Here is a 114790-nt window from a genome sequence, read left to right as displayed (position 1 = left end):
GAAACAGAGCCTGAAGGGGAAAAAGTACCGTTCTCGCGCATCCTGAAAATGCGCGGCACCTGGGCCTTTGCCGTCGCCTACGCCCTCACCGCACCGGTGTTCTGGTTCTACCTGTACTGGCTGCCGCCGTTTCTGAATCAGCAATACCACCTGGGCATCAGCGTGACGCAGATGGGCATCCCGCTGATGCTGATCTGGCTGACCGCCGATTTCGGCAGTGTCGGCGGCGGGATACTGTCTTCGTGGCTGATCGGCCGGGGCATGCCCCCGATGACTGCGCGCCTGCTGTCGATGCTGGCGTTTGCGCTGACGATCATCGGCGTGGTGTTCGCCGCCAATGCCAGCGGTCTGTGGGTGGCCGTGGCGGCCATCGCCCTGGCGGTAGGCGCGCATCAGGCCTGGACGGCGAACATCTGGAGCCTGGTCATGGATTACACGCCCCGGCACATGATCAGCACGGTGTTTGGCTTCGGCGGCATGTGCGCGGCCATCGGCGGCATGTTCATGACCCAGATTGTCGGCGCCGTGCTGACCGCGACGCACAACAACTACAGCGTGCTGTTCACCCTGATCCCGGTGATGTACTTCATTGCGCTGATCTGGATTTACTTCATGGCGCCGCGCGAGGTGGCGCCGTGAAGCCGCAGAATGTCCTCGATTTTGTAGGAGCCGGCTTGCTGGCGAACCGGTTTCTACATCACCCGTCAGGCGCCTGACCGGCCCTGTATCGCGAGCACGCTCACGCCCACAGGGGCATGGCGCGGGGGCAATCCTTCCTCAGCCGCCCTTCTTGCGCTGTTGCCACGCCGCCGCCAGGCCACTGAGACAGATGATCGCGATGCCGGCCTGTGCGACGAGGGACGGCGAATGGTTGAACACGATATAGCCCCACAGCCCGGCGAAAACGATCTGGCAGTAACCGAACGGCGCCAGCATGGCCGGCGCGGCGAAACGGAAGGCCTGGGTCAGCATCAGGTGCGCGACCATGCCACAGGTGCCCAACGCCAGCATGAACGGAATGTGCTTCCACTCCGGCGACTGCCAGAAGAACGGCACGATGGCGCTCATCAAAAGAGTATTAAACAGCCCGGCGAAAAAGTTGCTGGTGGTTGGGCTGTCGTGGGCCGCGACCAGACGGGTCAGCAACTGATAGCAGGCGAAACAGAATGCCGAGCCCAGCGGCAATAACACCGCCGGCCGGAACAGTTCGCCGCCGGGGTGCACGATCACCAGCACGCCACTGAAACCCACCAGCACGGCGATCCATTGACCGCGGCTGACCGTCTCCTTGAGCAGCGGCACCGACAACGCCGTCACCAGCAACGGGGCAAGAAAGTTGACCGCCGTCGCTTCGGCGATGGGGATGAACATCAGCCCACTGGTAAACAACAAACTCGTACCCAGCAGGCACACCGCGCGCAACGCCTGCAGCCCCGGGCGTTTGGTGCGCAGCACGCGCAGGCCCGACGACGGCATGAAAATGCACGCCATCAGCCCGGTGTGCACCACATAGCGCACCCAGACCACCATCATGATCGGGTAGATGCCGGAGAGGTATTTGGACAGCGTGTCATGACTGGAGAACAGAAAGGTCGCAAACAGGATCAGTGCGATGCCCTTCAATGGCTGGTTGACGCCGGAGAGCGGCGTGCTGGTGGTGCTCATCTGCGTTCCTTTGGCCGTGCGTGAATGCGGGTCTGTCCCTTGCCGTGTCGAGCGCCGGCTTTCGTTGGAGGCGTCCAGCGTCAGCAAGAATATAGAAGGCGTCGCCGGAGCACCAAGCAAACATGACCGAGCAGGCGTTTTTCTGACTGCCTGGATGAGACCTTTCCGCTCACCCGGATTTGCCTCAGACTGCCGCTCTCGCTGGCTCGAAAACGGACGCTCTGTGGACCGCATTCAGGAAATGACCCTTTTTGCTGCTGTTGCCGAAGGCCCCAGCTTCGCCGCGGTGTCACGCAACCTGAACGTGTCCACGGCCACCGTCACCCGGGCCGTCGCGCAGCTGGAAGCGCGGCTTGGCACCTTGCTGATCGTGCGCACCACCCGGCAGCTGCGCCTGACCGAAGCCGGTATGCGCTTCGCCGACGACTGCCGGCGCTTGCTGGCCGATCTGCACGAGGCCGAAAGCGCCGCCGCCGGCATTCATGCCACGCCGCGCGGGTTGCTGACCATAACCGCGCCACAGGTGTTCGGCGACCTGCACGTTACGCCGGTCATGACTGACTACCTCAGTCAGCATCCCGAGGTTCAGATCCGTGGCCTGTTGATGGACCGGATAGCCGGGCAGCTGGAAGAAGGCATCGACGTCTCGGTGCGCATCGGCGAGTTGCCCGACTCATCGATGACCGCCATCCAGGTCGGCAGCGTTCGGCGCATGGTCTGCGCCTCCCCCGCCTACCTCGCCGCCCATGGCACCCCCCGTCATCCCCACGAACTCATCGAGCGCGAAACCGTGTCAGTGATCATCACCGGCCGCCAGCCGCCGTGGACCTTCCGCATCGAAGGCCAGCCTCAGGAAGTAAAGGTGCAATCGCGCCTGTCGCTGACGTCGTTCACGGCCTCCATTCATGCCGCCATTGATGGCTGGGGCCTGACCCAGGTGCCGTCCTATCAGATTCGCCGTCACCTGCAGGCGGGCACATTGCACGCCGTGCTCGAAGACTTCGAGATCACCCCGATGCCGGTATACGTGGTCTACGTCGAAGGGCGAAGAGGCTCATCCAAGGTGCGCTCGTTCGTTGATTTCTGCGTTCAGCGTTTGCGCGCGGACCTGGCGTACAGCGCCGGGCGCGTTTGAGCGCGGGCTCGGGTCCGCAGCCCAGCCTCTGCCGACCGGTTGAAATAGGGTTAGAGTAGTCACGCTGGCTCCGCCGTCCCTCGCCTGATCGGCAACGGAACCGGGGCGCTTTCCATCAATTGCCTGAAGGAAGACCCGCGTGAATCCATCGTCTCACCCAGCGAACATTGCCGAATTGATCGTCGAGGCCATGCATCATGGTCAGAAAATCACCGACATCCGCCCTGAATACGTGCCCGCCGATGCGGCCAGTGCCTATGCACTGCAACGGGAGATTCTGCGCCTGCGCGACACGTCCGTGGGCGGCTGGAAGGTCGGCGCCAAGTCACCGACCGGGCCGATCAACGGCGCGCTGCTGCCCGACGACGGTATTTTCGCCAGTGGCAGCCAGGTGGAGTGCGTCGATTACCCGTCGCCGATTCTGGAACTGGAGATCGCCTTCCGTCTGGGCCGCGAATTCACCCCTCGCGATGAGGCGTATTCGGATGAAGAAGTGCTGGGCAGCATCAAGACGATGGGCGCGACCATTGAAGTGGTGTCGAGCCGGTTTGCCGAGTGGCCGAAGATCGAGCCACTGCTGGCCCTGGGCGACCTGCTCAACCATGGGGCGCTGATCATCGGGGAATTTATCGATTACGACGCCGGTTTTCCGTTTGACGAGCCTGCCCTGAGCTTCACCTACGGTGACGAGGATATCGTGCCGGGGGATGGGGCGAACCCGGCGGGCGACCCTCGACGTCTACTGCCATGGCTGGTCAATCACCACACCCAGAACGGGTTGAGCATGACGCCGGAAATGGTGGTTACCACCGGCTCCTATACCGGGATGTACAAGACCCGCGCGCCGGGTCTGGCGGTAGGCGAGATTCGCGGGCTGCCGGTGGTGACGGTCGAGTTGATTTAACCGCCTCCGGCTCGGGGATCTGCACGGCAGCGCGCACTTGCCCCACACACAGTCCGTAGGAGCCGGCTTGCTGGCGAACCCGATCACTCCGACACTGCGAGGGTGACTGACCCAACGCATTCGCCAGCAAGCCGGCTCCTACGAAGTTACATCTGCGGCAAGTGCAATTTTTGCGTCTGACGCCAGGCCTTGTAGGAGGTGCCGGGGTGGCGTTCCACCTTGTTCCGCGATCGGCTGCGCAGCAGGGGTAAAGACTGGCGACGTTGTTCGTGCCGGCCTGCCGCACTCACCGAGTTTACTGCCGCTGCGCGCCAGATCGCGGGCAAGCGCGCTCCTACGCCCTTCGGGCAGAGGCAGACCGCGATCATTGATAGACGACGCAAATCAACTGTAGGAGCGCGCTTGCCCGCGAATTCGTAGGATCAGTCGCCACGTCCATTCCTGAATGACCGGGTTCGCCAGCAAGCCGGCTCCTATGGAGTTGCATCTGCGGCAAGTGCCATTTTTGGGTCTGACGCCAGGCCTTGTAGGAGGTGCCGGGGTGGCGTTCCACCTTGTTCCGCGATCGGCTGCGCAGCAGGGGTAAAGACTGGCGACGTTGTTCGTGCCGGCCTGCCGCACTCACCGAGTTTACTGCCGCTGCGCGCCAGATCGCGGGCAAGCGCGCTCCTACGCCCTTCGGGCAGAGGCAGACCGCGATCATTGATAGACGACGCAAATCAACTGTAGGAGCGCGCTTGCCCGCGAATTCGTAGGATCAGTCGCCACGTCCATTCCTGAATGACCGGGTTCGCCAGCAAGCCGGCTCCTAAGTTGAGTTGCATCTGCGGCAAGTGCAATTTTTGCGTCTGACGCCAGGCCTTGTAGGAGGTATCGGGGTGGCGTTCCACCATGTTCCGCGATCGGCTGCGCAGCAGGGGTAAAGACTGGCGACGTTGTTCGTGCCGGCCTGCCGCACTCACCGGGTTTACTGCCGCTGCGCGCCAGATCGCGGGCAAGCGCGCTCTTACGCCCTTCGGGCAGAGGCAGACCGCGATCATTGATGGATGACGCAAATCAACTGTAGGAGCGCGCTTGCCCGCGAATTCGGAGGATCAGTCGCCACTGCCATTCCTGAATGACCAGGTTCGCCAGCAAGCCGGCTCCTATGGAGTTGCATCTGCGGCAAGTGCCATTTTTGGGTCTGACGCCAGGCCTTGTAGGAGGTGCCGGGGTGGCGCTCCACCTTGTTCCGCGATCGGCTGCGCAGCAGGCGTAAAAACTGGCGACGTTGTTCGTGCCGGCCTGCCGCACTCACCGAGTTTACTGCCGCTGCGCGCCAGATCGCGGGCAAGCGCGCTCCTACGCCCTTCGGGCAGAGGCAGACCGCAATCATTGATGGACACCGCAAATCAACTGTAGGAGCGCGCTTGCCCGCGAATTCGGAGGATCAGTCGCCACTCCCATTCCTGAATGACCGGGTTCGCCAGCAAGCCGGCTCCTACAGGGTGATGGCACGCGCCGCGGGGATCACGGCTCACCCCTGCCGCCAATACCCCGGGCGGTTGTAGACCTCCTTCAGAAACGCGATGAAGAACCGCACTTTCGCCGGCAGATAGTGCTGTTGCGGGTACACGCCCTGGATGTCGTAGCTGGGCAAGGCAAATTCGTCCAGCACGGTGACCAGCGCCCCGCTTTCCACTTCGTTCTGAATCTCCCACGTCGAGCGCCAGCTCAGGCCCAGTCCGCGCTTGGCCCAGTCATACAACAGCTCGCCATCGTTGCAATACAGATTGCCTGCGACCTTGATCGCCACCGGCTTGCCCTCGCGCTGAAACGTCCAGCCGCGGTGCTGGCCGCCCTGGAGGTTGAACGACAGGCAATTGTGCTGCGCCAGATCTTCAAGCGCCTGGGGAAATCCATGCTCGGCGAAATACGCCGGGGCGCCACAGACCACGCGTTTGTTGGCGTACAGCTTGATCGCGACGTAGTTCGGGTCCAGCACCTCGCCGATGCGGATGCTCATGTCATAACCCTCACGCACTAGATCCACCACGTTGTCCGTCAGGTTGAAGGACAGCTGCAAATCCGGGAACCGCGCCTGGAATTCCGGCGCATGGGGAGCGACGTGCTGACGGCCAAATCCTGCCGGCGCCGACACCACCAGGTGCCCGCGCACGCTGCTTTCGTTCTCGCTGATGCTGGCGTCCAGTTCCTCGAACGACTGCAGCACCAGCTTGGCGTTCTCCAGGTACGACTCGCCGGCATCGGTCAGGGTCAGGCCCCGCGTGGAGCGATGAATCAGCTTGACGCCCAGACGATCCTCCAGCGCGCTCAGTCGCCTGCCCATGATCACCGGCGTCACCCCTTCCACCAGCGCCGCCGCGGCAAAACTGCCACGGGTGGCCACCAGGACGTAACTGCGCAATTCCGTATAGCGATCCATTCGATACTCCAGATACCGATAGAACGGATAAAAACAGGCATTCACAAAACATCTGATTCAAATCAGGCTGTTTACGTACAAAAACTATCGAGTTCAGGAGACTAACAAATGACCGTCATGAGAGCCATCGAAGCCGCCGTTCTGGTGATGCGTCGCGAAGGTGTCGACACCGCCTTCGGTATTCCGGGCGCCGCGATCAACCCGCTGTACGCCGCCTTCAAGAAACTCGGCGGCATTGATCACGTGCTGGCGCGCCACGTCGAAGGCGCCTCGCACATGGCCGAGGGGTATACCCGCGCCATCGCCGGCAACATTGGCGTGTGCATCGGCACCTCGGGCCCGGCCGGCACCGACATGATCACCGGTCTGTATTCAGCCTCCGCCGACTCGATTCCGATTCTGTGCATCACCGGCCAGGCACCGCGGGCACGGATGCACAAGGAAGACTTCCAGGCCGTGGACATCGCCAGCATCGCCGCGCCGGTCGCCAAGTGGGCGACCACAGTCATGGAACCCGGCCAGGTGCCGTACGTGTTCCAGAAAGCTTTTCAGTTGATGCGCAGCGGCCGGCCCGGCCCCGTATTGATCGACCTGCCCTTCGACGTGCAGATGGCCGAGATCGAGTTCGACATCGACGCCTACGAACCGCTGCCGGTGGTCAAACCCCAGGCCAGCCGCAAGCAGGTCGAAAAAGCCCTGGCAATGCTCAACGCGTCGGAGCGTCCGCTAATCGTTGCCGGTGGCGGCATCATCAACGCCGATGCATCGGACGCGCTGGTGGAGTTCGCCGAGCTGACCGGCATTCCGGTGATCCCGACGTTGATGGGCTGGGGCACGATCCCCGACGATCACCCGCAGATGGCCGGCATGGTCGGGCTGCAGACCTCCCACCGCTACGGCAACGCAACGATGCTGGAGGCCGATCTGGTCCTTGGCATCGGCAACCGCTGGGCCAACCGCCACACCGGCACCGTGTCGGTGTACAGCGAAGGCCGCACGTTCATCCACGTCGACATCGAGCCCACGCAGATCGGCCGCGTGCTGACGCCCGATCTGGGCATCGTATCCGACGCCGGTGCAGCGCTGGCGATGTTCATCGAAGTGGCGCGGGAGTGGCACACCGCCGGCAAGCTAAAGAACCGCAGCCAATGGCTTGCGAGTTGCCAGGAACGCAAGCGCACGCTGCAGCGCAAGACCCATTACGAGAACATCCCGGTCAAGCCGCAGCGGGTGTACGAGGAGATGAATCAGTACTTCGGCAAGGACACCTGCTACATCAGCACCATCGGCCTGTCGCAGATTGCCGGCGCGCAATTCCTCCACGTCTACAAGCCGCGTCACTGGATCAATTGCGGACAGGCCGGGCCGCTGGGCTGGACCATTCCGGCGGCGCTGGGCGTGGTCAAGGCCGATCCGAGCCGTCATGTTGTCGCGCTATCCGGGGATTACGATTTCCAGTTCATGATCGAAGAGCTGGCCGTCGGTGCGCAGTTCAAGCTGCCGTACATCCACGTGGTGGTGAACAACTCGTACCTGGGGCTTATCCGTCAGGCCCAGCGCAACTTCGACATCGATTACTGCGTGCAGCTGGCGTTCGACAACATCAACGCGCCTGAGCTGGAAGGCTATGGCGTCGATCACGTCGCGGTGGCTGAAGGCCTCGGCTGCAACGCGATCCGCGTGCTGGATCCGGCGCACCTGCAGGCCGCCTTCGCCGAAGCCACGAGCCTGATGCAGCAGCACCGCGTGCCGGTGGTGGTGGAGATCATCCTCGAGCGCGTCACCAATATTGCGATGGGCACCGAGATCAACGCGATCAACGAATTCGAGTCATTGGCCGAGAGCCGCGCCGACGCTCCCACCGCCGTCAGCCCGCTGGATTGATCGCGCCGGGTTATTGCCAGGAAGCATTCCGAAAAAGAGCTCAGAACACGAACAAGGAGTACGTCATGCCACGTTTATGCGCCAACCTGTCGATGCTGTTCACCGAAGTGGAGTTTCTGCAACGCTTCGAAGCCGCCGCCGACGCCGGTTTCAGCGGCGTCGAGTACCTGTTTCCCTATGACTTCAGCGCTGCACAGATCAAGGCCGAACTGGACTGCAACCGGCTGACTCAAGTGCTGTTCAACCTGCCGGCAGGTGACTGGGCCAAGGGCGAACGCGGCATCGCCTGTCACCCCGATCGGATCGAGGAGTTCTATGCCGGCGTCGACCTGGCCATTGCTTACGCCAAGGTCCTTGACAACACCCAGATCAACTGCCTGGCGGGGATCAAGCCCCAGGGGTTCGACGACGGGCTGATCGAGAAGACCTTCGTCGACAACCTCAAATATGCCGCAGACCGCCTGCAAGCCCAAGGCATCGATCTGGTCATGGAAATGATCAACACCCTGGACATTCCGGGGTTCTACCTGAACACCACCGCCCAGGCCCTGGCGATTCGCGAAAAGGTCGGCAGCCCCAACCTGTCGCTGCAATACGACATCTACCACATGCAAATCATGGAAGGCGACCTGGCCCGCACCCTCGAAAACCACCTGCCGGCGATACGTCACGTGCAACTGGCGGACAACCCTGGCCGGCATGAACCCGGCACCGGCGAGATCAACTACGGCTTTCTGTTCAAGCACCTGGACCGGTTGGGTTATCGCGGCTGGATCGGCTGTGAATACAAGCCGCTGACCACCACCGAAGCGGGGCTAGGGTGGTTGAAAAAGCACAACCTGATCTGACACGCGATACCTGATCCAAAACTCAACCTGGCGTTGCCCGGAATGCAGTCCTGTAGGAGCGTGGCTTGTCCCGCGATCGGCCGGGAACCGGTCGTGAATCAACCCGCGATGTACGTCTGGCACACCGCGCTAACAGATTTTACTGCTGCTACGCAGCAGATCGCGGGACAAGCCACGCTCCTACAGGGAGACCACACAAGACATCACTAAGAGGTCACCTCTCATGGCTAACATCGGATTCATCGGCACCGGCATCATGGGCCTGCCCATGGCAGAAAACCTGCAGAAAGCAGGTCATCAATTGATTCTCTCCCGGCATTTCGTTGCCCCGCCCGCCTCACTGATGGACGGCGGGGCGACGGTGCTGGCCAACCCTCGGGAAGTGGCGCAGGAAGCTGAATTCATCATCGTCATGCTGCCGGACACCCCGCAAGTCAACGACGTACTGTTCGGCGAAAACGGTCTGAGCGAGGGCGTCGATGTCCGCAACGTGGTCATCGACATGAGCTCGATTTCCCCCTCGGCGACGAAAGCCTTCGCCGAGAAAATCAACGCCACCGGCGCGCAGTACCTCGACGCACCGGTGTCGGGGGGCGAAGTCGGCGCCAGGGCGGCCACGCTGAGCATCATGGTCGGCGGCGAGCAGGCGACCTTCGTACGCGCCCTGCCCCTGTTCCAGACCATGGGCAAGAACATCACCCTGGTCGGTGGCAACGGTGACGGCCAGACCGCCAAGGTGGCCAACCAGATCATTGTCGCGCTGAACATCCAGGCGGTGGCTGAGGCCCTGCTGTTTGCGTCGAAAAACGGCGCTGACCCGGCCAAGGTGCGCGAAGCGCTGATGGGTGGCTTTGCCTCGTCGAAGATTCTGGAAGTGCATGGCGAGCGAATGATCAAAGGGACGTTCAACCCGGGCTTCCGGATCGCGCTGCATCAGAAAGATCTGAACCTGGCCCTCGAAGGCGCGAGGGAGTTGGGGCTAAACCTGCCCAATACCGCCAATGCCCAGCAAGTGTTCAGCACCTGTGCGGCACTGGGTGGGAGCGGCTGGGACCACTCGGGGCTGATCAAAGGCCTGGAGCACATGGCGAATTTTTCGATTCGCGGGGATCACCGGCCTGAGTGACTGGCATTGAGAGGTATGTTGTACGAACCGGCCCCTTCCCGGCTAAAGCCGGTCCTACGAAAGCAATGTGTGCAGTCAGCAGGGACGCAGCGGCATGCACTTTGTGGGACCGGCTTTAGCCGGGAAGAGGCCCGCGCTGCTGACACTTCTCTCGGCGAATGACAAAACCAAAAAAGCCAGGCCTCCTCTCGGAGGGCCTGGCTTTCTTCTACAGCAGAGCTTCTAAATCACCCAGCCACCCGATCAGAAAATATTGATCGGATAATCCGCAATCAAACGAAACTCCTTCACGTCGCCATCAGGCTGATCGCCGTTGGCGGTGTGCCAGGCCTGACGCATGCGCAGGGACAAGTCCTTGGCCGGACCGGACTGCACGACATACTTCGCTTCGAGGTTGGTTTCGTGGTGATCGCCATCATCGCCATAACCGGTGTAGGTGCTGTTCGACGGAATGTGCGACCCATCGATGTCATCACCGTGGATATAACGAACCATGAAACTCAGCCCCGGCGCGCCGTAACTCGCCATGTTCAGGTCGTACCGCGCCTGCCAGGACTTTTCGCCCGGGCCGTTGAAGTCGGAGTACTGAACCGAGTTGGCCAACAGTATCGAATCCCCGGTGTCGCCCGCGCCGTTATTACCGAAGGCCACATAGTCGAACGGCGTGTCGCCGTGCACTTTCTGATACGCCAGCGTCAACGTATGGGCGGTCATAAATGAATAAGCAGCCGCCAGCGACCAGGTCGTGTTGCTGATATCGCCCGCCTTCGCGGCGCCGCTGTCATTGGTGCGGTAAATATTGAAGTCGAAGTTCAGCGACTGTTGATCAGAGATCGGCAACGTGTAATTGGCATTGCCGTAGTACTGATGCCAGACGTCCTTGAGATCCGAGCCATACAGGCTGACCGAAAGATTATCGGAGAGCGCGTATTTACCGCCAGCGTAATCAATGCTGCTGGCTTCGACGTTGGCATACGCCGCCCAGATACCGTGATCATTGTTGGTCGTGACCGGGCCGTTGCTGCCGGTGAAGTGGCCGCCGTCGAGTTCCAGATTGGCGATGTCGCTGCTCAGCACGTTGAAGCCAGTGGCGGTTTGCGGAAACAGTCGCGAGCCGCCCGCAGCAAACACCGGCGCCTGGGGTTGCAGATTGCCGTAGCGCAATTCGGTCTTCGAAATGCGCATCTTCAGCGCGCCGCCGGCCGTGCCGTATTCATCCTGGGGATTGCCATGGCTGTCCACGGGCAGATTGCCGGTGCCGGTGGTCCCGCCGCCGCCATCAAGCTTCAGGCCCCAGTACCCATAGGCATCAACGCCAAAACCCACGGTGCCCTGGGTGAACCCGGAACTGAAATTACCCAGCACGCCCTGGGTCCAGTCCTTGCTGTCGTCCTTGCCGTGTATGTTTTCCCGGTTGAAATAATAATTCTTCAGGTGAACGGTCAGACTGCTGTCGTCGACGAAGCCCTTGGCCTCCGATTGATCACTGACAACCGCTGCCGTTGCCAATTGACTGACGCCCAGCGAAACCGCCAGCGTCATCAGATTCCATTTCACGAAAGTCATTGCTATCCCCTGTCTCGATTAAGCCCCAGCGCGTGCGCCCCCCTTGATGCGGGGCAGAGTTTAAAGTTCACACGACGTTTCAGCGCTGGAGCGGGCGTTGCGGCAGATGGAAAGAAACACACATGCCAGTGACTGGACGGCTGTTCCAGCCAAAGGAGCACATTGATTATTGTGGTGACCGCTCTGGTCAGGGTATACCACGCACTTGAGGGCCGAAAATCTTGTAGCACTCTCCGACCGACGGGATTCCCAACGAGCTTTGATAGTCACTATCAACCTTCGTAATAGTTGAAAACTTTCGGCCGGTGTTACCGTCGTCGGCGATGAAGAACACGAATCAATTGCCGGATGACTCCGCAGCATCAGGCAGTCGAATCATGCTCCGCTTCATCATTCCTTTGGTAAGACTTTTAGCCACCTCACGCCAGTGCGGTGGCTTTTTTTTATGCGCGCTTTTCTACAGGGCATTTGCGATCACGCAATGACGGAAAAATTCCTTTCAAAAGGACCAACGGACTCTATCGCCTTGATAGCGAAAATACCTCAGCAGCCCTCTGGAAACTCCGATATAAAGCGCACCAAGTAATAGCGTTCTAATATCACGGACGCCTTCATTTCTGGTGCACTCCATGTTTAAAAATCCTTCAATTGCCAAGCGCCTGGGATTGGGCTTCGGGCTGGTCCTCGCGCTGATGATTCTCGTCACCCTGGTGGGCGTTAACCGGGTCCACCTGATGGAATCCGCCCTGACCGACGTCAGCGAGGACGCCACCATTAAACAGCGTTACGCGATCAACTTCCGCGGCAGCGTGCACGACCGCGCCATTGCCCTGCGCGATGCCGTGCTGGTGCGCAACGACACAGGCCTCGCCACCCACTTGCGTGATATCGAGCGCCTTGACGGCCTTTATCAAGCCTCAGCCGCGCCCATGGACCGCATCTACCAGACCAAGGGCGCGTCGCCCCGTGAGCAAGAGCTGCTGGCCAACATCAAGACCGCCGAACGCACTGCACTGAGCGCCACCGAAAAACTGCTCAAACTGCGTCAGCAAGGCGAGATCGACCAGGCCCAGACGCTGCTGATGGAGCAAGTGTCCGGCGCCTACAAAGACTGGCTCGCCCGCATCAACGCACTGATCGATCTCGAGGAAGCGTCCATTAGTGGGCACATCACTTCGGTACGGGCCACGGCCTCGCAATTCGCGTCGCTGATGTTGCTGGCCACCGGCGTCGCCGTGGTGCTGGGCATCATTGCCTCGTTGCTGATCATTCGCAGCCTGAAGTCGACCCTCGGCGCTGAACCCCACCAGGTGGCGGCCTCGATCCGTCGTCTAGCGGCCGGTGAGCTGACCGACAAGATTGAAACGTCCTACCCCGACAGCGTGATGGGGGCGCTCAAGGCGACCAACCTGCACCTGTCGGCTACCATCACCGAAGTGCGCTCGGCTGCAGCGGCGTTGACCCACTCCTCTGCACAGTTGCTGTCCAGTTCGGACAACAACAGCGAGCAGATGCGCCTGCAGGCCAGCGAAACCCAGCAAATGGCTACGGCGATCAACCAGATGGCCACCACCGTAAAAGAGGTCGCGGGTTACGCGGACCAGGCTGCCTACGCCACCCAGACGGCTGACCATGAAGTCGAAAACGGCAAGCGCGTGGTCGAAGGGACTGCGCAGGCAATGGATCAACTGGCGCGCAAGCTGGAAAGCGCTGCCAATTCGGTGGGTCAGGTATCCAGCGACAGCCGCGCCATCGAGAATGTGGTAGCGGTGATCAACTCCATCGCCGAACGCACCAACCTGCTGGCGCTCAACGCCGCCATCGAGGCCGCCCGCGCCGGTGAGGCAGGCCGCGGCTTCGCCGTGGTCGCCGACGAGGTTCGCTCCCTGGCCAACCGCACTCAGGAGTCGACCCAAGAAATCCGCGACATGGTCGGTCAATTGCAAACCGGGGCGGTGAAGACCGCCGACCTGATGCGAGAGAGCCGCGAAATGGCCCAGCGCACCGTCGAGCAGACCCACGAAGCGCAAACCGCGCTGGTGAAGATCCGCCACGAAGTCGGCGCGCTCAACGACATGAACGCACAGATCGCCAGCGCCGCCGCGCAGCAGCGGGCGGTGGCCGATGACGTCAGCGTCAACATCAACCGCATCCACGATTCGGCACTGGAAACCGCCGTCGGCTCCAACCAGGTGGCACGCTCCAGCCGCGAGCTGTCGACCCTGGCCGACGTGCTCACCGACCGCGTGAGCTTCTTCAAGGTCTGACTGCCCGGGGCTGCGTCGCACACGCGGCGCAGCCTTTCATCGCATCATCACTGCATCACCCGCCCCTTGCCTGTCCCTCTGACAGCGTCTCGATCCTGACGGCGCACATCGACCGCGTGCACCCATTGGGATTGGCAAACCTCGACTGTGGGACCGGTTTTAGCCGGGAAGGCGTGGCAGTCACGCTGCAGAATTGATGGTGTTCACACTGGCCTCTTCCCGGCTGAAGCCGGTCCCACTACGAGACCGCGTACACCCTGTGGGATTGGCAAACCTCGACTGTGGGACCGGCTTTAGCCGGGAAGGCGTCGGCAGTCACACTGCAGAATTGATGGTGTACATACTGGCCTATTCCGGGCTGAAGACGGTCCCACTAAAAACCAGTCAGTCTCTGGGCCTAAGCGCCGCCACCGCTTCGATCTCGATCAGCATGCCGTCCAGCGCCAGGCGTGGGACGGGGATGAGTGTGCATACCGGCTTCATAGGGCCGGCCCATGCGAGATCCGCCTGCTGCACCCATAGACGCAACCGCTCTTCCGAGTGATCAACCATCAGCAGCGTTAGTTTGAAGATATGGTGCCGGGCTAATCGCTGGAGTCCCTCTGCACTTTCTGGTCTAGTAGCGATCCGATCCTCCCGAGTCGACCGTGGTCGATTCCGTCATCCATTCGCTGCAACTGCCGCCCAAGCAAAGGTCCCGCCGATGTCTGTCCAACGTTTCAAACACGCCCTCTCCTGTCTGTCCCTGCTGGCCTGTCTGACCTCTACTGCTGCCTTCGCCCACGCCCATCTGGACAGTCAGCAACCCGCTGCCGACAGCGAAGTGAGCGCGCCCAAAGAGCTGCGCCTGATCTTCTCCGAAGGTGTCGAAGCCACATTCACCAAAGTGGTGATCAGCCTGGACGCGCCCGATACACCCACTGAAATCATCCAGACGCGCAACGTCGAAACCGATCCCAACGATCAGAAAGTCCTGATCGTGACCCCGGCCGTGCCGATGGTCCCGGGCAAATACAAGGTGGAATGGCACGCCGTGTCGGTGGACACCCACAAGAGTGAAGGCACCTACCGCTTTCAGGTGACGCCATAACCCCATGCACGAAGGACTGATCCTGTGCCGCTTCATCCACGTCGGCGCAGTGCTGTTGATGTTCGGGGTCGGCGCGTTCCGCAGCCTGTTGTTTGTCCGGCACCTGCTGGCTTTTGAGGCCAGCCCTGCGGGGCCTCGCCTGGGCCGACTGCTTGGTTGGGTCGCCGCCATCGCCCTGGCGAGCGCGGTGGCCTGGCTGATGCTGACGGCGGCTTACCTGAGCAGTGACTGGAGCAGCGCAATCGACCCGTCCAACGTCGGGCGGGTGCTGGGCAAGACCTGGTTCGGTCATGTGTGGGTGGTTCATCTGCTGCTGAACGCGCTGGTTGTCATCCTCAATCGCCGGGTGAGACCGGGCGCGCTGCTGGCCCTCAACGCCCTTTTGCTGCTGACCCTGGCGCCGGTGGGTCACGGCGCAATGTTCGATGGGCTGAAAGGCCAACTGTTGATCGTCAATCAGATGCTGCACCTGCTCGGCGTCGGTACCTGGCTCGGCGGGTTGGGGATGCTGGCCCTGCTGCTGAGGGCTGATCATGGCGTCGATCTCGCGGTCGTGCTGCGGCGTTTCAGCGGCATCGGCTACGGGCTCGTGGCGGTGATCATCGCCACGGGCTTGATCAACGTTCGTGCACTCAGCGGCGGGTTCTGGCCTGAGCCGGCGTTTGCCGGGTTCGGCCGGGTGCTGGCCGTTAAGATAACGATGGTGGTGGGCATGCTGTTGCTCGCCGCGCTGAACCGGCAATTGGCCCGGTCTGCTGATCTGCCCATGGCACGCCTGAGGTTGAGCGTGTTTCTGGAATGCCTGTTTGGCGCCGGCGCGCTTGCGGCAGTTTCATTGCTGGGCACCTTGCCGCCGATGTCGGGCTGATGTGAATGCGAGGTCCCCAGCACGGGCGTCCGGGCACAAGAGTTTGAACGCAAGACTCGGGGTGTCGCCTTCCATTGCGGCGGCTAACGTACAGGCCAGTGAACAGTCCGAGAGCCGCCGACAATGAGCCGTCAACCGAACAATCAGTCCTCCGAAAGCATCGAGCTCGACCCGCGCTGGAGCGCAGTGGTGTCCCGAGATGCCAGCGCTGACGGACTGTTCGTCTACGGCGTGCGCACCACCGGCGTGTATTGCCGTCCGAGCAGCAGCGCGCGCTTGCCACGGCCGGAAAACGTGGTGTTCTTCGACAGTGCCGCCGAGGCCGAAGCCGCCGGGTTTCGCCCGAGCAAACGTGCCGCCGCCGACCGCACCGGTCTGGCCGAGCAGCATGCTGCCGTGGTCGCCGGGGCCTGCCGGATGATCGCCGAAGCGGAAGGGCTGCCGACCCTCGCCGAGCTGGCCGCCCACGCGTCCATGAGCCCCTGGCATTTCCACCGCGTCTTCAAAGCCGTCACCGGCCTCACGCCCAAGGGCTACGCCAACGCCCACCGCGCCGGCAAGGTACGCAGCAAACTGACGGACAACGGGCGCATCACCGACGCCCTGTACGACGCCGGTTTCAACTCCAACAGCCGTTTTTACGAAGCCAGCGCCGGCCTGCTGGGCATGAGCCCCACCGACTACCGCACGGGCGGCGCCAACCTGGAGATTCGGTTTGCCGTCGGCGAGTGCTTTCTCGGTGCGATTCTGGTGGCCCAGAGTGCGCGAGGCGTGTGCGCCATTCTGCTCGGCGACGACCCCGACCGACTGGTGCAAGACCTGCAGAATCAGTTTCACAGCGCCACGCTGATCGGCGGCGACGCCGACTTCGAGCGGCTGATGGCTGAGGTGGTGGGGTTTATCGAGGCGCCGAAGCTGGGCTTGAACCTGCCGCTGGACTTGCAGGGCACGGCGTTTCAGCAGCGGGTCTGGCAGGCCCTGGCGCAGATCCCGCCGGGCACTACCGCAAGCTACGCGCAGATTGCCCAACGGATCGGCGCGCCGACCGCCAGCCGCGCCGTCGCTCTGGCCTGCGGGGCAAACCGTATCGCCGTGGCGATTCCCTGTCATCGGGTGGTGCGCAGCGATGGCGCGTTGTCGGGTTATCGTTGGGGTGTCGAGCGCAAACGCGCGTTGCTCACTCGTGAAGGTCAAGAAACGGAACCACAGCATTCACACTGAGCTATTTTTGATCGGTTTCAGCCCAGCTCAAACTTCAGTTCCGCTGCTTTCACGATCCTATCGATCCTCGCGGGTGTGCCACAGACGCAGCAGATAGATTGTGGAATTGGCTATCTCGTAGCGCATCTCGTAATGGCCGATCTGGATTCTGCGCACATCCCTCGGTTCAAATTCTTCAAGGCGTTCGCCGATGCGTGGATTGACGAGCAGCGTAGTCGGTGCCGCCGTGAGTTGCTGCACGGTTCGTGCGGCGGCAGGCTGATTGGCCGCTGCCAGAAACTCATAGAGCCGGGCAATGTCGGAAAGCGCCTTGCTCGTCCACTTCAGTTCCATCAGCGTGGAACCGGCAACGGCGTGTCGGTGCTAAGGCTATCAGCCCAGGCCTGAACGGTCTGGTGGTCAATTACGTGACCAGCATCAACATCAGCCAATGCCTCCCGAGTCAGGCGACTGCGCTCTTCTTCCTGATCTATCCAGGCGGACAGGGCCTGCCTCACTATCCAGTTTTTGGAGCGTTCCAGCCGCTCCGCCATCAAATCGACTTTTTGTGCCAACGCCTCAGGAACGTGAGCCGTCACCGATCGGGTCTTTGCGGAAGTTGCCATGATAGGACGGTCCTGATTGGAGAGTGATTTAAAGTTAATCATAGTGAGTCATTAAAAATCGTCAAGAATAGGGTCAGCTGTCGGATTGCGCTGTACGCCATCCGTTAGTCGTTTCCGGCTAAAGCCGGCCCACTAGGGAAGCAAAGCATGCAAACGCCGGTAACAGCTTCTCGCTTGAGAAACCCTGACAGCGGCGTAAGGTCGCTGCACCGGATCTCACAAGGAGCATGGACGTGCCTTCGACTCTTCAAGCAGCGATAACCGACACCGCCCCCTCATTCTGGTTGATCGCCGACCAGCTCAATGCACGCAACGAAACCGAACGGCTGGACTACATCCGCTCGGGCTTCCCGCCCGGCTGGGTGAAGGTGCTGCGCAATGCATTCCGCCTGAGCAACAGCCAGCTCGAAGCCTTGCTGGCAACCTCGGTCTCCACCCTGGAACGCCGCCAGCGTCAGCAACGTCCGCTGGACATCGTCGGCTCCGAGCGCCTCGACCGGGTGGCCGCCCTCGCTACCCACGCCGCCGAACTCTTTGAAGATCAGAACACCGCCCGCCGCTGGATGGTTGCCCCCAACCGCGCACTCAACGGTCAAACGCCCATCGCCTTGTGCGAAACCGAAATCGGCGCACGTCAGGCACGTCGGGTGCTCAGCGCGTTGCAGCATGGCGGGGTCGTCTGATGCAGGCCTGGAAGATCAGCAAGAACAGTGCCGCGACCGATCTGTCCGGCATGGGCGCCGCGCAGTTCGGCGGCCGCTGGAATCATGCCGACCAGCCGGCGGTCTACCTGGCGCTGAGCGCGTCAGGCGGCGCGCTGGACACACTCGTCCAATGCGCGAGCCTGCCGCAGCCGGGTTTCCAGCTCGTTCACCTGCAGTTGCCGGATGATCCGGCGCTGTCTTGGCAGCCTGCCCTCGCCCAACTGCCGCCTGGATGGGACGTGACGCCAGCCGACCGGCCGAGCATGGATTTCGGCAGCGCTTGGCTCGAGCGCCGGGAACACCTCGGACTGATCGTGCCATCCGCAATCATCACCCACACGCGCAACCTGCTGCTCAATCCCCGTCACCCCGCCATGGCGCAGGTCAGGGTGCTCAACGTGAGCCCCTTCACCTGCGGCTGATCAGCGTTGGGTGTCGACCACGATGCGCCCGCGTACCTGCCCGTCCATCAACAGGTGCGCGGTTTTAACCACTTCACTCAAGCCAATCTCGCGACTGATCAACGGCAGCAGCGACACATCGAGATCCCGGGCCAGACGCGCCCAGGCGTCGATACGGTCCTGGCGCGGACGCATGACACTGTCGATACCGGCAAGGGTCACGCCGCGCAGAATGAACGGCGCCACTGATGCCGGAAAGTCCATGCCCTGGGCCAGACCGCAGGTTGCGACCGTGCCCCAATAGCGCGTGCTGGCGCAGATGTTGGCGAGGGTGTGACTGCCCACCGAGTCGATCGCCCCGGCCCAGCGCTCTTTGGCCAACGGCCGGCCCGGTTCGGCAAGGGTGGCGCGGTCGATGATTTCCGCCGCGCCCAGGGACTTCAGGTATTCGCTTTCGCTCAAGCGGCCGGTAGAGGCCACGACGCGATAGCCCAGTTTCGCCAACAGCGCGATGGCGAAACTGCCGACACCGCCATTGGCCCCGGTCACCAGCACATCGCCCTTGTCCGGCGTCACGCCGTTTTTCTCCAGCGCCATGATCGCCAGCATCGCGGTGTACCCGGCCGTACCGATGGCCATCGCCTGCGCGGATGTAACCGCGCTCGGCAGCGGGATCAGCCATTTGCCTTGCAGCCGCGCCTTCTGTGCCAAGCCACCCCAATGGCCTTCCCCCACGCCCCAGCCGTTCAGCAACACCTGATCGCCGGGTTTGAAGTCCGGGTCGCTGCTGTCCTCGACGGTGCCGGCCAGATCCACGCCGGGCACCATCGGGAACTGCCGCACGATCGGCCCTTTGCCGGTGATCGCCAAACCGTCCTTGTAATTTAGCGTGCTGTGGCTGACGCGCACGGTGACGTCGCCCTCGGGCAATTGAGTGTCGTCGATGTCCGTCAGCTCGGCGCGGTAGCCATTGTCGTCTTTGTTGATCAGGATGCCTTTGAACATTGCCCCTCTCCTATTTAGACCGATCGCCTATAACCAAACCTGAAAACATCAGCGCGGCAATCCGCGCAGAAATCCGATAATGAAAGTGTTGAGCGGCTGCTCGTTCTGCACCAGTCGAGCCCTTAGCACAGCGCCCTCCCAGCCGATCCAGAAATACGCCGCCAGCTCTGAGCAGTCAGTGCGTGCCGGCAGTTCGCCTGCCGCAATTGCTGCGTTGAAGCACACCGTCAGCCGCGCCTGCCAGTCGAGGAAAACCTTTTCCAGCGCCTCGCGGAAGCCCGCTGGCAGAACGCTCACCTCCTGGCCCATGTTGCCGACGAGGCAGCCGCGCCGAAAGTCATGGCGGGCGATGTTGACCTTTGATTCCTGAACGAACCCGGCCAACCGCTCGAGCGGCGAGAGCGATTCATCCAGCAGCCAGCGATCCAGGCGGCGGGCGAAGTAGCCGGCGTAGCTGTCCAGCACCGCGAGGCCGAACACTTCTTTGCTGGCGAAGTAATGATAGAAAGAGCCTTTGGGCACGCCGACGCGCTTGAGGATGCCGTCGATGCCGGTGGCCATGAAGCCCTGTTCGGTCAGTATTTCAACGCCGCAGCGGATCAGCGCCTCGCGGGTGTCGAAGTCATCGGGGCGTGCCACTTTGGGCGGGCGGCCGGGGCGTCTGGGTTTTGCAATGATGTCGTTCATGGGGTTGCATATTAGACCGAGCGTCTATTAAATCAACCGCTACTTTTCACGTGCTGCTTCCTATCTGCCTTTTCGCTGTGGAGACTCTGCCGATGATCGCCTGGCCCGATACCCGACTGCTCAAGCTGCTGGACATCGAACTGCCCATCCTGCAAGCGCCCATGGCCGGTGCGTCCGGGTCGGCCATGGCCGTCGCGGTGGGCAAGGCCGGCGGCCTGCCCTCGCTGCCCTGCGCCATGCTGACCCGGGCGCAGATTCGAGAAGAAGTGGCGCGAATACGCGCCGGCACCCACGCGCCGCTCAACCTGAATTTCTTCTGTCACTCGACTCCGCCCGCCGACCTGCAGGCGGATGCAGACTGGAAAAAACTGCTCAAGCCCTACTACGACGAACTGGGCGCCGACTTCGACGCGCCGACGCCCACGTCTAACCGCGCACCGTTTGACGAGGCCGCTTGCGCGCTGGTGGAGGAATTGAAGCCTGAAGTGGTCAGCTTCCATTTCGGCCTTCCCGATCCAACATTGCTGGCGCGGGTAAAGGCCACCGGTGCGAAGGTGCTCTCCTCAGCGACCACCGTAGAAGAGGCCGTGTGGCTCGAAGCACGGGGTTGCGATGCGATCATCGCCATGGGCTACGAAGCCGGCGGCCATCGCGGGATGTTCCTCAGCGATCAGCTGCACACCCAGGTCGGCACGATGGCGCTGGTGCCTCAAATCGTCGATGCCGTGACGGTGCCGGTCATCGCCGCCGGCGGCATTGGCGACAGTCGCGGGATTGCCGCCGCGTTCATGCTCGGCGCTTCGGCGGCTCAGATCGGCACCGCCTACCTGTTCACTCCGGAAGCCAAGACCTCGACGCTGCATCAGGCGGCACTGAGCCGCGCGCAAGATAGCCAGACCGCCATCACCAACATTTTCACCGGTCGTCCGGCCCGGGGTATCGTCAACCGCATCATGGGTGAGATTGGGCCCATGGCCGATGCCGCGCCGGCCTTTCCCACGGCGGGCGGCGCACTGATGCCGCTGCGCAGCAAGGCCGAAGCCCGGGGTGACGACGGTTTCATGAATCTCTGGGCGGGTCAGGCCGTGGGCATCAAGCACTCGCTGTCAGCAGAAGAACTCACCCGGACCCTGGCCATCGGGGCCCTCGAGCGGCTGGCCGGGCGTTAAGCCGAGGAGATAAAAGCCGAGCGCGGCAAGATCCGGCTTCCGCGCGGACAAGAGTCGCTATATATTTCGCTGCATAGCGTTTGACCGGCGTCCGGTTGGCGTTCATCCCCCATTCCGTTCGCTACCCCGGAGCCGTTCCATGCGCGCAGTTTCAAATCGCTTCACCCTCACCTCACTGGCCATTGCCTTTGTCGCGCTGTCGTCGGGCACTGCGTTTGCCGATGAAGTACAGGTGGCCGTCGCCGCCAACTTCACCGCGCCGATTCAGGCCATCGCCACGGATTTCGAAAAGGATACGGGTCACACACTCGTGGCCTCATTCGGCGCCACCGGCCAGTTCTACACCCAGATCAAAAATGGCGCGCCGTTCGAAGTCTTCCTCGCCGCCGATGACACCACCCCGGCGAAACTGGAAAGCGAAAACGAGACTGTCAAAGGCTCGCGCTTCACCTACGCGGTGGGCACCCTGGCGCTGTGGTCGGCCAAAGACGGCTACGTGGACGACAAAGGCCAAGTGCTGAAAGACGGCAAATTCGAACACCTGTCGATTGCCAACCCGAAAGCCGCCCCCTACGGCCTCGCTGCCACCCAGACCCTGGACAAACTGGGCCTGACCGAGGCGACCAAAAGCAAGATCGTCGAAGGCCAGAGCATCGCCCAGGCCTATCAGTTCGTACAGACCGGCAACGCCGAGCTGGGCTTCGTCGCCCTCTCCCAGGTGTTCAAGGACGGCAAGCTGACCGGTGGCTCGGCATGGATCGTGCCGGCCAACCTGCATGAGCCGATCAAGCAGGACGCCGTGATCCTCAACAAGGGCAAAGACAACGCCGCGGCCAAGGCGCTGATGGATTACCTCAAAGGCCCGAAAGCCGCCGCGATCATAAAGTCCTACGGGTACCAGCTGTAAATGCTGCCGGGCAGTGCCGACCTCGCGGCGATCTGGCTGACGCTGAAACTGGCGTCCCTGACCACCGTGATTCTGCTGATCGTCGGCACGCCCATCGCGCTGTGGTTGTCGCGGACCCGCTCCTGGTTGAAAGGCCCGATCGGCGCGGTGGTGGCCCTGCCCTTGGTGCTGCCCCCCACGGTGATCGGCTTTTATCTGCTGCTGTTGCTCGGGCCGAACGGCGCGATGGGGCAGCTGACCCAGAGCCTGGGGCTCGGCACGCTGACGTTCAGTTTCACCGGGCTGGTGATTGGCTCGGTGCTGTATTCCCTGCCGTTCGTGGTGCAGCCCCTGCAGAACGCCTTCGCCGCCATCGGCCCTCGCCCCCTTGAAGTGGCAGCCACCTTGCGCGCAGGTCCCTGGGACACGTTCTTCTCTGTGATCCTGCCGCTGGCGCGCCCTGGTTTTATCACCGGGGCGATTCTGGGTTTCGCCCACACCGTGGGTGAATTTGGCGTGGTCCTGATGATCGGCGGCAACATCCCGGAGAAAACCCGGGTTGTCTCCACGCAAATCTACAACCACGTCGAATCCATGGAATACGCCCAGGCCCATTGGCTGGCCGGGGCGATGTTGGTGTTTTCCTTTGTGGTGCTGCTGGCGCTGTACTCCAGCGGCAAGGCGCGATCCGCCTGGAGCGGCGCATGAGTGTGAGGATCGAAGCGCGGCTGAAGGTGAATTACGCCGAGTTCGCCCTGGACGTCGACCTCGATCTGCCCGGCCGCGGCGTGACGGCGCTGTATGGCCATTCCGGTTCTGGCAAGACCACCTGCCTGCGCTGCATCGCCGGGCTGGAAAAAGCGGCCGACGGCTATATCCGCGTCAACGGCGAAGTCTGGCAGGACAGCGCCAACCACGTCTTTCTGCCCCCCCACAAGCGCCCTCTGGGATACGTGTTCCAGGAAGCGAGCCTGTTTCCACACCTCGACGTCGAGGGCAATTTGCGCTTCGGCCTCAAGCGCATTGCCGAGGGCGACAGACGCATTACGTTGCAGCAGGCGACCTCGCTGTTGGGCATCGATCATCTGCTCAGCCGCGCGCCCGATAAGCTGTCCGGCGGCGAGCGTCAGCGGGTCGGCATCGCCCGGGCGCTGCTGACCAGCCCGCGCCTGCTGCTGATGGACGAACCCCTGGCGGCGCTGGATGCGCAACGCAAAAGCGAAATCCTGCCGTACCTCGAGCGCCTCCACGACGAGCTGGATATTCCGCTGATTTACGTGAGTCACGCCCAGGATGAAGTGGCCCGACTGGCCGACCATCTGGTGCTGCTCAGCGACGGCAAAGCCCTGGCCAGCGGCCCCATCGGCGAAACCCTGGCGCGGCTGGATCTGCCGCTGGCGATGGGCGACGACGCGGGCGTGGTGATCGAAGGCAGCGTGCTGGCCTACGACGCCGCCTATCAGCTCATCACCGTTCAACTGCCACGCAGCCAACTGAGTATCCGCGTCTCCCACTCGGCATTGGCGCCCGGCAAACCGCTGCGCTTTAAAGTGCAAGCGCGGGACGTGAGCCTGAGCCTGCAACCCGACGCTCAAAGCAGCATCCTCAATCGCCTGCCGGTGACCGTCATCGAAGAGATCGCCGCCGACAACACCGCCCATGTGCTGGTCCGCCTGGATGCCGACGGCTCGCCGCTGCTGGCGCGGATCACCCGGTATTCCAGGGATCAGCTGCAATTGGCGGCTGGGCAGCGGCTGTGGGCACAGATCAAGTCGGTGGCGTTGCTGGCCTAGGCCCGGTCGATCACGCATCCCATCTCTGAGGAACGCATTTATTCGGCACGACTGCGAAGCGCAACGGTCAATGCAAAAAGACCCGCATTCAGGACTGCCTTTCATGACGGACACAATCCACAGCGAAGACCTGCCCAAAGATCTGCATTACGTCGACGACAGCCAGCCCGGATTTACCCGCAAGATCCTGCGCGGCAAGTTCGCCTATTTCGACACCGACGGCCAACGCATGCGCGACGAGGATGAGATCAAGCGCATCAACGCGCTGGTGATCCCGCCGGCGTACACCGACGTGTGGATCTGCGCCGACCGCCAGGGCCATCTGCAAGCCACTGGCCGAGACGCCCGTGGTCGTAAACAGTATCGCTACCACCCGCGCTGGCGGGAGATTCGCGACGAGAACAAATACTCGCGGATGATCGCCTTCGGCCAGGCGCTGCCCAAGGTGCGCAAACAGCTGGAAACCCAGCTGGCCAAACCCGGCATGGGCCGCGAGAAAGTCATGGCGGCGGTGCTGTCGCTGCTGGACCAGACGCTGATCCGGATCGGCAACAGTCAGTACGCCCGGGATAACCGCTCCTACGGCCTGACCACGCTGCGCAACAAGCACGTCGACGTGAAAGGCAGCAAAATCTACTTCGAGTTTCGCGGCAAGAGCGGCGTCGAGCATAGGCTCAGCGTGACCGATCGACGCCTGGCGACCATCATCAAGCGTTGCATGGAATTGCCCGGCCAGAACCTCTTCCAGTACCTGGACGACGACGGCCAGCGGCATACCGTTTCCTCCCATGACATCAACCAGTACCTGCACACACTGACCGGCGCTGACTTCACCGCCAAGGACTACCGCACCTGGGCCGGCAGCGCGATGGCCCTGGCGACCCTGCGCAAATTGCACTGGGAACCGGAAGCAGACGCCAAGAAACACGTCGTGTCCATGGTCAAGGAGGTCGCGCGGTTGCTGGGCAACACGCCGGCCGTCTGCCGCAAATGCTACATCCACCCGGCCGTGCTGGAAGCCTTCGCGATGGGCGAACTGGCCAAGCTGCCACGCATCCGCCAGCGCAAAGGCCTGCGTATTGAAGAAGTAGCGCTGGCCGGTTTCCTCCAGGGCCTGCAGGCCGCCGAGGTCATTCGTGAAGCATCCGAAGAACTGACAGGAGAAACAGCATGACAAGCCACGACGCCCACATTCCCGGGGAAAAACTCAACGACCCGGATGCACGCCCTGCCGACGTGGCTGATGACCGCGATCGCACCCACGATGTGCGTGAAGACGAGCCGCTGACCGGCGGCGATCACGATGACGCCGGACACACGCCCAAAGTGCCCCTCTCCGAGTAAACCGCCCCCGCTTTCCAGGATTCAAAGGCCCACCCATGACCACACCGCCGCACCTGCCAGACGACGCCCGCCCTTCTTCCTTCACCGTAGATGCCAACCGCCCCGGATTCGTCCGGGTTCGCGGTGCCCGTGAGCACAACCTCAAAAACGTGGACGTCGACATTCCCCGCGACGCGCTGGTGGTGTTCACCGGCGTCTCGGGGTCGGGCAAATCCTCGCTGGCGTTCTCCACCTTGTACGCCGAAGCCCAGCGCCGCTATTTTGAGTCCGTCGCGCCCTACGCCCGCCGCCTGATTGATCAAGTGGGCGTGCCCGACGTTGACTCCATCGAAGGACTGCCGCCAGCCGTTGCGCTGCAGCAGCAACGAGGGACGCCGAGCACGCGCTCCTCGGTCGGCAGCGTGACCACCCTGTCCAGCCTGATCCGCATGCTCTACTCCCGCGCCGGTACTTATCCGCCGGGCCAGCCGATGCTCTACGCCGAAGACTTCTCGCCGAACCTGCCCCAGGGTGCCTGCCCCGAGTGCCACGGCTTGGGCCGGGTCTATGAGATTCCGGAAGAACTGATGGTGCCGGACGATTCGCTGACCATCCGCCAGCGTGCTATCGCCGCATGGCCCTTGGCCTGGGGCGGTCAGAACCAGCGCGACATCCTCGTGACCCTGGGGTACGACGTCGACACCCCGTGGCGCGACCTGCCGAAAAAGGACCGCGACTGGATTCTCTTCACTGATGAGCAGCCTAACGTGCCGGTCTACGGGGGCCTGACCCCGGAAGAAACCCGTCTGGCACTCAAGCGCAAACTCGAACCCAGTTATCACGGCACCTTCACCGGCGCCCGCCGTTACGTGCAGCATACGTTTGCGACCACGCAGAGCGCGCTGATGAAAAAGCGCGTCTCGCGGTTCATGCGCGGCAGTCCGTGCCCGTTGTGCGACGGCAAGCGCCTGAAGCGCGAAGCCCTGTCGGTGACCTTCGCCTGCCTCGACATCGGCGAGCTGTCGCAGATGCCTCTGCTGCGGCTGGCTGAAGTCTTGCGGCCCGTGGCAGCGGGCATCTTTGCTGATGAAGATCGCGACAGCGCCGTGCTGGATCGAGATCAAATGGCCAAGGCGAAAAAGAAGCGGGTCACTGCAGGCGGCGCGGCCCACGATGCCGCGCCCGATGTACGCGCTACGCCGAACCTGTCTGTCGAGAAACGCCTCGCCGCTCAACGTATCGCTCAGGATTTGCTGGCGCGGGTCAGCACACTCACCGAGCTGGGTCTGGGTTACCTGGCGCTGGATCGCAGCACGCCGTCGCTGTCGTCCGGTGAACTGCAGCGCCTGCGCCTGGCGACACAATTAGGCTCGCAACTGTTCGGCGTGATCTACGTGCTGGACGAGCCTTCTGCGGGCCTGCACCCGGCGGACAGCGAAGCGCTGTTCACGGCATTGCAGCAGCTGAAGGCGTCCGGCAACTCGCTGTTCGTCGTCGAGCACGATCTGGAAACCATGCGCCGCGCCGACTGGCTGATCGACGTCGGCCCCGCCGCCGGTGAGCATGGCGGCCACGTGCTGTACAGCGGCCCTCCCGAAGGCCTGGCCAAGATCGAGGCGTCGCAAACACGCCAGCATCTGTTCGCCGAGCACACGGAACTGCGCGCCGCGAGAAGGCGGCCCACTGACTGGCTGCGCCTGGAAGGCATCACCCGCAACAACCTCAATGAACTGAGCGCAGAATTCCCGTTGGGCTGCTTCACCTCGGTGACCGGCATCTCCGGCTCGGGCAAATCCAGCTTGGTCAGCCAGGCATTGCTGGAGTTGGTGGGCGCCGAATTGGGACGGCCGGTCGCGGAGGTTGAGGCGGAAGAATCCAGCCTGGAGGACGACGCGCCACAGCCCACCGGTGGGCACATCGCTGGCGGACTGAGCGCGATCAAGCGTCTGGTGCAGGTTGATCAGAAACCCATCGGCCGCACCCCGCGCTCCAACCTCGCAACCTACACCGGGCTATTCGACAACGTGCGCAAACTGTTCGCCGCGACGCCAGACGCGCAGAAAGCCGGCTACGACGCCGGGCAGTTCTCGTTCAACGTCGCCAAGGGCCGTTGCCCGGTGTGCGAAGGCGAAGGGTTTGTCAGCGTCGAATTGCTGTTCATGCCCAGCGTCTACGCGCCCTGCCCGACTTGCCATGGCGCGCGCTATAACCCGGACACCCTGGCCATCAAGTGGGACGGGTTGAGCATCGCCGATGTGCTGCAGCTGACGGTGGAGCAAGCGGTTGACGTCTTCGCCGAACAACCCGGCGTGCTTCGCTCGCTCACCGTCCTGCGTGATATCGGGCTGGGCTATCTTCGACTCGGCCAACCCGCCACCGAACTGTCTGGCGGCGAGGCCCAGCGCATCAAACTGGCGACAGAGCTGCAGCGCAGTCAGCGCGGCGCCACTCTATACGTGCTCGACGAACCAACCACGGGCCTGCACCCCACCGATGTGGATCGGCTGCTGACGCAGTTGAATGCGCTGGTGGATGCAGGGCACAGCGTGGTGGTGGTGGAGCATGAAATGCGCGTGGTGGCCCAGAGTGACTGGGTGATTGACATCGGCCCGGGCGCTGGGGACAAGGGCGGGAATGTTGTGGCGTGTGGCACGCCTGAGGAGGTTGCCGACGTGGAAGAGAGCCGGACGGCGCCGTTTTTGCGCAAGGTTTTGAGGGGGTAAGACGAAAAAGGCACTAGAGGTTGCCCTCAAGTGCCTTTTTTCTGATTGGTGCCCCGAGCCGGAGTCGAACCGGCACATCCTTTCGGACGACGGATTTTAAGTCCGGTGTGTCTACCAATTTCACCATCAGGGCGGTAGTGCAGATCAGCCGTTGAACCCGCGAGCGATGTCGCGAGGGGAAGCTGACAAGAGCGGGGAATATATACATCCCCAGCCGGCGAGGCAAGTTCAAAGGGCACGGATTTCAATCAGTTAGGTCAGGTCAGTGCGCTTTTCCTGCCAGTGCGCGCAAAATTCCAAGTCTAGCCAAGATACAATTTTGGCTTCGCATTATGCACCCGCCCCCTTTCGAGAGGTCCTTACCCGCATTCATAATCCTTCGCCACTTGGGCCACGACATTCGCCACCGCTAAGGAAGCGACAATGCTGCAAGATGATCGAGAGCATCTGGAGCTTGAAAAACTACAGATCGAAACACGAAAATTCGTAGCGGAGACCCGAAAGCTTCTAGCCGAGGAGACGAAGCTCAAGCGTGAAGCGTTCTGGTATCCGTTCCTGGTGGGGGCGGGCCTGATTACCGCAGCAAGTGCCATCATAAATTTGCTGTCAAGGACCGGTGCTTGATCTGCATAAACCCTGGACTTCGAATCCAAATGTTGAACTTTCGAGCCCGCAGGTTCACATTATCTGCAGAGCATACTGCTAGAAGCTCACTTATTTGAAAGGATCCAGTAATGAAAACCAGTCCTGATAACCAGTCAGCATCAACGATCTTGCGCCGAGAGATAGCCGAATTGGATGCTCAAATGAGTGCCAAGGAATCATTTTCATCCCGCGTAGGCTTGCTGCCTTTCGTTGCGGGTGCGGGAGTAGCCATGGCTGCTCTCATGGTTTTTCAGTACGTTCTCAATTTCTAACGACTGCCCACCCTCACCGCCATCGGTCAAACCCGATGGCTCATCTTTCCTCCAGGATTTGGCATTCGGGTTGCGGAAGTGATTCACTAAACGCAACCCACAAAAAAGCCCGTAAGACGTTGATCTTACGGGCTTTAAATGTGGAGGCCGAGGTCGGAATCGAACCGGCGTAAGCGGATTTGCAATCCGCGGCATAACCATTTTGCTACTCGGCCTCAAACGCTCAACGATCCAACCACTACCGCTAAACGCATACAAACTGGAGCGGGAAACGAGACTCGAACTCGCGACCCCGACCTTGGCAAGGTCGTGCTCTACCAACTGAGCTATTCCCGCTTTGTGTGGGCGCCATTCTATACACTCAAATGACCCCGTCAACCCCTTGATTTAAAAATACTTATTTTTCATCGGTGGTCGTACGCAGATGCGGCCATGCTGCCCGCAGGTATTGCACCATCGACCACAGCGTAAGGCCCGCCGCGATCATCAGCAGTACATAACCCAACACCACCCAGAAGGTAAACGCCGGCGGGTTGGCCAGCAGAATGACCAGCGCGAGCATCTGCGCAGCGGTTTTCCATTTACCCAGGTTCGACACCGCCACTTGTGCCCGCGCCCCCAGTTCGGCCATCCACTCGCGCAGGGCGGAGATAACGATCTCGCGGCCAATGATGACGGCGGCTGGTAGCGTCAGCCAAAGGTTCGCGTGGGCCTGCACCAGCAACACCAGCGCAACGGCCACCATCAGCTTGTCAGCCACTGGATCGAGAAACGCCCCGAACGGGGTGCTTTGCTCCAGGCGTCTTGCCAGGTATCCGTCCAGCCAGTCGGTCGCGGCTGCCAGGGCGAACACCGAACTGGCGGCCATATAGCTCCAGTGGTACGGCAGATAGAACAACAGAATGAAGATCGGAATCAGCAGGACACGTAATACGGTGATCAGATTAGGGATATTCATCGGCACAACTGGCTACGAGGTGAGCGAGCATTCTACTCGCTGTGCAGGTTTGCATAAATCGACTCTGCGAGCTTTTTGCTGATTCCCGGCGCCTTGGCAATTTCTTCGATGCTGGCCCGGGACAATTCCTGAAGGCCGCCGAAGTGCTTGAGCAAATCGCGACGCCGGGTCGGGCCCACCCCTGCCACCCCTTCCAGGGTTGACGTTCGACGGGTTTTACCCCGTCGCGCGCGGTGCCCGGTGATAGCAAACCGGTGAGCTTCGTCGCGGATCTGCTGGATCAAGTGCAGCGCGGGGGAATCGCCCTTGAGGGTGAACTCATGGGCCGCATCGTTCAAGTACAGCGTCTCGAAGCCTGCCTTGCGCGTGGCGCCCTTGGCGACACCCAACAGAATCAGGTCGGGGATGGCCAGTTCGTTCATCACATCACGGGCCATACTCAACTGGCCCTTGCCGCCGTCCACCAGCAAGATGTCCGGCAATTTGCCCTCGCCGTCCTTGATGCGGCTGAAGCGACGCGTCAGTGCCTGGTGCATCGCAGCATAATCGTCCCCTGCCGTGATGCCTTCGATGTTGTAGCGACGGTAATCGGACTTGATCGGGCCCTCGGGACCGAACACCACGCACGACGCCACCGTCGCTTCGCCGCTGGAATGGCTGATGTCGTAGCATTCCAGACGCTGCGGCGGCTCCTCGAGTTTGAGCACCTGGGCCAGCGCTTCAAAGCGCGCGGTGACGTGTTGGCGATTGGCGAGACGCGCCATCAGTGCCTGCTCGGCATTGGTCACGGCCAGTTGCTGCCAGCGCGCACGGGTGCCACGCACCCGGTGGCTGATGATGATTTCGCGGCCCCGTGAGGCATCGATCGCGTCGATCAGCGCGGGAAAATCCTCGCTGACCACGTTAACAATGACCTCCCCCGGCAATTCGCGCTCGCCGCCGCCCAGGAAATACTGGGCCAGGAACGCGGACATGACTTCGCCCACCTCCTCCTCGATCCCGACCTGGGGGAAGAAATTCTTGCTGCCCAGCACCCGCCCGCCACGCACGCTGATCAGGTGTACACAGGCGCCGCCCGGGTTGACGAACGCCGCCACGACATCGACGTCGCCGGTGCCGCCGTCCATGCTCTGCTGATCCTGAACGCGACGCAGCAGGCCGATCTGGTCACGCAGCTCGGCAGCGTGCTCGAAATCGAGGTTCATCGCCGACTTTTCCATCAGCGCATTGAGTTCGTCGGTGAGGGCATTGCTGCGGCCTTCGAGGAACATCACCGAGTGACGCACGTCCTCGTTGTAGATCTGCGGTTCGACAAGGTTCACGCACGGCGCCTTGCAGCGCTTGATCTGGTACTGCAGGCAAGGCCGCGTGCGGTTCTTGTAGAAGCTGTCTTCGCACTGACGAACGTGGAAGGTCTTCTGCAGAATGCTCAGGCTTTCGCGAATCGCGCCCGCGCTGGGATACGGCCCGAAGTAGCGGCCCTTGGCCTTTTTGGCACCACGATGAATGCTCAGCCGAGGAAATTCGCCGTCGGACAAGTGCACATAGGGATAGGACTTATCGTCGCGCAACAGGATGTTGTACGGCGGGCGCGATTCCTTGATCAGGGTTTGTTCCAGCAGCAGCGCCTCGGTTTCATTGGCGGTGATGGTGGTTTCAACCTGAGCGATCCGCGCGACCAATGCACCGGTTTTCGGGGCGTGGCCGGTCTTGCGGAAATAGCTGGCGAGGCGCTTCTTTAAATTCTTGGCCTTGCCGACGTACAGCAGCTTGCCGTCGATATCGAACATCCGATATACGCCGGGGCGACCACTGCAGGTGGACAGAAAAGCACTGGGATCAAACGGTTGGGTCATTTATGCGCTGGCGTCGACCATGCCGTGACGAACGGCCAGCAGGGCCAGCTCAACGTCACTGCTAATCGACAGCTTCTCGAATATGCGGTACCGGTAGGTATTCACGGTTTTGGGGGACAGGCAAAGCTTGTCGGAAATCGTCTGCACTTTCTGGCAGCCGACAATCATAAGGGCAATCTGGATTTCCCGCTCGGACAAGAGATCGAACGGCGAATTGCTGGTTTGCGGCTGGAATGACTTGAGCGCCAGTTGCTGGGCGATCTGTGGGCTGATGTAACGCTGCCCTGCGAACACCAGGCGAATGGCCTGAACCATCTCCGTCAGACCGGCGCCTTTGGTCATGTATCCCGCCGCGCCGGCTTGCAGCAGGCGTGTAGGGAACGGGTCCTCTTCGCACACTGTCACCGCCACCACCTTCATGTCGGGGTGGCTGCGGATGAGCTTGCGCGTGGCTTCCAGTCCGCCAATGCCGGGCATCTTGACGTCCATCAGCACGACGTCCGGTTTCAGCTCGCGGGCCTTCTGCAACGACTCTTCGCCGGACTCGGCCTGCCCCACCACCTGCAAGCCTTCGATGTCGGCCAACATGCGCGTGATACCTGTCCGAACCAGATCGTGGTCATCGACAACCAGCACCCTAATCAAGCAGACACCTCACCGAACAATTCGTGACGACTGCTCGCCACGTTAGCAAAAAGAAAGTAACCGACCTGCTCTGGAGCACTGCCAGTGCATGTGTACCAGATGATCTACAACGATGCCCACAAGCTATCATCATCGACCGCAACACTTGATAAAAATCTTCAAACGCGCGACTGCTGCACCCCTCGGATTGCCTTATAACTTCTTGTCCGGGGCATAAGTGCTCTGGTATTCCGCCAGGGTAGTGGTTAACCGGCAGATGGCCTCCTGTTCCTCCTTTCCCAGGGTGCGGTAACTGCCCACCATCCACTCCTCGTTTTCGCTCAGGCCGACGATCGGCACCGGGGTGCGGGAACCCGTCAGCACGTACAGCACGTCTACACCGCGGTGGGCGACGCGGGCCAGATAATCGGCCTTGGGGGTGCGTTCACCGTTTTCGTACTTGCCCTGCGCGTTGGCTTCCACGCCACCGATTTCACCGAATGCGCGTTGTGAAAGCCCCAAGCGCTCGCGCTCTTCCCTAATTCGGGCACTTATTCCACTCATTTGGATGCATAGCCTTGTTGACATCACTCTTTTGAGTGATAGAATCGAAATAATTTGAACGAACTTGAACGGTTTTGAACTATGCCCGGAATCCGTACCGCCGCACAAGCCAGGGCTTGGCTGGAACAGCAGGGCAAATCGGTTCAAGAGTTTGCCAGAGAGCACAACGTGGACCCGGCGACGACCTATCAAGTGTTGTCCGGCCGAAAAAAGGGGCGCCGAGGCGAATCCCACAAAGTCGCGGTGTTGTTGGGCATGAAGATCGGCGTGATCCCCCCTGCCATCGCCTCCCCGAAAATGCCTGAGGACTGAATCGGCCTGTCGCAGTTTAGGCGTTGCTTATAAGCAGGCTCACGTCAATCACTCCCATTGCAATTTCCAATTGAACAACCCGGCGGGACTGAAGTAAGCTCGGCGGCATTCCATGGAGACAGATCATGTTGCCTTTCCTTGCCACCCAGTTGTTCAACGCTGCAGACGGTTCACGTCTGGTTGAGCGTGCGGCTGCCTGGAATGCGACGGCATCTACCGCTCCTGCATCTTATTTTTATGGGTATTGGTTTAGCCACTGGCGCGCTTGATACCCCAACGGCGCCCTGAAGTTCGGGACGCCCACCAGAGATAACTCTCACCCCCGGTCGGCTTCCCGACCGGGGGTTTTGTTTTTTTTGGCCACACATTTCTGACTGATTGATTCCAGGAGCGACACATGAACCGCAACCACTATTACCGCCACGACACCGACTTCGCCTGGCGATTTAGCAACCTCCGTTCGGGACAGCCTGCCGCCTCCGACCGGTCACTGACAGGTGGCATCGCCCTGCTCACAGCCAATCCGGCCAATTGTCGAACACCCCAGTAGGTCCGCGCGGGAATACCCGCCGACCAGGAAGCCAGCACATGAATTCGCCCGTCGTCAGCAACACCCTCATCGATCTGCCGTCCGGCGCCGTCACACTGAGTGACAGCCGCCCTGCCCCGAAACGCCTGCCCACACCGTTCGCGCTGAAACATCAGCTGCCGCTGGATGCTGGCTTGACCACACAGGTCGCTGCCCATCGTCAGTCAATCCGCGCCATTCTCAATGGAGACGATTCGCGCCTGCTGGTCGTTGTCGGCCCGTGCTCGATCCACGATTCCCACGCCGCCCTCGACTACGCCGAGCGCCTGGCGCGTCTGGCTGCCGAAGTCAGTGACCAGATGCTGCTGGTGATGCGCGCCTACGTCGAGAAGCCGCGCACCACGGTTGGCTGGAAAGGCCTCGCGTACGATCCTGCGCTGGACGGCAGTGACGACATGGCCGAGGGCCTCGCCCTGTCGCGGCAGTTGATGCGTGACATGGTCCGCCTCGGCTTGCCGGTCGCCACGGAGTTGTTGCAACCGATGGCGGCAGGCTACTTCGATGACCTGTTGAGCTGGGTGGCGATTGGCGCAAGAACCACCGAATCGCAGATCCACCGGGAAATGGCCAGCGGCCTCGGCGTGCCCACCGGCTTCAAGAACGGCACCGATGGTGGTATCTCCGTGGCCTGCGACGCCATTCGCTCGGCGGCCCACGCCCACCGCCATTTCGGCATGGACTCCCACGGCCATCCGGCGATTATCGAGACGCAGGGCAATCCCGACACCCACATCGTGCTGCGCGGCGGTCACGGCGGCCCCAACTACGACGCCGCCAGCATTGCAGCGGTGAATGCCAGTCTGGCGAAGCACCGCATGGCCGCGCGCATCATGGTCGATTGCAGTCACGCCAACAGCGGCAAGGATCCACTGCGCCAGCCGGCCGTCTTCAACGACGTGCTGCAGCAACGACTGGCCGGTGACCGGACGCTGATCGGCATGATGCTGGAGAGCCACCTGTTCGAAGGCTGCCAGCCGCTGAGTGCTTCCCTCAAATATGGTGTGTCCGTGACCGATGCCTGCCTGGGCTGGGAATCCACCGAGCGCCTGCTGCGCAACGCCGTGGACAAACTGCGCTACAGGTAAGTTGTGCCGTTACGTTTGCAGTAACGCTTGCAGTAACGTCTGCAAACAGGAAGCCGGTGGCAGTCATGTCTCCGGCTTGCCTCGGAATCGTCGTCGTTGTCAGCAATGGTCCGTCTCAATAAAGACGCCCCTCGTGGGAAATCGTCTCGAGCACCCGACGCATTGGCAGCAAACCGCCAACGCCTTTTCCAGCCTCCCCGGCACACACGGTCTGGAGCGGTGCAACGCTCTCCACACCCTTTACCAACCGGCCCTTCGCCATACCCCGCCGGGCCCTCCGCCCATGACTTGCGCTGGTTAAGCTCGATCCTTCTTTTATATCGAAGGAATGATCGGCATGTACCAGGAAGTCACCACCAAGTATCCGATGTTGCTGGTCCACGGCCTGTTCGGTTTTGACCGGATCGGCAAGGTGGACATGTTCCACGGCATCCCCCAGGCACTGGAGAAAGCCGGCTGCAGGGTTCACGTGCCAGCGCTGTCCGGCGTCCACGACAACGAAACCCGCGGCGAGCAATTGATCGATCAGATCGAACGCTTCCTGCGCCGCACCGGTTACCTGAAAGTCAACCTGATCGGACACAGCCAGGGCGCGCTGACCTCACGCTATGCTGCAGCATTGCGTCCGGACATCGTGGCATCTGTCACCTCCGTGAGCGGGCCCAACCACGGCTCGGAGGTGGCCGACCGGGTACGTCGGTCGCTGACGCCGGGGGAGATGCCTGAAGCGGTGGCATCGCGAATGACCGCAGGTTTTGCCCACTTCCTGGCGCTGCTGAGTGGTAACTCGGCGCTGCCCCAGGACCCGATTCAGGCGCTGGATGCGCTGACCACCGACGGCGTTGCGGCATTCAACCGCAAGTATTCCCAGGGACTGCCCTCAACCTGGGGCGGCGAAGGTGCTGAACGGGTCAACGGCGTTCACTATTACTCGTGGAGCGGCTGCATCGACGGCTCGTTGTTGTCCGAAGGACGCAATGCCATGGATCCGTTGCACCTGGCGCTGCGCAGCTACGCGCTGCTGTTCGAGAAAGAAGCGGCGTCCAATGACGGCCTGGTCGGCCGCTTCAGCTCCCATCTGGGCAAGGTGATCCGCTCCGACTACCCGATGGACCACGTGGACTCCATCAATCAGAGTGCCGGCCTGGTGCGCAAGAAGGTGGATCCGGTCAAGCTGTACGTGGACCACGCTGCCCTTCTTTTCAGCAAAGGTCTTTAACCGACGATGTCATCGGTCACGACCAGACAAAGGCGCCTGAACTTTCTCGGGAAACGCGGCCCTTATTCGAGTACGCTCGTTTCTTTTTTTCACAGGAGTCACTCAAATGGCCAAAGCCACTGCCCGCCACATCCTCGTATCCAGCGAAGAGAAGTGCAACGAACTCAAAGCGCAGATCGAAGGCGGCGCTGATTTTGCCGAAGTCGCAAAATCCAATTCCAGCTGCCCGTCCAGCCGTCAGGGCGGCGACCTCGGCTCCTTCGGCCCGGGTCAAATGGTCAAGGAATTCGACACCGTGGTGTTCAGCGCCCCGGTGAACGTTGTCCAGGGCCCGGTGAAAACCCAGTTCGGTTATCACCTGCTGGAAGTGACCAGCCGCCAGGACTAATCCCCCGCGCTGCTGCACGAACGGCCCGCCCTTGAAAGCGGGCCGTTTGTTTAATGAATCCTTGTTTTAGCGCAGTATTGTCCGGTTACAAAGACCCCGGCTTTGCGGTACCTTGCCTGCAAGGTAATCAATAAAAAACCGGACCGGCCGCCCGCGCCGTCATGACCTTCAACCCTGATATTGGTCGCCAATGTCAGTCAGGATTCGTGCAATGCGTTTTGTTTTGTCATCGCTGATGGTCGCAACATTCGTCTTCGTTTCAGGTTTTCAGGTTTTGTCCGCCGCCCCTCAACACGCATTGACCGTCTACGGTGAGGCGCCGCGCTATCTGGCTAATTTCGAGCACTTCGATTATGTGAACGCCGATGCCCCGAAAGGCGGCAGTATGCGCCGTTCCGCGCAGGAAATCGGTCAGTTCGATCACATCATGCCGTACCTCGACAAGGGCACCGGCGTCGCCCAGGTCAACGGCTTGCTGTACTCGCCCCTGGCGGTGAAGTCGCTGGATGAGCCGTACACCGTGTATGGCCTGATCGCAGAGAAAATGGAACATGCTCCCGACGGCATGTCGTTGCGTTTCTACTTGAGCCCCAAGGCCAGATTTTCCGACGGCTCGGCCATCACCGCCGAAGACGTGCGCTACACCTACAACCTGCTGATGACCCAGGGCAGCCTGTCGTACCGCACCGAGTTTCAGGACGTCAAAAGCGTCGAAGTCGAGTCGCCGACGCAAATCCGCTTTGATTTCAAAAGCAGTGAAAGCCGCACCCTGCCGCTGGATCTCGCCTCGCTGCCGGTGTTCCCCGAGCATTGGTGGAAGGACCGCGACTTCGCCAACGGCGGCGGCTTCGAGATTCCGGTGGGCAGCGGGCCATATCGCATCGGCAAGGTCGACCCGGGCCGCAGCGTCACCTTCGAGCGCAACCCGGACTGGTGGGGCAAGGACCTGCCAGTCAATCGTGGCCAGTACAACTTCGATCACTTCAGCGTCGAGTACTTCGGCGATACCGACGTCGCCCGCCAGGTGCTGCGCGGTGGCGGTTACGACTACAACCGCGAATATTCCGCCACCGGCTATTCCATCGGCTATGACAGCCCGGCATTGACCGAAGGTCGTCTGCAGCGGGCGCACCTGGCCAAGGGTGCGGTGCAGAGCTCTCAGGGTTTTATCTTCAACCTTGATCGCCCGAAGTTTCAGGACCGGCGCGTGCGGCAGGCGCTGGCGATGCTGTGGGACTTCGAGTGGACCAACAAACAGATGATGCGCAACGTCTATGTGCGTCAGAACAGCTACTTCTCCAACAGTGACCTGGCGGCGACAGCGTTGCCCACCGAGTCTGAGCTGAAGATCCTCGAGCCGCTGCGCGGTCAGGTGCCGCCGGAAGTGTTCACCACGGTGTTCCAGACCCCGAAAACCGATGGCAGCGGCTTCATTCGCGACAAACAGCTGCAAGCCCTCGCGCTACTCGAAGAAGCAGGCTGGATGCCCCAGGGCGACAAGCTGGTCAACGCCCAGGGCGAACCGTTGAGCTTTACCTTTCTCAACGGCCAGAGCGGCTTTGAGAAAATCCTGCTGCCGTACAAGCGCAATCTGGCGCAGATCGGCATCGATTTCGAAATCCGCCGCATCGACTCGGCGCAGTACCTGAACCGGGTCATGGCCCGGGATTACGACATGATCGTCACCGGCTATGGCGTTTCGACCTCCCCCGGCATGGAGCTGTACAACAACTTCGGCTCGAAAGTCGCCACCGATTCCGGCTCCAGCAACTACATGGTCCTGCGCGACCCCGCCGTTGACACCCTGATCGAGGGCCTGGCCAAAGCCGACAGCAAACCTGCGATGATCGATTACGCCCATGCCCTGGACCGGGTGCTGCAATGGGGCTTCTACTGGATTCCCAACTATTACCCGCCCGGCTCTTCCACGGTGTGGTGGAACCGCTTCGGCATTCCCAGGGTGCAGGCCAGCAACAGTGAGGCCATCGACACCTGGTGGGAAGTCAGCCCCCAGGCACTGACCAACGAAGAGTTCGCCCGACAACGGGGCGCTTCGGCCATTCCCTCGGAGGTCAAGTAATGCTCGGCTACCTGATGAGGCGCCTGCTGCTGATCATTCCGACGCTGCTGTGCATTCTGCTGGTCAACTTCTTCATCGTGCAGGCCGCACCGGGCGGCCCGGTTGAGCAAGCCATCGCCAAACTGCAAGGCGTGGCCGGCGGCACCATCGGCGCCGGCCACACCGAAACCATGAATGCCGGACAGTCGCGGGCCAGTCGCGGCCTCGATCCCAAGCTGATCAAGGAAATCGAGCGTCAATACGGTTTCGACAAGCCCTTGCATGAGCGCTTGTGGCTGATGCTGAAGAACTATGCCCAACTGGATTTCGGCAACAGCTTCTTTCGCGGCGCCAAGGTCACGGACCTGATCCTGCAAAAGATGCCCGTCTCTATCTCCCTGGGATTGTGGGCGACGCTGATCACCTACCTGGTGTCGATCCCCCTGGGCATCCGCAAGGCGGTCAAGCACGGCAGCCACTTCGACATCTGGAGCAGCACGGCAATCATCATCGGTTACGCGATGCCGGCCTTTCTGTTCGCCATGCTGCTGGTGGTGCTGTTCGCCGGCGGCACCTCGTTGAGCTGGTTCCCGGTGCGCGGGCTGGTGTCCGAGAACTTTGATGAGTTGAGTACCCTGGGCAAGATCGCCGATTACTTCTGGCACCTGGTCTTGCCGGTGACGTCACTGGTGATCGGCGGTTTCGCGACGCTGACCATTCTGACCAAAAACTCCTTCCTGAACGAAGTCACCCGCCAGTACGTGGTGACCGCCCGCGCTAAAGGCCTGAGTGAGCGACGCGTCCTCTACGGCCACGTGTTCCGCAATGCCATGTTGCTGATCGTGGCGGGTATTCCCCAGGCGTTCATCAGTGTGTTCTTCGCCGGTTCGTTGATGATCGAAGTGATCTTCTCCCTCGATGGCCTTGGCCGCATGAGTTACGAAGCCGCGGTATCGCGGGACTACCCGGTGGTGTTCGGTTCGCTGTTCATCTTCACGCTGTTCGGGCTGCTGATAAAGCTGGTCGGTGACATCTGCTACACCCTGGTCGACCCGCGAATCGACTTCAGCGCGAGGAATGCGTGATGCGCAGATTGTCTCCGGTGGCCCGCCGTCGCTTCGAGCGCTTCCGCAACAACCGGCGAGGCTGGTGGTCGCTGTGGCTGTTCTGCGGGCTGTTCGTGATCAGCCTGTGCGGCGAACTTATTGCCAACGACAAACCCCTGGTGCTGAGTTATCAGCATGAGCTGTATTTCCCCGCCTTCAAGCGCTACACCGAGCAGGAATTCTGCGGCCAGCTGCCGTTTCAGCCGGATTACCGCAGCGATTACGTGCGCCAGCTGATCAGCAAGGGCGATGGCTGGATGCTGTTTCCGCCGATCCCGTTCAGTGATGACACACCCAACTATGACCTGAACAAGCCCGCGCCGAGCCCGCCCTCCTCGATCAACTGGCTGGGCACGGACGATCAGGCACGGGACGTGCTGGCCCGGGTGATTTTCGGCGCGCGGGTGTCGATTCTGTTTGCGCTGGCGCTGACCTTCATCAGTGCGCTGATCGGCATCGCCGCCGGCGCATTGCAAGGCTACTACGGCGGCTGGGTGGATCTGATCGGCCAGCGCCTGCTGGAAGTCTGGTCCGGTCTGCCGGTGCTGTACCTGCTGATCATTCTATCGGGCTTCGTCGAGCCGAACTTCTGGTGGCTGCTGGGGATCATGGCGCTGTTTTCATGGCTGGCGCTGGTGGACGTGGTGCGCGCCGAGTTCCTGCGCGGGCGCAATCTGGAGTACGTCAAAGCGGCGCGGGCGCTGGGACTGAGTGATCGCAAGGTGATCCTGCGGCACATTCTGCCCAACGCGATGAACGCGACCCTGAGCTACCTGCCTTTCATTCTCACCGGGGCGATCTCCACGCTGACTGCGCTGGACTTCCTCGGCTTCGGCATGCCCGCCGGAAGCGCGTCACTGGGCGAACTGATCGCCCAGGGCAAACAGAACCTGCAGGCGCCATGGCTGGGCTTCACGGCATTTTTCACACTGGCGCTGATACTGTCGCTGCTGGTGTTTATTGGCGAGGCCCTGCGGGATGCCTTCGACCCGAGGTCCTGAGATGTCCGAGAACCTGATTGAAATCCGCGACCTTTCGGTGTCGTTCAACGGCCACACCGTGGTCAAGCACCTCAGCCTGGACATCCCGGCCGGCGAGTGCCTGGCGCTGGTCGGCGAGTCGGGCTCGGGCAAATCGGTGACCGCGCACTCGATCCTCCAGTTGCTGCCCCAGGCCGGCACACTGAGCACCGGCAGCATTCGCTATCGCGGCAAAGAGTTGCTCGGGGCCGATGGCAACGTCATGCGCGAGCTGCGGGGCAATCAGATCGCGATGATCTTTCAGGAGCCGATGACCTCGCTGAACCCGCTGCACACGGTGTCCCGGCAGATCGGCGAGACCTTGTTGCTGCACAAGGGCCTGGCGGGCAAGGCGGCCCAGGCGCGGATTATCGAATTGCTGGAGCTGGTCGGCATTCAGCACCCGAAAAAGCGCCTGAAGGCCTATCCCCACGAATTGTCCGGCGGCCAGCGCCAGCGGGTAATGATCGCCATGGCGCTGGCCTGCGAGCCGGAACTGCTGATTGCCGATGAGCCCACTACGGCGCTGGATGTGACGGTGCAGCGCAAAATCCTGCTGCTGCTCAAACAGCTGCAGCAACGCCTGAACATGTCGCTGTTGCTGATCAGTCACGACCTCAATCTGGTGCACAGCATCGCCCAGCGGGTGTGTGTCATGCGGGCCGGGGAAATCGTCGAGCAGTCCAATTGCCAGTCGTTGTTCAAGAACCCGCAACACCCGTACAGCCGCTTGCTCCTGGACGCCGAACCGGCCGGCGAGCCACTGCCCCGCGACACCCGCGAAAAAGTGCTGGAGGTCGATAACCTGCGCGTCTGGTTCTCCCTCGGCGGCGGGATTTTCAACCGGCACCATGAATACCTGAAAGCCGTCGACGACATCAGCCTGAGCATCGAGCGCGGCAAGACGTTGGGGATCGTCGGCGAATCCGGCTCGGGCAAGTCGACGCTTGGTCAGGCCATCCTGCGCTTGCTGGAATCCCGTGGCAGTATCCGCTTCAAGGGTCATGGGCTGGACAGCCTGAATCAGAAGCAGATGCGCCCATGGCGCAAGCAGATGCAGGTGGTTTTCCAAGACCCGTATGGCAGCCTCAGCCCGCGCATGTCGGTGGCACAGATCATCAGCGAGGGCCTGGAAGTTCACAGCGACCTGGACAAGGCCAGCTGTGAGGCCGAAGTGATTCGCGCGCTGGAGGAAGTCGGCATCGACCCGTCGAGCCGACACCGCTACCCCCATGAGTTTTCCGGCGGGCAGCGTCAACGCATCGCCATTGCCCGCGCCCTTGTGCTCAAACCTGCCTTGATATTGCTCGACGAGCCGACCTCTGCGCTGGACCGCACCGTGCAGAAACAGGTCGTGGCGTTGCTGCGTCAATTGCAGGAGCGGCATGGCCTGACTTACCTGTTCATCAGCCACGACCTCGCCGTGGTCAAGGCGCTGGCCCATGACCTGATCGTGGTCAAGGACGGCAAGGTGGTCGAGCGCGGCGCGAGCCACGACGTCTTCGATGCGCCGCAACATCCCTATACCCGGGAATTGCTGGCGGCGGCGCACCCCGGTTTCAATTGAAGCGCGTCCCCAACAGTAGTCTGTGCGGCCAGATGCCGAGGAACAGGATGGATGGAACCGCACATGAACGACAATGAAAGCCTGAAGGATTACCGGCGCGTTCGGCGGCTGGCGATCCGTTCGCTGTTCGAGATCATCGAGCAGTCCAGTGAAGGCACGGTCATCGTCGACCGCGATGCGCGCATCGTGTGGATCAACGAGCGCTACGCCCGTCGTTTCGGCCTGGAAGACCCGAGCCGCGCGGTGGGTCAGCCGTGCGAGCAGGTGATTCCCGGTAGCCTGCTGCGGCAGGTGGCAAGCAACGGCCAGCCGATTCTGCTGGACATGATGGACACGGCGAAGGACCCGCTGGTGGTCATGCGCCTGCCGATCCATGACGACGGCGGCGCGGTGATCGGCGCCATCGGCTTTGCCCTGTTCGACGAGCTACAGGCGCTGTCGCCGCTGCTCAAGCGCTATTCGAGCATGCAGCAGGAACTGGCTTCGACCCGCTCGCTGCTGCGCGCACGCCAGGCCAAATACAGCTTTGCGCACTTCATCGGCACCAGCGCGGCCAGCCTGGAAGTCAAACGCCGCGCGCGGCGTAGCGCCAGCACCGATTCCCCAGTGTTGCTGCTGGGTGAGACCGGCACCGGCAAGGAGCTGCTCGCCCACGCCGTGCACAACAGCTCGCCACGGGCGCACAAACCCTTCGTCAGCATCAACAGCGCGGCGATTCCCGAGGCGTTGCTGGAGGCGGAGTTCTTCGGCACCGCTCCTGGCGCGTTTACCGGCGCCGACCGCAAGGGGCGCCACGGCAAACTGCACCTGGCCGAGGGCGGCACGCTGTTTCTCGACGAGATCGGCGACATGCCGCTGCCGCTGCAGAGCAAGCTGCTGCGTGTGCTGCAGGAAAAAGAGTACGAGCCGGTGGGCTCCAACGAGATGATCAGAAGCGATGTGCGGGTGATTGCCGCGACCTCCACCGACCTTGAAGCGGCGATCAAGCGTGGCGAGTTTCGCGCCGACCTGTATTACCGGCTGAGTGTATTGCCCATAAAAGTGCCGCCTTTGCGCGAGCGTCTGGATGACATTCCAGCGCTGGCCGAGGCGATTCTCGAGGAGCTTCACAGCCATCATGAACTGGCGCCCGCGGCCTTGGTGGCCCTCGCTCAGCACGCCTGGCCGGGCAATATCCGCGAGCTGCGCAACGTGCTGGAGCGTGCCGCGCTGCTCAGCGACGATCTGCAACTCAGCCCCGGCGACATCCGCGCCGCCATCGGCACGCTGGTGCCGGTCGCCAGCCCGCCGGTTCCGCCTTGGTCAGCGTCCAATGACAAGACTTACAGCGAGGCGCGGCAGCATTTCGACCGGGAGCTGATTCAGGCGAAGCTGGCGCAATGCGCGGGTAACGTGATTCTGGCGGCCCGGCAGCTGGGGCTGGGACGGTCGACGCTGTACAAGAAGATGGCGGCGCTGGGGATTGCCGAGTCTCAATAACGAGACTGGTCGTCTACTGATATGGACTGATCGCCAGGGATCTCGATCCAGAGCTGTCGCAACTTTTGAAAATTGGTTGGTCACGCTCTCGATGCCACAGTAGCGGTCTCGATTTCTGGACAGATCAGACGCAGCGCCTTATCGCCATCGGCTAAATCGATTCAAAATCAGCCACTTAGCGCAATGGCATGAAACTGGCTATACCTCCTGTTGCGCGGCCTCGCCGCACCCAAAACAAAAACAACAGGAGACACTCGATGAGTGTGATCATCGCTTTAGCGGCGCTGACGCTGCTGATGCTGGCTGCCTACCGGGGTTACAGCGTCATCCTCTTTGCCCCCATCGCGGCCCTCGGCGCCGTACTGCTCACCGATCCCTCTGCCGTAGCGCCCGCCTTCACCGGCGTGTTCATGGACAAGATGGTCGGCTTCGTCAAACTCTACTTCCCGGTCTTTCTGCTCGGCGCCGTGTTCGGCAAGCTGATCGAGCTGTCCGGTTTCTCGCGCTCCATCGTGGCGGCTGCCATTCGCCTGCTCGGCACCCGCCAGGCGATGCTGGTGATCGTGCTGGTCTGCGCGCTGCTGACCTACGGCGGCGTTTCGCTGTTCGTGGTGGTGTTTGCGGTCTACCCGTTCGCCGCCGAGATGTTCCGTCAGAGCAACATTCCCAAACGGCTGATTCCGGCGACCATCGCCCTGGGTGCGTTTTCGTTCACCATGGACGCCCTGCCCGGCACCCCGCAGATCCAGAACATCATCCCGTCGACTTTCTTCAACACCACGGCGTGGGCTGCGCCGTGGCTGGGTCTGATCGGCACGGCGTTTGTGTTCAGCGCCGGCATGCTGTTTCTGCAGCGCCAGCGCAACCGGGCCCAGCGCGCCGGCGAAGGCTATGGCACCGAGCTGCGCAACGAGCCGGACACCCCGGACGACATCGCCCTGCCCAATCCGTGGATCGCGTTGGCGCCGCTGTTGCTGGTGGGCGTCATGAACCTGCTGTTCACCCAATGGATTCCCCAGTGGTACGGCAAGACCCACACCCTCGCGCTGCCGGGGATGGCGACGCCGGTGCAGACCGATATCGCCAAGATCACCGCGATCTGGGCCGTGGAAGCGGCGTTGCTGGTGGGGATTGTCTTTGTGCTGTTGTTCGCGTTCAGGACGGTGAAATCGAAGCTGGCCGAGGGCAGCAAGGGTGCTGTGAGCGGCGCGTTGTTGGCGGCGATGAACACGGCGTCGGAGTACGGTTTTGGTGCCGTGATTGCCTCGTTGCCCGGATTCCTCGTGCTGGCCAACGGGCTGAAGAGCATTCCCGATCCGCTGGTCAACGAAGCGATTACCGTGACGCTGCTCGCCGGGATCACCGGGTCGGCGTCAGGCGGCATGAGCATCGCCCTGGCGGCGATGTCCGACAGCTTCATCGCGGCGGCCCACGCGGCGAACATTCCGCTGGAGGTGCTGCACCGCGTCGCGGCGATGGCCAGTGGCGGCATGGACACGCTGCCGCACAACGGCGCGGTCATCACCCTGCTGGCGGTCACTGGCCTGACCCACCGCGAGGCCTACAAGGACATCTTCGGCATCACGATCATCAAGACACTGGCGGTGTTCGTGGTGATTGGCGTTTTTTATGCAACCGGCATCGTATGAGGAATTGAACATGAGTCTGCAAGGCAAAACCGCACTGGTCACCGGCTCCACCAGCGGCATCGGCCTGGGCATCGCGCTGACGCTGGCCAAGGCCGGCGCCAATCTGGTGCTCAACGGTTTCGGCGATGCGTCGGCCGTGATCGAGCAGGTCAAGCAGTACGGCGGCAAAGTCGGCCACCACCCGGCGGACGTCAGTGATGTCGTGCAGATCGCCGACATGATTGCCTACGCTGAGCGAGAGTTTGGCGGCGTCGACATCCTGGTCAACAACGCAGGGATTCAGCACGTCGACGCGGTGGAGGATTTCCCTGTGGAAAGTTGGGACAAGATCATTGCCATCAACCTGTCGTCGGTGTTCCACACCACGCGGTTATGCCTGCCGGGCATGCGGGCCAAGGGCTGGGGGCGAATCGTGAACATTGCGTCGGTGCATGGCCTGGTGGGTTCGACGGGCAAGGCGGCGTATGTGGCGGCCAAGCACGGCGTCATCGGCTTGACCAGGGTGGTCGGGCTGGAGACGGCGGCCAGTCACGTCACCTGCAACGCCATCTGCCCGGGCTGGGTGCTGACACCGCTGGTGCAGAAACAGATCGATGATCGCGCCGCCGTGACCGGCGACCTGGAGCAAGCGAAGCATGATTTGCTGGCGGAGAAGCAGCCGTCGCTGGAGTTTGTGACGCCATCGCAGTTGGGGGAATTAGCCCTGTTTCTGTGCAGCGAGGCGGGCGCGCAGGTGCGCGGTGCGGCGTGGAATATCGATGGGGGATGGCTGGCGCGGTAGGTGCCAGGCTCCCTCGAATGTCTTGCGGTCACAGGCGCATGTTGGCTGAATGCGCGTTCCGTAGGAGCCGGCTTGCTGGCGAAGGCAGTGTGTCATGTACGAACATGTCAATGACCCACCGCGTTCGCCAGCAAGCCGGCTCCTACGGATCGTGTGGGCTATTCCACTAGCCCCGCAGCATGCAGCGGGGCTTATCGTTCAACTTCCCGGCTCGTCCCGCTCATCCACCAGGCCCCAATCCTTGATGTTCACCTGCGCTGCGGGCTGGGGCGCACGCGGCGCGGTGGCGATGGTCGATGGCCCGTCCTCGCTGTGCAGTTTCAACCGCAGGCGCACGTTGTTGGCCGAATCGGCGTTCTTCAGGGCTTCTTCTTCGGTGATCGCGCCTTCCACCGCCAGGTCATACAGCGCATTGTCGAAAGTCTGCATACCCAGATTGGTGGACTTCTCCATGATGCCTTTGAGCTCGGTCAGTTCGTTGCGGTGGATCAAATCGCGAATCGTCGGCGAACCCAGCATCACCTCCACCGCCGCGCGGCGCTTGCCGTCGGTGGTCTTGACCAGTCGCTGGGAGACGAACGCCTTGAGGTTGTTGCCCAGGTCATGCAGTAGCTGAGGACGGCGCTCTTCGGGGAAGAAATTGATGATGCGGTCCAGCGCCTGGTTGGCGTTGTTGGCATGCAGTGTCGAGATCGCCAGGTGGCCGGTGTCGGCAAATGCCAGCGCGTGCTCCATGGTCTCGCGGTCGCGGATTTCGCCGATCAGAATCACGTCCGGCGCCTGACGCAGGGTGTTCTTCAGCGCCGCGTGGAAGCTCCGTGTATCGACGCCCACTTCGCGCTGATTGATGATCGAGCGCTTGTGTTTGTGGATGAACTCCACCGGGTCTTCGATGGTGATGATGTGGCCGCTGGCGTGGCGATTGCGGTGGTCGATCAGCGCAGCCAGCGACGTCGATTTACCCGAACCGGTGGCGCCGACGAACAGCACCAGGCCGTGCTTTTCCATGATCACATCGAGCAGCACCGGCGGCAGGTGCAGGTCTTCGAATTTGGGGATGTCGAGCTTGATGTTGCGCGCCACGATCGACACTTCGTTGCGCTGCTTGAAGATGTTGATGCGGAATCGCCCGACACCAGAGAGGGAAAGCGCCAGGTTCATTTCCAGATCGCGTTCGAAATCCACGCGCTGCTCGGCGTCCATGATCCCGTTGGCGATCGCGCCCACGTCGCCGGGCTTGAAGGCTTCCGTGCCCAGCGGCTTGAGTACGCCGTTGAACTTGGCGCAGGGGGGCGCGCCGGTGGACAGGTAAAGGTCTGATCCATCCTGGGTGGCAAGCACTTTCAACAACGCCGGGAAATCCATAAGGCAACACCACACAAGAGAGTTGAGGAGACTGCAGGCCTACAGTGTGTCGACCTTCGGCCGGTTCCAATGTTCGGGCTATTTAACGGGACGGGGCAGGGCCTTTGACTCGCCGGGTCTGGCCTGTCTCAGCCGAGACACACGTTCGTCCGGTCAAGGTGTGGGAAATTACCCGAAATCGCGCAGCAAAGGCATAATGCGCGGCTTTTTTATCGAGACGTCCGGTACATCATGAAAGCTCAAGCCCGCCACATTCTGGTCAAGACCGCTGAAGAAGCCGAGCAACTGAAGCAGCGCATTGCCAAGGGCGAGGCGTTTGACGTGCTGGCGAAGAAGTATTCGACCTGCCCGAGCGGTAAGCGCGGCGGCGATCTGGGTGAGGTACGGCCGGGTCAGATGGTCGGCGCAATTGACCAGGTGATCTTCAAAAAGCCGTTGCGGACCGTGCATGGTCCGGTCAAGAGCAAATTCGGGTATCACCTGGTGCAGGTGTTTTATCGCGATTGATGGTACGAACGCCAACGTGTAGGAGCGCGCTTGCCCGCGAAAGTACTGTGTCAGGGACGATGATGCTCCTGACACACCGCAATCGCGGGCAAGCGCGCTCCTACACGTTGGCAAGAATCGATAAGCCGGTCAGGCCGGCATCACACTGCGCGGGATCAACGCCCCCGGGTGCTGAATCACCAGGCTCGCCAACCGATGCCCGGCATCGGCCGCATCTTTGGGACTGCCACCCCTTAAACGCCGAGCCAGATAAGCAGCACTGAATGAATCCCCCGCCGCTGTGGTGTCGATGACTTTCTGCACGGTATGCGCAGGCACTTCATAACGGCGGTCGTCGACACTGACCAGACAGCTCTGGGCACCGCGCTTGACCACCACCTCGCTGACGCCCAGGTCCCGATAGGTCTGCAGAATCTGATCGCCGTCGGCGTAATCGAACAGTGCCTGCTCGTCCTCCTCGGTCAACAGCGCCATATCCACTTCGTGCATGACCGCGCGATACGCCTGGCGTGCCTGCTCGACACTGCGCCACAGGCGCGGCCGGTAGTTGTTGTCAAACACCACCCGGGCGCCACGGTCCCGGGCATCGCCGAGGGTCGACAACAGCCTCGCCCTGCCCACCTCACCCAGCACCGCTAACGTAATGCCGCTGAAATACAGCACGTCGTAATCCGGCAACGCGGCCAGCACCGGCTCGGCCGCCGGGGTGGTGAAGCACTCGCGCACCGCCGCCTCATTGCGCCAGTACAGGAAGCGCCGCTCGCCATTGGCATCGGTCTGAATGCAATACAGACCCGGCAGTCGCCCCGGCAAGCGCTGCACCCGACTCAGACCAATGCCCTCTTCCGTCCAGACCTGGCACATGGCATCGCTGAAACTGTCGTCGCCCAGCGCCGTGACGTAATCCACCTGCGCCGCCGAACCCAGCAGGCGCGACAGGTACACCGCCGTATTCAGCGTGTCGCCGCCGAAGCTCTGCTTGAGCGTGCCGTTGGCGTGCTGTTGCAGCTCGATCATGCATTCGCCGATCAGCGCGACGCGCGGGTAGCTGTGACTGACCATCTCACTCATCGCAGACTCCTGTCAGAAGCAGGTATCGAAGGATTCGATCACGCGCAGGTCATCGCCGACCAGGCAACCCGTGCGCCATTTGTCGAAGGTCAGGCACGGGTGCGAGGTGCCGAACGAAATGATATCGCCGACCTTCAACTCGCACCCCGGCGCCACGGTCATGAACGCGTGCTGGTCCATAACCGCTGTGACGGTGCAAGCGCTGACGTCCTCGCCAATCGCCGGCACCGCCCCCGGCGCATACCGTTTGATCGGGTTGGGCATGCCGGCATCGAAGGCCACGTCGCGCTTGCCCATGGCGATCACCGCAAAACCCGGCTCCGGCATCGATTGCACGTGGGCCCAGACCTCCATCGCCGGGCGCAAACCCTCGCTCAGGTCGTGGCGTCGGTCCAGCACGCAGCATTGCGCGTCTTTGTAGATGCCGTGGTCGTGGACCACGTAACTGCCGGGCCGCAACACGCTCAAGAAACGCTCGCGCACCTGCTGTTTGTCGAACTCTTCGGCGATCAGGTCGTACCAGGCCGAACCCGACGCTGTGACGATCGGGCGCTCCAGGGCAAACGCGCCCTTGTCTTGCAGCGTCACGGCCAGGCGCACCAGCGACGTGGCGAACGCGCGAATGCCGCTCACGGCCTGGTCGCCATGGATCACGCCTTCGTAGCCCTCGATGCCGGTCAGCTTCAGCGCCGGTTGCGCGGCGATGGCGTCGGCCAGGGCCATGACTTCGGCTTCACTGCGGCAGCCGCAGCGTCCACCGACCACGCCGTATTCGATCATCACATTGAGGGTCAGGCCCTTGGCGGCGAAGAACTCGCCCAGCGCCTTGACGTTGTCCGGATGGTCGACCATGCAGTGAAAGTCGAACATGCCGTCAGTGAGCATCTCGGCGATGATCGCCATGTTCGGCGCGCCAACCAGCTGGTTGGCCATCAGCACCCGACGCACGCCATGGGCGTAGGCCGCGCGGGTCTGCACCGCCGTGGCGAGGGTCATGCCCCACGCGCCATGCTGCAACTGCCGCAGAAACAGCGCCGGCACCATGCTGGTCTTGCCATGGGGTGCCAGTTCGGCGCCGCTGTCGCTGACGAACTTCTGCATCCAGCGCAGGTTGTGCTCCAGCGCCGTGTCGTGGATCACCAGTGCGGGCAGGCTGACGTCACGCACCAGGTGGTCGCCGGGTTGCGTGGCGCCTTTTTCAATCGCGGCAATGCTCATGTGTGTTCTCCTGAATTTTTTGTTCGTGTACGTACGCCGGACGCTACTCGATGACGCGCCGGGCCAGGCCGTTGGCGACGTCGATCAACACGCGCCGGTAATGGTCGTAGTGCGCGGTGGCGTCGGCGCGTGGGGCGACGATGCACAGGGTCGCGATGCAGATGCCCTGTTTGTCCCGCACGGGCGCGGCGAAGCAATGGGTGAAGGTGTCGGCGATGCTGTCGAAGGAAAAGAAGCCGTCGTCATGGGCCTTGCGGATCTCGGCGAGAAACGTCTCGATCGGCAGGCGCTTGCCGTCCGGCAGAATGAAGTCCTCGTCGTCGATCAGGTCGATGATCGCCTGATCGGTGAGGTGCCCCAGCAGCAGACGCCCCGAGGCTGTCCACGGAATCGGCGCGTCCTCGCCGATGTCCGACGAAATTCGAAAATGCCGCGCGCCTTCTTTCATCAGCGCGACGGTGTATTTGCGCCCGTTGAGCAGGCACATCTGCGCGGTTTCCCGGGTCTGATCGACGATTTCACCCAGGCTGACTTCGGCCTCCCGGGTGAAATCGAAATGGCGCAGATGCGCCTGCCCAAGGAAGTACAACTGCCGGCCCAGGTACACATGGCCGTCCTTGCCGACGGTCTCGAGGATGCGCCGTTCCAGCAGCGAACTGACCAACTCATACACCGTCGATTTCGGGCTGCCGATACCGCTGGCGATCTCGTTGGGCCGCAACGGCGTGCCCGTTTCCTTGAGAAAATCGAGAATATCGAACGCTCGGTCCAAACCACGGGCCCGGCGTTTGATGGTGTCTTCGGTCATGGTGACGTTGTCCATTGAGGCGGCTGTTTCCTGAAGTAAGGCACGCAATTTACTAGCAAGACACTGACGGTAGGAGCGTGCTTGGTATGGGCCGCATCCGGACGATTGCCGTGGGTCAGGCAATAATTCGTTTGCAGACACACCCCAATCGCGGGCAAGCGCGCTCCTACAAGGATGCGTGCCTGACCTTACTTAAGCCTTCTTCTTGTAGGCAATGCAATCGATCTCGACCTTGCAGTCGACCATCATGTTGGCCTGTACACAGGCGCGGGCCGGTGCGTGTTCCGGGGAGAAGTACTCGCCGAACACCTTGTTGAAGCTCCAGAAATCACGCGGGTCTTCCAGCCACACGCCGACGCGTACCACGTCTTCCAGGCCGTAACCGGCTTCGGTCAGGATCGCCACCAGGTTCTGCAGGGTCTTGTGGGTCTGCTCGACGATCCCGCCGTTGATGATCTCACCGTTTTCGGCCGGCACTTGCCCCGACACATGCAGCCAGCCATCGGCTTCGACGGCGCGGGCGAATGGACGTGGCTGGCCGCCACCTGCGGTACTGCCGGCACCGTAACGAGTAATGCTCATGAAAATCTCCTTTGATTGAGCGTCTTAAAAACGAATGTTCTTGAGGAATTCAGCCAGACGCGCTGACTTGGGTTGTTCGAATAATGCCTTGGGCGGGCCCTGCTCTTCGATGCGGCCCTGGTTCATGAACACGATCTGATCGGACACCTCATAAGCGAAGCGCATCTCATGGGTCACCAGCAACATGGTCATGCCCTCTTCCGCCAGGCCCTTGATCACGCTGAGCACCTCGCCGACCAGCTCCGGGTCCAGCGCCGAGGTCACTTCGTCGAACAGCATCAGGCTCGGGTTCATGGCAATGGCCCGGGCAATCGCCACGCGCTGCTGCTGACCGCCGGACAACTGGCCGGGAAAGTGATTGCGCCGCTCCAGCAGACCGACGCGCTCCAGCCACTTTTCGGCCAGCGCGATAGCTTGATCCTTCGGCAGCTTCTTCACTTTGAGCAGGCCGAGGGTGACGTTCTGCAGGGCGGTCAGGTGCGGGAACAGGTTGAACTGCTGAAACGCCATCCCGGTCATCGCCCGATGCTGGGCGATGAGTTTCTCCGGATGGCGCACACGCTTGCCGCTGACGTCGCTGTAGCCGATGTCCTGCCCCTCAAGACGAATGTGCCCGCCCTGAAACTCTTCCAGCAGATTGACGCAACGCAGCAGCGTAGTTTTGCCCGAGCCACTGGAGCCGATCAGCGTGACCACGTTGCCCTTGTTCATTGTCAGGTCGACGCCCTTGAGCACTTCGACCGGGCCATAGGATTTGTGCAGCCCTTCAATGCTCAACAGAGCCGGGGCGGCAGGTGCGGTTTGAGGCTGTGTCATGGCAAGGCCACCCGTTTTTCGATTTGCCGCCCAAGAAGCTCGATGGCGTAGTTGATGACGAAGAAGAGAAAGCCGGCGAACAGGTAAAACTCAAGGGTCATGAAGTTGCGCGCGATGACCTGCTGGGTGCTGAGCAGCAGCTCGGCCACCCCGATCACCGAGAGCAGGGTCGAGGCCTTGACGATCTCCGTCGATGAGTTGACCCAGGTCGGCAATATCTGCCGCAACGCTTGAGGCAACAGCACGTAATTGAGGGACTGGCCGAACGTCAGGCCGATGGCTTTGCCGGCTTCCAGTTGCCCGCGCGGGATGGCCTGCAAGGCGCCGCGCACGATCTCGGCGACATGGGAACCGCAAAACAGCGTCAGTCCCAGCGCACCGGCCTGGAACGCGCCAATCTGCCAGCCCAGCGCCGGCGCCATATAGAAGCAGGCCAGCACCAGGACAAACACGGGGGTGCCGCGAATCAGATCGACATAGGCGCGAAACGGCAGGCGCGCCCACCATTTGCCATAGGTCAGGATCAGCCCGGCAAACACGCCGATCACCGTCCCGAACACGATCGCCAGACCGGCGCACTGCACGCTGGTCAGAAACCCCGCCCACAGCGCCTCCCGGGCGATCCACACTTCATGCAACCAACTGGGTTGTTCGTACATGGTCCGGGCCTCCTAGCGGCGAATCGCCAGACGCTGCTCGAGGTAACGCAGCAGCATGGCAATGAGGTAACAGGCCGCGACATACAGCGCCGTGGTCACCAGCCAGGTTTCAATCACCCGGTAGCTCTCGACGTTGATCTTGCGCGCGTAATAGGTCAGTTCCGGCACCGCGATGGCGGCGGCCAGGGACGTATCCTTGAACAGCGAAATGAAATTGTTCGACAACGCCGGCAGCACGTTGCGCAGCATCACCGGCACCACGATGTACGCGCGCACCTGCCATTCGCCGAGGCCGATCGCCAGCCCCGCTTCGCGCTGGCCCTTGTGAATGCTCAGCAGCCCTGCGCGGAACACTTCGGTCAGGTACGCCCCGGCATACAGCGACAGGGTCACAATGAACGACGGGATCTTGTCCAGCCGAATGCCAAGCCCTGGCAAGGCGAAATAGATCAACAGAATCAGCACCAGAATCGGCGTGTTGCGCACCACGGTGACGTAAATCGACGCCACGATGCGCAGGGCCCTGTACCGCGACAGCATCGCGAACGCGGCCATCATGCCGATCACGCAACCGATGGCGATGGAGATCAGGGCGAGCTCAAGGCCAAGCCCGAGCCCGGCCAGCAGACTGGGGAAATCCCGCCAGACCGCTGCAAAATTCAGCTGATAATTCATGGTCAGCAGTACCTGGGGCGGGACGGCACCACGGCCGTCCCCGCCCCCTTCAATGAGCGACGCAAGCGCCGCGGGTTATTTGTATTCCATCGGGAAACCGATCGCGGGGGTCGGCAGGTCCACGCCAAACCACTTCTTGAACGACTCGGCATACATCGGGAATTCAACCCCGGTCATGGCTTCATGCAGGGCGGTGTTGACGAAGTTCAGCCAGTCCTGGTCGCCACGCTTGACGGCACACGCGTAGGTCTGCGGGCTCCAGGCAAACGCGGGCGAGCGATAGCGACCGGGGTTCTGCACCATCAGGTATTTCACCGACGACTGATCGGTGGCGGCCGCATCGGCACGACCGGAGTTGATGGCCTGGTACATCAGATCGACGCTGTCGTACTGGTCGACCTTCGCCTTGGGCAGCGCCTGATGCACCAGCTCTTCGGCGTAGACGTTCTGCAGCACGGCAACGGTGAGGCCATCGCCGGCGCCCTTGAGGTCGTCGATTTCCTTGTACTTGCTGTTGGTGGGCAGCAGCAGCGCGACGCCTTCGCGGTAGTAAGGCAGGGTGAACGCCACCTGCTGGGCGCGGCTGGCGGTGACGGTGATGAACTGACAGCTCATGTCGACTTTATCCGTCAGCAGGTTCGGGATCCGGGCGTCGGAGGACTGCACGACGAACTCGACCTTGCTCGGGTCATTGAACAGGCCCTTGGCAACGATGCGCGCGATGTCGATATCAAAACCCTGCAACTTGCCGTCTGCGCCCTGAAAGTGCCAAGGGGCATTGGTGCTGCCCGTGCCCACGATCAAATGGCCGCGCTGCAGGACGCTGTCAAGCTTGCTGTCGGCGGCGTACGCCGTTGTTACAAACGTTGCTGCCGTTATCAGGGCCAATGCACAAGCTTTCAAAGAAAGGGATCCGCGCCGCATGAGAGAAACTCCGCCGGTTGTATTTATTCCGCTATAGCGGAACGCTGTGTGTCACAACGGAATAGACAGCAGAAAGTGTGCCACAGAGTCGGGCGGTAAAAGAAGCCGCGAAAATCGCCGGAGTTTTCAATCACATGGAATCAAAGGCAGGTGCGTGCAGGGTGAAACCCCGTGCAGGCCGACAGGCCCGAACGCTACGGATCACCCCACGCAATCACCAGCGGGCCCCATCGGTGGGCATCTCGCTCCAATAACGCGCATCACGGTTGGACCGGCCGACCGTTCATCGCGACAAGGGCACGATCCGTTTGGGACATAACCCAATCAGCGCGTCCGTTAGGTAGTGGCATTTTGGATCTCCGCACGCCTGACCGAAACGGAATTGCACGCCGTTGGGCCGGTTGTCCCGAGACTCCCTTCAATCGAGCTATGGTTTTTTAAATACCGGCCGATTTATGTGGGTCAAGGGAACATTGGCACTGTTACTGCTTCAAACGTCTTTATGAAAGTTTTGTGACAACCGTATGAACATGCACGGACGGCAGGCGCTTTTACGGGTTTCACGGTGGAGGAACGCCAATGAAAGAACGAGCCACAGTCATTTGCCGCAGGGACAACCAGATTCTCTATGTGCGTAAATCCAAAGCCCGCTGGAACCTGCCGGGCGGCAAGGTCGAGGCCGATGAATCGCCAGCGCAGGCCGCTGCCCGCGAATTGCGTGAAGAGACCGGATTGATCCTGGAAGACCTGGCGTACATCACCCGGTTTGAAGGCGGCACCGTGTTGCATCACGTGTTCGAAGTGTCGGTGACGATGATCGCCACCCCTGCCCCCCACAATGAAATTGCCGACTGCAAGTGGTTTACCACTGAAGAGCTGGGCAGCGAGAAAGTCAGGCCTTCAGCGAAGTCCATCGTGAAGGCTTTTCTGACCAACGCTATTTATTAAGTGTTGTTGAGAGGCGTTCACAGGTTTTTCACATCGGGGGCGGTAATCTTCACTTGCTCCTCCAAGACTGACTTTAAGCCCGCACCCCCCATCGCGGGCTTTTTCTTGTCCAAAATTCCTCGTCAGCGCCTTTCTTCTGCCCACCCATGATCTATAAACATTCTGACGACCGGACTTAATTTCGGCATTCGAACGCCGACATTTAAGTGAGCATATCCAAGGAGCGGCAGATGTTTAATTCCAAAATCAAAAAGCAAGTGTCCGTACTGAGCTCGGAGCTGGTCACACTCAAAAATTTTCACGACGCCCTCATGCAGGAAATGCTGTCGCTGACAGTGGATTCCGACCTGCGCATCACGGACGCGAACGGCAAGTTCTGCGCAGCAATCGGTTACTCCCCCGATGAACTGATTGGCAAGCCCATGGCCGAGTTCGTGCCCTCCTACGTGGCGACCATGCCGTGCTTCCGTAACTTCAAGGCGGCAGCCACCAGCGGCACGACAGTGACCGACGACTACCGGTTCATCAGCAAGAATGGCTCTCTGATCTGGATTCACGCCACCTGGTCGCCCTTGAAGGATGAGCAGGGTCGTCTCGTCGCGCTCAAATGCCTGGCGACCAACGTCACCAGCGAAATCAACAAGGCCCGGGAAAACGAGTCGTTCATCAACGCTCTGCTGCGCTCGACAGCGGTCATCGAATTCGACCTCGGCGGCCATGTGCTGAAAGCCAACCAGTCCTTCCTCAAGGAAATGGGTTACAGCCAGGATCAGATTCTTGGCAAGCACCACAGCCTGTTCTGTGACCCGAAGTATGCCGCCACTGAAGACTACAAGACTTTCTGGAAGCGCCTGAACAACGGCGAATTCGTGGCCGACCGGTTCAAGCGCATCAACAGCCGGGGCGAAGAGGTCTGGCTCGAAGCGACCTACAACCCGGTGCACGACACCCAGGGCGAGCTTTATAAGGTGGTGAAATTTGCCACCGTGATCACTGATCAGGTCCGCCGCGAGGCGGATATCAGCGTCGCCGCGGGCACGGCATTCGAGATCTCCCAGCGGACCGATGTATCGGCGCAGCGCGGCGCGGCGGTGATCAACAACACCGTGGAAACCATGAACGGCATCGCCGACCAGATGCTTTCCGCCTCCCATGGCATGGAAGCGCTGGGCAAGCAGTCGCTGCTGATCAGCACCATCGTGCAAACCATCGGCGGCATCGCCCAACAAACCAATTTGCTGGCCCTCAACGCCGCCATCGAGGCCGCGCGCGCCGGTGAACAAGGCCGTGGCTTTGCCGTGGTGGCCGATGAAGTGCGTCAACTGGCCGGGCGCACCAGCACCGCGACCGAAGAAATCGTCGCCGTGGTGCAACAGAACCAGAAGCTGGTGGATGACGTGGTCAAGGACATGGGCAGCACGCGGGTTCAGGCTGAACAGGGACTGTCGCTGGCCAGCCAGGCCGGCAGCGTAATCGTGGAAATTCAGGAAGGCGCGCGGCAGGTTGTCGGGGCGGTGCAGCGGTTCACCCACCAGCTTTGACAGGGGCGGCCTCTGCTTTTTGATCAGTTGCCCCATGGCAAATGGTCGCAGCGCGCCGAGCGGGAGATACGCTTGCCCTACAAAATGCTAATCTGCGCCACATATGTGGCCCCATCCGGGATGCCACCCCACGCTTACATGGAGCCGACAATGGCTTTGAATTCCCTGCTCTGCCCGGATTTGCTGACCATTGCAGAGCGTTCGGCGATTGCCGAGGTTGAAGCGACGACGAATATTCTCAGGCTCGTGACCCGGCTGACCGGCATGCGCTTCGCCGGCATTGCCAAGTTCACCGACGCCGAATGGATCGCCTGTGCGGTCTACGACGAGATTCACATCGGTATCCAGGAAGGCGAAGTGCTGGAGCTGGAAACCACCCTGTGCAACGAGCTGATCGAAAACCCGAAGGCGCTGATCATCCCCAGCATCAGCCAAAGCCAGCGGTATGCGGGTCGCCCGGTGGTCAAGAAATATGCCATCGAAAGCTACATCGGCGTACCGATCAGCCTGCCCGACGGCCAGCTGTTCGGCGCGTTGTGCCTGCTTGACTCCAAAGCCAGCTCCTTCGAAAACCCCGACCTGGTCGAAACCCTGGGCCTGTTCTCCCGGCTGATCGGCTGCATCGTGTTCTCCCATTACAGCACGGTGAACAAGGTCAGGACGCAGGTCGAGCACGCTTGATCGTGTGATGCAGCTCGGCAGCAGGGTCATTGCCGCTCTCGATTATCCATCCTCATCAGGCCACGTCACCTCATCGGTGACGTGGCGTCCTAGCTCGTGAGCGCCAGCGATGGCCTTTACTCACTCCCCGGTAACAGTTTTCACAAGTGCAGCGTGGCCTTTGGGGTTGTCCGCGTTGGTGATCACTGTGACGACTGCGGACTGTGTGCCAGAAGCAGCGGCCACGGTAGTCGCGAGCATCGGCTTGCCGCCCGCAATGAATGAGGCATCGAGCTGACGCAAGCCCAACCCACTGGCTTTAACGATGCTTTTTTCCCCAAGTTTTTTATAGTCCTGGTAATCGGTACGTTGTTGCAGCGCCGTGCCGGTCAGCAGACCGTTCAAGGCGGTTTCGTCGTTGTCGGAGTCGACGGCTGTCGCAAGGGGAACCTGCCCGGTGATCAGCACGCTTTTTTCTGCTTTGTTGAGGTAGTTGGCGCCCGTCATGCCCAGGGCAGTCGCTCTAGGGTCGATCGGCGTGGGATCTTTGACAAACCCGGCCGGTACGTTGACTGAAAGCTTGCCCCCTAGCATCGAGACTTGCTGGGCGGTGTAACTGCTCTGCGCCTCCGCAGGCGGCGAGGCTGCCAGGGCGGCCGTGACGCCAGCGGTCATTGATACGGCCAGGCTCAGGGTGAGATTGAGCGCGGCTTTTTTTAGCGATCGGTTCGTTGCGACTGGCAAATTCCATTTATTCAACATAGTCAATTCCAAAAATGATCACAGGTCGATTAAAGCGACTCCAGCCAGCACAGACCCCAGCGTAGAGCCACCTTTACGCATTTAGCTGACAGGTCCTTCAGACATTTGTTCCAGAGTCCGCCGTACAACTGTCGTCATACTTATGCGACACTACGCGCAATGTCTGGAACGAATCCCTCCTTTGTCGCCCAACAGCTCGGACACTCAGTCCAGATGCTGCTCTCGACATATGCGCGCTGGCTCAGCTCCAGCGGCGATTGGGGGGAAATGGAAAAACTCAGAAATGCCCCAGGATTGGCCCAAGGTCACATCCAGCAACCCGCAACCCATTGATAGGTAAGGTAATTGATTTCCACAGCTAACATCACCATGCAGTTTGGCGCCAAGCCGCTGTTCGAGAACGTTTCGGTCAAATTCGGCGGTGGCAATCGCTATGGCCTCATCGGCGCCAATGGCTGTGGCAAGTCCACCTTCATGAAGATCCTGGGCGGCGATCTGGAGCCGTCCGGCGGCCAGGTGATGCTTGAGCCGAACGTGCGTCTGGGTAAATTGCGCCAGGACCAGTTCGCCTACGAAGACTTCACCGTCATCGACACCGTGATCATGGGTCACGAAGAGCTGTGGAAGGTCAAGGCCGAGCGCGATCGCATCTACTCGCTGCCGGAAATGACCGAAGAAGACGGCATGGCCGTCGCCGAGCTGGAAACCGAATTCGCCGAAATGGACGGCTACACCGCCGAATCCCGTGCCGGCGAGTTGTTGCTCGGTCTGGGCATCGGCATCGAGCAGCACAACGGTCCGATGAGCGAGGTGTCGCCGGGCTGGAAACTGCGCGTGTTGCTGGCCCAGGCGCTGTTCTCCGATCCTGAAGTGCTGTTGCTCGACGAACCGACCAACCACCTGGACATCAATACCATTCGCTGGCTGGAAAACATCCTGACCCAGCGCTCCAGCCTGATGATCATCATTTCTCACGACCGTCACTTCCTCAACAGCGTGTGCACCCACATGGCTGACCTGGATTACGGCGAGCTGCGTCTGTTCCCGGGCAACTACGATGAGTACATGACCGTGGCCACCCAGTCCCGCGAGCAGTTGCTGTCGGACAACGCCAAGAAGAAAGCCCAGATATCCGAGCTGCAATCGTTCGTCAGCCGCTTCTCTGCGAACGCCTCGAAAGCCAAGCAGGCCACGTCCCGCGCCAAAGCGATCGACAAGATCCAGCTGGCCGAGGTCAAGCCGTCGAGCCGGGTCAGCCCGTTCATCCGCTTTGATCAGAACAAGAAGCTGCACCGTCAGGCGGTCATCATTGACCAAATGGCCAAAGGCTTCGACGGCAAGCCGCTGTTCAAGAACTTCAGCTTCCAGGTTGAAGCGGGGGAGCGCGTTGCGATCATCGGCCCGAACGGTATCGGCAAAACCACCCTGCTGCGCACGTTGGTCAATGAACTGACCCCGGATGCCGGCACGATCAAGTGGACCGATGCAGCAGAACTGGGTTATTACGCCCAGGACCACGCCCACGACTTCGAAGACGATGTCACCCTGTTCGACTGGATGGGCCAATGGACTCAAGGCGAACAAGTCATTCGTGGCACCCTGGGCCGGATGCTGTTCTCCAACGACGAGATCCTCAAATCGGTCAAAGTCATTTCCGGTGGTGAGCAAGGCCGCATGCTGTTCGGCAAGCTGATCCTGCAGAAGCCGAACGTGCTGATCATGGACGAACCGACCAACCACCTGGACATGGAGTCGATCGAGGCGCTGAACCTGGCGCTGGAGAACTACCCGGGCACGCTGATCTTCGTCAGCCACGACCGCGAGTTCGTATCGTCCCTGGCCACCCGCATCATCGAGCTGAGCCCAAGTGGCGTGACCGACTTCAGCGGCACCTACGACGATTACCTGCGCAGCCAGGGCGTCGCCTTCTGATCAAGGTCATCCACTGATCGATTGATGCTGAAAACAAGGAGCCCCGTCCATCGTGACGGGGCTTTTTTGTGACAGTGGGACCTGCTTTAGCCGGGAAGACGCCAGGCCAAGTGCCCCAATCCTGCGGTGTGACATCCGACGCTTTCCCGGCTAAAGACGGTCCCACTGGAATCACGCGGTCAGTCAGTAGGACCGGCTTTAGCCGGGAAGAGGCCAGCGCGGACGCCATCTGAGCCCGGATAAAAACCGTTAGCCAGCTTTCATTTCCCGATCCCACGGGCGATGATGCGGCACTCCCACCGCTCCAGCGAAGAGTCCCCATGTCTGCCGCCCTGCCGCCCGATACGCCCGCCCATACGCCTGTCAGCGACGCCAGTTCGATGGCGATCACGCTGCAAATCGTGTCCATCGTCGTCTACACCTTCATCGCGTTCCTGTGCATCGGTTTGCCCATCGCAGTGATGCCCGGCTACGTGCATAACCAACTGGGCTTCAGCGCGGTGGTCGCGGGGCTGGTGATCGGCGCGCAATACCTGGCGACGCTGTTGAGCCGCCCCGTGGCCGGACGCATCTGCGACACCATCGGCACCAAGCGCGCCATCGTTTACGGGCTGTCCGGCATCGCGTTGAGCGGCGTGCTGACCCTGGCGGGGATCCTGCTGGAGCGGTTCGCCGGAGTCAGCCTGACCATCCTGATCGTCGCTCGCCTGTTCCTGGGTGCGTCCCAAGGCTTGATCGGCGTCGGCACCATCAGTTGGTGCATCGGCCAGGTCGGTTCGGAGCACACGGCCCGTTCGATTTCCTGGAACGGCATCGCTTCCTACGGCGCCATTGCGATAGGCGCGCCGCTGGGGGTGGTGATGGTCGGCGCGCTGGGCTTTGCCAGCCTGGGGTTGGTGTTGTTCGTACTGGCGGTCGGGGCGTTGCTGTTGATTCGCAAGAAACCGGCGATCCCGGTGGTACGCGGCGAGCGCCTGCCGTTCTTCTCGGTCTTCGGCCGGGTGGCGCCGTTTGGCCTGAGCCTGACCCTGTCCTCCATCGGCTACGGCACGCTGACGACGTTCATCACGCTGTTTTACGTGGCCCGGGGCTGGGAAGGCGCTGCCTGGTGCCTGACGGTGTTCGGCATCTGCTTCATCGTCGCGCGTTTGCTGTTCATCAATGCGATCAACCGCTTCGGCGGCTTTCGCTCGGCGATCGTCTGCATCTCGGTGGAAACCCTGGGTCTGCTGATGCTATGGCTGGCCCCCGACACCACCTTCGCCCTGATCGGCGCGGGGCTGACCGGCTTTGGTTTGTCGCTGGTTTATCCTGCGCTGGGCGTTGAAGCCATCAAACAGGTGCCCAATAGCAGTCGCGGTGCCGGGCTCAGCGCTTATGCGGTGTTTTTCGACCTGGCGCTGGCCATTGCCGGCCCCCTGATGGGCGCGGTGGCTTTGGGCATGGGCTACGGCTGGATTTTCTTTTTCGCGGCAGTGTTGTCGGTGGCGGCATTGACACTGGCGGTGGTGCTGTCACGCAAGAGGCCGGTCGATACGCGGGTCTAGAGGACGCGAGGTATAAAGGCTTCCCGGCTAAAGCCGGTCCTACAGAGGGAAGCGGCCGGCGTCGTGCAACAGGTCTCACTGGCTGTTGAAATCCCCCGGCCAGAGCCCGTCCCACCTAAAAGCTGAACTGCCGGCTTGCGGCCCGGTCGGAATAGCACATCCACCGAACAGGAGTGAGGGCGTGACCCCCGATCCCGCTGGCTCGAACGCTACCCCTCCGGATCCGGCCACGTTGCGCGAAGTCCATAAACTGCGCGTACTGACCGTGAACACCCACAAGGGCTTCACCGCATTGAACCGGCGTTTCATCCTGCCGGAGTTGCGTGAAGCCGTGCGCAGCACCGGCGCCGACCTGGTGTTTCTCCAGGAAGTCCTCGGCGGCCATGACCGCCACGCGGCCAAGTACGAAGACTGGCCCGACACGCCGCACTATGAATTCCTCGCCGACAGCATGTGGACGGACTTCGCCTACGGCCGCAACGCGGTCTACCCCGACGGCCACCACGGCAACGCGCTGCTGTCCAAATACCCGATCCTGCATCACCGCAACCTGGACATCTCGATCACCGGGCCGGAGCGGCGCGGCCTGCTGCATTGCGTGCTGCAAGTGCCGGGGCATGCGGAAGTCCATGCGATATGCGTGCATCTGAGCCTGCTGGAAAGCCACCGTCAGTTGCAGCTGAACCTGCTCTGCGACCTGCTCGACTCGCTGCCCGAAGACGCCCCGGTGGTGATCGCCGGCGATTTCAACGATTGGCAATTGCAAGGCAACAAGCGCCTGCAGCGCTGCGGCTACCTGCACGAAGCCTTCGAGCGCAGTCAGGGGCGGCTGGCGAAGACGTACCCGGCGCGCTTCCCGATGCTGCGCCTGGACCGCATCTACCTGCGCAACGCCACCAGCCATCACCCGAAAATCCTTGGCACGCGGCCATGGACGCATCTGTCCGATCACCTGCCGCTGGCGGTTGAAGTGCATATGTAGCAGCGGGCATTTATTCCCACAGCCGTTGGTCTGCAAGCGCAGCGACGGTTTAAACCATTGCGTGAACGACCCCTCACAACTAAGGCGAGGCACCTGTCTCGCCTTATCAATAACAAGAGGTCTGCGATCATGGCTAACACCGGAAAGTCGAACCCTGGCAATTTTGCGAACGATAAAGAGAAAGCGTCCGAGGCGGGCAAGAAAGGCGGCCAGGCTTCGGGCAGCGGCAATGCCGCAAGCGATATGAAGAAAGAGTCGGGTGCAGGCGCCAGTGGCACCGGCAAGAAAGGCGGCTCAGGCGGCAAGTCGTAACGACGTGCGGGTGAGTGAAGCGAGCGAGGGCCAAGGCTCTCGCCCTTTTGTTTGCATAGCCGTCAACCCGGCCTCCTACGCGTCATACAAGCGCACGTTGTCAGCGGCACCCTCCCCTCATTTGTCCGGATCGATGAGCGGCACCGTTGCGTCTCGATCAAGCTGGGAGCCTGGGTCTTCATTGCCCGGATCCATGTCGGCATCAAATCCTGACTCTTCGTCGCCCGGCTGAGGAGCAGGACGCGGCGGAACGGGTGCAGCATCGGGTGTATGGGATTGCATGGCAGTTACCTCTCGTTTCAATGTGGCCAACAATAGAGTCAGAGGGTTCAATCGCGACCCGGTTCAATGGGTTGAGCTTAGCTGGCGCTGACAGTCCAGTGCACGGCGTCTTCGGCAAACTGCAGCTGCTCGACACGATGGGCAATGCCGCACGCCAGCGAATCTTCGGCGCGGATGACCTTCTCCTCCGCCGACAGGCAGCGCCCGATGTCCAGCGGGTGCACGGCGCTTACGGTTTCGCTCTGGTAGATATTCACGTAGCGCTGGAGGTCGTTGTCCAGGCTGCGCAGGTATTCGCGCATGCGCGAGTGGTCCACCGAGCTCTGGTTGAAGTACCAGCTCATGGGATGGATCAGAAAACGCGAATGGGGGCAGACGATCCGCTCCTGAGCCGCCAGGTAGATGACGATGCCCATGGATTCGATGTTGCCGCTGTTGAGTGCGCGGATTGGCACTGTCAGGGACTTCAGGAAGTTGTAGAGAGTGAACCCCAGCGCGGTGCTGCCGCCGGCGGTCGACAGATTCAGCAGCAACCCGGTCGCGCCTTTGCCAACGGCTTCCAGGCAGCGATCGCGAAAATGCTCGGTGCTGGCCTGATCGACCCCGCAATGGAAATGAATGATGTGCTCGCTCATCGGCGGCCTCTCTGGGCAGTCACCTTAACCCGGCTCCTCTGGACATGGACGGCGTGCATGAGGGCCTCTTCCCGGCTGAAGCCGGTCCTACCGGGGGGACCGTGCACCCTGGGCCCGCCACGTATCTGTCCTCAGGTCGCAACTCGCCCGCACGGAGAACATTGCATGGGCTGAGGATAGTCGCTCGCCGAGCATGTGAAAGTAAGACGCGGCGCATTCCGAAGAACCCCTGCAGCAATCCACAGTCAGTAAAGAAGCTTCGCCGGTTTCATTGTGCTCGATCAGGGCCATGAACCCCGCGCCATCCGACACGCCTCACCGCACAGGACACCCCCATGAGTCTGCACGACAAGATCATCGGCCGCCTTGGCTTCGGCTCCGCGCCGCTGGGCAACATGTTCCGTACCATCGACGAAGAAGAAGCCGCGGCCACTGTTCAGTCTGCCTGGGATCAGGGCATTCGCTATTTCGACACTGCGCCTGTCTACGGCGCCGGCCTGTCCGAGCAGCGTCTGGGCAAGGCCCTCGCCGGCGTCCCGCGCGATCAGTACACCCTGAGCACCAAAGTCGGCCGGCTGATCTCCGATGAGATCGACACCGAAACCCGCACCGGCCCCTTCGCCGAAGGCCTGAAAAACAAGATCATCACCGACTACTCCGCCGACGCCACCCTGCGTTCCATTGAAGCGAGCCTGAAGCGGCTGAACACCCATCGGCTGGACATCGTGTTTGTCCATGACGTCGCGCAGGACGCCCACGGCGATGCCTGGATCGAGCATTTCAACATCGCCCGCACCGGCGCTTTCCGCGCCCTCACCCGTCTGCGCGAGGAAGGCGTGATCAAGGCCTGGGGCCTTGGCGTCAACCGCGTCGAGCCGTGCGAACTGACGCTGGACCTTGAAGAAGCCCGGCCCGACGGTTTCCTGCTCGCCGGTCGGTATTCGCTGCTCGACCACGACCAGCCGCTGCAACGGCTGTTCGACAAGGCCCGTCAGCACAACGCCGAGTTCGTTGTCGGCGGGCCTTATAGCTCCGGCGTGTTGGTGGGCGGCAAGCATTTCGAGTACCAGCCAGCGTCACAGGCGATGCTCGACAAGGTCACGCACATCCAGGAGATCGCTCGGCAGTATCAGGTCGATATCAAGTCGGCGGCGCTGCAGTTCGTCCTCGCCCACCCGCTGGTGGCGGCGGTGATTCCGGGCGCCAGCCGGCCCTCGCGAATCATCGAAGACGTCACCGCGCTCAACGCACAGGTGCCGGATGGTTTCTGGCAAGCCATGCGCGATCAGGGCTTCATTGCCCTGCAGGCGCCAGTCCCCGGCAAAGACTGATATCGTGCCCAACGACGCCGGGCCAGACGCCCGGCCTTGTTCCCCGCGCGAGATCCGTCCATGCGAATTCTGATCGTCAACGTCAACACCACCGAATCCATGACCGATACCATCGCCCTGCAGGCCCGCAGCGTGGCCTCCCCCGGCACCGAGATCATCGGCCTGACCCCGCGTTTCGGCGCCGAGTCGGTGGAAGGCAATTTTGAAAGTTATCTGGCGGCCATCGCGGTGATGGACCGGGTCATGTCCTACGACGGGCCTTATGACGCGGTGATTCAAGCCGGCTACGGCGAGCATGGCCGCGAGGGCTTGCAGGAACTGCTCGACGTGCCGGTGGTGGACATCACCGAAGCGGCCGCCAGCCTGGCAATGTTGCTGGGTCATAAGTACGCGGTGGTCACGACGTTGGACCGCACCGTCCCGTTGATCGAAGACCGCCTGAAGCTGGCCGGCGTGTACGAGCGCTGCGCGTCGGTGCGCGCCAGTGGCATGAGCGTGCTGGAGCTGGAGGAATTCCCGGAGCGTGCCCTCGAGGCCATCGTTGAGCAGGCCATTGAAGCGGTGACCCGGGACAAGGCCGAAGTGATCTGCCTGGGCTGCGGCGGCATGGCCGGGCTGGATCAACTCATCCGCGAACGCGCCGGCGTGCCGGTGGTGGATGGTGTCACCGCTGCGGTGGCACTGGCGGAATCGTTAGTGCGTCTGGGATTGAAGACCTCGAAAGTGCGGACCTACGCGACGCCACGGTCAAAGAAGATCGTGGGCTGGCCGTTTAAGTTGTAGGTCATGGTTTCGAGGACCGGGACGCGAGGCAATGCCTGAAGACACCCTGTAGGAGTCGGCTTGCTGGCGAACGCGGTGTATCAGCTACCCTTCTGTCGCCTGACACCACGCATTCGCCAGCAAGCCGGCTCCTACGGATTTTGTGTGCGCCGAAGAATGCATGCGTTGCCGAGATCCATTGTAGGAGCGCGCTTGCCCGCGATTGCGATCTGTCACCGCCAGCCATTTAGCCTGACCCACCGCGTTCGTCCGATCGCGGCCCGCAGCAAGCCGGCTCCTACGGATTTTGTGTGCGCCGAAGAATGCCTGCGTTGCCGAGATCCATTGTAGGAGCGCGCTTGCCCGCGATTGCGATCTGTCACCGCCAGCCATCTAGCCTGACCCACCGCGTTCGTCCGATCGCGGCCCGCGCAACGTCTCTTCCCGCCACTGCATTCGCCTCCATCCGCCGAATCGTTTAGTATCCCCGCCGCCGGTTTCCACTCGGAATTAATAGGGAATCCCCCCGCGCGTGCTGCGCGCTGAAAGGGAACTGTCCCCGCAACTGTAGGCGCTGAGCCCTGCTTCCTGTTTGCCACTGGGTTAACCCCGGGAAGGCCGAAGCACGGCGATGAGGCGCCAGTCAGGAGACCTGCCGGCCAGCATATTCATTCACCGGCGGGGTGTCCGGGGAAGGACTCCCGTTCGTGCGTCCTACGCGCGCGCCGTGCTCGCCCTTATCTGTGGGGTGCCTGTCGGGATGGACTTTCCAGCGCCTGCTTCGCCACGCATCAGGCTTTCTGGAGATCGCTGTTCATGCCGCTGCGCCGCCTCGCTGCCCTGCTCGTCACCCTGACCTTGCCCACCGCCGCGCTCGCGGCGTCGACGGTTTACCCCTTGACCGTGGACAACTGCGGCGAAGCACTGACCTTCACCCACGCGCCGCAGAAAACCGTGACCATCGGCCAGGCCGCCACCGAGATGTTGTATGCCCTTGGCCTGGGCCCGAACGTGGTGGGCACCTCGTTGTGGTTCAACCCCGTCCTGCCTCAGTACCAGACCCTCAACGACCGCATCGAGCGCCTGGCCGACAATGCGCCAAGCTTCGAATCGGTGATCGGCAAACGCCCGGATTTCGTGCCGGTGCAGTTTGAATGGATGGTCGGGCCTCAGGGCGCCGTCGGCACCCGCGAGCAGTTCCGCGACCTGGGCATCCCCACCTACATTCTGCCGTCCGACTGCGAGGGCAAGAACAACCGGGTCGGCGCCGACGGTACGCGGCTCGAAGCCTTCCGCATCGACACGCTGTACAAAAGCCTGCGTCAGCTGGCGCAGATTTTCGACGTGCAGGACCGTGGCGAGCAACTGATCGCGGATTACCAGACGCGGTTGGTCCGAGCTGTAGCCCAGGCGAAAACCCATGCCAACCCGCCCGTGTCGGCGGTGTTCTGGTTCTCCAGCCCGGACCTCAACGTCGACCCCTACGTCGCCGGGCGCAAGGGCATTCCCAACTTCATGCTCGACACCCTCGGCATGCGCAATGTCATCGACTCCGACGAGGAATGGCCGACCGTGGGCTGGGAAACCATCGCCAAGGCCAACCCGACCGTGCTGGTCATCGCGCGGATGGACCGCCGCCGCTTCCCGGCCGACGACCATGAAAAGAAACTGGCCTTCCTCCGCTCTGACCCGGTCACACAGAACATGGACGCGGTGAAAAACAATCGCATCGTGATCATGGACGCCAGCGCCATGGAGTCCAGCGTGCGTCTATTTGACGGCATCGAACAGTTGGCCCAGGCGATTCACCCGCAATGACGTCGCTGCGTATTCCTCGCTCAAGCATCGCCCGAATCTTCGGCCACGGTGCCTGGGCCATTGCATTGCTGGCGTTGGCGGTGCTGGCGGGCGTGGCGATCGGCGAGACATCAATCAGCCTGCCGGTGATCGTTCAGGTGCTGGCGAACAAGCTGTGGGCCGCAGGCTACCCCCTCGACCCGATCGACGAGGGCATCGTCTGGAATTACCGCCTGACTCGAGCCATCGTTGCCGCTACCTGCGGCGCAGGGCTCGCCGTGTCGGGCGTGGTCTTGCAGTCGCTGCTGCGCAACCCGCTGGCCGATCCGTACTTGCTGGGTATTTCTGCCGGTGCTTCGACCGGCGCGGTCCTGGTGGCAATCATCGGTATCGGTGCCGGGACGATTTCCCTGTCCACCGGCGCGTTTGCCGGCGCCATCGCCGCCTTCGCACTGGTTGCCCTGCTCGCCCGCTCCTCTCGGGGCCAGACCGCTGCCGGCCAGATCATCCTGGCGGGCATCGCCGGGTCCCAGCTGTTCAACGCCCTGACATCCTTCCTGATCACCAAGTCGGCGAATGCCGAGCAGGCCCGCGGGATCATGTTCTGGTTGCTCGGCAATCTCAGCGGCGTGCGCTGGTCGTCGGTGGCCCTGTCAGTGCCGGTGGTGGTACTCGGTCTGCTGGTGTGCCTGTGGCATCGGCGCGCGCTGGATGCCTTCACGTTCGGCAGCGATTCGGCCGCGTCGCTGGGCATTCCGGTGCGCCGGGTGCAGGCCGTGCTGATCCTCACCGCCGCGCTGATGACCGCGGTGATGGTGTCGATCGTCGGCTCCATCGGCTTCGTCGGTCTGGTGATTCCCCATGGGGTGCGTTTGATGGCGGGCGTGCGCCACGCACGGTTGTTGCCCTTGAGCGCCCTGATCGGCGCGCTGTTCATGATCGCCGCCGATGTGCTGTCGCGCACCTTGATCAAGGGCCAGGTGTTGCCGATCGGGGTGATCACTGCGCTGGTGGGCGCGCCGGTTTTTGCGATGATTCTGGTCCGTGGGAATCGTCCTCGATGAATGCCCGTCAGGAGGTGCCCGGCGCCATGCTCGAAGGCAGTGACCTGAGTTATTCGGTCAAGGGTACGGCGTTGCTCAGTGGCGTGAGCCTGGCGATTCGGACTGGGGAAAACCTGGGGATCGTCGGGCCCAATGGCTCGGGGAAGTCGACGCTGTTGAAGTTGCTGGCGGGGATTCAAACGCCGTCCCAGGGCGACGTTCGTTTGGGCGGGAAGCACTTGTCGACGCTGAGCCGGCGGGACATTGCGCGGCAGATGGCGGTGGTGGAGCAGCATGCGCAGACCGGCGATTCGATCAGTCTGTTGCAGGCGGTTGAGCTGGGGCGTACGCCGTGGCTGTCGGCGCTGGCGCCGTGGGGCGAGGAGGATGACCGGATTGTGGCGCAGGCGCTTGCGGATGTGAGTTTGCAGCACTTGGCGCATCGGGCGTGGCATACGTTGTCGGGTGGGGAGCAGCAACGCGGGCATATTGCGCGGGCGTTGGCGCAGCGGCCGCAGGTGTTGTTGCTGGATGAGCCGACGAATCATCTGGATATTCAGCAGCAGTTGTCGATTTTGCGGTTGGTGCAGGATTTGCCGGTGACGACGGTGGTGGCGTTGCATGATTTGAATCAGGCGTTGGGCTGTGACCGTCTGGCGGTGATGGACGGTGGGCGGTTGGTGGCGTTGGGTTCGCCCTTTGATGTGTTGTCGCCGGAGCTATTGAGTGACGTTTTTGGTGTGCGGGGGCATTGGTTGGTCGATCCGTTTGATGGGGCTCGTGTGTTGCGGTTGCGGGCGGGTCCCCCTTAAAGATCAAGATCAAGATCCTTAAGATCAAGAGCGTCTGCCTGGGGGCAGACTGTTTCGCCTTCGGCGAGTTACTTGGAAAAGCACCCCAAGTAACCAAAGGTGCTTGCTCTCGGTTGGGCCCGACTTCGTCGGGTTCCTTCACTCCGGTCTCGCTCCGTGGGCCCGCCGCCATCCGCCATCCATGGCGGGGGGCGGCTCTCGCGGCATCCATGCCGCTCGGCCCACTGCGCGAGACCTGCGTTCAGCCTGCACCCAAGTCGCGTTTTGCGGTGTTTGAGCTTTTTGCGTATGAAGATCAAGAGCAGATCAAGAGCAGATCAAGAGCTTCCCGGCTAAAGCCGGTCCCACTGACTGCACGCGTCGCTTTTTAGTGGGACCGGCTTTAGCCGGGAAGAGGCCGGTATGGGCAACGGGAATTTCGCTGCCCAACGCTGATCGTACCCACGCTCCGCGTGGGCATGCATCCCGTGACGCTCCGCGTCATCCCGCGTTTCGGCCTGTGGCAAGCTCATAACTCCCTCCCCACCTCAATACCTCGGCTTCACCGCCTTCCACTCCGGTTTGTATTTCTGCATTTGCCGCACATCGTCACGCTGACGAATCCCGCACGTCAGAAATTGGTCATTGAGTTTGCCCAACTGGTCGTAGTCGAGCTCAAGCCCCAGCCCGGGCTCGCGGGTGAGGTGGACGCAGCCGTCGATGATGGGCAGTTTGCCGCCTTTGATGACTTCTTCGTCCGGTTCTTGCCACGGGTAGTGGGTGTCGCAGGCGAAGTCGAGGTTGGGGACGGCGGCGGCGACGTGGGTCATGGCCATGAGGCTGATGCCCAGGTGGGAGTTGGAGTGCATGGAGACGCCGAGGCCGAAGGTGTCGCACATTTTTGCCAGCGCCTGGGTGTCGCGCAGGCCGCCCCAGTAATGGTGGTCGGCGAGGACGATCTGCACGCTGTTGAGCGCGACGCTGCGGCGGAATTCGTCGAAGTCGGTGACGACCATGTTGGTTGCCAGCGGCAGGCCAGTGCGTTTGTGCAGTTCGGCCATACCTTCCAGCCCGGGCGTCGGGTCTTCGTAGTATTGCAGGTCGTCGCCAAGCAGTTCGGCCATGCGGATCGAGGTGTCCAGCGACCAGTTGCCGTTGGGGTCGATGCGCAGCGGATAGCCCGGAAAGGCCTTTTTCAGCGCCTTGATGCACGACACTTCGTGTTCCGGGTCCAGCGCGCCAGCTTTCAGTTTGATGCTCTTGAACCCGTACGCGTCGATCATCCGCCGCGCCTGGGCGACGATCTGTACTTCGCTCAGCGCTTCTCCCCAGCTGTCGGGCGCGTAGGGCGAGTCGGCGTGTTGGGCGTATTTGAAGAACAGGTACGCACTGAACGGCACGCGGTCGCGAACGGCCCCGCCGAGCAGGTCAACCAGCGGCAGGTTCATCGAGCGTGCCTGCACATCCAGAAAGGCGACTTCGAACGCTGAATAAGCATTGCTCACCGCCTTGCTGGCGTGGGAGCCCGGCGCCAGTTCGGCCCCCGCGACAGACGCAGGCTTGCTGGCCGCCACGGTCGCTTTGACCACCGTCCGCAGGTGGTTGAGGTTGAACGGGTCCATGCCGATCAACTGGCTCTGCAACTGCTGCTGGATCGCCAGCGCGGGGGCATCGCCGTAGCTTTCGCCGAGGCCGAGGTAGCCGTTGTCGGTTTCCACTTCGATGATCGAGCGCAGGGCAAAGGGTTCGTGGATGCCGCTGGCGTTGAGCAACGGCGGATCGCGGAAGGCAATCGGGGTGACGGTGACGCGTGTGATTTTCAAATGACTTCTCCCGGTCAATCAGGATGTGAGGCTAAGGTTCGAGGCCTAGGGTTTAAGGCTTGAAGGTGAGCTGAGCGAGGTGGCTGCGTGCAGCGGCGCAGCGTCTTCAGGCTTTGGGCGGCGCGCGTCGCCTTTGGGCGTGGTGCGGGCGAAGAAGATCACCACGGCTGCCACCAGCGAGGTCAGTGCCAGGCCGTACATGCCGCCCTGGATGGAGCCGGTTTTTTGCTCCAGAAAACCGAACGCGGTGGGCGCCACGAAGCCGCCGAGGTTGCCGATGGAATTGATCAGCGCGATCACCGCCGCTGCGATCCGCGCGTCCAGATAGCCCTGGGGAATCGGCCAGAACAGCGCGGACGCCGCCTTGAAGCCGATGGCTGCAAAGCAGATAGCAACGAAGGCGAAAATCGGCCCGCCGACGGTGGACATGAACATCCCGCAGGCGGCAATCACCAGGGTGACCGCGACCCACGCCTGTTGATGCTTGAAGCGGGCCGCCAGCGCCGCGAAGCCATACATGGCGATGATCGAGATGATCCACGGGATCGAGTTGAACAGGCCGACTTCGAAATCGGTGAGGCTGCCCATCTTCTTGATCATGCTCGGCAGCCAGAACGTCGCGCCGTAGATGGTCAGAGCCACGGAAAAGTAGATGAAGCAAAACAGCATGATCTGCCGGTCGGCGAGCAGCTTGAAGATCGACGGCTTGATCACTTGCGCCGCTTCCCGGGCGCGCTGTTCAGCGTCGATGGCGCTGATCAGTGCGCCCTTTTCTTCTTCGCTCAGCCATTTGGCCTCGCGGGGATGGGACTGCAGCCAGAACCAGACGAAGCCGCACAGGGCGATGGAGGCGAAGCCTTCGATGATGAACATCCATTGCCAGCCGTGCAGGTTCATGCCGCTGACGCCGAGCAGCGCGCCGGACACCGGGCCGGAAATCACCGACGCAATGGCCGAGCCACTGAGAAAGATGGCCATGGCTTTGCCGCGTTCGCTGGAAGGCAGCCATTGGGTGAAGTAATAGATGATGCCCGGGAAGAACCCCGCTTCCGCCGCGCCGAGGACGAAGCGCAGCACATAGAAACTGGTTTCGCCGCGCACGAAGGCCATGGCCATCGCCGCTGCGCCCCAGGTGAACATGATGCGCGTCAGCCAGGCGCGGGCGCCGAAGCGTTGCAGGAGCATGTTCGACGGGACTTCGAACAGCGCGTAGCCGACGAAAAACAGTCCGGCGCCGAGCCCGTAAGCGGCGGCGCCGATGCCCAGGTCGGTCTCCATGTGGCTGCGGACGAAGCCGATGTTGACCCGGTCGATGTAGTTGACAATGAACATGATCACGAACAACGGCAACACATGACGCTTCACTTTCGCGGCCGCGCGGGCCAGTACGGTGGGATCGGCGTTATGAGTGGGTTCACTGATGGGAACGGTGCGGTTCAAGGTGCGACTCCCGGTCTTTGTATTTTTTGTGGGATTGGCATGGGAAGAGCGTGGAATGAACCGATCATGGACCGCGGCATTGTTCCCGTCTAATCTAGATTGACTGTTGATTGATACCTGGAATAGATCAATGTTCGAGCTTGCCCAACTGCGCTGCTTCACCACCGTCGCCACCGAACTCAACTTCCGCCGGGCCGCCGAACGCCTGAACATGACCCAACCGCCGCTCAGCCGGCAGATCCAGTTGCTTGAGCATTCGCTGGGGGTTCAGCTGTTCAACCGCAACACCCGCAGCGTCGCGTTGACCGCGGCGGGCCGGGCGTTTTTCATCGAAGCGCAGACGCTGCTGGAACGTGCGCATCAGGCGGCCATCGCGGCGCGGCGCTTTGCCGAAGGCGACATCGGCTCTGTGACCATCAGTTTCGTCGGCAGCGCGGTCTATGAGTTTCTGCCACGGGTCATCGCCGAAGCGCGGCAGAACCAGCCCCACGTGAAAATTTCCCTGACCGAGCTCAACACCTACCAGCAGCACGAAGCCCTGCGTGCCCGGCGCATTGATATGGGCATCGTGCGGGCGCCGCTGCTGCAACCCGGTTATGAAACCGAATGCCTGGTGCGCGAGCCTTTCGTATTGGCGGTGCCCAGCAGCCATCCGCTGGCGAACGCCCGGAGCATCAGCGTGCAGGACCTCGACGCCCAGCCCTTCCTGATGTACTCGCACTCGGCCTACCCGCCGTTCAACGAACTGCTCACCGGCATGTTTCGCTCGGCGCAAGTGGCGCCCGAGTATGTGCAGTGGCTGGGTTCGTCGTTGACCATTCTGGCGCTGGTGAATGCCGGCATGGGCCTGGCGCTGGTGCCGCGCTGCGCCGCCAATGTGGTGTTCAAGGGCGTGACGTTCCGCGACATCGATCTGGGTGAAGGGGTGCAGAGCGAGCTGCATCTGGTCTGGCGCTCGGACAACGACAACCCGGCGTGCCAGATGCTGCTGGAGGCGATTCGCGCGGCGGTGAAAGCCGAAGGGGTGTGAAGAGGATGCGGCCGGGAACCCATCAAACACACCGCGAACGTGAGGGTGCCTGCGCTGGCCTCTTCCCGGCTAAAGCCAGTCCTACACGTCGTGCGCAAACCGTAGGACCGGCTTTAGCCGGGAAAGCGGCAGTGGGCACACCACAGAAGTGATGCCCGCATCCGATTCAACACTCAGGTGCGCTGGGCGACCGCCGACGCATCCAGAGGCGCGGCATCCTCCGGCGTGGTCGAAAACGGCTCGATCTTGCCGACGATGAACAGGTAACTGAACGCCCCCAGCAGGGCGAACGCCCCGGCAGTCAGCAGCGGCGCAGTGAACGAGCCGTTGCCGATCACCAGCATGAATCCAGTGAAGGTGGTGATGAAGATGCCGGCAGTGTTCGACGCGAAGTTCTGGATGCCGCCAATCGACGCGACGTGGGCAGGCGATGGCGCCACGTCGGCCGGCAGGCACCAGATGCTCGCGCCGGCAAACGCCAGGCTCGCATAGGCCAGACTGAAAAAGCCGAGCATCGCCCAGGTACTGTCAACGAACACCGACAGGGAAATGCTCGACGACATCAGCATGCCGCCGACGATGCAGGTCTTGCGCGCCGCAGTGAGGCTCCAGCCCCGGCGATACAGCGCGTCGGAAGTCAGCCCGCCGATCCAGCCGCCGACGATGGACGCCACTGCGGGAATGGTGCCCAGCGTGCCCAGTGATTTCAGCGAGAAACCACGTTCGGTGACCAGGTAGGTCGGGAACCAGGTGATGAAGAAATAGATCACGAAGTTCAGGCAGAAGAAGCCCAGCATCATCCCCCACAGGGTGCGGTGACGAAACAGCGATGCCCATTTCACTTTCGGCCGTGCGGCGAGGGTCGCCGCCTTGCCCGCTTCGTGCTGCTCGATGGCCGCAACGGCCTGAGGCTCTTTGTAGATCAGGAACCAGCCCACCACCCAGATCACGCCGACAGCGCCGGTGATGATGAACGACGCGCGCCAGCCCCACAGCTCGATGATCAGCGCCACCAGCGGGATGGACAGCGCCGAGCCGACCCGCGAACCGCTGTCGAAGATGCTGGTGGCAAAGCCGCGTTCCTTGACGTCGAACCACTGGCTGACGATTTTCGCGCAGGACGGATACGCCCCCGCCTCGCCCACGCCGAGCATCAGCCGGCATCCGAACATCGACGCCAGGCTGCCGGCCGCCGCTGTGGCTGCCGTGAACAGCGACCACCAGGCCACCGCGAGGGGCAGCGCGATGCGCGCGCCGACCTTGTCGACGAACCAGCCAAACGGCATTTGCATGAGTGCGTAGGTCCAGAAGAAACCGCTGAGCAGCAGGCCCATTTGCCCCGACCCCAAGGCGAGTTCTTTCTGGATGTAGGGGGCGGCAACCGCGAGGTTGGCCCTGTCGATATAGTTGATGGCCACCGCGAGGAAGCACAGAAAAATTACCAACCAGCGCCCTTTCTGCATGGCGAGTCCTCCTAATTATTTTTATGAGTAGAACGTCGTTAGAGCTTCGTATAGCGCCCGGGCCCTGATTCATACACTGTTCAGCGAGAGATAACGCATCCTTCGAGAACGGCATAATTGGCCTGACCAAATATCCGAATGCAGCCGATACTAGACCGGCAAACAGGGTTAGGGAAATCGGAAAGGGGTTTTATTTGAGGTTTTATCGCTCGACGGTCGGGGTTTGCATAATTTGGCCTGACCAATCTATGCTGCTGCGCACGCCGCACTCGGGCCGCTTGCGGTGAAGCACTGGCGGTCTTGAGCGGCCGGCCTCCCATAACAACAAGGAATGCGCAATGAAGATGACCTTCCGTTGGTACGGCGACAGCGATCCCGTCACCCTGCCCTACATCCGCCAGATTCCCGGCATGACCGGGATAGTCTCCGCCATCTATGACATCCCGGTAGGCGAGGTCTGGCCGCTGGACAAGATCGCCGCCCTCAAGGCCACGGTGAATGCCCACGGACTTGAGCTGGAGGTCATCGAGAGCGTGCCGGTCCATGAAGACATCAAGCGTGGCCTGCCTTCCCGCGATCAACTGATCGACAACTACGGCCAGACCCTGCGCAACCTGGCAGCCTGCGGGATCAAGGTGGTCTGCTACAACTTCATGCCGGTGTTCGACTGGACCCGCTCGACCCTGGCCATGGAGCTGCCCGACGGTTCGACCACCCTGGCGTTCGACGTCGCGGTGATCGAGCAGGCGAACCTGGACGACGGCATCAGCCTGCCCGGCTGGGACGTCAGCTATGAGCCTGAAGTCCTGCGCGCGCTGATCAACGAATACGCTCAGGTCGACGAGGCGACCCTGCGTGAACGGCTGGCGTACTTTCTCGAGCGCGTCATCCCGGTCGCAAAAGACGCCGGCATCAAGATGGCCCTGCACCCGGACGACCCGCCGCGCTCGATGTTCGGCATGCCACGGGTGGTGAAGAATCGCGAGGACCTGGCGCACATTCTGGCGATGGTCGACGATCCGGCCAACGGCTTGACCCTGTGTTCAGGCTCACTCGGCGCGGATCTGGGCAACGACATTCCCTCGCTCGTGCGGGAATTCGGTGGCCAGGGGCGCATTCACTTCGCCCATCTGCGCAATGTGAAGGTCAACGAAGCCGGTGATTTTTTTGAGACCGCCCACCGCTCGGAAGACGGCTCGCTGGACATGGCCGAGATCGTCAAGGCTTACGTCGAGACGGGATTCGAGGGTTATTACCGCCCCGACCACGGGCGCATGATCTGGGGCGAAACCGGCAAGCCGGGCTACGGCCTGTACGACCGGGCGCTGGGCGCGGTGTATTTAAACGGCTTGTGGGAAGGGATTCGCAAAACGATGGCGAGAGTCTCGTAGCTCATGGCTCAGGACTCATGGCTCATGGCTCATGGCTCATGGCTCATGGCTCATGATCCCGGATTGGAAACCGTCCTCAGAATCCCCACGAACTGTAGGAGCGCGCTTGCCCGCGAAATCGTAGGTACATCCGACGCATCTCCAGGGTCTGTACCCACGCGTTCGCGGGCAAGCGCGCTCCTACAGTTTCATCCGGTTGATCGGACGTTCGGCGCCAGGCCAGAGAACGGAGGAGTCTGGTGTCACGAAAACCCGCAGTAGGACTCGCCCAAGCCACGCGCTCTAACGCAGCTCCGCATCCATCCCGTCCAGCCAGCGCGCTTCGGAGCGGCGCAGGTGTTCGCGCATGGCGGTCTGGGCGCCGATCAGGTCGCGGGTTTGCACCGCGCGCAGAATCGCTTCGTGCTCGGCAACGGCCATGGCCCAGGTTTCGGTGGTTTCGGAGTGTTCGCTGACGTGGGCGGTGAGCGGGCTGTAACGCTCTTCGAACAACGAGGTGATGATGCGCACGAGGGTCGAGTTGCCGCTCATTTTCGCCAGACGCTGGTGGAATTTGCGGTCGTCGTCCAGCGCCGGCACGCCTTTGAGCGCACCCTCGCGCATCTTGTCGATGCACCCCTGCAGGTAGCGAAAATCAGCCTTGCTGCCGTGCAGACAGGCCAGCATCACGCTCTCGCCCTCGATCAACGCCCGGGCCTGCATCAGCTCGGACGGGCTCTCGCCCAGCGTGCGGGTTTTGCCTTTGACGCCCAGCAGGTGCTCACAGACGTAAATGCCGGAACCCATGCGGATTTCGACGCTGCCTTCGATTTCCAGGGCGATCAGGGCTTCGCGCAGGGACGGACGAGAGACGCCGAGCAACTGCGCCAGATCCCGCTCCGGCGGCAGCCGCGCGCCGGGGGCGATGCCATGCTTGCGAATGTGTTCGCGCAATCGGTCGGCAGTGATCTGGTAAAGGCGGCGTTCGGGTGCAGGGCTTGGCGCAGTCATCAATCATGTTCCATCAAGATGCGCCGGAGGATATCACAGGCGTTGGTGCGCCCTGTGGCGTGGCCATGGACGCGGATCAACGCTGGATGCACGCGGTGGAAGAGTGGGACCGGCTTTAGCCGGGAAGACGCCAGCGCGTGCACCCTGAGTTTTGCGGTGTGACTACCGGCGCCTTCCCGGCTGAAGCCGGTCCTACTATGGAATCGCGGTGTGTCAGCCGGGAATCAATCAGCCAACGCACCCTCGAGCTTCGGCTGTTCCAGATCTGCAACCGAGCGCCCCATCTCCACCACCGGCAAAAATCGGCGGCGTTTCTTCTCCTCGTGGTTCTGCGCGATGTCGGCAATCCGGTGCTGCAGAAACGGGTTGAGAAAACGGTCGCGGACGCTGGCCAGGTAATCCCGTGCCTGATCCCCTTGATCCTTTGCCGCAAACACCGGCAGCACCTCCCGTCCCCACAGATCCTCCAGGCTCCCGCGCAACAGCGGATCGTTCATCGCCTGAAACACCGTTTCGCCCTCAGGCCGGCCATCTTTCAACCAGCGCTCGGCCAGCCAGGTGTGCCCCAGATTGAGCATGAACAACTTGAACTGTTCGTACTGCTCCAACTGATCCGTCACCACCACACAAGGGTGCGTACACGGCAGCACCAGCCCCGGCTGACGCTCAATCGCCCAGATCGCGTAGGGCTCGGCGATGGCACCGACGGGTTGAATCGGCTGCGAGACGATGCGATCGACCAGGGAGTTCGCCCAGCGGCAGGTGTCACGCAGATAGCGCGCAAACCCGGTATCGATGCCCCACGCCGCCGACAGCTGAATGATCAGGTCGCACAGCACGTCGCCGTTGCGCGACACCAGTTCACAGGGGAACAGCGACAATGGCGCATCAGGATTCGCCTGCCAGCGGTCGTGAAGCAGCACCAGCAGTTTGGCCGGAAAACTCCTGGGCGTCGGCGCCTCGGCGGCCAGGCAAGACGCCGAGTCCGCCGCGTCCAGCACGTAGCCTTTGTCGCCGGTGTTGGAAATCACCACCTGCACGTCGTGCCGGATCGCCTGACGAATCAGCGCCCAGTCGGGGCCGGCTTGTAGCGCGCCGGCAATCGATGTCGACCAATGCTCTTCATCCACTGTGCGGCCGTTTTCCGTGCCCTGAATGCGCACCGGATAACCCGTGCCACCGGCCAGCGCCGCAACCCGCTGCGCGCTGTCGGCGCTGCCGGTGGTTTGCACGACGGTGATTCTGCCCAGCGCTTCGCCCTTCTCCAGGGCCTGGGAAATGAACAGATCGGCATGGGCCTGAAGAAAGCGGCTGGTGCCGAACTGCAGGATCGGGGTGAACGGGGTTGCATGCATGCCCGCGCCTCCTAGCATTCGACGATGGCTTTGACGACCCGTTGCGCCGGGTCGAGCAGCGTGGTGAAGCGCTCGGTCACTTCGCTCAGGGCCATGCGGTGGGTATTGAGCGCGGCGTCAGGGATCAGGCCGTCGCGCAGGCATTGCTCGACGTAGCGGAAGTCTTCGACGGTGGCGTTGCGGCTGCCCATGAGCGTCGCTTCGCGCTTGTGAAATTCAGGGTCGGAGAAGCTGATGGTGTCGCGAACGATGGACACCAGCACGTATTTACCGCCGTGGGCGATGAACTCGAACCCGCGCTCCATGGCCTTGGCGTTGCCGGTGGCGTCGTACACCACGTCGAAGAATTCGCCCTGGGTCAGTTGCTCCAGTTGCTGTTTGTCGTCTTCGCCTATCAGCACGGCCGAGTCAATCTGCAGGTGCTGCTTGCAGAACGTCAGGCGGTCCTCGCGGGTGTCGAGCACGCTGACAATGGCCCCGCGCAGGCGGGAGAAAATCGCCACCGCCATGCCGATCGGGCCGGTGCCGACCACCAGCGCCCGCTGGCCGGATTGCACGTCCGAGCGACGCACCGCGTGGGCGCCGATGGACAGAAATTCGATCATGGCTGCCTGATCCAGCGAGACCCCGTCGGCCTTGAGCACGAAGCCGTGGGGCAGGCTCAGGTATTCGGTGAACGCGCCATCGCGGTGGACGCCGAGCACTTGAATGCGCACGCAGCAGTTGGTCTTGCCCTGACGGCAGGCAATGCAGTCGCCGCAGGACAGGTACGGCATCACATACACCACGTCGCCGGGCTCAAGTCCGCTGCCCGCCTCGCTTTGCTCAACGATGCCAGAAAACTCATGGCCCATGACCCGGGGATATTCAAGGAACGGCTGGTTGCCATTGAAGATGTGCAGATCAGTGCCACAGACCCCGACCCGTTTGATGCGGACCAGCGTTTCGCCGGGTGCGCGTTCGGGTTTCGGACGGTCGAGGGCCAGCAGGGAACCGGGTTTTTCGCAGACGACGGTGAGCATCTTCTCTCTCCAGACCAGGCACGCCGGCGCCGCTGAAACGGGCAGAACCGCAGGTTACCGGGCGATGATCTTGTTGTTGTGAAGTGGCGGATGGATTCTGGAAGCGCGGGAAGCAGCTGCAATGGCGTGAGCAATCACACTGCGGCCCTGCAGGAAAAAGCTACACAGCCGTCCGACCATTGGCAAGACCAATTAAGGAATTAAGATATTGGCCTTACCAAATCAGTCATCTGAGTTTTCTACGCGATCGCACCCGGGATGGCTATAAATCCCCACAGCCCATGGTTATGATCGGAGCCCATGACTTCCTCATTGCCCATCCGCTCGCCCTGCCCGCCCGGCGCCTGTCAATGCGACCGCGACCGGCTGTTGGAGCTGGACGGGGCGGACGTGCGCATCCTTCGCCTGACCCGTCAGGAAGAGAAACGTCTGCTTGAGCGTCTGGAAAATATCGCCAGCCTGGAAGATCTGCAGCGCCTGCAAACGCGGATGTTCGATCAGCTCGGCATCCGCGTGGAGATCGCCCCCGGCATCAATGAAGTGCGCAGCATGCGCGGCATGGTCATCGACATCGCCCAGTTGCCCGGCATGTGCCGCAAGACCCGCGCCGCCATCCCCGCCGCCATACGCCGGGGCCTTGAAAAGAACCCCGAGATCGCCTGGCGCCTGCTCAACGCCCACGACTTGTTTCGGGATGCGTGAAGGCGTTGAGATGGCCAGGCGACGTCTCGCTGAAACACCCCGAAAACTCGGGCCTTACTTCTCCCAGTCCGCCTTGTCGATCTTCAACCCGTGCAAACCGTTGTAGGCCGCGCGTTTGGGCGGCTCCCAGCCTTGCAGCAACGCCGGATCAATGTCGTAGATTTCAACACCCAATGGCCGGCACACGGTCAGCGGGTCCTGGGCATCCGGGCCCCACATCGGCAGGGAAAGGTCGCCGCCAGGGCACGTCGACAAGGCACAGAGCAGGTCGATCTCGGCGAAGAACTCCAGGTAATCCCCCTGTCTGGCCGGACAGGCTTTCATGAAATACAGGTCGTCGTGATTCAAGCCGGTGCACTGGAAGATGTTCAGCACGTCGTGCACGTCAAATTCGGTCAGGCCATGGGGCAACACGGCGCGGGTCAGATTCGAATGGCAGTGGTGGTGAAAGTCTTCGCCGGTGAGCATCTTGTTCACGTAGGGATCACAACGGGTGCCGAGCAGGTCATGCAGCCGTCCGCCGTGTTCATCGATGCCGTAGCTGGCGAGGCTGTCGTCGGTGATGGTGACCATGGGCCGCAGAAACGGCAGGTTTGACCACAAGCGGTCATGGGTCGTGACGTGGGCGCCCTGCAGTTGCCGGGTGCGCGCGGCCCACATGCGTTCGCGCGGGTCATCGGCACTCCAGACATTGAAGTCGCCCACTTGCGGGCCTACCGGTGTGGTCACGCGGAACACCTGTCCGGCCTTGACCTTCCAGGCCCGCCCGGTGCGGATGGGCACTTCGAACTGCTCAACCAGGGTGCGGCGGTCCTGCGCCTCGCGAATGCGCTGATAAAACGCCGTGTCGACCTGCAGAGCCGAGCCTTTGCTGACCTGATACGCAGCGGGATAGTCTTTGTACATGGGTGCTCCTGGCGAGTGATTTTCATCTGACGCATTGGGCACAGCACAGCCCGTGCCAAGCGGTTTGAGGCGTTCAAGACGCATAACCGCGCCCCCTATTTAGAATTTAATTTCCATCTGTACAAGCAGTAGAACAGCGATTAGCATTGCGACAGCCTCACCGAGGCCCCGAATCGACCTCAACAAGACCTCATCCAGAGGCGCCAGGGGATTCACATGCTCGACCGCGCCAGACGTTTTTCAATCAAGCAGATCGCGACTCAGGCCGGCGTGAGCAAGGCGACGGTCGATCGCGTGCTGCATCAGCGCGGCAGCGTGCATTACCAGACCCACCGCCGCATTCATCAAGCCCTCGAAGAACTCGAAGCCCAGGAAAAGTCCGGGCCTGCGGTGGGCCGCACTTTTCATATCGACGTCATCCTGCACACGCCCAAACGCTTCAGCGATGCGGTGCAGGAGGCGATTCTCGCGCAGCTCGGCAGTCTGGCGCCGTTTCGTATCTTTCCGCGCTTTCACCTGTATCAGGCCATCGGCCCACAGCAGATGCACGACCTGATTCTGCGATGCGTCGAAAAAGGCAGTCAGGGCCTGATCATCAAAGCCGCGGATGAGTTGCCGATCAACGAAGCGGTGAACGAGGCAACGGCAGCGGGTGTGCCGGTGGTGACGTTTGTTTCCGACCTGCCCCAGAGTGAGCGCATCGGTTACATCGGCATGGACAATCGCACCGCCGGGCAAACAGCGGCGTACCTGATGTCGCGCTGGCTCGAAGATGAGCCGCAAGACGTGGCCGTGGTCATCAGCAGTGAGCTGTTTCGTGGCGAGGAAGAGCGGGAGATGGGTTTCCGCACCTGGCTGCGCAGCCGTGCGGCACACCTGCGCGTCGTCGACGTCACCGGCGGGTTTGGCGTGCATGAGCCGACTTTCGAAAAGGTGACCCGAGCGTTGCAGGACAATCCGTCGATCAAGGCCATTTACAGCGTTGGCGGCGGCAACCGCGCGATCGTCGATGCCTTCGCCGCACTGGATCGCCCCCTCGAGGTATTTATCGGGCACGACCTCGATCAGGAAAACCGGCAACTGCTGGCGGAAGAAAAGATGGCCGCGATCATCGATCACAACTTGCAGACCGACGCGCGCAACGCGTTTCTGCACATCCTGCAGTTTCATCGCCTGTGGAAGGCGGTGCCGATTCCCGTTTCCCACGTGCAGGTGGTCACACCGTTCAACCTGACGCACTGATGTGCAGCCGCACCCGTTACGCCGATCACCCCATAACAACAATCCCGGAGATCCACCCATGCTACGCATTGCTGTCCTCGGCGCAGGCCGTATCGCCAACATTCACGCGGCCAACGTGGCTGCCAACCCCAACGTGCAACTCACGGTGATCGCTGACCCATGGCGCGAAGGCGTCGACACCCTGGCCGGCAGGCTGGGTTGCGCCGCGGCCTACGATTGCGCCGAGGCCATTGCCCGTGACGATGTGGATGCGATTGTCATCGGCACCCCGACCGACACCCACATCGACCTGATGCTGCGGGCGGTAAAGCTGGGCAAACCAGTGCTGTGCGAAAAACCCATTGATCTTGACTTCGCCAAAGCCGCCCGGGCAGTGGAAGAGATTGAGCACCTGAATGGCAAGGTGATGCTGGGTTTCAATCGCCGTTTTGACCCGGACACCCTGCAGATGCGCAAGGTCATTGCCCGGGGGGACATCGGCGAGGTGCGGCAGGTGGTGATCACCAGCCGTGATCCGGGGCTGGCACCGGTGGAGTACCTGACCCACTCCGGCGGCATCTTCCGCGACATGACCATCCATGATTTCGACACCGCGCGCACCTTGCTCGGCGAAGAACCCGTCGAAGTGATCGCCATCGCCAGCCGCCTCGTGGAGCCCGCACTGGCGCAGATCGATGACTACGACAGCGTGATGGTGCTGCTGCGCACCGCGTCGGGCAAGCAGTGCCACATCAATTGCTGCCGCGAAGCCGTGTATGGCTACGACCAGCGTCTGGAAGTGTTCGGCTCCAAGGGCATGATCCTCAACGACAACCATCGCGCGAGCACCGTGCGCAGCTACAGCGCCACGCAAACCGAAGTGCGCGAGCCGCTGGAAAATTTCTTCCTTGAGCGCTATGCGGCGTCCTACCGCATCGAGCTGAACCAGTTCATCGACGCGGTGCGCGGCAGCCAGACCTTGCCGACCAACGCCCGCGACGGGTTGAGAGCCTTGCATCTGGCCAACTGCGCCATCGAGTCGATCAAGACCGGGCGGGCTGTGAAGGTGGAGATCTGATGGACGGAGGTATTTATCCTGTTTTCGGGTCAGGGCAGGATGAACAGTCAGTAGATTCCAGCCCAGGCCCCGACTTCAACCGAGATGCATAACCTGTAGGAGCCGGCTTGCTGGCGAATGCGATTGGCCAGTGACATGTCCGGCGGCTGACACGCCGCATCCGGAAGATTGCGGTGTGTCAGACGCCCTCAATGTTTCTGATACGACACCTTTCGCGGGCAAGCGCGCTCCTACACTGGACTTGCGTCAAACGGGCAATTGACGTCGTACGCAAAACCTGCAGGAGGATCGCGGTCAATCAGGCGTTTATCAGCCCCCTGCGGCTCACTTGAAATCCCGACTGCGCACGTCGAGCCCGGTGAGCATCGGCGTGAGGTCGAACAATCGCTGGGCGATGACGTGGCGCACGCCCTTCTGGAATTCGAACTTGCCGAACACCTGCATCAACTGCGACCCCACCAACACCTTGCGCTGACGCTCGGCCAGATCACGCCAGACCACCACGTTGATCATGCCGTGTTCGTCTTCCAGGGTGACAAAGGTCACGCCACTGGCGGTGCCGGGCCGTTGTCGACCGACGACAAGCCCGGCGACGCTGAAGCTTCGTCCATGCTCTTCATCCAGCAAATCCTTTGAACTGCGAAAACGTTTCGCGGCGAGTTTATGGCGCAGCAAAGCCAGCGGGTGCGGCCCGAGTGTCGTGCCGAGGCTATCGTAATCGGCTGCAAGGTCCTGGGCGACACTCGGCAGCGGCAGCGCGACCTGGGCCTCTTCGCCAAAAAAGTCATCGCCGAACAACGGCCGTTGCATCTCAACGCCGGCGATCTCCCAGCGCGCCCGATGACGGTGCCCCACCAGCCCCCGCAGCGCGCCGGAATCCGCCAGCGCAGCACGCACGCGATTGTCCAGTTCGGCGCGAATGCACAGGTCAGCCACGTCCTTGAAATCACGTACGCCGCGGGCCTGCTCGATGCGCATGGCATCCTCCTCGCGGAAGCCGCGAATCATGCGCAGGCCCATGCGGATCGCCAGGTTCTGGTTGTATTCCCGGCCGGCGACCGGCTCCAGTGAACAGTCCCAGTCGCTGTAACGCACGTCCACCGGGTGCACGTCGATCTGGTGGCGGCGGGCGTCCTGCAGCAGTTGATCCGGGCTGTAAAAGCCCATCGGCCAGCTGTTGATCAGCGCGCAGGTAAAGGCCGCAGGCTCGTCGCATTTCAGCCAGCAGCTGGCGTAGGTCAGCAAGGCGAAGCTGGCGGCGTGGGATTCCGGGAAGCCGTAACTGCCGAAGCCCTTGATCTGCTCGAAAATGCGCTGGATAAACTCGTCCGGGTAGCCCTTTTCCTTCATGCGCTCACTGAGGCGGATGCGGTGGGGCTCAAGACCGCCGTGGCGTTTCCAGGCCGCCATGGAACGGCGCAACTGGTCCGCCTCGCCGGGGGAATAATCGGCGGCGACGATCGCCAGTTGCATGACCTGTTCCTGGAACAGCGGCACGCCCAGGGTGCGCTCGAACACCACTTTCAGTTCATCGGATGGGTACGTCACTGCCTCTTCGCCGTTCTTGCGGCGCAGGTAGGGATGCACCATGCCGCCCTGAATCGGCCCGGGGCGCACGATGGCGACCTCGATCACCAGATCGTAGAAGGTGTTGGGTTTCAAGCGCGGGAGCATGGACATCTGCGCACGCGACTCGATCTGGAACACGCCGATGGTGTCGGCGCGGGTGATCATGTCGTAGGTCGGCTTGTCCTCGGCGGGGATGGTCGCGAGGGTCAGGTCGTAACCGCGATACCCCCTGACCAGATCGAAGGTCCGGCGCAGCGCACTGAGCATACCCAACGCCAGAATATCGACCTTGAGCAGGCCCACCAGATCAAGGTCGTCCTTGTCCCACTGAATGATGGTGCGGTCCGCCATGGCAGCGTTTTCCACGGGCACCAGGGTTTCCAGCGGGTGCTCGGAAATCACAAAGCCGCCAGGGTGCTGGGACAGATGCCGGGGGAAGCCAATCAGTTCGCCGGTCAACGTCAGCACCCGGCGCAGAATCGGGCTCTCGGGCTCAAACCCACATTCGCGCAGGCGTTCGGCGGGCGGCATGCTGTCGCTCCAGCGGCTGAAGCAGTCGGCCAGGGCGTTGATCTGGTCGGGTGGCAAACCGAGGACGCGCGCCACATCCCGGACGGCTCCCGCACCGTGGTAGGTGCTGGCAACCGCGGTGAGCGCCGCCCTGCCCCGGCCGTATCGACGGAAGACGTATTGCAGGACTTCCTCGCGCCGTTCGTGCTCGAAATCGACGTCGATGTCCGGGGGCTCGTCGCGCTCTTCGGAGATGAAACGCTCGAACAGCAGATTGCTTTTTGACGGGTCGAGCTCGGTGATGCCCAAAGCGAAACACACCGTGGAGTTGGCCGCAGAACCACGCCCCTGGCAGAGAATGTGCTGCTCGCGGGCGAAGCTGACGATGTCGTGCACCGTGAGGAAGTAACTCTCGTAACGCTTGGCGGCGATGACCCTCAGCTCTTTTTCGATGTTGCTGCGGGCGACCTCCGGCACGCCCTGAGGCCAGCGCCGACTGGCGCCCTGCTCGGTCAGGTGCCGCAGCCAGCTGCTGGGGGACTGGTCAGGCGGCACGAGTTCGTGGGGGTATTCGTAGCGCAACTCACTGAGGTCGAAGGTGCAGCGCCGGGCGATGTTCAGGGTTTCAATCAGCAGGCTCGCCGGATATAGCTCGCCCAGCACCGACAGTGGGCGCAAATGCCGCTCGCCGTTGGCAAACAGCCGATGCCCTGCCTCCGCCACGGTGGTGTGATGGCGGACCGCGCTCATGGTGTCCTGCAACGCCCGACGGCCGCGGGCGTGCATGTGCACGTCGCCACTGGCGACGGCAGGAATCGCCATGGCCCGCGCCATGCCGAGCAAGGTGTTGAGGCGCTTTCGATCATCGGGACCGCAATGCAGTTCGACGCTCAGCCACAGATTTTGCTGAAAGACCCCGCGCAGCCAGTCGCCTTGTTCCCGCCGGGTCGGCACGTTCTGATCAAGATCCGGCAGCCACAGCGCCAAAAGCCCCGTGACCGGCGGCTGAAAGTCCTCGCGCAGCAAGCGGTATTCGCCTTTCTTGCTGCGGCGCCGCCCTTGGGTGATCAAGCGACACAAGGCCTGGTAGCCGGCGAGATTCTCTACCAGCAAGACAATTTTCGGCCCGTTCTCGATGGCAATTTCGCTGCCGATGATCAGTGGCAGCTCACATTCCTTCGCCGCCTGCCACGCACGTACGATGCCCGCCAGGGTGCATTCATCGGTAATCGCCAGCGCTTGATAGCCGTGAAGCTTTGCCCGTTCGAACAACTCTTTTGCACTCGACGCCCCCCGCTGAAAGCTGAAGTTCGACAGGCAATGCAGCTCGGCGTATCCCGCGCTCATGCGAACCAGCCATGCAGTAACAGGCTGCTCTCGCCGACGCTCCGGTAAGCCCAGCCGCGCTGGCCGTTGCGGGTTTCGACAAGGTAATAGTCGCGGCGCACGTCGCCGCCGTCCCACCAGCCCGACTCGATGCGCTCCGGCCCGGCCAGCACACGCAGGCCGGGCTCGGTCAGTAATTCCGGCTCGGGCAATAGCCAGCCGGGGCGCGGGACTTTATGGGTCAGCGCCAGCGGTTTGCTCGGGGAAGCGGGCAGCGAGGCGTGTTCCGGGCGATGGTCGGCATTGAAGCCCAGGCCAGCCACGGCTTCATCCCCAAGCCGTGCGCGCAGGCGCTCGCGCAGTTGCTCCCAGGGCATGGTCTGCTGCGGACGGTCATCAAAAAGCTCGCGGTGGGTGGGCACGAACGCCGGCAGATCCTTGGCCTGCAATCTCAACGCGCGTACCGGCGACGGCACCTCGAGTTGCTCCAGACGGCCCCGCGCCAGCTCGAACAGCATGTTGGCTTCGCGCTCGGCGCTGAGCAGGCCCACGGGAATCTGCGTGTCCGGGGCAACGCTGCCCACGCTCGGAACGTGCTCCAGATGAATCACGAAACGTTGCACGCCGCTGTCGCGCCCGGCCAGAAACACCGCCAGGTCGGCGATCATGCGCTTGAGCGGGAACAGCAGCGCCTGATGGGATTCGACGTCGAAATTCAGCTCGATGCGGGTATCAAAACGGTCTGGAGGCACATAACACTCCAGCCCCATAGGCCTGCGCCCGAACAAGGTGTCGAGGTGTTGCAGCACCGCTGCCGGGAAACGCCGGGCCAGGGTGTCACGGGGCAACCCATGAACCTGTCGTACGCGGTGCAGGCCCATGCGCGCCAGTGCGGTGGCCACCTCGGTTGGCAGGCCGATGCGGTTGACCGGCATCTGTGCCAGCACCTCATGCAGTGCGTCGCCGTCGGTCACGGCCAGACCGTCATGGGCGTTGGCAAGCATGCGGGCTGCCAGCGGATTGGGCGCCGCGACGATGCGGTGGGTAAAGCCCAGCTCGGTCAGCTCCTGACGCAGTCGCGCTTCGAACACCGGCCACGGCCCGAACAGGCCGAAGCTGGATTCAACCTCCATCAACAGCACCCGCGGGTACTTGAGGCTGACATGGGAACTGAACCGGTAGGCCCAGGCAGCCAGCAAACGGTGCCAGCGCTCGGTTTCGTCCGGGTCGTATTCGACGGTGGCGAATTCCCGGGTCATGGCATGGGCTGCGGTCAACGACTGGCCGGCACGCAGGCCCATCGCGCGGGCGGCCGGGTTGACCGTCTGCAGCACCCGACGCTGCGCCGTGCCACTGATCAGCGCCAGCGGTTCTTCAGGGTTTTCGCGACGACGCATGACGCCGTCCAGCGCCAGCTGCGGCAGGAGGACACAGGCCCAGAGCATGGCAACCTCAAGCGTCAGCGGTGAACGGGACGGGGGAAGCAGGCGCCAGCCCGCCGCGACACTTGAGCACCCGCAACTGACTGGGCCGCGCGTCGATGGCAATGCGCAGCGCGGCCGGAGACGGATTGGCCGCTGCTTCATGCCCGCGGCAGGCAAAGGCCAGGGTTTCACCGGTTTCGGCGGCCACCTGCAACCGACGCAAGGCGCGGTCGTCGACCTTGGTCGGCCAGCACAACACTGCGCCGCAACTGCCCGAACGCAGGCATTGCTCGACCGCCCACAGGGCATCGCGCTCGTTGGCATGGATGATCGACAACTGCCTCAGGTCAATGCCCGCCATCTGCCAGGCCTGGGCATAAGGAAGATAGGGAGGCGCGACCAGCACGATACGCTCGCCGGCGTCAGCGAGGCGCGCCAGGGTCGGCCACATCAGGCGCAATTCACCACTGCCGTTGGCCGCCACCAGCACTTCGGTCATCGCCGCAGGGGGCCAGCCTCCCAGGGGTAACGCGGCGTCGAGGGCTGCATGGCCGGTGGGCTGCGTGGCCACCGAAGCAACCTGCTGACGGCCCTTCCAGACGCGCCGCTCGTCCAGCAGCGCGTCGAGGCTGACCACCGCGCCCATCATTCCCGGCGCACCAGGCCACAGAACACGCCTTCGATGGCGAAGTCCTGGTCCGGCCGCACAATGATGGGTTGATACGCAGGGTTGCGCGGCAGCAAGCGCAGCTGATCATTGCCGCGCTCAAGGCGCTTGATGGTCACTTCGCCGTCCAGCCGGGCCACGATGATCTGCCCGTCGCGGGCTTCGGCGCTTTGCAGGATGCCGACCAGATCGCCATCGAAGATGCCGTCGTCGGTCATCGAATCCCCGCTCACCCGCAGCAGGTAATCCGGGACGCGCATGAAGGTGCGGCTGTCCAGCGTGAAGATATCGTGATTGTCGAGGTCGGGGCCGATGGGTGCACCGGCGGCCACGCGACCGAGCACGGGAATGTCGAGCATCTGCGGCCGTGGACGGGTGTCCACCAGCCGGATACCGCGGGCCTGATTGGCGACGACTTCGATCAGGCCGGCGTCGGTCAGCGCCACGATGTGCTTGCGCGCGACGCTGCGGGAAGCAAAACCAAAGGCTTCGGAAATTTCCGCCAGGCTGGGAGGCTGGCCATTCTGGGCGATGCGATCTCGAATGAACGTGAGGATGGCAGCGCGTTTGGGGGATAGGGTCGTCATGGAGCACATTTGTACTCTTATCGTCTAAACCTGGCTAGCGCCTCTCGTCGATCCCGCCGCAAATTTTGTAACAGAGCGGCGAATCCAGAGGATCGCCGCCCCTTGTTTCATTGCTTCCGATGAGTTGTGTCTAGCGTTCAAACAGCGCCTGGATCTGCGGATAGGTCAGGCTGCCTTCAGTGACTGCTTCCGATCGGCCTTCCTGCAGAAAGCCGCGCGCCAGTTGCTCGGCCTGTCCCCACAAGGTCTGCGTGATGGTGGATCCGGCGCTCAACCGGCGTACGCCCAACTGCGCCAGTGCTTCGGCGTCTGGCAGTCCTTGTCGCGCCAGCACATTGATGGGCAGATCGATGCCGGCAACGACGGCTTTTATCTGCTCGACATCCACCAGGGCTGCCACAAACAGCCCGTCCGCACCGGCTTCCCGGTACATATGACCGCGTTTAAGGCTTTCTTCGACGCGCGCATGTTCAGGAACCAGACTCGCCAGATATACGTCGGTGCGGGCATTGATAAAAACGTCAAACCCGTTATTGGCGGCCATGCTTTTGATAGCCTCGATCTTGCGGGCGAGCAGCTGCGGCGCGTCGGAACCGTCTTCCAGATTGATGCCCACCGCGCCCACCTCCAGCACCCGCCTGACGTTTTCCGCCACGGTCTGCGGGTCGTCCGAATAGCCGTTCTCTATATCGACCGACAGCGGGACGCTGATCAGCCGCGCGATGCTGGCCGCGACGCTTACCGCGGTGTCGACCGGAAACACCCGGCCATCGGCATAGCCCTGGGCCCAGGCGACACCGGCGCTGGTGGTCGCGATGGCCGTGGCGCCGAGGCTTTCGAACAGTCGAGCGCTCCCAGCGTCCCAGGCATTGGGCAGGCGCAAAACGATGGACTGATGGTGCAGTGAGCGAAACGTCTGAGCGGAACCGGGCATGATCATCTCCATTGATTCGGTTTCTGGGCGGGTGGTGACTTTCAGGGTGGGCGTGTGGGTGCCTGTGGGCGCCAGTCTAGAACAGTGAAGCCTGGGTCGAAGCCGCGGCCATGACGCGCTTGCCCCGCCGTGCGGGCTGATAACCCTCAAGGGTCAGCAGCAGGTGCTTGGCGTCCAGGCCTCCGGCAAAACCGGTCAGCGCGCCGGAGCTACCGATCACCCGGTGGCACGGGGCGATGATGGAAATCGGGTTCCTGCCATTGGCCGCACCGACTGCGCGCACGGCGGCGGGGTTGCCGATCTGCAGGGCAATGTCGAGATAACTGCGGGTTTCGCCGAAGGGAATAGTCAGCAAGGCCTGCCAGACTTTCTGCTGAAATGCGGTGCCATGGAATTCGAGTTCAAGCTCGAAGCGCTGACGCTGTCCGGCGAAGTATTCGGCGAGCTGACACTCGGCCTGATCAAGAATATCGCTGCCGGCATCTTCGCTCATCGCCCAGAGCAGCACGCGGTTCGGACGGTCGTTCTCCCACAGCACGGCGGCCAGACGCGGGCCCTTGGCGATCAGCTTCAACTGACCGACCGGAGAATCGATGAAACGGTAAGTGAAGGTCATCGTCTGGCTCCTGCTCTGGCTTGTGTGCTGACGCTTGTTGTCCTAACCGCTAGCCGGGATCGTCCGGGCGCGGGTCGGATGCCGACATACTACGCGCGCGACCTGCCCGAACCACCCGCTTCTTGCGCTCAAACTCGCGGTTTAACCGCCCTTCTGCTTGCCCGCCGCGTCCGCTGCGGAATTCCAGACGTGCATCGCGGCGTAGGCGCGCCAGGGTTTCCAGGCTTCCGCCCGCGCCTTGTGCTGCGGCAGGCGAAGCAGCGATGGCTCCTGCTGGGTCATCAGATTCATCAGCACCAGATCGGCGGCGGGCCAGGCGTCCGGGTCACGCCAGGCGCGCATGGCGATGTATTCCACGGTCCAGGGGCCGATGCCGGGCATGGCCAGCAGTTGTCGCCGTAAATCGCCAATGTCGCCATGGCGAACGTCGAGGGACAGCTCGCCACTGGCCACCGCCGCGGCGAGACGCTGCAGGGTCTCGACGCGCTTGCCGGGCATGCCGATCTTGTCCAGGTTCGCCTGCGCCAGGGCGTCTGGCGTCGGGAATCGCCAAGCCAGTTGTTCATGCAGACCTTCGCTGACCTGAACCCCGGCGCGCTGGACGAGGCGACCGACAATCGTGGTCGCACCCTTGACGCTGACCTGCTGCCCGACAATCGTGCGCACCGCCAGCTCAAACCCGGAGAACGCCCCCGGCACGCGCAGCCCCGGACGACGCTGCACCAGCGACGCCAGCCACGGGTCTTGCGAGAGGGTCTGGTCGATGATTTGCGGTTCGGCGTACAGATCGAACATGTGTGAAACCGGCACGATCAGCTCATCAATGTGCCGGCTCACCTCGCCGTGGGCGGTCACCAGCAAATGCTGCCCGTCCGGCGCCAGCTCTACCGTCAAGGCACCGTGGCTGCCCTTGAAGTCGATGTTGCGCCTATACACCCCATCGACCACCGCTTCCACGCCCGCCGTCATCCGCGCCTTGAAGAAATCCAGCATGCGCTGCCAGTCGAACGGCGGATTGAAAGGGATCAGGCGCGAGGCGTGGGGCTGAAGAGGTTGAAGCATGGGGAACCGCCGGCAGTCAGGGTCGGCTGACGCTAGCGTAATCGATGGAGAGGCACAAACTTTTCGGGCTGGCAGGCATGATTGAGGGTGATCTGACGGGCCTCTTCCCGGCTGAAGCCGGCCCTACATGGGATCGCGTTCTGACTGTAGGACTGGCTTTAGCCGGTCCTACATGGAATCGCGTTCTAACTGTAGGACTGGCTTTAGCCGGGAAAGCGTCAGGTGTCACAACGCAAAACTCGCTAGATTCAATCAGCTCGGGCAGCCCACTGCCCCGCCATCCAGGTTCTGCTTGTAGTTCTCATACTGCAGCGTGGCTTTGCCGTCGTTCCACTTGAGCGTCAGCACCAGCACGGAATCGAAATCCTCGGCGACCCAGTCGTTGACGAGTTTGATCTTCTCGCCCGACGCCTCCTCGGCGACTTTGTTGATCAGCTCCGGCAGGTAGCCGTGGGACCAGGCGGTGTAGATGGTGGCGTCGTGGTATTTGTCGCGCATCAGCTCATCGGCCAGATCACCGGTGTCATTGGCGGCGAAATCGATATTGACCGGCAGGCCCAGTTTGATCGCGCTGGGGCCTACGGTCATGAGCGGGCGAAGGTAGCTGTAGGAATGATCGTGTTCGCCCTCTTCCACATGGCGGCTGGGGTTGGCCGCGAAGATAAAGTCGGCTTTGCCGAAAGTGTTGGGCAGTACCGTGGACAGGTCGATGGCGCGGTTCAGGCCCTGGCAGTTCAGTTGGCCCAGGCCGCTTTCGGGCTTCTCGGCGTGGCGCAGAAACACCAGGGTCTGGGTGCCGTTCTTGGACTCCGCGTGCACACCTTTCCCCGCCGCGAACCAGAAAATGGCGGAGGCGATCAGCAGGGTCGGCAACACAAAGTAAGTCATGCGCTGCATTGCGCGGGACAACAGAGGCGGTGTTGAAAGGCTCATATCGGCATGGAATTCTGATGGTTCGTGATGGGCGTGACGCCCGATGCAACGTCCTTGTCAGCGTGCGGCTTGATGCAGTATGCCGAGCGAATATTTCCGTATAACGAAAGCCGATCAGATCAGAAAACGCTCAAGAGGTTGCACGCAACCGCCTGATTTACCGATTTAATCGCCGAACGGTCAGATACGCGGGTGTCGGAACAGCGACGTGTGAAGAGATTACCTGACCCGGTCCGACTGCCGGTGCGACTGTTTGTCCAGCGACATCCGATCAACAGACTGCCGTGTCATGGACACCGTCAACGGCCTAGGACTCCCGGAAATTCGCGTCTACACGGGCGCGAGAGCCAATGGCACAAAGCCTGCAATATTCCAATTAAGCAGACTGGCTCGCTCCGACTGCTGATTTCGTCATAAGCAGCCGCGCGCAGCTTTCGCCCCTTGATTGGACATTGACCCATGACAGCATTTTCCCGTCTGCCGACCTCATTCAAAATACTCGCCGGCGCACTCGCACTGACGCTTCAACCGCTGGCCCAGGCTGCAGAGGCCCCACCGGCCGAGGTGCACCTGGATTACGCCTATTACTCGCCAGTCAGTCTGGTGCTCAAGCACTTCGGCTGGCTGGAAAAAGCGCTGCCAGAAAGCAACGTCAGCTGGGTGTTCAGCCAGGGCAGCAACCGCTCGCTGGAATACCTCAACAGCGGCGGCATCGACTTCGCCTCCTCCGCCAGTCTCTCGGCAGTGCTGGCGCGAGCCAACGGCAGCCCGATCAAATCGGTCTATGTCTACAGCCGCGCCGAATGGACAGCGCTGGTGGTGCGCAAGGACTCGACCCTACAGAACGTTGCCGACCTCAAGGGCAAGAAAATCGCCGCCACCAAAGGCACCGACCCTTACCTCTTTACCCTGCGCGCCCTGCAGCAGGCGAAGCTGACCAAAGACGACGTCGAGCTCTTGCATCTGCAGCACCCGGACGGCCGCATTGCGCTGGAGAAAGGCGATGTCGACGCCTGGGCCGGGCTGGACCCGCACATGGCGGCGAGCGAAATCCAGGCCGGCTCGCGCTTGCTGTATCGCAACAAGGACTTCAACAGCTTTGGCGTCGTCAGCGTGACCGAGCGTTATGCGAAGGAGCACCCGGAAGCGATCAAAACCGTCCTGGGCGCGTACGAAAAAGCCCGGGAATGGTCGCTGAAACATCCGGACGAGCTGGCGCAACTGCTCGCCACCGAGTCAGGCCTGCCGCTGGATGTCGCCAAATTGCAATTGACGCGCACTGACCTCGGCAGCCCTCTGCTGACCGACAAGGACGTCAGCGCGTCGAAGGCCGCCGCGCCGATTCTGGTTTCGGAAGAGCTGGTGCGCAAAGGGACGAACGTCGACCAGGTCATCGATCAATTGATCGACCCGAGCTTCGGCAACGCGGTCGTCGCCAAGCCATGAGCAATGCCCGGGTCAGCGAGGCCGGTGGCGGTGGTATCAGTGGCGGCGCCAGCGCCAGGGCGCAGGTGTTCAAGGATGAGGCGCCTGACGCGCAACCGTCTGTACCTCAGGCACGTGGGAAGTGGCCGACCCGCTTGAAGGGTCTTGCCGTGCCAGTGGCGATTTTGTTGATGCTGGAAATCGCGGTCCGCATCGGCTGGGTACAGTCCTACCAGATGCCGGCACCCAGCGAGATCGCCACGACGCTGACGGACCTGGCAGGCGGCGCCCTGTGGAAACACATCGGCGCCAGTCTGACACGGGTGCTGTCGGGGTTCGTGATCGGCGCGGGGCTCGCCCTGGTGTTTGCGGCCTGGGTCGGGCTCAGCCGCGAGGCGGAAGCGTATCTGGAGCCGACCTTCGCCGGCCTGCGTTCAATCCCGAGCCTGGCCTGGGTGCCGCTGTTGTTGCTGTGGCTGGGGATTGGTGAGACTTCCAAGATTGTGTTGATTGCCATTGGCGCGTTTTTCCCGGTGTACCTGAACGGCGTCGCGGCCATTCGCAATATCGATCGCAAGTTGGTGGAGGTGGGGACGATGTATCGCTTCAGTCAGCGGCAGATGATCGTGCATGTGTTTTTGCCCGCCGCCCTGCCCGGTCTGTTCACCGGCTTGCGCTCGGGGTTGAGTCTGGCGTGGATGTTTCTGGTGGCGGCGGAGTTGATCGCGGCGACGAAGGGGTTGGGCTATTTGCTCAGTGATGGTCGCGAGACGTCCAGGCCCGACATTGTGCTGGCGGCGATTATTGTGCTGGCGGTGTTGGGCAAGTTGACCGATGGGGTGCTGGCGATGCTGGAACGGCGGTTTTTGGCCTGGCGGGATAGTTTTAAGGGCTGAGGTCAAGGTCAAGGGCGTCGGCCTAACGGCCTCGGGTTTCGCCTTCGGCGAGTTACTTTTGAAAAGCACCAAAAGTAAGCAAAAGTGCCTGCTCTCGGTTGGGCCCGACTTCGTCGGGTTCCCTCACTCCGACGACGCTCCGTGGGCCCGCGCCGAACGGACATCCCTGTCCTGACGGCGCTCTCGCGGCATCCATGCCGCTCGGCCCACTGCGCGTCGTCTGCGTTCGGCCTGCACCCAAGTCGCGTTTAGCGGTGACTGGACTTGTTGTGTACGAAGATCAAACGCAGATCAAAAGCAGATCAAACGCTTCCCGGCTGAAGCCGGTCCTACTCCGAGAATTCGGTCTGTGTGAGCCGGCTTGCTGGCGAATGCATTCTGTCAGTCACTCTATTCATACCTGACCCACCGCTTTCGCCAGCAAGCCGGCTCCTACGGTGAAATCGCGTTCCCCCAGTGGGATCGGCTTCAGCCGGGAAGCAGCCCTGGCGCAGCGCCGATGCGGGCGCTGGCGCTTTTGCTTTTGATCTTCATGCGGAAAAGGGTCAGTCACCGCCCATCGCGACTTGGGTGCAGGCTGAACGCAGGTTTCGCGGAGTGGGCCGAGCCGCATGGATGCGGCGAGAGCGCCGTCAGGACATGGATGTCCGTTCGGCGCGGGCCCACGGAGCGAGACCTGCGTGAAGGAACCCTGAGGAACGAAGGGACCAACCGAGAGCAAGCACCCTTGGTTACTTGGGGTGCTTTTCCAAGTAACTCGCCGAAGGCGAAATATCTGCCGTCAGGCAGATGCCTTTAACAGCGTATTGACGCCCACAAAGATCTGGTGTCTCCTGAAACCGGTTTCAGAGCCAAATAGCTCTCCCCATTAAGCCTGCTGATAAATCCAATAAGGTCCAGGCCGTGAACAGCATTTCCATACCAACGCGCACCCGCGTCACCATGAACGACGTCGCCGACCTCGCCGGCGTCTCCAAGGCCAGCGTCTCGCGCTTCATCGGCGATGACCGCCAACTGCTGTCCGAAGCCATCGCCAAACGCATCGAACAGGCCATCGACACCCTCGGCTATCGCCCCAATCAAATGGCCCGCGGCCTTAAACGCGGCCGCACCCGCCTGATCGGCATGCTCGTCGCCGACATCCGCAACCCCTACTCCATTGCCGTCATGCACGGCGTCGAAACGGCCTGCCGCAAGCACGGCTACAGCCTCGTCGTGTGCAACACCGACCGCGACGACGAACAGGAACGCCTGCACCTCGCCGCCCTGCGCTCGTACAACATCGAAGGCCTGATCGTGAACACCCTCGGCCATCACCTCGACGAACTGCGCGAATTGCACAGCGAACTGCCGATGGTCCTGGTGGACCGCAAGGTTGATGAACTGCACAGCGACCTCGTCGGCCTCGACAACGTCGCAGCGGTCCGGCAGGCGCTGGATCATCTGCAGGACGCCGGTTATCGCGACGTGCTCATGGTCACCGAACCCCAGGACGGCACCAGTTCACGGATCGAGCGGGTGGAGGCCTTCAAACAACAGATCGCCGAGCGAACCGACATGGGTGGCCAGGTCTGCGAAACCGGCGACTCGTTGCGCGGCCGGTTGCACGACTTCCTTGCTCAACAAGGTCCCGGCCCCAAAGCGCTGTTCACCGCCAACGGCGTCGCTACCCTGATCACCACCCGCAAGCTGCATGAACTGGGCTGCCACCTGTTCAACGACATCGGGCTGATCGCCCTCGACGAACTGGACTGGTACCCGCTGGTCGGCAGCGGCATCACCTCCCTCGCCCAACCCACCCATGAAATGGGCATCACCGCGTTCGAATGCCTGCTCAATCGACTGCGCGGCGATCAGGAGCCGGTGCGTCTGTACGACTTCCCCGCGCAGTTGATCGCGCGGGGATCGACCCGACGACAGACCTGACAGACGCGAACATGTACCGCAGGTCAGACCCTGCACGCCGACGCGAACTTTTACCCGGTTCGCTCGTTCGAACAAAAATGTAACCGGTTTCAGAGGACAATAATAATGACCCTACCATCCGTTGCCATCAGCCTCGGCGCCTTCGGTGCCGATCTAGTGCGAGCCCAAGGCCAGGCCAGTTTTATCCCCCTGCTGGTCGGTGCCGGCGTCAGGCGCATCGAGCTGCGGGAAGAGCTGTTCAGCCCCGGCGTCGATCATCAGGACTTCCCTGCACTCGCCCGCGCCATTCAGGCCCAAGGCCTGGAATGCCTGTACTCGGCGCCCCTTGAGCTGTGGCTCGAAGGCGACCGTCAACCGAACCCCGAACTTAAACCAACCCTTGAACGCGCCAGCGCCTGCGGGGCGTTCTGGCTCAAAGTGTCGCTGGGGCATTTTGGCGAGCACTGCGACGTCGCTGCGTTGGCCGATCGTCTTGCGCCCTACGACGTTCACCTGCTGGTGGAAAACGACCAGACCGAGCAAGGCGGCCGCATCGAGCCCTTCGTGCAGTTCTTCGCGCAGATCACGGCGCTGCAAATGCCCATCGGCATGACCTTCGACATCGGCAACTGGCGCTGGCAGGAACAGTCCGCCCGCGACGCCGCCCAGCAGCTGGGCCGTTACGTCGAATACCTGCACTGCAAAGCAATCACTCGGAACGCGGCTGGCAAGCTCATCGCCGTGCCGCCAGCGTCAATCGACCTGCAAGAGTGGGAATTGCTCATCCAGCACATGCCGCTAAACCTGCCCCGCGCCGTTGAATACCCGCTGCAAGGCGACGACTTGCTTCAGGTGACCCGCGAGCAGGTTGCGCTGCTCGCCCGCCTCGGCCAGTCGCAATCAGCGCAGACCAGCCACAAGGAAACGGAGGCGCTGAGCCATGTCTGAGATCGATATTCTGTCCTTCGGCGAAACCATGACCATGCTGGTGGCCGAACAAACCGGCGACCTGGCCCAGGTGCGTCACTTCGAGAAACGCATTGCCGGCGCCGACAGCAACGTGGCCATCGGTCTGTCGCGGCTGGGCTTCAAAGTGGCGTGGCTGAGCCGGGTCGGCAACGACTCCATGGGCCGCTTCGTCACCGACAGCCTGCAACAGGAAGGCGTCGATTGTGCCCACGTCACCGTGGACGCCGCGCACCCCACCGGCTTTCAGTTCAAATCCCTGGAGCTGGAAGGCGCCGACCCGGTGGTCGAGTATTTCCGTCGGGGTTCGGCGGCCAGTCACCTGTCGGTCAACGACATCGTCCCCGAGCTGCTAAAGGCAAGGCACCTGCACGCCACCGGCATTCCTGCGGCACTGTCCGACACCTGCCGGGAGCTTTCCCACGTGTTAATGACGCAAATGCGCGACGCCGGTCGCAGCGTGTCGTTCGACCCGAATCTGCGGCCTTCGCTGTGGTCGAGCCAGGCGACGATGATCCGTGAAGTAAACCACCTCGCCAGCCACGCCCATTGGGTCATGCCGGGGCTGGCCGAGGGTGAATTGCTCACCGGTTTTGACACCCCGGCTGACATCGCCCGCTTCTACCTGGACATGGGCGTCGAGGCAGTGATCATCAAACTCGGCGCCAAGGGTGCGTATTACCGCACCCAGCTCAATGAGGCGTTCTTGCCCGGCGTGCCGGTGGCCAACGTGGTCGACACCGTGGGCGCAGGCGATGGATTCGCCGTCGGTGTGATCAGCGCACTGCTGGAAAACCTCGGGTTCGAACAGGCCACTGCCCGTGGCAACTGGGTGGGCAGCCAGGCCGTACAAAGCCGTGGCGACATGGAAGGCCTGCCCACCCGCGCCGCCCTCGATACCGCCAACGTCTCGGCAGGCGCGCGACGACAGAGCGCCTGAAGCTCGCTTTTACACACACCGAACCTCCATCACCTGCTGCGACAAAAACAACATGCTCAGGGAGCCTGAAATGGAAAAGCTGCTCGAATCCGTGAAACACGCCGGCCTCAAACGTCGCTGGCTATTGATCATGCCCATCGTCTTCATCACCTACAGCCTGGCATATCTGGACCGCGCCAACTACGGCTTCGCCGCCGCCTCGGGGATGGCCGAAGACCTGCACATCACGCCCGGCATGTCGTCCTTGCTGGGTGCGTTGTTCTTCCTCGGTTACTTCTTCTTTCAGGTGCCCGGCGCGATCTACGCGCAGAAGAAGAGCGTCAAAAAACTCATCTTCGTCAGCCTGATTCTGTGGGGCGGCCTGGCCACCCTGACCGGCATCGTGTCCAACGCCTACATGCTGATCGGCATCCGCTTCATGCTCGGAGTGGTCGAAGCGGCGGTGATGCCAGCGATGCTGGTGTACCTGTGCTACTGGTTCACCAAAGCCGAACGCTCCCGCGCCAACACCGTGCTGATTCTCGGCAACCCGGTGACGATGCTGTGGATGTCGGTGGTGTCCGGTTATCTGGTCGCACACTTCAGCTGGCGCTGGATGTTCATCGTCGAAGGCCTGCCGGCAGTGATCTGGGCCTTCATCTGGTGGCGTCTGGTGGACGAGCGTCCGGCCCAGGCCAAGTGGCTGACCGCAGAAGAAAAGACCGAACTGCAAGCACGCCTCGACGCCGAACAGGTCGGCATCAAGCCGGTGAAAAACTACGCCGAAGCCTTCCGTTCGCCACGGGTACTGCTACTGGCCGCGCAGTATTTCTGCTGGAGCATCGGCGTTTACGGCTTCGTGCTGTGGCTGCCGACCATCATCAAGAAAGGCATGCAGATGGACATGGTCGAAGCCGGCTGGCTCTCGGCCCTGCCGTATCTGGCGGCCGTGATCGGTATGGTGCTGGTGTCGTGGGCATCGGACAAAACCCAGAAGCGCAAAGCGTTTGTCTGGCCGCCGCTGCTGCTGGCGGCTGTTGCGTTTTATGGTTCCTACGCGCTGGGCACCGAGCACTTCTGGTGGTCGTACTCGCTGCTGGTGATTGCCGGCGCCTGCATGTACGCACCTTACGGTCCGTTCTTCGCCATCGTCCCGGAAATCCTTCCGGCCAACGTCGCGGGCGGCGCCATGGCATTGATCAACAGCCTCGGTGCGCTGGGTTCGTTCGCCGGCTCCTACCTCGTCGGTTACCTCAACGGCGTCACCGGCACCCTGAGCGCTTCGTACCTGTTCATGAGCGGCGCGCTGCTGGTGTCGGTGGTGCTGACGCTGCTGCTCAAGCCGGACAGCAAGGCCCAGCCCCTGAGCGACAAGCCCGGCGTTGGTCCTGCGCCTGCCCATTCCTGATCGGGAACCCTTTTGATGACGAACCATGTTGTGCTCTACAAGAAACTCTCGGCGCCGTTGATGCAGCGCCTGCAGGCCCACGCCGAGGTCACGCTGATCGATGATCCGAAATCCAGCGCCGGCCTGGCCCGCCTGCGCGACGCCCTGCCCCACGCCGATGCGCTGCTGGGCGCGAGCGTGAAGCTGGACGCCGGATTGCTGGACCTGGCGCCGACGCTCAAAGCGGTGTCCAGCGTCTCGGTGGGCGTCGATAACTACGACATTGACTACCTGACGCGGCGCGGCATTCTGCTCACCAACACACCGGATGTGCTCACCGAAACCACCGCCGACACCGGTTTTGCGCTGATCATGGCTACTGCGCGGCGCGTGGTGGAGCTGGCGAACATGGTTCGCGACGGGCAGTGGAAGCAGAACATCGGGCCGCAGCATTTTGGTTCCGACGTGCATGGCAAGACGCTGGGCATCATCGGCATGGGCCGGATTGGCGAGGCGGTGGCGCAACGGGGCCATTTCGGTTTCGGGATGCCGGTGCTCTATCACAGCCACTCACCGAAGCCGGCGGTGGAAGCGCGGTTTGATGCACGCTATCGCAGCCTGGAAGACCTGTTGCGCGAGGCTGATTTCGTCTGCCTGACCGTGCCGCTGACCGCTGAAACCCAGGGGCTTATTGGCACGGAACAATTTGCGCTGATGCGCCCGGAGACCATCTTCATCAACATTGCCCGGGGCAAGGTGGTGGACGAGCAGGCGCTGATTGCCGCGCTGCAGAACGGCCAGATTCGCGCGGCGGGTCTGGATGTCTTTGAGCAGGAGCCCGTGAACCCGGACTCGCCGCTGTTGAAGATGGACAACGTGGTGGCGACGCCGCACATGGGCTCGGCGACTCACGAGACCCGCGAGGCCATGGCCCGCTGTGCCGTGGACAATCTGCTGGCGGCCCTGGCGGGCGAGCGACCGAAGGATCTGGTCAACCCAGCTGCCTGGCGCGGTTGAAGATCCAGACGGTAGGAGCCAGCTCGAGCACGGACACAAAACTGTAGGAGCGCGCTTGCCCGCGAAAGCATTGGGTCAAACCACGCCGTTGTCACAGACCCGCCGCCTTCGCGACCGTCGTAACCTCCGATGGCTCCTACAGGATAATGTGCGTTCGACGCCGTGAAATGATGAGCCGAAGAATCAACCCGGAGCAGGCTTGCGGCGGGCCGCGATCGGACGAATCCGCTGGGCCAGGCTAAATGGCTGGCGCTGGGAGATCGCATTCGCGGGCAAGCGCGCTCCTACAGTGGACCTGCGCAACGCAAGCAATCGCCGGCGCACACAAAATCCGCAGGAGCAGGCTTGCGGCGGGCCGCGATCGGACGAATCCGCTGGGCCAGGCTAAATGGCTGGCGCTGGCAGATCGCATTCGCGGGCAAGCGCGCTCCTACAATGGACCTGCGCAACGCAAGCAATCGCCGGCGCACACAAAATCCCGGCGTGCGCCGTCTGCGTCAAATCACAAACCGCCCCACCATGGCTTTCAGATCCACCGCCAGCCGCGACAGCTCATGGCTGGCGGCGCTGGTCTGGTTCGCGCCCGCCGCTGTTTGCGCGGCGAGGTCGCGGATATTGACCAGATTGCGGTCCACCTCCCTCGACACCTGCGCCTGCTCTTCAGATGCACTGGCGATGACCAGGTTGCGTTCGTTGATCTGCGCAATGGCTTCAGTGATCAGCTCCAGTGCATCACCCGCCGAACTGGCCAGGCTCAGCGTCGTACGGGTGCTATCGGTGTTGCGCGACATGGATTGCACGGCGTCGCCGGTGCGGGTCTGAATGCCGGCAACCATCTGTTCGATTTCCGTGGTCGATTGCGCGGTGCGGTGGGCCAGCGCGCGAACTTCGTCGGCAACCACGGCAAACCCGCGACCCGCCTCCCCCGCACGGGCGGCTTCGATGGCGGCGTTGAGCGCCAACAGGTTGGTCTGCTCGGCAATCGAGCCGATCACGTCCAGCACCTTGCCGATGTCACGGCCCTGAGCCGCCAGACCTTCGACCAACCCGGAAGTGGCCTGGATTTGCTGGGTCATGTCCTGAATCGACTTCACCGTCTCGACCACCCGATCACGGCCCTGACGCGCGGCCTGATTGGACTGCTTTGAAGCTTCGGACGTCGACACCGCGTTGCGCGCAACCTCCTCGACGGCGGCGGTCATCTCGTTGACGGCCGTTGCCGCCTGCTCGATCTCATTGTTCTGCTGCTGTAAACCGCGCGAGGACTCTTCCGTCACCGCGCTCAGTTCCTCGGCCGCCGACGCCAATTGCGTGGACGAGCCGGAAATCAGCTCGATGGTCTGACGCAGATTGCGCTGCATCGTTGCCAGGGCGCGCAACAGCTGGGTCGCTTCGTCCTTGCCGTCGACCTCGATGGGGCGGGTCAGATCGCCCGATGAAATCTCTTCTGCGGCGCGAACCGCTCGGGTCATAGGGTTGACGATACTTCGGGTGAGCAACCACGCGAGCAGTATCGTCAGCAGCACGGAGGCAACCGAAACAGCGATGATGCTCACGTTGGCGCTGTCGTATTCCTGCCTGGAAACCGCCGCTGCATTGCTGGCGCCTTTCTTGTTGATAACAATCAATTGATTGATCTGAACACCCATGAGGTCGGTGGCCTCTTTCATACGGGTGTTTATCATTGCACGCATTTCTTCGGTCTTGTCCTGACGCGACAAGTCCAGCACCTTGGCCTGAACATCAAGGAACGTTGCAAGTGTTGCTTCAAACTGGTTGTACACCGCTAGCTCTTCGCCATCCGCCGGCAGCGCTGCGTAGTTTTTCTTGGCGTTCTGCAACTTGCCGATCAGTTCGGCAATGCGCGCCTCGGTTTCACGCAGCGACGCAGGCTCACGGTTGACCAGGGTGCGGAAGGAGGTGATGCGTAACCGCAAACTGTTCTCCAGCATCTCGCTCAGGCTGGCGATACTGGGCAGTTGGTTGGACTCCATGTCGATGGTGGCCTGGCGAATCGCCGCCATCCGGTTGACCGAGAAAACGCTCAAGCCAATGAGCAGTGCGGCAATGAACGCGAATCCCAGAAATGCGCGAGGCGCAATGTTCATGTTTCTTATCGACATGGATGATCTCTCTTAAAGGCTGATGCTGCGTCGAGTCTTTTTATTGACGCTCGTCCTGCTATCGGCCGTTACCTAATATTCATGCGGGCACTTTAAGCATTTAGGGACCTATGTTTCCGCCCACTTACTTCGTACCAAATCTTTTAGATAGCTATAACGATTCAGCTCGAGTTAAAACATGCACCTGGATATAAGCGCTCAATGACAAAGATCAATGAAACATGAAATTCTCAGTTATGCAGGATTTATTTCCCGACACTGTCAGAACTCGGTGCTACCTTTACCTGACTCGTGGTCTGCGGGCCAGGCTTGCTCAAGCGACGTGTCGATCGCTGCCGAAGCCTGGACAGACCTGCCGTTTTCCTACCCTGCGGAGCTTGTGAAGTGCTTGATTGAACGAGGTGGGTCCATGAACAAAGTCACGTTTCCGAACGCCTGCCAGCTGATGCGCTGGCATTTTCATCCGGTGGGCTTCGAAGCCAACATGGATGCGCCCGGCAGCATGGTGGCCCGTCTTTTTGACCGGGCCAGCGGCGAGACCATCATTGCCATCGCCGCCATCCCATGCGCCACCGTGATGAACGCGACGGACGTGGAGCGCATCATCGAGGCCATCGAACTGGAGGTCGAGACCTTCATTCCGAGGCGCTCGCTTTACCTCAACCGGGCCTGAGGGCCTGGGCGTCCTGCCCTATTCCACTGACGTGCCGAGTGAAGTGCTCAACGAAGTACTGAGTGACCCCGCGCCTCGGCGATCATCGAAGAACGGTTTTTCCCCTGCAACCCTCGCCGAGGCACGCGGTATATTCCCATCGTCAGTGCCTGCAGCGTCGATGAACCAGTAGCAGTGGCGAACGGCGCGGGTGATTGCCACATAGGCCAGACGCAACACTTCATCTTTCTGCGCATTGTCGAACGCTTCCAGATCCCCTTCCCGCCCCAGACCGGCCAGCTGATAGACCTGATTCTTGTACGGCGATTGCGTCAGATGCTGACAATCACCGAGCAGAAACACGGCGTCGGCCTGTAGGCCCTTGGCACTGTGGTAGGTCAGTTGTTTCAGGCGTCGTTCATGGGGCGGCAGCCGGTAATCGGCATCGGCAAGGGCCTGCAAGGCTTCCGGCAAGCGGCTGCGTTCGCTGCCTTTGCGGTACAGCAGCAGCACCGAGTCGCCGGCGTGGTAGTGCTCGGTCAGGCTCGCCAGCAAACGGTCATCGTCGCGATCCAGCACGGTCACTGGCAGCAGCTCCTGCTCCGGGCCGCTGGCGCGGGCCTTCTTCCCGCTGATCCCCGGCGCGGCGCGCACGATGTGCTCGGCGGCGTCGATGATGTGCTGATGACTGCGAAAGTTATCGCTGAGCATGACCTTGGTGGTCGCGGGCGAGGAAAACTCCTTGGCAAACTCCATGAAGAATTTCGGCGAACTGCCGCGCCAGCCGTAGATCGACTGCCAGTCATCGCCCACGCACAGCAGCGATGAACGCTGGGCACCGCGCCCGACATGCAGCGCCGGGCCGCGACTGCGGATCTCGCGCAGACTGGCGCGGATCCACGAGACAATCTGCGGCGAGACGTCTTGAAACTCATCGATCATCAGGTGCGACAGCGGCCGCAGCCCGGCATCGCTGACCAGCTTGAGGTTTTCGGGCGAGTTTTCACCGAACAGCGAGAACATACGGTTATAGGTCATCACCGGCGGCGACTGATCCAGCAAGTGATTCTCGAAGGCCTTCCAGAACAGGCTCAGCGCTTCGAAGAAAAACCGGTCGGGGTCCTGATCGGAAAAGCGCATCTGCGCCACAGCGTCCGGCACGTCCAGCCCGAGGTTTTCGATGAAGCTGGCAGCGGCGACAAAACAGTCCAGCAGCGGCGCGGCGCTCAGCTCGCCTTTGACTTTGTAATCGAAGCCCGGCCCGGCCACCGCCGCGCCGGACAACGACTGCATCATCCCGCGCGAGGCCTGGTAGTTTTCCAGCCAGATGACCGGCTTGCGGCAGAACGCCTGGAACAGCGTGCGCTTGATCACCCACTCGGCCCACACCGGCAGCTTGGCGTCCGGGCGGCGCAGGTGCTGGTCTTCGCCGGGGTCGAAACCAAGGACGATCCAGGCATCCAGCTCGGCGGCATAACCGTGGACGTGAAAGGTCAGGCCGCTGACTTCGACGGTCTGGCGCATCGGCTCGACGCCCTGGATCGGCCAGGCGCCAGCGCGAATCCACAGGTCCTCGATGACGTCGCACAACTCCTCGTCGCGCTTGGACGACAGGCCCATCACGGTGATGCGTTTCTGCACGTCCGGGTGATCGCGGTCCAGTTCCTTGAGTTGCAGGGACTGGCGGTACAAGGGCGCCATGACCTCGCGAAAACGCGGACTGGCGGCGTACAAATCCCGGTAGCACAGGTTCAACTGTTGGCGCTGGGCGTCATTGATGCGCAAGTCGAAGGGGTTGCTGTCGGCGCTGTCGTCGAACAACTGGCCGGACTGGCTGCTGAGGTTCTCGAACGCCTGCAACTGCTCAAAACCCGGCAGACTGCGCACCAGCGGCAGGATGCGTGAGTGAAAGGTACGCACCACTTCGCGGGCCTGACGCAGGGTCAGGTCGTGGCCCCACAGCGCCATGATCTCGATGAGCTTGTTGATGAAATCCTTGCGCGACTCGCGGGTGAAGGTCACCACGGTCATCGAGTCCAGCTCGAAGCTCAGGTAGTGGTTCAGCAGCAGTACGCGCAACACCAGCGAGGTCGACTTGCCGGCCCCGGCGCCGGCAATCACGTAGGTCGACGGGGTGTCGCTGAAAATCATCTTCCACTGCGCGGCGGTGGGTTGCGCGTGAGCGGGCAGTTTCTCGGCGACGTCGGCCTTGATGCGCTTTTTCAGCTCGTTGGTCAGGGGCAGGCGCCAATCGTCGAACAGGTGGTCGTCAACCCTCGGGCCACGGTGCTCAAGGAGCCGCGTGTCACGAATCACCAGCACCTGACGGCCTTCTTCGATGCCATCCAGATGACCTTCGGCGTAACCCTCGTTCATGCCCTCGGCATGGCCGTTGAGGTAGCCATCGGCGTGGCCCTGATGCCACGACGGCACGTGCTGCGCCTGGATGCGCGACAAGCCCCCGCCCATCAGCCGGGCCATCAGCCGTTTGAACAACGGCAGGCGTTCGGGGGGATTCAGGTCAGGCGGCAGTGGGTTTGGCTCGGTGGGTAGCTCGGCGGAAAAATCGTGCGGCACGCGGGCTCCAGGTATCAGCGTTTTCGACAGGGCGCCTATGGTCGCCCCATTCGTCTTTCAGCTCCAGTGAAATGCTTTGCCGTCAGGGAGTTAGCCGATAAAGGGCAGCGTGTTTATAACTTGCATGAACAGCTACACATCGAATTATCCGATTGCATTCATGCAGAACTTACGCTTTTTATCGATACTTGGTTAATAGATCATTGCCCCATCGACTGAGAAGTCATCACCAGCGGCGCCCTGCCACAGGCCCGGCCCTGCTACGGAGGAACTGATCATGCTGCAACTTCGACCTTTCAAATCCCTTGGCGGCGCAGACCACGGCTGGCTGAACGCCCATCACCATTTCTCGTTCGCCAGTTACTACGACGAGAGCCGGATGAACTGGGGCCAACTTCGGGTGTGGAACGATGACGTGATCGAAGCCGGCACGGGCTTCCCGCGTCACCCGCACCGGGACATGGAGATCATTACCTATGTGCGTGAAGGCGCCATCACTCACGAGGACAGCCTGGGCAACCGTGGCCGTACCGAAGCGGGCGATGTGCAGGTGATGAGTGCCGGCACAGGCGTGGCGCACAGTGAATACAATCTGGAGTCGAAAGAGACGCGGATTTTCCAGATCTGGATCATGCCGGACGAGGTCGGTGCTCCGCCGTCCTGGGGCGCCAAGCCATTCCCGAAAGGCGACCGCGAAGGCTTCGTGACGCTGGCCAGTGGCAAGGCGGACGATGATATCGAGCTGCGGATTCGGGCGAACGCCCGGTTGGTGGCGGCGAATCTGAAGGCGGGTGAGACGGCTGAATATGTGCTGGATGCGGGCCGTCGGGCCTATATGGTGCCTGCGACAGGTGTTATCGAGGTCAACGGTTTGCGTGCCGAAGCGCGGGACGGTGTAGCGGTTGAGGATGAGCGTGTGTTGCGGGTGACGGCCATTGAAGACAGCGAAATCGTCCTCGTGGATGTGGCTTAAAAAGCCGTAAATCAAGATCTAGATCAAGAGCGTCTGCCTGGGGGCAGACGTTTCGCCTGCGGCGAGTTACTTGGAAAAGCACCCCAAGTAACCAAGGGTGTTTGCTTCTGGCTTGGTTCCTCCTTCGTCGGAATTTCCTCACTCCGGTCCCGCTCCGTGGGCACGCGCCGAACGGACATCCCTGTCCTGACGGCGCTCTCGCCGCATCCATGCGGCTCGACCCACTCCGCGAAACCTGCGTTCAGCCTGCACTCAAGTCGCGATTGGCGGTGTTTGGGATTTTTGTGTTCAAAGATCAAGAGCAGATCAAGGGCTTCCCGGCTAAAGCCGGTCCTACAGTGGAGATCGTCGCCGCTCTTTCTGATCGTTCCCACGCTCCGCGTAGTGACGCCGCCCCGGACGCTCTGCGTCCTGCAGACGACGCGCGTCCAGTTTGGAGAAGTGACGCGGAGCGTCACGGGATGCATCCCCACGCGGAGCGAGGGAACGATCAAACCATAAGCTGACACGCCGCGCCCTTGTAGGACCGGCTTCAGCCGGGAAGCCTTTGATCTTGATCTTCGTACGCGATGGCTCAAACACCACAAATCGCGACTTGAGTGCAGGCTGAACGCAGGTTTCGCGGAGTGGGCCGAGCGACATGGATGCCGCGAGAGCCGCCCCCCGCCATGGATGGCGGATGGCGGCGGGCCCACGGAGCGAGACCGGAGTGAAGGAACCCTGACGAAGGAAGGGCCAAACCAGGAGCAAGCACCCTTGGTTACTTGGGGTGCTTTTCCAAGTAACTCGCCGAAGGCGAAATGTCTGCCCTTAGGCAGACGCTCTTGATCTACGTACCTTCAAGGCGCTATCGCACCGTCCACCAGCACCTGCGCCTCAGCCACCAGACGCTTCAGGTGATCCTCACCCTTGAAGCTCTCGGCATAGATCTTGTAAATATCCTCAGTCCCCGACGGCCGCGCGGCAAACCAGCCGTTCTCGGTAATGACCTTCAGGCCACCGATCGCCTGATCATTGCCCGGCGCCTTGCTCAGGATGCTTTCGATCTTCTCCCCCGCCAGCTCCGTCGACGTCACCTGCTCCGGCGACAGCTTGCTCAACAGCGCCTTCTGCTCGAAGTTGGCCTTCGCCTCGACGCGGGTCGACACCGGCTCGCCCAACTCATCGGTCAACGACTTGTACATCTCGCTCGGGTCACGGCCTTTACGCGCGCGGATTTCCGCGGCCAGCAATGCCGGGATCAAACCATCCTTGTCCGTCGTCCAGACCGTCCCGTCACGACGCAGGAACGACGCACCGGCACTCTCTTCACCGCCAAAGCCCAGCGAACCCTCGAACAACCCTTCGGCGAAAAACTTGAAGCCCACCGGCACTTCGTACAGACGGCGGCCCAGACGCCGGGTCACCCGATCAATCATCCCGCTGCTGACCACGGTCTTGCCTACAGCGGCATCCGAACGCCATTCAGGACGGTTCTGAAACAGATAATCAATGGACACCGCCAGATAATTGTTCGGCGCGAGCAAGCCACCGGTCGGCGTCACGATGCCGTGGCGGTCGTGGTCCGGGTCGCAGGCGAAGGCCACCTGGAAACGATCCTTCAGACCGATCAGGCTCTGCATCGCGAAATTGGACGACGGGTCCATGCGGATCTTGCCGTCCCAGTCCACGCTCATGAAGCGGAAAGTCGGATCGACGAACTTGTTCACCACTTCCAGATTCAGGCCGTAGTGCTCACCGATGGCCGACCAGTAATTCACGCCCGCCCCGCCCAACGGATCGACGCCCAGGTGCAGGTTGGCGCCACGGATGGCATCCATGTCGATGACGTTTTTCAGGTCCGCCACGTAGGTGTTGATGTAATCGTGGCGATGGGTGGTGTCGGCGCGCAGGGCTTTTTCGTAAGGGACGCGCTGGACGTTGACGAGGCGCTCGGCGAGCAATTCGTTGGCTTTGTTCTCGATCCACTTGGTGATGTGCGAATCAGCCGGGCCGCCGTTGGTGGGGTTGTACTTGAAGCCGCCACTTTCCGGCGGATTGTGCGAAGGCGTGATGACGATGCCGTCGGCCAGACCGGTGGTGCGCCCGCGGTTGTAGCAGATGATGGCGTGGGAGATCGCCGGCGTCGGGGTGTATTCGGCACCCTCGGAAATCATCACGTTGACGCCGTTGGCCGCCAGCACTTCCAGCGCCGAAGCGGCCGCCGGGGTCGACAGCGCATGGGTGTCGGCGCCGAGGAACAACGGGCCGTCGATGCCGTTGGCCTGGCGGTACAGGCAGATCGCCTGACTGATGGCCAGCACGTGCCACTCGTTGAAGCTCAATTCGAAAGAGCTGCCACGGTGCCCGGAGGTACCGAAGGCAACACGCTGGGTCGCCACCGACGCGTCGGGCTGGCCGGTGTAATAGGCCGTCACCAGACGAGGAAGATCGACCAGCAATTCTGCAGGCGCCAGTTTGCCCGCGAATGGACTGATACTCATGCGAAACCTCCGTGGATGAAAAATAGAAAAAGACAAAAAAGAAAAGGTCCCGACCCAGCGGGAAACCACCTGAAACGCCGCCTGAAATACCATTGGCGCGGCAGTTTACTGGCAGTTGGACCGTGGCGCTCGGCTATTGATCCGTAACGTCCTGAGACAATTAACAGACGCTGATCAGAGTTGCCACCACGCTGGCAACAGTTGCTGAATCTTGCGCTCGGCGAAACGATCGTCGATCAGCACGACTACCCCGCGATCCTCCACACCACGAATCACCCGGCCGGCGGCCTGCACCACTTTCTGCATGCCGGGATAGAGATAGGTGTAATCGTAACCGGCGCCGAATAACAGGCTCATGCGCTGTTTAAGTTGCTCGTTGACCGGGTTGATTTGCGCCAGCCCCAAGGTGGCAATGAACGCCCCGATCAACCGCGCGCCCGGCAAGTCGATGCCCTCGCCGAACGCGCCGCCGAGCACCGCAAAGCCGATGCCTTGGCTGGCCGGCGTAAAGCGCTCGAGAAAGGCCTGTCGTTCGGCCTCGGCCATGCCCCGGGATTGCTTCCACACCGGCACGGCCGGGTGGCTGCGCTCCATCAACTCGGCCACCTGCTGCAGGTAATCGAAGCTGCTGAAAAACGCCAGATAATTGCCCGGCCGCGCCTCGAACTGCCGCGCCATCAGCTCGACGATGGGCGCCAGCGACGCCTGCCGATGGGTGTAGCGGGTGGAAATCCGGCTGACAATTTCGACGTCCAGTTGAGAGCGTTGAAACGGCGACTCGACGTCGACCCACGCCGTGGTCTCAGGCAGGCCCAGCAAGTCACGATAGAAGTGCCGTGGATTGAGCGTCGCGGAGAACAGCACCGCACTGATCGCAGCGGTCAGGCGCGGACGCACGAAACCCGCCGGTACGACATTGCGCAGGCACAGGCGGGACAGCGACTTGCTGCCGAGCTCGCGCTTGCTGATGTCGAACAGGAAGTGCTCGTCGAACAGCTCGGCAATACGACCGAACTGGATCGCCTCGAAATAGAAGCTTTGCAGCTCGCCGTTGGCGGCGTGGGGGTGCTCGTTGAAATAGTCGCCGAACGCCGTGATGCACAGATTGAGGCTGTTGAGAAACTTGGCCGGTGTGGCGGCGTAGGCCTGGTAAGGCGCGACTTGCTCCTTGTGCAGGGCATTCCAGTCGCGGTTCAGCCGCTGCAAGGCTTTTTTCACCGGTTCCGGCGCGCTCTGCCGCACCTGGTTCATGCTGTGCTGATCGAGGGTCGCGCTGTACATCGACCGCGTCCGCTCAACCATGTTGTGGGCCTCGTCCACCAGCACCGCGACGCGCCACTGATTGAACTGACTGAGGCCGAACAGCATGCCGCTGAGGTCGAAATAGTAGTTGTAGTCGGCGATCACCACGTCCGACCAGCGCGCCAGTTCCTGACTGAGGTAATAGGGGCATACCTGATGATTCAGCGCGACCTCACGCACCCCCGCCTGATCGAGCCACGGCTTGATCATTGCCTCGCTCCGCGCTGCCGGTAGCCGGTCGTAAAAACCCTTGGCGAGCGGGCATGAATCGCCGTTGCAGGCTTTGTCCGGGTGTTCGCAGGCCTTGTCGCGCGCGACCATTTCCAGCACGCGCAGGCTCAGCTCCGGGGCACTGCGCCCAATCACGCTCAGCGCATCCAGCGCCAGCTTGCGTCCCGGGGTCTTGGCGGTCAGAAAAAACACCTTGTCCAGCTTGCGCGTCGGCGCGGCCTTGAGCATCGGGAACACCGTGCCGATGGTCTTGCCGATCCCCGTGGGCGCCTGGGCCATCAAACAGCGCCCGGTGCTGACCGCCTTGTACACCGACTCGGCCAACGCCCGCTGCCCGGTACGAAAATCGGCGTGGGGAAACTTCAAAGCGCTCAGCCCATGGTCACGGGCATCGCGGTGGGCCAGTTCCTGCCGCGCCCACTGCAGAAAGATCCCCGCCTGAGTTTCGAAAAACCCCTGCAACTCGGCTGCCGTGAAACGCTGCTGAATGAGCGTTTCCTGCTCACTGATGATGTTGAAATACACCAGCGCCAGATTGACCTCGGCCAGTTGCAACTGCTGGCAAAGCAGCCAGCCATAGACTTTCGCCTGGGCCCAGTGCAGGTGCCGGTGGTTGGCGGGCAGGCTGCTCAGGTCGCCGCGGTAGGTCTTGATCTCCTCAAGCTGGTTCAGCGCAGCGTCGTAGCCATCCGCCCTGCCCCGAATCCTCAGCTCATGAAACATCCCGCTCAACGCCACTTCGGACTGATACTGCGGCCCCCGCCGCGCCGCCACCGTCCGATGCCCGGCAATCCCCTCCTGCGCCGTGGGCGACGGCGTAAACCGCAAATCCAGATCCCCCGCCTTCGCCGTAAACTCACACAACTCCCGCACCGCGACCCGATAACCCGATTCCGGATCGACAGCCGCCACCGCCGCAGGCTCGACAGGAGCTGCGCGGGTATCGGGGGAAATGCTGGAAATGGAAGTCACTAAAAGGGCTGGCCGTCGATCGGAACACTGGACGGACGTACAGATAACAGCTCAACGCAGTCGAGGCAATCGGAAATGGATTGGCGGACAGATTTCGGCGCAGAGCGCCATGGGATGCGTTCCCACGCGGAGCGTGGGAACGATCAAGAGCCGGTCCTACTGTAGGAACTCAGTCTGTGGGAGCCGGCTTGCTGGCGAATGCATTAAGTCAGTCACTTTATTCATACCTGACCCTCCGCTTTCGCCAGCAAGCCGGCTCCTACAGTAAAATCGCGTTCACCCTGTGGGACCGGCTTCAGCCGGGAAGCTGTTGATTCGCTTTAGATCTTGATCTTCATACGCAAAAAACACAGACACCGCCAAACGCGACTTGGGTGCAGGCTGAACACAGGTCTCGCTGCGTGGGCCGAGCGGCATGGATGCCGCGAGAGCCGCCCCCCGCCATGGATGGCGGATGGCGGCGGGCCCACGGAGCGAGACCGGAGTGAAGGAACCC

102 protein-coding genes, 3 tRNA genes, 4 pseudogenes and 1 riboswitch (1 of these 110 cut by a window edge) are annotated in these 114790 nt (G+C 61.9%); of the genes and pseudogenes, 63 read left to right on the top strand and 46 right to left on the bottom strand.

Features of this window, described 5'->3' with window-relative positions; all coding sequences use genetic code 11:
• On the top strand, positions 1-639 hold the end of the coding sequence (locus EC919_RS14600; protein ID WP_166650564.1) for an MFS transporter. 645 nt of this gene lie to the left of the window's left edge; 639 of the gene's 1284 nt are visible here — the last part of the coding sequence; its start codon lies beyond the left edge, outside the window; the stop codon is at positions 637-639.
• A 138-nt stretch (positions 640-777) separates the two neighbouring features.
• Here EC919_RS14600 and EC919_RS14595 read toward each other — a convergent pair whose 3' ends face one another.
• Positions 778-1665 carry a DMT family transporter gene (locus tag EC919_RS14595; RefSeq protein ID WP_133775031.1) on the bottom strand — a complete coding sequence of 296 codons (888 nt, stop codon included), beginning with the start codon at positions 1663-1665 and terminating at the stop codon, positions 778-780.
• A gap of 223 nt (positions 1666-1888) precedes the next feature.
• Between EC919_RS14595 and EC919_RS14590 the strand changes: the two genes are divergently transcribed.
• Positions 1889-2800: a LysR family transcriptional regulator gene (locus tag EC919_RS14590; protein ID WP_133775029.1), complete on the top strand. Its 912-nt coding sequence runs from the start codon at positions 1889-1891 to the stop codon at positions 2798-2800.
• Between the two features lie 139 nt (positions 2801-2939).
• Positions 2940-3704 (top strand): 2-keto-4-pentenoate hydratase, encoded by a 765-nt coding sequence (locus EC919_RS14585; protein WP_208294981.1) that lies wholly within the window; start codon positions 2940-2942, stop codon positions 3702-3704.
• A 1516-nt stretch (positions 3705-5220) separates the two neighbouring features.
• On the opposite strand, the gene EC919_RS14580 is transcribed toward EC919_RS14585, so the two are convergent.
• Positions 5221-6129: a LysR family transcriptional regulator gene (locus EC919_RS14580; protein ID WP_133775027.1), complete on the bottom strand. Its 909-nt coding sequence runs from the start codon at positions 6127-6129 to the stop codon at positions 5221-5223.
• A 108-nt stretch (positions 6130-6237) separates the two neighbouring features.
• On the opposite strand from EC919_RS14580, the gene gcl reads away from it, so the two are divergent.
• The 3 genes from gcl (at position 6238) to EC919_RS14565 (ending at position 9987) form a co-directional block, all read left to right on the top strand.
• Positions 6238-8013 (top strand): glyoxylate carboligase, encoded by a 1776-nt coding sequence (gcl, locus tag EC919_RS14575; RefSeq protein ID WP_133775025.1) that lies wholly within the window; start codon positions 6238-6240, stop codon positions 8011-8013.
• 65 nt (positions 8014-8078) lie between these two features.
• On the top strand, positions 8079-8861 hold the full coding sequence (hyi, locus tag EC919_RS14570) for a hydroxypyruvate isomerase (RefSeq protein ID WP_133775023.1): 783 nt from the start codon (positions 8079-8081) through the stop codon (positions 8859-8861).
• A gap of 223 nt (positions 8862-9084) precedes the next feature.
• Entirely contained in the window at positions 9085-9987 is a 903-nt protein-coding gene (locus EC919_RS14565) for a 2-hydroxy-3-oxopropionate reductase (protein WP_133775021.1), read from the top strand.
• A 243-nt stretch (positions 9988-10230) separates the two neighbouring features.
• Here EC919_RS14565 and EC919_RS14560 read toward each other — a convergent pair whose 3' ends face one another.
• Positions 10231-11553: an OprD family porin gene (locus EC919_RS14560; RefSeq protein ID WP_133775019.1), complete on the bottom strand. Its 1323-nt coding sequence runs from the start codon at positions 11551-11553 to the stop codon at positions 10231-10233.
• A 629-nt stretch (positions 11554-12182) separates the two neighbouring features.
• Here EC919_RS14560 and EC919_RS27855 point away from each other — a divergent pair.
• Positions 12183-12692 (top strand): annotated as a pseudogene (locus EC919_RS27855) (MCP four helix bundle domain-containing protein); the annotation flags it as partial.
• Between the two features lie 72 nt (positions 12693-12764).
• Positions 12765-13820 (top strand): methyl-accepting chemotaxis protein, encoded by a 1056-nt coding sequence (locus tag EC919_RS27850; protein ID WP_432213823.1) that lies wholly within the window; start codon positions 12765-12767, stop codon positions 13818-13820.
• A gap of 384 nt (positions 13821-14204) precedes the next feature.
• Here the strand turns inward: EC919_RS27850 and EC919_RS14550 are convergent.
• A pseudogene (locus EC919_RS14550) lies at positions 14205-14393 on the bottom strand (RidA family protein); the annotation flags it as partial.
• A gap of 130 nt (positions 14394-14523) precedes the next feature.
• Here EC919_RS14550 and copC point away from each other — a divergent pair.
• The 3 genes from copC (at position 14524) to ada (ending at position 16999) form a co-directional block, all read left to right on the top strand.
• Positions 14524-14910, top strand: a complete 387-nt coding sequence (gene copC / locus EC919_RS14545; RefSeq protein ID WP_133775015.1) for a copper homeostasis periplasmic binding protein CopC — start codon at positions 14524-14526, stop codon at positions 14908-14910.
• Between the two features lie 4 nt (positions 14911-14914).
• Positions 14915-15778 carry a copper homeostasis membrane protein CopD gene (gene copD / locus EC919_RS14540; protein ID WP_133775013.1) on the top strand — a complete coding sequence of 288 codons (864 nt, stop codon included), beginning with the start codon at positions 14915-14917 and terminating at the stop codon, positions 15776-15778.
• A 123-nt stretch (positions 15779-15901) separates the two neighbouring features.
• Entirely contained in the window at positions 15902-16999 is a 1098-nt protein-coding gene (gene ada / locus EC919_RS14535) for a bifunctional DNA-binding transcriptional regulator/O6-methylguanine-DNA methyltransferase Ada (RefSeq protein ID WP_133775011.1), read from the top strand.
• A 57-nt stretch (positions 17000-17056) separates the two neighbouring features.
• On the opposite strand, the gene EC919_RS14530 is transcribed toward ada, so the two are convergent.
• A complete protein-coding gene (locus EC919_RS14530; RefSeq protein ID WP_122537187.1) occupies positions 17057-17332 on the bottom strand; it encodes a type II toxin-antitoxin system RelE/ParE family toxin in 276 nt (91 codons plus the stop codon).
• Positions 17332-17604 carry a CopG family ribbon-helix-helix protein gene (locus EC919_RS14525; RefSeq protein WP_133775409.1) on the bottom strand — a complete coding sequence of 91 codons (273 nt, stop codon included), beginning with the start codon at positions 17602-17604 and terminating at the stop codon, positions 17332-17334. Before EC919_RS14525 ends, EC919_RS14530 begins: the two co-directional genes overlap by 1 nt.
• Before the next feature lie 233 nt (positions 17605-17837).
• Here EC919_RS14525 and parS point away from each other — a divergent pair, with 233 nt between their 5' ends.
• Together parS and EC919_RS14515 are read left to right on the top strand one after the other, a co-directional pair.
• A complete protein-coding gene (gene parS, locus EC919_RS14520) occupies positions 17838-18287 on the top strand; it encodes a type II RES/Xre toxin-antitoxin system antitoxin (protein ID WP_237254483.1) in 450 nt (149 codons plus the stop codon).
• Positions 18287-18730, top strand: a complete 444-nt coding sequence (locus EC919_RS14515; protein WP_133775007.1) for an RES family NAD+ phosphorylase — start codon at positions 18287-18289, stop codon at positions 18728-18730. Before parS ends, EC919_RS14515 begins: the two co-directional genes overlap by 1 nt.
• Here EC919_RS14515 and EC919_RS14510 read toward each other — a convergent pair whose 3' ends face one another.
• Together EC919_RS14510 and EC919_RS14505 are read right to left on the bottom strand one after the other, a co-directional pair.
• Positions 18731-19714, bottom strand: coding sequence for an MDR family oxidoreductase (locus EC919_RS14510; protein WP_133775005.1), 984 nt, complete (start codon positions 19712-19714; stop codon positions 18731-18733).
• Between the two features lie 48 nt (positions 19715-19762).
• Positions 19763-20401: a TetR/AcrR family transcriptional regulator gene (locus EC919_RS14505; RefSeq protein ID WP_133775003.1), complete on the bottom strand. Its 639-nt coding sequence runs from the start codon at positions 20399-20401 to the stop codon at positions 19763-19765.
• 92 nt (positions 20402-20493) lie between these two features.
• Between EC919_RS14505 and EC919_RS14500 the strand changes: the two genes are divergently transcribed.
• From EC919_RS14500 to EC919_RS14475, 7 genes are all read left to right on the top strand, one after another.
• Positions 20494-21570, top strand: coding sequence for an NAD(P)H-dependent flavin oxidoreductase (locus EC919_RS14500; RefSeq protein WP_133775001.1), 1077 nt, complete (start codon positions 20494-20496; stop codon positions 21568-21570).
• A 139-nt stretch (positions 21571-21709) separates the two neighbouring features.
• A complete protein-coding gene (modA, locus tag EC919_RS14495; protein ID WP_133774999.1) occupies positions 21710-22477 on the top strand; it encodes a molybdate ABC transporter substrate-binding protein in 768 nt (255 codons plus the stop codon).
• Positions 22478-23164: a molybdate ABC transporter permease subunit gene (gene modB, locus EC919_RS14490; RefSeq protein WP_133774997.1), complete on the top strand. Its 687-nt coding sequence runs from the start codon at positions 22478-22480 to the stop codon at positions 23162-23164.
• Positions 23161-24249: a molybdenum ABC transporter ATP-binding protein gene (gene modC, locus EC919_RS14485; RefSeq protein WP_133774995.1), complete on the top strand. Its 1089-nt coding sequence runs from the start codon at positions 23161-23163 to the stop codon at positions 24247-24249. Before modB ends, modC begins: the two co-directional genes overlap by 4 nt.
• A 103-nt stretch (positions 24250-24352) precedes the next feature.
• Positions 24353-25423: a DNA topoisomerase IB gene (locus EC919_RS14480; RefSeq protein WP_133774993.1), complete on the top strand. Its 1071-nt coding sequence runs from the start codon at positions 24353-24355 to the stop codon at positions 25421-25423.
• Positions 25420-25593 carry a hypothetical protein gene (locus EC919_RS27180; RefSeq protein ID WP_166650548.1) on the top strand — a complete coding sequence of 58 codons (174 nt, stop codon included), beginning with the start codon at positions 25420-25422 and terminating at the stop codon, positions 25591-25593. The genes EC919_RS14480 and EC919_RS27180 overlap by 4 nt, the downstream gene beginning before the upstream one ends.
• A 35-nt stretch (positions 25594-25628) precedes the next feature.
• Positions 25629-28295: an excinuclease ABC subunit UvrA gene (locus EC919_RS14475; protein WP_133774991.1), complete on the top strand. Its 2667-nt coding sequence runs from the start codon at positions 25629-25631 to the stop codon at positions 28293-28295.
• A 46-nt stretch (positions 28296-28341) separates the two neighbouring features.
• Here EC919_RS14475 and EC919_RS14470 read toward each other — a convergent pair.
• A tRNA-Leu gene (locus tag EC919_RS14470) sits at positions 28342-28428 on the bottom strand.
• 290 nt (positions 28429-28718) lie between these two features.
• Here EC919_RS14470 and EC919_RS14465 point away from each other — a divergent pair.
• The gene (locus EC919_RS14465) at positions 28719-28919 is read left to right on the top strand and encodes a hypothetical protein (RefSeq protein WP_133774989.1); all 201 of its coding nucleotides are present in this window, start codon (positions 28719-28721) and stop codon (positions 28917-28919) included.
• 110 nt (positions 28920-29029) lie between these two features.
• Positions 29030-29212 carry a hypothetical protein gene (locus EC919_RS14460; protein ID WP_133774987.1) on the top strand — a complete coding sequence of 61 codons (183 nt, stop codon included), beginning with the start codon at positions 29030-29032 and terminating at the stop codon, positions 29210-29212.
• A 141-nt stretch (positions 29213-29353) separates the two neighbouring features.
• On the opposite strand, the gene EC919_RS14455 is transcribed toward EC919_RS14460, so the two are convergent.
• From EC919_RS14455 to EC919_RS14430, 6 genes are all read right to left on the bottom strand, one after another.
• Positions 29354-29427 (bottom strand) — tRNA-Cys (locus EC919_RS14455).
• A 45-nt stretch (positions 29428-29472) separates the two neighbouring features.
• A tRNA-Gly gene (locus EC919_RS14450) sits at positions 29473-29548 on the bottom strand.
• A gap of 61 nt (positions 29549-29609) precedes the next feature.
• Entirely contained in the window at positions 29610-30170 is a 561-nt protein-coding gene (pgsA, locus tag EC919_RS14445) for a CDP-diacylglycerol--glycerol-3-phosphate 3-phosphatidyltransferase (protein ID WP_065990459.1), read from the bottom strand.
• A gap of 32 nt (positions 30171-30202) precedes the next feature.
• Positions 30203-32026 carry an excinuclease ABC subunit UvrC gene (gene uvrC, locus EC919_RS14440; RefSeq protein ID WP_133774984.1) on the bottom strand — a complete coding sequence of 608 codons (1824 nt, stop codon included), beginning with the start codon at positions 32024-32026 and terminating at the stop codon, positions 30203-30205.
• Entirely contained in the window at positions 32027-32671 is a 645-nt protein-coding gene (gacA, locus tag EC919_RS14435) for a response regulator transcription factor GacA (protein ID WP_065990451.1), read from the bottom strand.
• A 192-nt stretch (positions 32672-32863) separates the two neighbouring features.
• A complete protein-coding gene (locus tag EC919_RS14430; protein WP_133774982.1) occupies positions 32864-33214 on the bottom strand; it encodes a helix-turn-helix domain-containing protein in 351 nt (116 codons plus the stop codon).
• A gap of 81 nt (positions 33215-33295) precedes the next feature.
• Between EC919_RS14430 and EC919_RS14425 the strand changes: the two genes are divergently transcribed.
• The 12 genes from EC919_RS14425 to EC919_RS14375 all read left to right on the top strand — a co-directional run bounded on the left by EC919_RS14425 (position 33296) and on the right by EC919_RS14375 (position 46467).
• Positions 33296-33526, top strand: a complete 231-nt coding sequence (locus EC919_RS14425) for a DNA-binding protein (protein WP_133774980.1) — start codon at positions 33296-33298, stop codon at positions 33524-33526.
• Positions 33527-33923: 397 nt separating this feature from the next.
• Entirely contained in the window at positions 33924-34076 is a 153-nt protein-coding gene (locus EC919_RS27175; protein WP_166650547.1) for a hypothetical protein, read from the top strand.
• A 38-nt stretch (positions 34077-34114) separates the two neighbouring features.
• A complete protein-coding gene (locus EC919_RS14420) occupies positions 34115-35200 on the top strand; it encodes a 3-deoxy-7-phosphoheptulonate synthase (RefSeq protein WP_133774978.1) in 1086 nt (361 codons plus the stop codon).
• Positions 35201-35537: 337 nt separating this feature from the next.
• Positions 35538-36419, top strand: coding sequence for an esterase/lipase family protein (locus EC919_RS14415; RefSeq protein ID WP_133774976.1), 882 nt, complete (start codon positions 35538-35540; stop codon positions 36417-36419).
• Positions 36420-36525: 106 nt separating this feature from the next.
• Entirely contained in the window at positions 36526-36807 is a 282-nt protein-coding gene (locus EC919_RS14410) for a peptidylprolyl isomerase (RefSeq protein ID WP_027898593.1), read from the top strand.
• A 211-nt stretch (positions 36808-37018) separates the two neighbouring features.
• Positions 37019-38887 carry an extracellular solute-binding protein gene (locus tag EC919_RS14405; RefSeq protein ID WP_133774974.1) on the top strand — a complete coding sequence of 623 codons (1869 nt, stop codon included), beginning with the start codon at positions 37019-37021 and terminating at the stop codon, positions 38885-38887.
• Positions 38887-39951: a microcin C ABC transporter permease YejB gene (locus tag EC919_RS14400; RefSeq protein ID WP_133774972.1), complete on the top strand. Its 1065-nt coding sequence runs from the start codon at positions 38887-38889 to the stop codon at positions 39949-39951. The genes EC919_RS14405 and EC919_RS14400 overlap by 1 nt, the downstream gene beginning before the upstream one ends.
• Positions 39951-40973 carry an ABC transporter permease gene (locus EC919_RS14395; protein WP_133774970.1) on the top strand — a complete coding sequence of 341 codons (1023 nt, stop codon included), beginning with the start codon at positions 39951-39953 and terminating at the stop codon, positions 40971-40973. Before EC919_RS14400 ends, EC919_RS14395 begins: the two co-directional genes overlap by 1 nt.
• A gap of 1 nt (position 40974) precedes the next feature.
• Positions 40975-42558: an ABC transporter ATP-binding protein gene (locus EC919_RS14390; protein ID WP_133774968.1), complete on the top strand. Its 1584-nt coding sequence runs from the start codon at positions 40975-40977 to the stop codon at positions 42556-42558.
• Between the two features lie 63 nt (positions 42559-42621).
• A complete protein-coding gene (locus tag EC919_RS14385; protein ID WP_133774966.1) occupies positions 42622-44037 on the top strand; it encodes a sigma-54 interaction domain-containing protein in 1416 nt (471 codons plus the stop codon).
• A gap of 257 nt (positions 44038-44294) precedes the next feature.
• Positions 44295-45686 carry a GntP family permease gene (locus EC919_RS14380; RefSeq protein ID WP_133774964.1) on the top strand — a complete coding sequence of 464 codons (1392 nt, stop codon included), beginning with the start codon at positions 44295-44297 and terminating at the stop codon, positions 45684-45686.
• 10 nt (positions 45687-45696) lie between these two features.
• The gene (locus tag EC919_RS14375; RefSeq protein WP_133774962.1) at positions 45697-46467 is read left to right on the top strand and encodes a 3-hydroxybutyrate dehydrogenase; all 771 of its coding nucleotides are present in this window, start codon (positions 45697-45699) and stop codon (positions 46465-46467) included.
• Positions 46468-46665: 198 nt separating this feature from the next.
• On the opposite strand, the gene EC919_RS14370 is transcribed toward EC919_RS14375, so the two are convergent.
• Positions 46666-47832, bottom strand: coding sequence for a PilT/PilU family type 4a pilus ATPase (locus EC919_RS14370; protein ID WP_133774960.1), 1167 nt, complete (start codon positions 47830-47832; stop codon positions 46666-46668).
• Between the two features lie 231 nt (positions 47833-48063).
• On the opposite strand from EC919_RS14370, the gene EC919_RS14365 reads away from it, so the two are divergent.
• The gene (locus EC919_RS14365) at positions 48064-48339 is read left to right on the top strand and encodes a peptidylprolyl isomerase (RefSeq protein WP_037009819.1); all 276 of its coding nucleotides are present in this window, start codon (positions 48064-48066) and stop codon (positions 48337-48339) included.
• A 129-nt stretch (positions 48340-48468) separates the two neighbouring features.
• Here the strand turns inward: EC919_RS14365 and EC919_RS14360 are convergent, their stop codons facing one another.
• From EC919_RS14360 to EC919_RS14325, 8 genes are all read right to left on the bottom strand, one after another.
• On the bottom strand, positions 48469-49410 hold the full coding sequence (locus EC919_RS14360; RefSeq protein WP_133774958.1) for a sugar kinase: 942 nt from the start codon (positions 49408-49410) through the stop codon (positions 48469-48471).
• 12 nt (positions 49411-49422) lie between these two features.
• A complete protein-coding gene (locus EC919_RS14355; RefSeq protein ID WP_133774956.1) occupies positions 49423-50628 on the bottom strand; it encodes an amino acid deaminase in 1206 nt (401 codons plus the stop codon).
• A gap of 43 nt (positions 50629-50671) precedes the next feature.
• On the bottom strand, positions 50672-51436 hold the full coding sequence (locus tag EC919_RS14350) for an IclR family transcriptional regulator (RefSeq protein WP_133775408.1): 765 nt from the start codon (positions 51434-51436) through the stop codon (positions 50672-50674).
• Positions 51437-51628: 192 nt separating this feature from the next.
• Positions 51629-52018: a RidA family protein gene (locus tag EC919_RS14345; RefSeq protein ID WP_133774954.1), complete on the bottom strand. Its 390-nt coding sequence runs from the start codon at positions 52016-52018 to the stop codon at positions 51629-51631.
• Positions 52019-52042: 24 nt separating this feature from the next.
• The gene (locus EC919_RS14340) at positions 52043-52834 is read right to left on the bottom strand and encodes an amino acid ABC transporter ATP-binding protein (RefSeq protein WP_133774952.1); all 792 of its coding nucleotides are present in this window, start codon (positions 52832-52834) and stop codon (positions 52043-52045) included.
• Entirely contained in the window at positions 52831-53493 is a 663-nt protein-coding gene (locus EC919_RS14335) for an amino acid ABC transporter permease (RefSeq protein ID WP_133774950.1), read from the bottom strand. The genes EC919_RS14340 and EC919_RS14335 overlap by 4 nt, the downstream gene beginning before the upstream one ends.
• 12 nt (positions 53494-53505) lie before the next feature.
• Positions 53506-54168, bottom strand: a complete 663-nt coding sequence (locus EC919_RS14330; protein ID WP_133774948.1) for an amino acid ABC transporter permease — start codon at positions 54166-54168, stop codon at positions 53506-53508.
• 75 nt (positions 54169-54243) lie between these two features.
• Complete coding sequence (locus EC919_RS14325; RefSeq protein ID WP_133774946.1) at positions 54244-55092, bottom strand: transporter substrate-binding domain-containing protein; 849 nt, start codon at positions 55090-55092, stop codon at positions 54244-54246.
• Positions 55093-55671: 579 nt separating this feature from the next.
• On the opposite strand from EC919_RS14325, the gene EC919_RS14320 reads away from it, so the two are divergent.
• From EC919_RS14320 to EC919_RS14310, 4 genes and pseudogenes are all read left to right on the top strand, one after another.
• Positions 55672-56040 (top strand): NUDIX hydrolase, encoded by a 369-nt coding sequence (locus EC919_RS14320; RefSeq protein ID WP_133774944.1) that lies wholly within the window; start codon positions 55672-55674, stop codon positions 56038-56040.
• 230 nt (positions 56041-56270) lie between these two features.
• Positions 56271-57044 (top strand): annotated as a pseudogene (locus EC919_RS27845) (PAS domain-containing protein); the annotation flags it as partial.
• A complete protein-coding gene (locus EC919_RS27840; protein WP_432213822.1) occupies positions 57027-57581 on the top strand; it encodes a methyl-accepting chemotaxis protein in 555 nt (184 codons plus the stop codon). The pseudogene EC919_RS27845 and the gene EC919_RS27840, both read left to right, overlap by 18 nt.
• A 150-nt stretch (positions 57582-57731) precedes the next feature.
• Entirely contained in the window at positions 57732-58262 is a 531-nt protein-coding gene (locus EC919_RS14310; RefSeq protein ID WP_133774940.1) for a GAF domain-containing protein, read from the top strand.
• A 120-nt stretch (positions 58263-58382) separates the two neighbouring features.
• On the opposite strand, the gene EC919_RS14305 is transcribed toward EC919_RS14310, so the two are convergent.
• Complete coding sequence (locus EC919_RS14305; RefSeq protein ID WP_133774938.1) at positions 58383-59003, bottom strand: polyribonucleotide nucleotidyltransferase; 621 nt, start codon at positions 59001-59003, stop codon at positions 58383-58385.
• A gap of 117 nt (positions 59004-59120) precedes the next feature.
• On the opposite strand from EC919_RS14305, the pseudogene EC919_RS27430 reads away from it, so the two are divergent.
• From EC919_RS27430 to EC919_RS14280, 5 genes and pseudogenes are all read left to right on the top strand, one after another.
• Positions 59121-59336, top strand: a pseudogene (locus tag EC919_RS27430) (site-specific integrase); the annotation flags it as partial.
• Positions 59337-59348: 12 nt separating this feature from the next.
• Complete coding sequence (locus EC919_RS14295; RefSeq protein ID WP_133774936.1) at positions 59349-60935, top strand: ABC-F family ATPase; 1587 nt, start codon at positions 59349-59351, stop codon at positions 60933-60935.
• Positions 60936-61255: 320 nt separating this feature from the next.
• Positions 61256-62482 (top strand): MFS transporter, encoded by a 1227-nt coding sequence (locus EC919_RS14290; protein ID WP_133774934.1) that lies wholly within the window; start codon positions 61256-61258, stop codon positions 62480-62482.
• Positions 62483-62714: 232 nt separating this feature from the next.
• Positions 62715-63464, top strand: coding sequence for an endonuclease/exonuclease/phosphatase family protein (locus tag EC919_RS14285; RefSeq protein ID WP_420793101.1), 750 nt, complete (start codon positions 62715-62717; stop codon positions 63462-63464).
• Between the two features lie 129 nt (positions 63465-63593).
• The gene (locus tag EC919_RS14280; RefSeq protein WP_133774931.1) at positions 63594-63776 is read left to right on the top strand and encodes a general stress protein; all 183 of its coding nucleotides are present in this window, start codon (positions 63594-63596) and stop codon (positions 63774-63776) included.
• 117 nt (positions 63777-63893) lie between these two features.
• Here the strand turns inward: EC919_RS14280 and EC919_RS27170 are convergent, their stop codons facing one another.
• Positions 63894-64058, bottom strand: coding sequence for a hypothetical protein (locus EC919_RS27170; protein WP_166650546.1), 165 nt, complete (start codon positions 64056-64058; stop codon positions 63894-63896).
• Positions 64059-64135: 77 nt separating this feature from the next.
• Positions 64136-64693, bottom strand: coding sequence for an ATP-dependent Clp protease proteolytic subunit (locus EC919_RS14275; RefSeq protein ID WP_133774929.1), 558 nt, complete (start codon positions 64691-64693; stop codon positions 64136-64138).
• Positions 64694-65028: 335 nt separating this feature from the next.
• On the opposite strand from EC919_RS14275, the gene EC919_RS14270 reads away from it, so the two are divergent.
• The 5 genes from EC919_RS14270 (at position 65029) to EC919_RS14250 (ending at position 70438) form a co-directional block, all read left to right on the top strand.
• The gene (locus tag EC919_RS14270; protein WP_133774927.1) at positions 65029-66024 is read left to right on the top strand and encodes an aldo/keto reductase; all 996 of its coding nucleotides are present in this window, start codon (positions 65029-65031) and stop codon (positions 66022-66024) included.
• Positions 66025-66084: 60 nt separating this feature from the next.
• Positions 66085-66807, top strand: a complete 723-nt coding sequence (locus tag EC919_RS14265) for an aspartate/glutamate racemase family protein (RefSeq protein WP_133774925.1) — start codon at positions 66085-66087, stop codon at positions 66805-66807.
• Between the two features lie 456 nt (positions 66808-67263).
• Positions 67264-67460: riboswitch (cobalamin riboswitch) on the top strand.
• 142 nt (positions 67461-67602) lie between these two features.
• On the top strand, positions 67603-68604 hold the full coding sequence (locus tag EC919_RS14260; RefSeq protein ID WP_133774923.1) for an ABC transporter substrate-binding protein: 1002 nt from the start codon (positions 67603-67605) through the stop codon (positions 68602-68604).
• Positions 68601-69647: a FecCD family ABC transporter permease gene (locus tag EC919_RS14255; RefSeq protein WP_133774921.1), complete on the top strand. Its 1047-nt coding sequence runs from the start codon at positions 68601-68603 to the stop codon at positions 69645-69647. The genes EC919_RS14260 and EC919_RS14255 overlap by 4 nt, the downstream gene beginning before the upstream one ends.
• Entirely contained in the window at positions 69644-70438 is a 795-nt protein-coding gene (locus tag EC919_RS14250; RefSeq protein WP_133774919.1) for an ABC transporter ATP-binding protein, read from the top strand. Before EC919_RS14255 ends, EC919_RS14250 begins: the two co-directional genes overlap by 4 nt.
• Before the next feature lie 527 nt (positions 70439-70965).
• On the opposite strand, the gene EC919_RS14240 is transcribed toward EC919_RS14250, so the two are convergent.
• Positions 70966-72240, bottom strand: coding sequence for a glucarate dehydratase family protein (locus EC919_RS14240; RefSeq protein ID WP_133774916.1), 1275 nt, complete (start codon positions 72238-72240; stop codon positions 70966-70968).
• Positions 72241-72285: 45 nt separating this feature from the next.
• On the bottom strand, positions 72286-73572 hold the full coding sequence (locus EC919_RS14235) for an MFS transporter (protein WP_133775407.1): 1287 nt from the start codon (positions 73570-73572) through the stop codon (positions 72286-72288).
• 238 nt (positions 73573-73810) lie between these two features.
• Here EC919_RS14235 and EC919_RS14230 point away from each other — a divergent pair, with 238 nt between their 5' ends.
• Entirely contained in the window at positions 73811-74710 is a 900-nt protein-coding gene (locus EC919_RS14230) for a LysR substrate-binding domain-containing protein (protein ID WP_133774914.1), read from the top strand.
• A 173-nt stretch (positions 74711-74883) separates the two neighbouring features.
• Here the strand turns inward: EC919_RS14230 and EC919_RS14225 are convergent, their stop codons facing one another.
• Positions 74884-76173: an MFS transporter gene (locus tag EC919_RS14225; RefSeq protein WP_133774912.1), complete on the bottom strand. Its 1290-nt coding sequence runs from the start codon at positions 76171-76173 to the stop codon at positions 74884-74886.
• Positions 76174-76511: 338 nt separating this feature from the next.
• Between EC919_RS14225 and uxuA the strand changes: the two genes are divergently transcribed.
• Positions 76512-77564, top strand: coding sequence for a mannonate dehydratase (gene uxuA, locus EC919_RS14220; protein WP_133774910.1), 1053 nt, complete (start codon positions 76512-76514; stop codon positions 77562-77564).
• A gap of 282 nt (positions 77565-77846) precedes the next feature.
• On the opposite strand, the gene EC919_RS14215 is transcribed toward uxuA, so the two are convergent.
• From EC919_RS14215 to EC919_RS14205, 3 genes are all read right to left on the bottom strand, one after another.
• On the bottom strand, positions 77847-78554 hold the full coding sequence (locus tag EC919_RS14215; RefSeq protein WP_133774908.1) for a FadR/GntR family transcriptional regulator: 708 nt from the start codon (positions 78552-78554) through the stop codon (positions 77847-77849).
• A 224-nt stretch (positions 78555-78778) separates the two neighbouring features.
• Positions 78779-79909, bottom strand: a complete 1131-nt coding sequence (locus tag EC919_RS14210) for a mannitol dehydrogenase family protein (RefSeq protein WP_133774906.1) — start codon at positions 79907-79909, stop codon at positions 78779-78781.
• Positions 79910-79920: 11 nt separating this feature from the next.
• Positions 79921-80931, bottom strand: a complete 1011-nt coding sequence (locus tag EC919_RS14205; RefSeq protein WP_133774905.1) for a zinc-binding alcohol dehydrogenase family protein — start codon at positions 80929-80931, stop codon at positions 79921-79923.
• A gap of 300 nt (positions 80932-81231) precedes the next feature.
• Here EC919_RS14205 and EC919_RS14200 point away from each other — a divergent pair, with 300 nt between their 5' ends.
• Positions 81232-81633 carry a hypothetical protein gene (locus EC919_RS14200; RefSeq protein ID WP_133774903.1) on the top strand — a complete coding sequence of 134 codons (402 nt, stop codon included), beginning with the start codon at positions 81232-81234 and terminating at the stop codon, positions 81631-81633.
• Between the two features lie 54 nt (positions 81634-81687).
• Here EC919_RS14200 and EC919_RS14195 read toward each other — a convergent pair whose 3' ends face one another.
• A complete protein-coding gene (locus EC919_RS14195; RefSeq protein ID WP_133774901.1) occupies positions 81688-82539 on the bottom strand; it encodes an urea carboxylase-associated family protein in 852 nt (283 codons plus the stop codon).
• Between the two features lie 216 nt (positions 82540-82755).
• Here EC919_RS14195 and EC919_RS14190 point away from each other — a divergent pair, with 216 nt between their 5' ends.
• Together EC919_RS14190 and iolG are read left to right on the top strand one after the other, a co-directional pair.
• Positions 82756-83781, top strand: coding sequence for a LacI family DNA-binding transcriptional regulator (locus EC919_RS14190; RefSeq protein WP_133774899.1), 1026 nt, complete (start codon positions 82756-82758; stop codon positions 83779-83781).
• A 58-nt stretch (positions 83782-83839) separates the two neighbouring features.
• The gene (iolG, locus tag EC919_RS14185; RefSeq protein ID WP_133774897.1) at positions 83840-84838 is read left to right on the top strand and encodes an inositol 2-dehydrogenase; all 999 of its coding nucleotides are present in this window, start codon (positions 83840-83842) and stop codon (positions 84836-84838) included.
• Between the two features lie 324 nt (positions 84839-85162).
• Here the strand turns inward: iolG and EC919_RS14180 are convergent, their stop codons facing one another.
• From EC919_RS14180 to EC919_RS14145, 8 genes are all read right to left on the bottom strand, one after another.
• Positions 85163-88264, bottom strand: a complete 3102-nt coding sequence (locus EC919_RS14180) for an error-prone DNA polymerase (protein ID WP_133774895.1) — start codon at positions 88262-88264, stop codon at positions 85163-85165.
• A complete protein-coding gene (locus EC919_RS14175; RefSeq protein WP_133774893.1) occupies positions 88261-89688 on the bottom strand; it encodes a Y-family DNA polymerase in 1428 nt (475 codons plus the stop codon). Before EC919_RS14175 ends, EC919_RS14180 begins: the two co-directional genes overlap by 4 nt.
• A 7-nt stretch (positions 89689-89695) precedes the next feature.
• Positions 89696-90313 (bottom strand): translesion DNA synthesis-associated protein ImuA, encoded by a 618-nt coding sequence (gene imuA / locus EC919_RS14170; RefSeq protein WP_166650562.1) that lies wholly within the window; start codon positions 90311-90313, stop codon positions 89696-89698.
• Positions 90313-90930, bottom strand: coding sequence for a transcriptional repressor LexA (lexA, locus tag EC919_RS14165; RefSeq protein WP_133774889.1), 618 nt, complete (start codon positions 90928-90930; stop codon positions 90313-90315). The genes imuA and lexA overlap by 1 nt, the downstream gene beginning before the upstream one ends.
• A 121-nt stretch (positions 90931-91051) precedes the next feature.
• The gene (locus EC919_RS14160; RefSeq protein WP_133774887.1) at positions 91052-91855 is read right to left on the bottom strand and encodes an isocitrate lyase/PEP mutase family protein; all 804 of its coding nucleotides are present in this window, start codon (positions 91853-91855) and stop codon (positions 91052-91054) included.
• A 76-nt stretch (positions 91856-91931) separates the two neighbouring features.
• The gene (locus EC919_RS14155) at positions 91932-92471 is read right to left on the bottom strand and encodes a methylated-DNA--[protein]-cysteine S-methyltransferase (protein ID WP_133774885.1); all 540 of its coding nucleotides are present in this window, start codon (positions 92469-92471) and stop codon (positions 91932-91934) included.
• Positions 92472-92612: 141 nt separating this feature from the next.
• Complete coding sequence (locus tag EC919_RS14150) at positions 92613-93533, bottom strand: DNA-3-methyladenine glycosylase family protein (RefSeq protein ID WP_133774883.1); 921 nt, start codon at positions 93531-93533, stop codon at positions 92613-92615.
• A 252-nt stretch (positions 93534-93785) separates the two neighbouring features.
• Positions 93786-94430: a hypothetical protein gene (locus tag EC919_RS14145; RefSeq protein ID WP_432213821.1), complete on the bottom strand. Its 645-nt coding sequence runs from the start codon at positions 94428-94430 to the stop codon at positions 93786-93788.
• A 495-nt stretch (positions 94431-94925) separates the two neighbouring features.
• Between EC919_RS14145 and EC919_RS14140 the strand changes: the two genes are divergently transcribed.
• The 7 genes from EC919_RS14140 to EC919_RS14110 all read left to right on the top strand — a co-directional run bounded on the left by EC919_RS14140 (position 94926) and on the right by EC919_RS14110 (position 102981).
• Entirely contained in the window at positions 94926-95912 is a 987-nt protein-coding gene (locus EC919_RS14140) for an aliphatic sulfonate ABC transporter substrate-binding protein (protein WP_133774879.1), read from the top strand.
• Positions 95909-96787, top strand: coding sequence for an ABC transporter permease (locus EC919_RS14135; RefSeq protein ID WP_133774877.1), 879 nt, complete (start codon positions 95909-95911; stop codon positions 96785-96787). Before EC919_RS14140 ends, EC919_RS14135 begins: the two co-directional genes overlap by 4 nt.
• 942 nt (positions 96788-97729) lie before the next feature.
• The gene (locus tag EC919_RS14130) at positions 97730-98713 is read left to right on the top strand and encodes a LacI family DNA-binding transcriptional regulator (protein WP_133775406.1); all 984 of its coding nucleotides are present in this window, start codon (positions 97730-97732) and stop codon (positions 98711-98713) included.
• A gap of 105 nt (positions 98714-98818) precedes the next feature.
• Complete coding sequence (locus EC919_RS14125) at positions 98819-99640, top strand: sugar phosphate isomerase/epimerase family protein (RefSeq protein ID WP_133774875.1); 822 nt, start codon at positions 98819-98821, stop codon at positions 99638-99640.
• Positions 99633-100598, top strand: coding sequence for a sugar kinase (locus tag EC919_RS14120; RefSeq protein ID WP_133774873.1), 966 nt, complete (start codon positions 99633-99635; stop codon positions 100596-100598). Before EC919_RS14125 ends, EC919_RS14120 begins: the two co-directional genes overlap by 8 nt.
• Positions 100599-100668: 70 nt before the next feature.
• Positions 100669-101985 carry an MFS transporter gene (locus EC919_RS14115; RefSeq protein WP_133774871.1) on the top strand — a complete coding sequence of 439 codons (1317 nt, stop codon included), beginning with the start codon at positions 100669-100671 and terminating at the stop codon, positions 101983-101985.
• Between the two features lie 15 nt (positions 101986-102000).
• Complete coding sequence (locus tag EC919_RS14110; RefSeq protein ID WP_133774869.1) at positions 102001-102981, top strand: 2-hydroxyacid dehydrogenase; 981 nt, start codon at positions 102001-102003, stop codon at positions 102979-102981.
• A 497-nt stretch (positions 102982-103478) separates the two neighbouring features.
• Here the strand turns inward: EC919_RS14110 and EC919_RS14105 are convergent, their stop codons facing one another.
• Positions 103479-105104 carry a methyl-accepting chemotaxis protein gene (locus tag EC919_RS14105; RefSeq protein WP_133774868.1) on the bottom strand — a complete coding sequence of 542 codons (1626 nt, stop codon included), beginning with the start codon at positions 105102-105104 and terminating at the stop codon, positions 103479-103481.
• Positions 105105-105513: 409 nt separating this feature from the next.
• Between EC919_RS14105 and EC919_RS14100 the strand changes: the two genes are divergently transcribed.
• On the top strand, positions 105514-105777 hold the full coding sequence (locus EC919_RS14100) for a DUF1652 domain-containing protein (protein ID WP_432213817.1): 264 nt from the start codon (positions 105514-105516) through the stop codon (positions 105775-105777).
• 18 nt (positions 105778-105795) lie between these two features.
• Here EC919_RS14100 and EC919_RS14095 read toward each other — a convergent pair whose 3' ends face one another.
• The gene (locus tag EC919_RS14095; protein WP_243842271.1) at positions 105796-108237 is read right to left on the bottom strand and encodes a UvrD-helicase domain-containing protein; all 2442 of its coding nucleotides are present in this window, start codon (positions 108235-108237) and stop codon (positions 105796-105798) included.
• A gap of 373 nt (positions 108238-108610) precedes the next feature.
• Between EC919_RS14095 and EC919_RS14090 the strand changes: the two genes are divergently transcribed.
• Positions 108611-109306 carry a pirin family protein gene (locus tag EC919_RS14090; RefSeq protein WP_133774866.1) on the top strand — a complete coding sequence of 232 codons (696 nt, stop codon included), beginning with the start codon at positions 108611-108613 and terminating at the stop codon, positions 109304-109306.
• 839 nt (positions 109307-110145) lie between these two features.
• Here the strand turns inward: EC919_RS14090 and pgm are convergent.
• Together pgm and EC919_RS14080 are read right to left on the bottom strand one after the other, a co-directional pair.
• Positions 110146-111789 carry a phosphoglucomutase (alpha-D-glucose-1,6-bisphosphate-dependent) gene (gene pgm, locus EC919_RS14085; RefSeq protein ID WP_133774864.1) on the bottom strand — a complete coding sequence of 548 codons (1644 nt, stop codon included), beginning with the start codon at positions 111787-111789 and terminating at the stop codon, positions 110146-110148.
• A 174-nt stretch (positions 111790-111963) separates the two neighbouring features.
• Complete coding sequence (locus tag EC919_RS14080; RefSeq protein ID WP_133775403.1) at positions 111964-114234, bottom strand: ATP-dependent DNA helicase; 2271 nt, start codon at positions 114232-114234, stop codon at positions 111964-111966.
• Positions 114235-114790: the final 556 nt, after the last annotated feature.

This window comes from Pseudomonas graminis (assembly GCF_004364335.1).
Classification (GTDB): Bacteria; Pseudomonadota; Gammaproteobacteria; order Pseudomonadales; family Pseudomonadaceae; genus Aquipseudomonas; species Aquipseudomonas graminis_D.
This window is presented reverse-complemented; position numbering and strand designations above follow the sequence as displayed.

Excerpts from the sequence above, each read along its gene's own strand:
- EC919_RS14595 (WP_133775031.1), bottom strand. The coding sequence starts at position 1,665 with ATGAGCACCACCAGCACGCCGCTCTCCGGCGTCAACCAGCCATTGAAG.
- EC919_RS14580 (WP_133775027.1), bottom strand. The coding sequence starts at position 6,129 with ATGGATCGCTATACGGAATTGCGCAGTTACGTCCTGGTGGCCACCCGT.
- gcl (WP_133775025.1), top strand. The coding sequence starts at position 6,238 with ATGACCGTCATGAGAGCCATCGAAGCCGCCGTTCTGGTGATGCGTCGC.
- hyi (WP_133775023.1), top strand. The coding sequence starts at position 8,079 with ATGCCACGTTTATGCGCCAACCTGTCGATGCTGTTCACCGAAGTGGAG.
- EC919_RS14565 (WP_133775021.1), top strand. The coding sequence starts at position 9,085 with ATGGCTAACATCGGATTCATCGGCACCGGCATCATGGGCCTGCCCATG.
- EC919_RS14560 (WP_133775019.1), bottom strand. The coding sequence starts at position 11,553 with ATGACTTTCGTGAAATGGAATCTGATGACGCTGGCGGTTTCGCTGGGC.
- EC919_RS27850 (WP_432213823.1), top strand. The coding sequence starts at position 12,765 with ATGTTGCTGGCCACCGGCGTCGCCGTGGTGCTGGGCATCATTGCCTCG.
- copC (WP_133775015.1), top strand. The coding sequence starts at position 14,524 with ATGTCTGTCCAACGTTTCAAACACGCCCTCTCCTGTCTGTCCCTGCTG.
- copD (WP_133775013.1), top strand. The coding sequence starts at position 14,915 with ATGCACGAAGGACTGATCCTGTGCCGCTTCATCCACGTCGGCGCAGTG.
- ada (WP_133775011.1), top strand. The coding sequence starts at position 15,902 with ATGAGCCGTCAACCGAACAATCAGTCCTCCGAAAGCATCGAGCTCGAC.
- EC919_RS14530 (WP_122537187.1), bottom strand. The coding sequence starts at position 17,332 with ATGGAACTGAAGTGGACGAGCAAGGCGCTTTCCGACATTGCCCGGCTC.
- EC919_RS14525 (WP_133775409.1), bottom strand. The coding sequence starts at position 17,604 with ATGGCAACTTCCGCAAAGACCCGATCGGTGACGGCTCACGTTCCTGAG.
- EC919_RS14515 (WP_133775007.1), top strand. The coding sequence starts at position 18,287 with ATGCAGGCCTGGAAGATCAGCAAGAACAGTGCCGCGACCGATCTGTCC.
- EC919_RS14510 (WP_133775005.1), bottom strand. The coding sequence starts at position 19,714 with ATGTTCAAAGGCATCCTGATCAACAAAGACGACAATGGCTACCGCGCC.
- EC919_RS14505 (WP_133775003.1), bottom strand. The coding sequence starts at position 20,401 with ATGAACGACATCATTGCAAAACCCAGACGCCCCGGCCGCCCGCCCAAA.
- EC919_RS14500 (WP_133775001.1), top strand. The coding sequence starts at position 20,494 with ATGATCGCCTGGCCCGATACCCGACTGCTCAAGCTGCTGGACATCGAA.
- modA (WP_133774999.1), top strand. The coding sequence starts at position 21,710 with ATGCGCGCAGTTTCAAATCGCTTCACCCTCACCTCACTGGCCATTGCC.
- modB (WP_133774997.1), top strand. The coding sequence starts at position 22,478 with ATGCTGCCGGGCAGTGCCGACCTCGCGGCGATCTGGCTGACGCTGAAA.
- modC (WP_133774995.1), top strand. The coding sequence starts at position 23,161 with ATGAGTGTGAGGATCGAAGCGCGGCTGAAGGTGAATTACGCCGAGTTC.
- EC919_RS14480 (WP_133774993.1), top strand. The coding sequence starts at position 24,353 with ATGACGGACACAATCCACAGCGAAGACCTGCCCAAAGATCTGCATTAC.
- EC919_RS27180 (WP_166650548.1), top strand. The coding sequence starts at position 25,420 with ATGACAAGCCACGACGCCCACATTCCCGGGGAAAAACTCAACGACCCG.
- EC919_RS14475 (WP_133774991.1), top strand. The coding sequence starts at position 25,629 with ATGACCACACCGCCGCACCTGCCAGACGACGCCCGCCCTTCTTCCTTC.
- EC919_RS14465 (WP_133774989.1), top strand. The coding sequence starts at position 28,719 with ATGCTGCAAGATGATCGAGAGCATCTGGAGCTTGAAAAACTACAGATC.
- EC919_RS14460 (WP_133774987.1), top strand. The coding sequence starts at position 29,030 with ATGAAAACCAGTCCTGATAACCAGTCAGCATCAACGATCTTGCGCCGA.
- pgsA (WP_065990459.1), bottom strand. The coding sequence starts at position 30,170 with ATGAATATCCCTAATCTGATCACCGTATTACGTGTCCTGCTGATTCCG.
- uvrC (WP_133774984.1), bottom strand. The coding sequence starts at position 32,026 with ATGACCCAACCGTTTGATCCCAGTGCTTTTCTGTCCACCTGCAGTGGT.
- EC919_RS14430 (WP_133774982.1), bottom strand. The coding sequence starts at position 33,214 with ATGAGTGGAATAAGTGCCCGAATTAGGGAAGAGCGCGAGCGCTTGGGG.
- EC919_RS14425 (WP_133774980.1), top strand. The coding sequence starts at position 33,296 with ATGCCCGGAATCCGTACCGCCGCACAAGCCAGGGCTTGGCTGGAACAG.
- EC919_RS27175 (WP_166650547.1), top strand. The coding sequence starts at position 33,924 with ATGAACCGCAACCACTATTACCGCCACGACACCGACTTCGCCTGGCGA.
- EC919_RS14420 (WP_133774978.1), top strand. The coding sequence starts at position 34,115 with ATGAATTCGCCCGTCGTCAGCAACACCCTCATCGATCTGCCGTCCGGC.
- EC919_RS14415 (WP_133774976.1), top strand. The coding sequence starts at position 35,538 with ATGTACCAGGAAGTCACCACCAAGTATCCGATGTTGCTGGTCCACGGC.
- EC919_RS14410 (WP_027898593.1), top strand. The coding sequence starts at position 36,526 with ATGGCCAAAGCCACTGCCCGCCACATCCTCGTATCCAGCGAAGAGAAG.
- EC919_RS14405 (WP_133774974.1), top strand. The coding sequence starts at position 37,019 with ATGCGTTTTGTTTTGTCATCGCTGATGGTCGCAACATTCGTCTTCGTT.
- EC919_RS14400 (WP_133774972.1), top strand. The coding sequence starts at position 38,887 with ATGCTCGGCTACCTGATGAGGCGCCTGCTGCTGATCATTCCGACGCTG.
- EC919_RS14395 (WP_133774970.1), top strand. The coding sequence starts at position 39,951 with ATGCGCAGATTGTCTCCGGTGGCCCGCCGTCGCTTCGAGCGCTTCCGC.
- EC919_RS14390 (WP_133774968.1), top strand. The coding sequence starts at position 40,975 with ATGTCCGAGAACCTGATTGAAATCCGCGACCTTTCGGTGTCGTTCAAC.
- EC919_RS14385 (WP_133774966.1), top strand. The coding sequence starts at position 42,622 with ATGAACGACAATGAAAGCCTGAAGGATTACCGGCGCGTTCGGCGGCTG.
- EC919_RS14380 (WP_133774964.1), top strand. The coding sequence starts at position 44,295 with ATGAGTGTGATCATCGCTTTAGCGGCGCTGACGCTGCTGATGCTGGCT.
- EC919_RS14375 (WP_133774962.1), top strand. The coding sequence starts at position 45,697 with ATGAGTCTGCAAGGCAAAACCGCACTGGTCACCGGCTCCACCAGCGGC.
- EC919_RS14370 (WP_133774960.1), bottom strand. The coding sequence starts at position 47,832 with ATGGATTTCCCGGCGTTGTTGAAAGTGCTTGCCACCCAGGATGGATCA.
- EC919_RS14365 (WP_037009819.1), top strand. The coding sequence starts at position 48,064 with ATGAAAGCTCAAGCCCGCCACATTCTGGTCAAGACCGCTGAAGAAGCC.
- EC919_RS14360 (WP_133774958.1), bottom strand. The coding sequence starts at position 49,410 with ATGAGTGAGATGGTCAGTCACAGCTACCCGCGCGTCGCGCTGATCGGC.
- EC919_RS14355 (WP_133774956.1), bottom strand. The coding sequence starts at position 50,628 with ATGAGCATTGCCGCGATTGAAAAAGGCGCCACGCAACCCGGCGACCAC.
- EC919_RS14350 (WP_133775408.1), bottom strand. The coding sequence starts at position 51,436 with ATGACCGAAGACACCATCAAACGCCGGGCCCGTGGTTTGGACCGAGCG.
- EC919_RS14345 (WP_133774954.1), bottom strand. The coding sequence starts at position 52,018 with ATGAGCATTACTCGTTACGGTGCCGGCAGTACCGCAGGTGGCGGCCAG.
- EC919_RS14340 (WP_133774952.1), bottom strand. The coding sequence starts at position 52,834 with ATGACACAGCCTCAAACCGCACCTGCCGCCCCGGCTCTGTTGAGCATT.
- EC919_RS14335 (WP_133774950.1), bottom strand. The coding sequence starts at position 53,493 with ATGTACGAACAACCCAGTTGGTTGCATGAAGTGTGGATCGCCCGGGAG.
- EC919_RS14330 (WP_133774948.1), bottom strand. The coding sequence starts at position 54,168 with ATGAATTATCAGCTGAATTTTGCAGCGGTCTGGCGGGATTTCCCCAGT.
- EC919_RS14325 (WP_133774946.1), bottom strand. The coding sequence starts at position 55,092 with ATGCGGCGCGGATCCCTTTCTTTGAAAGCTTGTGCATTGGCCCTGATA.
- EC919_RS14320 (WP_133774944.1), top strand. The coding sequence starts at position 55,672 with ATGAAAGAACGAGCCACAGTCATTTGCCGCAGGGACAACCAGATTCTC.
- EC919_RS14310 (WP_133774940.1), top strand. The coding sequence starts at position 57,732 with ATGGCTTTGAATTCCCTGCTCTGCCCGGATTTGCTGACCATTGCAGAG.
- EC919_RS14305 (WP_133774938.1), bottom strand. The coding sequence starts at position 59,003 with ATGTTGAATAAATGGAATTTGCCAGTCGCAACGAACCGATCGCTAAAA.
- EC919_RS14290 (WP_133774934.1), top strand. The coding sequence starts at position 61,256 with ATGTCTGCCGCCCTGCCGCCCGATACGCCCGCCCATACGCCTGTCAGC.
- EC919_RS14280 (WP_133774931.1), top strand. The coding sequence starts at position 63,594 with ATGGCTAACACCGGAAAGTCGAACCCTGGCAATTTTGCGAACGATAAA.
- EC919_RS27170 (WP_166650546.1), bottom strand. The coding sequence starts at position 64,058 with ATGCAATCCCATACACCCGATGCTGCACCCGTTCCGCCGCGTCCTGCT.
- EC919_RS14275 (WP_133774929.1), bottom strand. The coding sequence starts at position 64,693 with ATGAGCGAGCACATCATTCATTTCCATTGCGGGGTCGATCAGGCCAGC.
- EC919_RS14270 (WP_133774927.1), top strand. The coding sequence starts at position 65,029 with ATGAGTCTGCACGACAAGATCATCGGCCGCCTTGGCTTCGGCTCCGCG.
- EC919_RS14265 (WP_133774925.1), top strand. The coding sequence starts at position 66,085 with ATGCGAATTCTGATCGTCAACGTCAACACCACCGAATCCATGACCGAT.
- EC919_RS14260 (WP_133774923.1), top strand. The coding sequence starts at position 67,603 with ATGCCGCTGCGCCGCCTCGCTGCCCTGCTCGTCACCCTGACCTTGCCC.
- EC919_RS14255 (WP_133774921.1), top strand. The coding sequence starts at position 68,601 with ATGACGTCGCTGCGTATTCCTCGCTCAAGCATCGCCCGAATCTTCGGC.
- EC919_RS14250 (WP_133774919.1), top strand. The coding sequence starts at position 69,644 with ATGAATGCCCGTCAGGAGGTGCCCGGCGCCATGCTCGAAGGCAGTGAC.
- EC919_RS14235 (WP_133775407.1), bottom strand. The coding sequence starts at position 73,572 with ATGTTCATTGTCAACTACATCGACCGGGTCAACATCGGCTTCGTCCGC.
- EC919_RS14230 (WP_133774914.1), top strand. The coding sequence starts at position 73,811 with ATGTTCGAGCTTGCCCAACTGCGCTGCTTCACCACCGTCGCCACCGAA.
- EC919_RS14225 (WP_133774912.1), bottom strand. The coding sequence starts at position 76,173 with ATGCAGAAAGGGCGCTGGTTGGTAATTTTTCTGTGCTTCCTCGCGGTG.
- uxuA (WP_133774910.1), top strand. The coding sequence starts at position 76,512 with ATGAAGATGACCTTCCGTTGGTACGGCGACAGCGATCCCGTCACCCTG.
- EC919_RS14215 (WP_133774908.1), bottom strand. The coding sequence starts at position 78,554 with ATGACTGCGCCAAGCCCTGCACCCGAACGCCGCCTTTACCAGATCACT.
- EC919_RS14210 (WP_133774906.1), bottom strand. The coding sequence starts at position 79,909 with ATGCATGCAACCCCGTTCACCCCGATCCTGCAGTTCGGCACCAGCCGC.
- EC919_RS14205 (WP_133774905.1), bottom strand. The coding sequence starts at position 80,931 with ATGCTCACCGTCGTCTGCGAAAAACCCGGTTCCCTGCTGGCCCTCGAC.
- EC919_RS14200 (WP_133774903.1), top strand. The coding sequence starts at position 81,232 with ATGACTTCCTCATTGCCCATCCGCTCGCCCTGCCCGCCCGGCGCCTGT.
- EC919_RS14195 (WP_133774901.1), bottom strand. The coding sequence starts at position 82,539 with ATGTACAAAGACTATCCCGCTGCGTATCAGGTCAGCAAAGGCTCGGCT.
- EC919_RS14190 (WP_133774899.1), top strand. The coding sequence starts at position 82,756 with ATGCTCGACCGCGCCAGACGTTTTTCAATCAAGCAGATCGCGACTCAG.
- iolG (WP_133774897.1), top strand. The coding sequence starts at position 83,840 with ATGCTACGCATTGCTGTCCTCGGCGCAGGCCGTATCGCCAACATTCAC.
- EC919_RS14180 (WP_133774895.1), bottom strand. The coding sequence starts at position 88,264 with ATGAGCGCGGGATACGCCGAGCTGCATTGCCTGTCGAACTTCAGCTTT.
- EC919_RS14175 (WP_133774893.1), bottom strand. The coding sequence starts at position 89,688 with ATGCTCTGGGCCTGTGTCCTCCTGCCGCAGCTGGCGCTGGACGGCGTC.
- imuA (WP_166650562.1), bottom strand. The coding sequence starts at position 90,313 with ATGGGCGCGGTGGTCAGCCTCGACGCGCTGCTGGACGAGCGGCGCGTC.
- lexA (WP_133774889.1), bottom strand. The coding sequence starts at position 90,930 with ATGTGCTCCATGACGACCCTATCCCCCAAACGCGCTGCCATCCTCACG.
- EC919_RS14160 (WP_133774887.1), bottom strand. The coding sequence starts at position 91,855 with ATGCCCGGTTCCGCTCAGACGTTTCGCTCACTGCACCATCAGTCCATC.
- EC919_RS14155 (WP_133774885.1), bottom strand. The coding sequence starts at position 92,471 with ATGACCTTCACTTACCGTTTCATCGATTCTCCGGTCGGTCAGTTGAAG.
- EC919_RS14150 (WP_133774883.1), bottom strand. The coding sequence starts at position 93,533 with ATGCTTCAACCTCTTCAGCCCCACGCCTCGCGCCTGATCCCTTTCAAT.
- EC919_RS14145 (WP_432213821.1), bottom strand. The coding sequence starts at position 94,430 with ATGCAGCGCATGACTTACTTTGTGTTGCCGACCCTGCTGATCGCCTCC.
- EC919_RS14140 (WP_133774879.1), top strand. The coding sequence starts at position 94,926 with ATGACAGCATTTTCCCGTCTGCCGACCTCATTCAAAATACTCGCCGGC.
- EC919_RS14135 (WP_133774877.1), top strand. The coding sequence starts at position 95,909 with ATGAGCAATGCCCGGGTCAGCGAGGCCGGTGGCGGTGGTATCAGTGGC.
- EC919_RS14130 (WP_133775406.1), top strand. The coding sequence starts at position 97,730 with ATGAACGACGTCGCCGACCTCGCCGGCGTCTCCAAGGCCAGCGTCTCG.
- EC919_RS14125 (WP_133774875.1), top strand. The coding sequence starts at position 98,819 with ATGACCCTACCATCCGTTGCCATCAGCCTCGGCGCCTTCGGTGCCGAT.
- EC919_RS14120 (WP_133774873.1), top strand. The coding sequence starts at position 99,633 with ATGTCTGAGATCGATATTCTGTCCTTCGGCGAAACCATGACCATGCTG.
- EC919_RS14115 (WP_133774871.1), top strand. The coding sequence starts at position 100,669 with ATGGAAAAGCTGCTCGAATCCGTGAAACACGCCGGCCTCAAACGTCGC.
- EC919_RS14110 (WP_133774869.1), top strand. The coding sequence starts at position 102,001 with ATGACGAACCATGTTGTGCTCTACAAGAAACTCTCGGCGCCGTTGATG.
- EC919_RS14105 (WP_133774868.1), bottom strand. The coding sequence starts at position 105,104 with ATGTCGATAAGAAACATGAACATTGCGCCTCGCGCATTTCTGGGATTC.
- EC919_RS14100 (WP_432213817.1), top strand. The coding sequence starts at position 105,514 with ATGAACAAAGTCACGTTTCCGAACGCCTGCCAGCTGATGCGCTGGCAT.
- EC919_RS14095 (WP_243842271.1), bottom strand. The coding sequence starts at position 108,237 with ATGGCCCGGCTGATGGGCGGGGGCTTGTCGCGCATCCAGGCGCAGCAC.
- EC919_RS14090 (WP_133774866.1), top strand. The coding sequence starts at position 108,611 with ATGCTGCAACTTCGACCTTTCAAATCCCTTGGCGGCGCAGACCACGGC.
- pgm (WP_133774864.1), bottom strand. The coding sequence starts at position 111,789 with ATGAGTATCAGTCCATTCGCGGGCAAACTGGCGCCTGCAGAATTGCTG.